Source organism: Microbacterium sp. zg.B48 (genome assembly GCF_024623505.1).
Classification (GTDB): Bacteria; Actinomycetota; Actinomycetes; order Actinomycetales; family Microbacteriaceae; genus Microbacterium.
The window spans coordinates 56,299-138,732 of record NZ_JANJFE010000020.1 but is presented as its reverse complement, the minus strand read 5'-3'; the positions used below and the strand labels follow the sequence as shown (position 1 = coordinate 138,732).

Here is an 82,434-nt window from a genome sequence, read left to right as displayed (position 1 = left end):
ACGTGCGGGACTGGATCCACGCCGATGACCACTCCTCCGCCGTGCTGACCATCCTCGAGAAGGGCAGCATCGGGGAGACCTACCTGATCGGCGCCGACGGGGAACGCAACAACAAGGACGTCATCGAGCTGATCCTCACCCTGATGGGCCAGCCCGCCGACGCGTACGACCACGTCACCGACCGGGCCGGACACGACCTGCGCTACGCGATCGACTCCACCAAACTCCGCACCGAACTGGGCTGGACCCCCGCGTACGGGGACTTCGAGGCCGGACTGGCCGCCACCATCGCCTGGTACCGCGACAACGAACCTTGGTGGGCCGCCACCAAAGACGGCGTCGAAGCCTTTTACGCCAGCAAAGGCCAGTGACCGTGACGCAGTTCGGCAAGGCCCTGACCCGCACCGACACCCCCATCCCCGGGCTGGTGGTGTTCGACCTGCCCGTGCACGGGGATGCCCGTGGCTGGTTCAAGGAGAACTGGCAGCGCGAGAAGATGACGGCGCTCGGGCTGCCGGATTTCGGCCCCGTGCAGAACAACATCTCCTTCAACGACGAAATCGGCACGACCCGGGGCATCCACGCCGAGCCCTGGGACAAGTGGGTCTCCGTGGCGACCGGCCGCATCTTCGGCGCATGGGTCGACCTGCGGGAAGGCCCCACGTTCGGTGCCGTCTTCACCACCGAGCTGGACCCGTCCCGGGCCATCTTCGTCCCCCGTGGCGTGGGCAACTCGTACCAGACCCTCGAGCCGGATACCGCCTACACCTACCTGGTCAACGACCACTGGTCCCCGGACGCCGAGTACTCCTTCCTGAACCTGGCCGACGAGACCGCGAGGATCGACTGGCCCATCCCGCTCGCGGATGTCGAAATCTCCCCCAAAGACCTCGCTCATCCTCGACTGTCGGAGGTGACCCCGGTCCCACCGCGCCGGATCCTGGTCCTGGGCGCGTCCGGCCAGCTCGGCCTCGCCCTCCGCGAGGAGTTCGGCGCCGCGTCGCACGTGGAGTATGCCACCCGCGCGCAACTGGACGTGACCGCACCTGACCTGGCCTCCGCCCGCCGCTGGCGCGACTACGACACCATCGTCAACGCCGCCGCCTACACAGCGGTGGACCTGGCCGAGACCGCAGACGGACGCCGCGCCGCCTGGGCAGCCAACAGCACCGCCGTCTCCGCGCTCGCGGCCGTCGCCGCCGCGCACGGCATCACGCTGGTCCACGTCTCCAGCGACTATGTCTTCGACGGCACGTCCGAGCGCCCCTATCGCGAGGACGACCCGCTCTGCCCCCTCGGGGTGTATGGGCAGACCAAGGCCGCGGGAGACGCGGCGGTCGCCGTCGTCCCCCGTCACTACATCGTCCGCACCTCCTGGGTCATCGGTGAGGGCAAGAACTTCGTCCGCACCATGGCATCCCTGGCAGAACGCGGCATCGACCCGAACGTCGTCGACGACCAGGTCGGACGCCTCACCTTCACCGCCGACCTCGCCCGCGGCATCCACCACCTGCTCGATACCCGCCCCGGCTACGGAACGTACAGCCTCACCGGAGCCGGCGAACCGATGACCTGGGCCGACATCGCACGACACGTCTTCCGACTCACCGGCAACGACCCCGCCCGAGTCACCGGCGTGAGCACCGACGAGTACTACGCCTCGGCGACCGGCCCGACCGCCCCACGACCGCGCTACAGCGTGCTGGAAACGTCGAAACTCGAGGCGACCGGGTTCCAGACGGCGGATGCCGCGGACTCGCTCAGCGCGTACCTCTCGTCCTGACCGACTCCGACGACGATCCGAGGCGTGCCCGCCCACCGTGCGGGGTCTGTCACGTTGCGTCCGTCCACGAGAAGTCGGATGCCGGGGAGGTCGACCGGGGCGAGCGACCGATAGTCGGAGTGGTCGGTGTGCAGGATCGCCAGATCCACGGGGTCCCCGAGGCTGTGAGGCGTGAAGCCGAGTTCGTCCAGCTCATGATCGTCGTACAGCGGATCGTGAACGCGCACGATGGCCCCGCGAGCCCGCAGCGCCGCGACTGTCGGGAATACCCCAGAGAACGCCGTCTCTTTCACGCCGCCCCGAAACGAGACGCCGAGCACGACGGCTGTCAGACCGGAGAGATCACCGAGGACGTCCGCAGCCTGAGCGACGAGGCGCGCCGGCATCGCGGCGTTCAGAAGGCGGGCGGATCGAATGATGTCTGCATCAGGGTCGGTCGCGAGGTACAGGCGCGGGTAAACGGGAATGCAGTGCCCCCCGACGGAGATGCCGGGGCGGTGGATGTGGCTGTACGGCTGGGAGTTGCAGGCTTCGATGACCTGGTAAATGTCGACCCCGTTCTCTCCGGCGAAGAGGGCGAACTGGTTCGCGAGTCCGATGTTGACGTCACGATAGGTCGTCTCCGCCAGCTTGGCCATCTCGGCGGCCTCCGTGGATCCCAGGTCCCAGACTCCGTTGGGACGCGTCAGATCGCCGCGATCATCGAACTCGAGCACCGCTTCATAGAACGCGCGCGCTGCGGCGCTGCCGGCCGGCGAGAGACCTCCGATCAGCTTGGGATACCTCCGCAAGTCCGTGAAAACGCGGCCCGTCAGCACGCGCTCAGGCGAGAACGCGAGGTGGAAGTCCTCGCCCTCCATCAGCCCTGAGCCGTCTTCGAGCATGGGCTTCCAGCGTCCGCGGGTGGTGCCCACCGGAAGCGTGGTCTCGTAGGACACGAGCGTCCCAGGGCTGAGGTGCATCCCGATGGATTCGGTGGCTGCGTCCATCCGCGCGAAATCGGGCTCCCAGGTCACGTCGTCCACGACGAGCGGTACGACGACGACGACGACGTCCGAGCTCGGAACCGCATCGGCGAAGTCCGTGGTCGCGCGCAGCGTCCCTGCCCGCACTACTCGCTCCAGCGCCTGATCCAACCCGGCCTCGTACGGATACGACCGCGACAGGGCGTTGACAGCATCCACCGTCGCGGGATTCAGGTCGACACCCACGACTTCGTGGCCGGACGAGGCGAACTGGACGGCAAGCGGAAGCCCGATCTTCCCGAGCGCCACGACAGCGATTCGCATCCGGCAAGTCTACGGTGCGCGTCGTCGGCCGCGGGGGCGGCGGGGCGGAGCATGCACTCGCCGTACAATCGATACCCGTGGACTCGGCAATCAATCTCAGAGACGCCGCGCACGCGCCACGTCTCGACGCGATCACCGGGCTTCGGTGGTGGGCGGCGTTCGCCGTATTCGGCTTCCACATCGTCGTGTTCGCGCCCCTCGCGCCTGCTGTGAACTCGTTCCTGGCTTTCGGGGACTACGGCGTGGCGTTCTTCTTCATCCTGTCCGGATTCGTCCTCACCTACTCGCTGCGGCCGGGTACAGCGAAGTCCACGTTCTACTGGCGCCGTTTCGCGCGGATCTACCCTCTGCACTTCGTGACGCTGCTGCTGGCCATTCCGGTCTTCTACAGCTTCGCTCCGGCCCCTCAGGACTGGTGGGTGAGGCCGTTCAGCGTCGGCGCCCTGCTCCTGTCGGTCTTCCTCCTCCAGGGCTGGTCGAGGGATCCTGCCATCCTCTTCTCCGGGAATCCGGCTGCCTGGACGCTCACGGTGGAGGCCTTCTTCTACGCGCTGCACCCGTTCTTCGCCGCTGTGCTCACGCGCATGGGGCGTCGCGGAGCTCTCGTCTCGGCGGCGGTGGTGGCCGTGGTGACGATCGCCATCCGAGTCCTGATCCAGCTGAGTCCCGCCGGGTGGGTGGCGACGCTGCCGTTGCCGATCCTGCGCCTGAACGAATTTGTCCTCGGCATGTGCCTGGCGTGGGCCTTCCGCCTGGGCTGGCGGGCAGGAGTGCACCCCTGGCTGCCTGCCGCCGGCATCGGCGTGGTGGCCATCGGCTACGTGCTGACGGAGCGGTTCGCTGCAGGATCGCTGCTGCTGACCGTCTTCGCGATGCTGCTGCCGGCGCTGATGACGCTGCTCTTCGCCGCCCTCATCGTGACGACATCCGCCGCTGAGGTTGCCGGTCGGGTTCGATGGATGAGATGGCGCCCGCTCGTCCTGCTCGGCGAGTGGTCATTCGCCTTCTACTTGATCCACGCCACCGTGATCTACGCGGCCCTGAACATCTTCGGACTCCAGCCCGCGCGGTGGATGAACCTCCTGTGGTTTGCTGCGCTGCTGATCGTTGCGATCACCTGCGCCGCAGCCCTGCACATCTGGCTCGAACGGCCCGTGGAATCGAAGCTGCGCGCCGCAGAAGTGGGACGGCGGATGCGACGCGAGTCGCGGAGGCAGGCCAAGCCGCCGGCACCACTGGCTGTCACGCTCCCCGACGAAGCGACGCGATGACGCGCTCGGCGGCGTGACCGTCGCCGTAGGGCGCCGCTCCCGACTCCCGCGGCCGGGTGCGAAGCACCGCGGCGGCGATGTCCTCGGGTGCAGGAGCAAGGACGTTCCACCCGAGATCGATGGTCTCCACCCACTCGGTTTCCGATCGGACCGTGGTGCACGGCACTCCGAGCAGGAACGCCTCTTTCTGAAGGCCGCCCGAGTCCGTGACGACGCCGGCGCTGCCGAGGACCGCCGCAATCAGCTCGGCGTATCCCAGGGGGGCATGCGCGACAAGGACCCCCTCGGTCAGGCCCAGCCCCGCCGTGACCGCTCGCGCGACGAGCCTCGGATGCGCGAGAAGGATAACCGGCCGATCCAGCGCCGCCAGCGCCGAAACGATGGCCCGGAGCCTGTGCGGGTCATCGGTGTTCTCCGCCCGGTGGATGGTGGCCAGGTAGTAGGCACCGACCGCCAGACCGAGTTCCTCTGCCAGATCGCCGACCTGGTCGTTGACACCGGCACGCACCGTCAGGAGCACGTCGGTCATGACATCGCCCACCAGTACCGATCGGCCGGCCAGGCCCTCTGCTCCGAGATGCTGCATCGCGGTCTCGGTCGGAGCGAGCAGAAGATCAGCGGCATGATCCGTCAGGACGCGATTGTGCTCCTCCGGCATCCGTCGATTGAAGGATCGCAGCCCGGCTTCCAGATGCGCCACCGGAACGTGCTGCTTCACCGCACTCACGGCTGCCGCGAGCGTGGAATTGGTGTCCCCGTACACCAGGACCCAGTCGGGGCGGTACTGGTCGATGACCCCGTCCAACGCCGCCAGCATCGCGCCGGTCTGAACGCCGTGGGAGCCCGAGCCGACACCGAGGTGCACATCGGGCGCGGGGATGCCGAGTCCCTCGAAGAAGACGTCAGAGAGCATCGCGTCGTAGTGCTGACCGGTGTGCACGATCACATGGTCTACACCGTCCGTCCGAGCCGCCCGCGCCACCGGCGCGAGCTTCACGAACTGCGGGCGGGCGCCGACGACGCTGAGCACCTTCACAGGGGCGAGTCTATAGCGACGCGCGAGACAGTGGCCGACTGGCGGACGTCGCGTCGATTACGGCGCGTGCGGCATGAACTTGCTCGCCGCGCCTTCCACCACTCGAGCCGGCACGCCCTTCAACACGCTGTAGGGCGGCGCGACCGTGTGCTCCCGCACGACGGCTCCCGCGGCGACCACGCTGTGATCCCCGATCGATGCGCCCATCAGGATGACGGCATTGGCGCCGACGTGTACGTGCGCGCCGATCGTGGTCGCGGCACGTTCTGTACCGCTGGCTCGTTCGCTCACACACCTCGCCACTGTCGAGTGCGAGTAGATCTGCGCGCCTGACGAGATCTCGCAGCCGTCCCCGATCGTCAGGCCGCCGCTGCCGTCGATCACCGTGAAGGCACCGATCCATACGCCATCGCCGATGAGCGGCTCGCCCACGATCCACGCATGAGGGTTGAAGCGGTTGGGCGGCACGCCGTGCCACGCGGTCGCATCGGCCGGGGTGTTGCCTTCCACGGACGTGTATCCTCCGCTCCGCACAGTTCGATGCGCATAGGATGGTCGGCGTCTGTCGCACCTCCCGTGACCTTCGAGAACTCTACGCGTTTGGACTCGTCCCATGTCAGTCAGGTCGAAGTCGATCTTGGTCACCGGCGGCGCCGGATTCATCGGCAGTCATTTGGTTGACCGGCTGTTGGCGGATGGCCCCGCGCGGGTCACCGTCGTGGACAACTTCTTTCTGGGCAGCATGGACAATCTGACCGATGCTCGGCGCGCCCGCCCAGACCTCGACGTGATACGCCTCGACGCCGCAGATCTGGCCGCGATGCAGGATGTCGTCGTTGCGCACGAGGTCGAGACGGTCTTCGACCTCGCGGTCATTCCGCTGCCGACCTCGCTCACCTACCCCGCCTGGACGGTGCAGACGAACGTCGGAATCGCCACGGCGTTCTGCGAAATCGCCCGGCGGGGTCTGGTGGAGCGGGTCGTCCACGTCTCGAGCTCGGAGGCATACGGGTCGGCTCGGTACATCCCGATGGACGAAGGCCACCCGCACGATGCCATCACCCCGTATGCGGCGAGCAAGTCCGCCGCCGACCACATCATCGAGTCGTACGTGCAGACCTTCAACATCGATGCGACGGTGATCCGACCGTTCAACAACATCGGTCCCCGCCAGAATCCCGGGTCCTACGCGGGGATCGTGCCCATCATCGTGCGGCGCGTGCTCGACGGCGCCCCGATCGAGATCTACGGGGACGGCGAACAGACGCGGGACTTCATCTTCGTGAAGGACACCGCCGACCTGATCGCGCAGATACATGACTCGGCCGCGTGCCGAGGACAGGTGCTGAACGTCGCGACCGGCGTGGAGACATCCGTCAACGAACTCGTTCGGAGGATCCTGGCGATCATGGGTGCCTCGGATCATCCGGTGTTCCACTCTGAGCAGCGGGCGGGCGACGTCCGACGCCACCTCGCCGATGTCTCGAAGCTTCAGGGGATCCTCGGACACGAGGCACCGACCCTCTCGGACGACGCGCTGGCCCAGACGATCGACTGGTACACCTCGGTTCTTGCATGAGACTCAACATTCCGCTCACCGGCGCTGCAGAGGTCGACGCTGTGCGCGCCGTACTCGAATCCGGCTACCTCACGCAGGGCGCCCGCACCGCCGAATTCGAGCTTGCGGTCAAGGAGTACGTCGGCACGCGGCACGCCGCGGCAGTGAGCTCCGCGACGACTGGGCTGCATCTCACTCTCGTGGCTCTGGGCGTCAGTGCCGGCGATGAGGTCATCATCCCGGGCTTCAGCTTCCCAGCGACCGCAAACGCCGTCATCCAGCAGTCCGCGGTTCCGATCTTCGTGGACATCGTCGAGGACACCTTCAACCTCGATCCGGCTCTGGTGGAAGCTGCGATCACGCCGCGCACCCGGGCGATCATGCCGGTGCACGCCTTCGGGCTCTGCGCCGAGATGTCGCCCATCAACGACATCGCAGCCAGATACGGGCTGCCGGTCATCGAGGATGCCGCATGTGCGCTGGGCGGCACCTACCACGGCCGTCAGGCCGGTTCCCTGGCCACCGCGGGCGTGTTCTCCTTCCATCCGCGCAAGATCATCACGACCGCGGAAGGGGGGATGATCATGACGGACGACGATGAGCTCGCGGCACGCATCGCGGTGCTCCGCGCGCACGGTGCGACGCGTGGGGAGCTCTACATGGAGTTCATCGACGCGGGCTTCAACTATCGGCTCAGTGACGTGCATTCGGCGATCGGCCTGGCGCAGATGCAGCGCATCGACGAGATCGTCTCGGGACGTCGCCGCGCAGCCGCCGCACTGACCGACCGGCTCTCAAATTTGGAGGGCGTGCGCACTCCCTGTTCGGCCGCCGGAACGGAGCACACCTTCCAGTCGTACGTCGTGATGCTTGATGACTCGATCGATCGGGATGCTGTGATCCGATCGATGCGCGCACGGGATGTCGAGACCACGCTCGGAACCTACGGGATGCACCTGCAGCCGTACTTCCGGGATCGCTTCGACATCCGCGACGAGGCGCTGCCCCACACGACCCGGGCCCATCACCAGGCGCTGACCCTGCCGCTGTACCCGCAGCTCACGCCGGACGATCTGGATCTGATCGCCCTCGCGCTGGGTGAGAGCGTCGCGGAGAGCGAGCGAGTGGTATGACCGCACCCGACGTCACGATCGTCGACTACGGAGTCGGCAACCTCGGCTCTCTCCGTAACGCGCTTGCGAAGGTGGGGCGGTCGGCCGAGGTGTCTGGCGACCCTGCCACCATCGCCGCTGCGCGACGCATCATCCTCCCCGGAGTGGGTGCCTTCGACCGTGCCGTCGAACAGCTGCGCGTTCGCAACCTGAGTGACGTGATCGTCCGGGCGGCACGCGATCGCGGAGTGCCGCTGGCAGGAGTCTGCCTCGGAATGCAGTTGCTCATGGACGGCAGCGACGAAGGGGTCCTCCCCGGTCTCGGACTCGTCTCCGGGCGGGCTCGGCGATTCCCCGATGTCGTCGACGGCCGCCGCCTCCTCATCCCCCACATGGGCTGGAGCACCGTCTCATCCGCCAAGCCATCTCGGCTTGCCCCGTCGCTGACCGACGGAGGCCGCTACTATTTCGTACACTCCTTCGCTGTCGAGCCCGATCGGGAGGAGGACGTGCTGACATGGACCGACTACGGGACGCGGTTCGCATCGACGGTCGAGCGCGACAACGTCATCGGGATTCAGTTCCATCCCGAAAAGAGCCATCGCTTCGGTCTGGCGATCCTGCGAGAGTTCGCGGAGGTGGAGCTCTGATGCATGTCTATCCCCGCATCATCCCGGTGCTGCTGCTCGAGGGCGAGCGCCTGGTGAAGACGCGCGAGTTCGGCGACGCACGCTACGTGGGCGATCCGGTGAACGTGATCAGCATCTTCAACGATCTCGAAGTCGACGAACTGATGATCCTGGACATATCCGGCGCCCGCAGCCGCGTCCCGTCGTCGATGGAGCTGCTGCGTCGCATCTCCTCGGAGGCGTTCATCCCGCTGGCATATGGCGGGGGCGTCGAGACCGTGGAGCACGCCGAACGGATCATCTCCGCCGGTTTCGAGAAGATCGTCGTCAACACCGCCCTCACGCGCGACCCCGATGCGGTGCGTGAGATGGTCAGCGCGCTGGGATCCCAGGCGATCGTCGGTGCCGTTGATGTTCGGCTTACGGCGACGGGCTACGTGCCTTACGACAAAGCCGGCACCGTCCGTGCCGGCCTGGACCTCAGCGAATGGGTCGCGCGGGCTCACGAGGTCGGTGTCGGCGAGATTATGGTCACCGCGATCGACAGAGAGGGCACCCGCCAGGGCATCGATCTGGAACTGGTGCGCGACGTCGTCGAGTCCTCCACGGTGCCTGTGATCGCGCATGGTGGAGCGGGCACGCGCGAAGACCTGGTTGCCCCGATCGAGCACTCCGGCGCATCGGCGGTGGCAGCCGGCTCCGCCTTCGTCATGCAGGCCGGTCGCGACAGCGTGCTCATCAACTACCCCACGCGGCCGCAGATCGATACCCTGTTCGCTCACCTGGCCGAGGGCCGGAACGACCAGGCCGCGTCTGCCGCACTCACCCATGACATCGACATCGAGGCAGCGGAGGATTTCCTGAGCTCACCCCGTGTCTGCGCCCGGTGCATCATCACGTCGGACGTGCCCGGGGCTGCATTCGACCCCCAGGGCGTCTGCTACTACTGCCATCTGCATGATTCGCTCGATCGGCAGTACCCCATCGGGCCCGAGAGCGAGCGGGCGCTGGACCGGTTCGTGGGCGAACTGAAAGCTGCCGGCGATGGCAAGCAATACGACTGCATCATGGGCGTCAGCGGCGGAACCGATTCGTCATACCTGGCACATCTGCTCGTCTCGAAGGGCGTCCGCCCGCTGGCAGTCCACTTCGACAACACGTGGAACTCCCCCACCGCGACATCGAACATCTTCGCGGTGCTCGAGAAGCTCGGTGTCGAACTGGAGACGTACGTCGTGGACAACGCGGAGTACGACGACATCTACCGGTCGTTCATGCTCGCCGGAGTCAAGGACATCGAAGCGCCCACCGATATCGGCTTCATGGGCGTGCTGTACCGAGCCGCCGAGAAGCACGGCATTCGCCACATCGTCGAAGGACACTCGTTCCGCACCGAGGGAATCTCGCCGATGGGCTGGCTGTACATGGACGGCGGCTACATCAAGGGAGTGCACCGCAAGTTCGGCAGGCTTCCGATGAAGACCTTCCCCAATCTCGACTTCGGGAAGTTCGTCCGGTGGTCCGCGTTCAGCCGCATCCAGCGCACTCGCCCGCTGTACTGGATCGACTACAACAAGGAGGACGCGAAGAAGTTCCTCGCGGAACAGTTCGGGTGGAAATGGTACGGCGGCCATCATCTCGAGAACCGTTTCACCGCCTTCTATCACACCTACTTCCTGCCGACGCGGTTCGGAATCAACTTCCGGCAGATCGAGCTTTCCGCACTGGTGCGCTCCGGTCAGATGGACCGCCGCGTCGCGGCCGCCCAGTTCATCGAGCCGCGGTTCGGTGACCCCGAGCTCATCGCCATGGTCAAGAAGAGGCTCGGCTTCACCGACGCGGAGTTCGAGCATGTGATGACGATGCCGCGGAAGGACTACACCGACTACTCGACGTACAAGCGGCGTTTCGAGTTGCTCCGCCCGTTCTTCTGGCTGATGTGGAAGCTCAACCGCGTCCCGAAGAGCTTCTATGTGAAATTCTGCGTACCGCGGCGGGCGGCGTGAGCTCGAGCGTCATCTTCACGCGTCAAAGAGTGATTCTGCGCGTCGCCTTCTGGTTACTCAAACCGTTCGCCTTTTTCACACGCCGCCTGGACTGGGTGGTGGGCCCCGAGGACATCGCGCTGATGGCCACCCACATAGCCGCTGCGCTTCCGCGCTCCTACACGGCGATCCACGCGCGCAATCCGTTCTATGCCGTCGAGTACGACGCGGTGATCCAGAAACCGAGCACGGCGCTGGGCGGCAGAATCTCGGTCTGGCGTCGGCTGTACGGCGGCCCGCTTCTGCTCGCGTGGTTGGTCAATCGCTCGCGGGGCTTCATCTACGTGGGCGGCGGAGCGTATCTGGAGGGTCACCACGACGAGCGCGAATTCGAGTTCGCGTTCATCCGCAGGCACGGCCGACGCCTTGTCTGCTATTTCACCGGCAATGACATCCGCTCCCCGAAGCTCATGGCGCAGCGAGCCGAACGCACCGGTCGCCCGAACATCGGCACTGCCCTCATGGCAGCCGACCCCGTTTTCGCCAGCGATGAGTACGACGACGCGCGCAGACTCCGCGCGCAGGTCGCGGAGAGATACGCCGAGACGATCTTCACCGCCCGGGAGGATCAGCTTTCGTACCTCACCCGTCCGACACGCCCGTTCCTGTACTTCTACCCCGATGAGCTGTTCGCCGCGGCGTCGGACAAGTTCGACTCCACGGAGAGGGTCGTGGTTGTTCACGCGCCCTCGAATCCGCTTCTGAAGGGGACCGATGCCGTCCGCCAGGTCATGGCGCGCATCATGCAGGAGAATCCGGGGGTGGACTACCGGGAGTTGATCGGTGTGCCTCATGAGAAGGTCCTGCGCGCTCTGGATGAGGCGCACATCGCCCTCAACGAGTTCTACTCCTCGATGCCAGGGGTCTTCGGCGTGGAAGCGATGGCGCGTCGCTGCGTTCTCGTGACGAGTGCGCGCGTCGCGGACGAGCCGGACCTGGGGTCGGAAGCGGCCGACGCGTGGGTGGTCGCGGATGTGGGAACACTTCACGACGTCGTCACCGGCATCCTCAGCCATCCGGAGCGTATGGCCCCGCAGGCCGAGAGCGGGTACGAATGGGCCCGTCTGCACGCGTCCGCCTCGGCGTGCAGCCGTGTCATCGCCGAAATTCTGGGTCCGCCGGCCGCCTCTGCAAAGGCCTAGTTCACCGCCACCAAGCGCGCGATCGCCGCTCGCCAGATCTCCACCTGCGCCTGCGCCGAGAGTTCTGGCGCCGCCCGATCGGCCGCAGCCTTCCACGCGCGAACGTCGGCGGCAGTGAGGGCATCGAGCACCCTCGTGAGTGACTGCGGGTCGAAATCGTCGGTGACGGGCCCCAGCCCGAAGCGGCGCACGTACTCGGCCATCTCCGGAGTCGGGCCGACGATGATTCCGAGACGTGCTTGGACGTAGTCGAAGAGCTTGTTCGGAAGGGCCCAGGTGTTGTTGAAGTTCGTCGGGGCCAGCACGTGAATGCCGACATCGAAACGGCACAGCGTCTCGGCCAGGAGGCTGTAGGGGACCGGGTCGTTGACTCGAACCCGGCCGCCGGAGGCTGCGGCCGCTTCACGCAGCTGAGCGAGGTACGCGGGCTGATTCGGGGTGAGGTACATGTCCAGAGTCACGGGAGCGCTCGAGGCGGTCACGGCCGTGATCAGATCGTGAAGCCGCCGGTCCTGCAGTGCAGCCCCGGAGTGCACGAGGCGGATCGTGTCCCCGACCGGGGTCGGGGACACGTCCAGGTACGGCGCGGCGTTGGTCACGAGCTCCGCATGGAAGCCGAAGTTGCGTTCGTACTCACGGGACAGACCTCTGCTGACCGTCGTCCACGATGACGCCCGGGAGACATAGGTCGAACAGACCCAGTCGACGTAGGGAGTGATCCGCTCACGCCACCCCTCCCAGTCCTCGTGCAGAAGCGGGGAGTACTCGTGCAGATCGGCATGCACTCCCTTCCGAGGTTTGAGGCGGAGTGCGAGGGGGACAGCTTCGACGTCGTTGGCCAGCACGAGGTCCCAGGACCGTGGACGCAGGTGCTTCTTCGCCCACTCCACCGACCACAACCTCCAATAGGCGCGACGGTATGCCTTCCGCGTGACGTAGCGATCGTCCAGGACGTTGTGCAGGATGTCATCAGGTATCTGCACGTGTCCGGCGACACCATGGGGCGCAGGCCCGTACCCGCACGTCGTGACGGTGTACTCGTTGCTGAACGCGTCGACCTGCTTCAGTACGCGGGCGTCTCCTGCGATCGGCGAGAACGACAGGATGAGCAGAGTGGGTTTCAAGCGGTCACTTCCCGTTCGGTTTCGGCGCGCGCCTGCCATGGTACGCGGCACAGTGCCGCCGCAGCCGCCTTCGGCGGGCTCGGTGAGGCACCTCGATAGACTGGTGGTCATGACAGACGCCCCACTCGAGGAGCAAAGGGCGTGGTGAATCGGCACGCGCTGCCTCGTTGGGGCAATGCTCTGATCGACGCGATCGCGGACGCGCCGATGAGTCCGCTAGGTCGCCTCGCTGCGAAACGGATGGGGCGCCCTGCCCCCCGCGGCAGCATCCCTTCGACGGTCTTCGCCGACCGGCCCCGCCGCGTGCTGATCGCACCGGTGAATTACTCGGCTCAGGGTGTGGCGTGGGCGCGCGCCCTGGAGCAGGCCGACGACACGATTTCCGCCCGGAACATGGCTGTCGATGTGCCCGGCGGCTTCTCCTTCGATGCTGACCTCGTCGTGCCCGTCGGCACGTACCACAACGACCCCGATTGGCAGCGTCGTCAGTTCGAGGCGGCGTGCACGGCGACGCATGTGCTCATCGAAGCGGAGGAACCCCCATTCGGTCGGATGCTGGGAAGATCGGTCGCCGCCCAGGCCAGCGCGCTTGTGGACCGTGGGGTGGATGTCGCCTTCCTGGCCCACGGCACGGACGTGCGTCTCCCGTCGCGACACATGGCCGACAATGAGTGGTCGCACTACGCCGACCCTGCGGTGTACGCACCCCGAGCCGAGACCCTCGCCGCGCGCAACATCGCCCTCCTGGAGACCAGCGGACGACGCGTGTTCGTCTCGACGCCGGACTTGCTGGCGGATGTGCCGTCAGCCGCGTGGTGCCCCGTCGTCGTGGATCCAGCGCGGTGGGCGACGGTGCGCGCGCAGCGAGAGCCCGGCCGCCCGCTGCGCGTCGTGCACGCCCCCTCGCACGATGCCGTCAAGGGCACCGAACTCATCCTGTCCACGCTCGAGCGGCTCGAGGATGCCGGCCTCATTGAGCTCGAACTGGTCCGCGGAGTCCCGTCCGCGCTGATGCCCGAAGTGTTCGCAAGGGCGGACGTGGTGCTCGACCAGTTCCGAGTCGGCTCGTACGGAGTGGCGGCGTGCGAGGCGCTCGCGGCCGGATGCGTCGTCATCGGCAGCCTTTCGGACGCGGTGCGTGACGAGATCCGGACTCGCACAGGTCGTGACGTCCCCATTCGCCAAGCGAGCCCCGCCACGCTCGAAGCGGTCCTCCGCGACCTTACGGTCGACACCCGCATCGCACGGATCCGCGACGCCGGAGTGGACTTCGTTCGACATGTCCATGACGGAACGATGTCGGCGCACGCGCTGATCAGCAACTGGATCGAGCCGCACCCGTCATCGCCCGCAGAGGAGCACGCACATGCATCCGATAGTTGAGCGCGCCTGGAAGATCGTTCCCAAGCCGCTGCAGGACGCCATCGCGTCCGGCATCGACAGAGCGCGCGGCGTCACCCCTCCCCCACCACCCGAGCCGGACCTGAGCAAGAAGTACCGCCTGCTCGTGGGCCCCGTCAACTACGCTGGGCAAGGTTATCGCTGGTCCAGAGCTCTCGAGGAGTCCGGCGAGGTGTCGGCCCGCAACTTCGTGCACACCGAGAACAACGTCCTGCAGTACGACGCCGATTACCTCGTGACGTGGCGCACGGCGGAGCATTCACGGGCCTGGCAACGCGCCATGGTCGAGGCGATCGCCCGCGACTACACGCACGTTCTCATCGAGGCCTGCTATCCGGTCCTTGGCGGACTGCACAGTGGCGACCTGCGCAAGCAGGTGGCCCTCATGCAGAGCTCCGGAGTGCGCGTGGGAATCGTTGGGCACGGCACGGACGTTCGTCTGCCATCCACGCATATGGCCGCCGATCCCTGGTCGTACTTCCACAACGACGTCTGGGTTCCGGCGGACCTGCTGGAGCCGGTCGTCGCCGAGAACCTGAAGTTCATCGGCGAAGTGGATGTTCCCACCTTCGTCTCCACTGCCGGGCTGCTCATCGACGTGCCGAACGCTCATTTCCTCGGGGTGATCGTGGACCCCCGCAAGTGGGCGAATGACGAGCCGCTCCTGGTGCGCGAGCGCGTCAAGGTCGTGCACGCCCCGACGAACCCGAATCTCAAGGGCACGATCGACATCGCGCCCGTCGCCCGCCGTCTTCACGAGGAAGGCCTGATCGAATACGTCGAGATCACCGGCATTCCGAACGATCGGATGCCCGCCGTGTTCGCCGACGCGGACGTCGTGCTGGACCAATTCCGCACTGGCGACTACGGCGTTGGCGCATGCGAGACGATGGCGTCCGGGCGCATCGTGCTCGCCCACGTGAGCGAGCAGGTGCGCCGCGAGGTCGAGCGCCACGCGCAGATGCCGCTTCCGATTCCGGAGACGACCATCGACACCGTGGAGGAGATGCTGCGCGACATCGCCGCACGTCGGGAGCACTATCGCGCGCTCGCGGCCACCGGCCCCGAATTCGTCCGCCGTCTGCACAACGGGGACTTCTCCCGATCGGTGCTCATGAAGCACTTCATCGAGGCCTGACGGTGCGAATCACGATCGTGTCGAGGATCTACCGCCCGGAACCCGCCTCGGCATCGTTCTTCCTCGGATCCGTGGCCGATGCGCTGCTGGCCGATGGCAACGAGGTGGACGTGCTCACCTCGCGACTGCCGCGCGGAACCGCTCCGCACGCGCGCGGCGAGCGCGTGCGGACCTTTCCGGTCATCCGCGATCGCAACGGCTACGTCCGCGGGTACCTCCCGTATCTCAGCTTCGACATCCCCTTGGCGTTCCGTCTGTTGTTCGCCCGTCGACCGGATGCCGTTCTCGTGGAGCCGCCACCGACCACCGGCGCGGTCGTGCGTGTGGTGTGCGCCATACGACGGGTCCCGTACGTCTACGATGCGGCGGACATCTGGTCGGATGCCGCGGACATGGCGACCGGGTCGCGAGCGGTCATCCGGATCCTGCGGGCGGTCGAGCGGTTCGCCATGCGGGGCGCTGCCCACCTGGTCACGATCAGCCAGGGTGTCACGGACCGGATGCGCGCGCTCGACATCGATCGGCCGGTGACGGTCACCGGCTTCGGAGCGGACACGAGCGAGTTCTCGGTGACGCGCGCACCCGCTGAGCAGGCCTTCGTGTACGCCGGCAGCTACTCGGTGTGGCATGGCGCGGACGTGCTGTTGCAGGCCCTGGCCGAGTTGCGCACGACTCATCCTGCGTACACGCTGCGGGTGATCGGCAACGGCGAGCGGGAGGCGCTGGAGGCGCTCGCACGCGAGCTCGAACTCGATGATGCCGTCGAGTTCTTTGATGCCGTCTCCCCCGCCGAGCTGGCCCCTCACCTCGCGGGTGCCGTCGCCACACTGGCAACCCTCAAGCCCGGGACAGGATACGACTACGCCTTCACCTCGAAGGCCTATTCCTCCCTGGCCGCCGGCTGCCCCGTCATCTTCGCGGGGCCCGGTCCCACCGCGGCATTTCTGAACGATGCCAACGGCCGCGTACGGGCAGGGGCCGCCGTCGCGTACGACCCCGCCGCCATCGCCGCCGCCATGCGCGAGTTCGCCGATGATCCGCTCACGGTGCCGCAGAGAGAGGCGCTGGGGGCATGGACGGCGGCCGAGCACTCCATGGCCGCGGTCGCACGGCGCGTGGCTGCGGTCATCGAGGGTGTGGCTGCGGCAACCCGCAGGAAGGCGCTGGTGTGAGCAGGCTGATCTCGGGCCCCGTCGACTGGATGGTTCGGCACCGCTCCTCCATGCCGGCGTGGATCGATCACCTGATGGAGTCCGTTGCGCGGCGTCCCGACGGCATCGCAGGCCGGATTGCATCACGACTTCTGGGCGGCGGCGGAACAGGTCCGGTCACCACGGTTCCCGATGCCGCCCTGCGGGTCTACATCGCGCCGACGAACTACTCCGGACAGGGATACCAGTGGGCGCGTGCGCTGGAGCGCGCCGACCACCGGATCGGAGCGCGGAACATGGCCGTCGCCCTTCCGGGTGGATTCTCCTTCGCTGCCGACACGAGCGTGCCGGTGGCAGTCGTCAACTCGTCCGATCGGTGGCAGGAGGAGGAGTGGCAGGCGGCCCGCAGGTTCACCCACGTTCTCTTCGAGGCTGAGCGATCGATCTTCGGCCGCAGGTTCGATCGCGACCCGGCCCGGGAGATCGCCGCGCTCGAGGCCGAAGGCGTCTCGGTCGCATACCTCTGCCACGGCACCGACATCCGCGATCCCGACAAGCACGCGACGCTCACGCCCTGGTCGCTCTACCCGGAGGATCCGCGCACGGACGTCCTGCGCGAGGACGCACGGGCCAACCTGCGCCTTCTCAGCACGCTGCGCCGCCCCACCTTCGTCTCGACCCCCGACCTGCTGCTCGACGTCCCGTGGGCCTCCTGGTGCCCGGTCGTCGTGGACCCGGGTCGCTGGTCGACGGACAGCGCGCCGTTCCGCGGCGAGCAGGTCCGCATCGTGCACGCCGCGAGCGCGCCACTGCAGAAGGGCAGCCACTACATCGAGCCGGCGCTGGATGACCTGGTGCGGTCCGGCGCCGTGGAGTTCCGTTTCATCACGGGAACCCCTGCCGCCGAGATGGACGCGGTCTTCGCCGGCGCGGACATCGTCATCGACCAGTTCCGCGTCGGCTCGTACGGGGTGGCCGCGTGCGAGGCGATGGCGGCAGGACGGGTCGTGGTCGGCCACGTCGTTCCTTTCGTCCGCGAGCACGTCGAGGCGGAGTACGGGATGCCGCTGCCGATCGTCGAGGCCACACCCGACACGCTGCGCGAAACGATCGCACGCCTCGCAGAGGACCGCACCGCGGCACGGGCGATCGCGGCATCCGGTCCGGCCTATGTCGAGAAGGTCCACTCCGGCGCGGCAAGCGCGCGGGTGCTCATCGATGACTGGATCCGGCCGACGTCGGCGACGATCTCGCCGGGACCATGACGTGAGCCTCGATACGATCGATCCATGAGCCAACCCGTGGTCGATGTGACGATCGCTGTGCATTCCGCCACCAGGCCGATCGCGCGAGCGGTCGCGTCGATCGTCGACCACACGGAGGCACCGGTGCGTGTCAACGTGGTCGCCCACAACATCGACCCCGAGGTCATCCGCGAGAACCTCGGCGCGTACGCGAGCCACCCGCAGGTGCGGCTCCTCGCCCTGCGTGACGGCGTCTACTCCCCGGCCGGCCCCATGAATCACGGCCTCGACCATTCGGACGCGCGCTTCGTCGCCGTCATGGGATCCGATGACGAGTTCGCGCCCGGCGCGGTCGACTCGTGGCTCGCGCTGCAGAGGGAGACGGGCGCGTCGACCGTTCTCGCCCGCGTGCGGATCGGCAGCCGCGGCATCGATCCGTATCCCCCGGTCCGCCGAGGACGGCGGACCCGCCACCTCAGCGCCCACAAGGATCGGCTGGCCTATCGCAGTGCACCGCTCGGACTCATCGAGCGGGCGCGTTTCGGCGACCTGCGGTTCACCGAGGGACTCCCGTCGGGCGAGGACCTCGCCTACTCTGCGACGCTGTGGTTCACGGGCCGCAACCTCGCCTACGACCTCACCGGGCCGGAATACATCATCAACGACGACGCGGGCGACCGGGTGACCTTCGCCCCGCGTCCCGTCCCCGAGGATTTCGCTTTCCTCGACGCCATCGAAGCGACCGAATGGTTCGGCGGTCTGTCCCGGCCGAATCGACGGGCGCTTGCGGTCAAGATCCTGCGAGTGCACTTCTTCGACGCGGTGCTGGCACGTACGCAGGTGCCGGAGGGGATCGGCGCCCACCGCCACGACCTGATCGCGGTATTGGATCGGATAGAGACGATCGCCCCAGGCGTGACGCGCCTGCTCGCCCGTGTGGACCGGCGGGTGATCGACGAGGTTCGGTCGGCCTCACCCGATCCGAAGGCGATCCTGCACTTCATCGACGCGCGCTGGAACTACCGGACCATCGGTGCGATGCTGCCGCGCAACCCGTTCCTCACTCTGCACCGGCAAGCACCGTTCCGCACGCTCTACGCGGGGATGCGCGCAATGTCCGCGGTCTAGTGATCCCGGTCTCGGGCAAGCCCGGCCAGCAGCACCTGTTCAGCGAACGACGGTAAGGAGGCTGCCACCTCGTAGAAGGTTCCCTGGCTGACAATCACTCCCTCGTCGACGTAACAGACCCGGTCGTAGTCTTTGATCGTCGACAGCCGATGCGCGACGGAGATGAGGGTGACCTCGCCTTGGAGTGCCTTGATCGACTTCGTCACCTCGTCCTCGGTCTTCGTGTCCAGCGAGCTTGTCGCCTCGTCCAGAACGAGCACCAGCGGGTCGGTGTACAGGGCCCGGGCGATGCCCAGACGTTGCTGCTGGCCACCGGAGAGCGAAACCCCCCGTTCGCCGATCCGTTCGTCGATCCCGCCCGCCCGCGAAGCGACGAGCGAGCCCAACTGAGCCCGCTGGAGTGCGCGGACCACGCGTTCCCGGTCGATCTCGTCATTCCATGTCAGCGCAACGTTCTGAGCGATCGTGCCGTCGAACAGAGCGACGCGCTGAGGGACGTAGCCGACACGTCCACGCCATTGCCGCAGAACCGAGTTGAGGGGGTGCCCGTCGATGCGGATCTCCCCGGACGAGGGCACGCTTAGCCCGAGCAGCAAGTCGATGAGCGTGGACTTCCCCGCACCAGATGGCCCTACGATGCCCAGCGAACTGCCCAGCGGGATGTCCACGGACATTCCGCGAATTACGTCCTCCGACGCCTTCGGGTAGCGGAACCGCACGTTCTCCAGCCGCATCTCGCGCGGTTTATCGGCGAGCTCCGCTGTGTCAGCCGGCGTCGTGGAGGTCTCCATATCGTTCTCCGACGCGATGAGGTCGCCGATGACGTCGGTCGCGGAGGGGATGCTTGCCACCGCCTGAACGATGCCCCCCTGGATGCCGTTGATGGCTGGGATAAGTCGGAAGCCCGCCGTAGCGAAGAGAGCCACAGACGTGAGCGCAGCGGTGAGACCGCCCTGGAAGAATGATGCGCCACCGACAAGGATGATGCCGCCGATGAGTGCGATTTCGAACACGAAGCCGGGAATGATGCCGAGGATGGAACCGTTGGCACGGGCCCGCACCGACCGTTGGCGATTTGTGGTGACCAATTCCGCGACATCGGACAGCCGGTTGCGCAGGCTCAGTTCCTTGAGTGCCTCCATCATCTCTGTCATCAGGATCGCCACACGGTAGCTGTACTCGAGGTTGACCTGAGCAGCCTCCAGTGCGCGTTTCGTGACGAACTGATGCACGATCAGCGCGATCAGCGTCAGATAGACGAGCGCGATGATCGAGATCATGGGATTCACGACAAGAAGCACGGCCAAGACGAGGACGAACGTGAACATCGAGCTCGGGACGCGCATCAGCGGCAGCAGGAAGCCAGCCATCGTATTGGCGATACCGGCATCCGCGATGCGTGTGATCTCCGCTACCGAGCGCTTGGAACGTTGCTCCCAGCTCGAGTTGATGTAGGCGCGGAACATCCGATCGCCGATTTCGAGCTCGTACTTCGCGAAACGCCTGGTTGCATGCCAGTGCAGCGAGACCGAGCAGATCGATTTGACGATGATGAGCACGAGCGCCGACAGCGCCAGCAGCGGAGCCATCTCTGGCGTGATTTCACCGACGATCGGCAGGTCGAGCGTTCCTCCGGTGATGGCCGGACCAATGACGATCGCCAGCAGCGACATAGCGACCACATCGAGCAGCGTGACGAGCGTCGTCGCGATCATGTAGAACACAAAATATCGCTGCGCCCCCAGGGGAAGCAGCGGCAGGAGGTCCTGCAGCACGGCCCAGACGCGTTTCATGATCGGCCTCCGGCCCTATCCGCTGCGGATAGGTCGTTCGGATACAGACGCGTCATCAGAATGTGACCGAGGCGCCGTCGGCCGCCGAAGTGAGCGCCCCCTCGACGACCTCCAGCGTGTGCAGGCCCTGTTCCATCGTGACGACGTTGCTCGGCAGCCCGAGCACTGCGTCGCGGAACGCCTCGTGCTCGACGCGTAGCGGCTCGCGCTTGGCGAACGAGAATCGGGTCACGTCACCCTCGGACACGCCCCGGAACGACGAGACCGAGTCCCATTCAAGTGCGATCGTCCCGTTGGCGTGGAAGGTGAGGTCGCCTGTCGCCGTGTCGGCGATGTACGTCCCCCGATCGCCGGTGACGACGGTCACCCGCTCCTTCATCGGGCTGAGCCAGTTGATCAGATGGTTGACGATCACGCCATTGGAAAGCCTGCCTGTCAACGCGATCATGTCCTCGTATTCGCGGCCGCTCTTGAAGGTGGTCTGGGCGTACACCGTCTTGTATTCGCTCTGAGCGACCCAGGCCGTCAGGTCGATGTCGTGGGAGGCCAGGTCCATGCCCACTCCCACGTCGGCGATTCGTGCGGGGAACGTGCTCTGGCGGCGGGTGGCAATCTGGTAGACCTCGCCCACGTCGCCGTTAGCCAGGCGGCGTCGCAATTCCTGCAGGGCGGGATTGAAGCGCTCCACGTGTCCGACCGCGCCCACCAGTCCTCGCGAGGAGAACGCGTGAGCCATCAGGCGGCCTGCTTCGGTGGAGTGCGCGATCGGCTTCTCGACGAGCGTGTGGATGCCGGCTTCGGCCAGTGCCATCGCCGCAGCGAAGTGGTGCCGGGTAGGAACCGCGACGACGGCGATGTCGACACCGGAGGCGATCAGTGCCTCGACGTCGGGAAGCACGTCCAAGCCCGCCGCAACGCCATGGGGGTCGCCGCCAGGATCAGCGATGGCGACGAGCTCCAGACCCTCGACTTCGCGCAGCACCCTGGCGTGATGCCGCCCCATCATCCCGATGCCGAGAAGCCCCGCCCTCAGCGCCATCAGGAACCCGCTCCTGCCACAGCGTTGACGGCAGCAGCGATGCGGTCCAGGTCTGCGGCGGTCAGCGAGGGGTGCACGGGCAATGAGACGACTGCACTCGCCGCGGCTTCGGTGACCGGAAGGTCCAGGTCCCGTGCGTACGGAGCCAGCGAAGGAAGCCGATGGTTGGGGATCGGGTAGTACACGCCGCTTCCGACCTGGTATTCATCCTTGAGCGCTTTCACGAAGCCATCACGGTCCTCGGGAATGCGAACTGTGTACTGGTGGTACACGTGCACGGCCCCTTCGGCCACCGGGGGCACGACAACCCCTCGAAGATGGGCGTCGAAGAACGCAGCGTTCTGCTGGCGCCGTCGGGTCCAATCGTCCACCTTCGTGAGCTGGACACGGCCGATCGCCGCGTGGATATCGGTCATGCGGGCGTTGAAGCCCACGACCTCGTTCTCATACTGCTTCTCCATGCCCTGGTTGCGGAGAAGGCGGATTGCGCGGGCGAGCTTGTCGTCGGCAAGAGTGACCATGCCGCCCTCGCCGCTGGTCATGTTCTTCGTGGGGTACAGCGAGAACATCGCGAACGCGCCCCACGCGCCGACCGGTCGGCCGTCCAGGGAAGCGCCATGGGCCTGTGCGGCATCCTCGTACAGCGCCACGCCGTGCTTCTCGGCGACGGACGAGAGCTCGCGGAGGCGAGCGGGGTGCCCGTACAGATGAACCGGCAGGATGCCGCGGGTCCGTGGTGTTATCGCGGCCTCGACCGCGGCGGGGTCCAGCGAGAATGTCTCTGGCTCGATGTCGACGAACACCGGCGTCGCACCCGTCAGCGCCACCGAGTTGCCGGTCGCTGCGAAGGTGAACGACGGAACGATGACCTCGTCACCGGGGCCCACGCCCGCGGCCAGGAGCCCGAGGTGCAGGCCGGATGTGCCGGAGTTCACGGCGACGGTCGGACGCCCCTGCACGAAGTGCTCGGAGAACTCGCGTTCGAACGCGGCAACTTCGGGCCCCTGGGCCACCATGCCGGTGCGGAGCACTCGGTCGACCGCCTCGCGCTCATCAGCGCCGATGATCGGCTTGGCGGGAGGGATGAAGTCCAGCGTCACAGGGTGACCTCTCTGAGTATGCCATCGACCTCTGTATAGATGTCGGAGGAGACGGGACAGTGCCACTGTCCGTCACGTTCGGTGAGTGGGTGACCTGAGCGGCCGACCCATCCGATGCGGCGCGCCGGTACACCCGCGACCAGGGCGTACGCGGGCACGTCCTTGACCACGACGGCGCCGGCGGCGACCGTCGCCCACGCACCGATGGTGACGGGCGCGACACACGTCGCGCGGGCACCCACAGAGGCGCCGATTTCGATGGTGACACCGACCGGCTCCCAGTCGTGGGCGCTCTTCAACGTCCCGTCGGGATTGATCGCGCGAGGGTATGTGTCGTTGGTCAGCACCACCGCGGGACCGATGAAAACGCCATCGCCCAGACGGGCGGGCTCATAGACGAGGGCGTAGTTCTGCACCTTGCAGTTGTCGCCCATCACGACGCCGGTGCCGATGTAGGCGCCCCGTCCGACAACACAGTTCTGGCCGATGACGGCGCCCTCGCGCACCTGCGCGAGATGCCAGATCGAGGACCCGTCCCCAATCGTCGCATCGACGGACACGTCTGCGGAATCCGTGACGCGCACGGCGGAAGACTGGCTCACGTTCGGGGGCTCCTCGCGACTCCGGCATCGGACCGCGGAGTGCAACGTCGAGTCTACCGCCTCTGCAAGAATGGAACGATGAGCACTGAAGGCCCTTCGGGAGAGCCGTCTCCCGAGGATGGGGCATGGGTGGTCATTCCGCTCTACAACGAGGCATCCGTCATCGGTGAGGTCATCACCGGCCTTAATAGATCGTTCCGCCACATTGTCTGCGTCGACGACGGATCCTCCGACGGCTCGGCCGACGCCGCCCGCGCAGCCGGGGCCACCGTCGTGTCGCATCCCGTCAATCTCGGCCAGGGCGCAGCCCTGCAGACGGGCATAGAGTACGTGCTCGATCATCCGTCTGCTCGCTATATCGTGACCTTCGACGCGGACGGCCAGCATCGCGTGGAGGATGCCGTCGGAATGGTCGCAGAAGCGCGCCGCGCCGACCTCGCCATCGTTTTCGGGTCGCGGTTCCTGGATGACCGCACCCGGCCGGGCTGGATGAAACACGCCATCCTCAAGACCGCCGTGTGGGTCACCAACCAGACGACCGGCCTTCGGTTGACCGACGCGCACAACGGCCTCCGGGTCATTCGCAGGGACGCGGCCCGCTACGTGCAGCTGAAGCAGGACCGCATGGCGCATGCCACGGAGATCGTGCTCCAGCTCGGCAACACCGGACTGCCGTGGGCGGAGTATCCCGTCGAACTCCTCTACACCGACTATTCGAAGGCGAAGGGTCAGAGCGTGCTGAACTCCGTGAACATCCTCGTCGACTTGGTCGTGCGCTGATGCTGATCCAGATCATCCTCATCGTCGCGATCGTGGTCATCGGGTTCCTGGTGATCCGCAACCCCGGCAGCGACAGTCACCTCGCGATCCGACGTCTGCTGCTGTTCGCCTTCGTCATCGTCGCGGTGCTCTCGGTGCTGTTCCCACAGTGGCTTTCGTGGGTGGCGTCGCTGATCGGTGTGGGCCGCGGAACCGATCTCCTCCTCTACGCCCTTGTACTGGTCGTGCTCGTGGTGATCGCCACGCAGTACCGCACCAACGTCGAGCAGAACCGCCGCATCACCCAGCTCGCGCGTCGAATCGCCCTGCTGGAAGCGCGCGAGAGCGAGCGCCAGCCTTCCGTCCAGGACGACAGCGCGGCACCGCCGCATACCGAGCCGCTGCCTTAGTCGCAGGCTGTGACCCGCCAGAGGGATGCCTGACCCTCGCGGTCCACGAGCTCAAAGCCGTCGGCCTCCGCCAGACCCGTGAATCCGGGCAGGACGTAATGTCCGTAATCAGCGTCGCCCGGACCGAAGTCCAGCACGTACCGGGAGCCGATGGCATCGAGCGCAGGGCAGACCAGCGGGTCCGTGGCCACCGCATTGAGGTTGCCCGCGAGCACCTCGTAGGCCTGCGTCCGAGGTGGCTGCCATGTCTTGGGATAGACGGCATGCTCACCCAGCGCATACCCGAAAGCCATTCCGGTTGAAGGGTTACCCAGGACGAGCTGGTCGGCAGGCACCCGCTGCGGCAACCGTTCCAAAAGAGCGAGCTCATCAACACTGAGGTACGACGACTCGTCCATCTGATACCACGTCGCATGGTCCACAGCACCGCTCCACACGTCGCGCCACTGGATCACCGGAGCCACGGCGAGGGAGACAGCGCCGAAGGCTGCCATGACCCCGATGGTCCACGCGGCGGCCGTCGTGCCGGGGTCCGGGCGGCGTGCCTTCTTCGATCGCGCGCGCAGCACGTTCTGCGCCCAGGTCGCGACAGCCGACACCCCGATCCCGGCGAGGGGGATGACCACCACGGGAACTAGCGCCGCGATCCGGTACGGATCGTCGTAGAACGGTCCGGTGATCGCGCGAACCGCGGGGTTGCCGACGGCGACGGCGACGAAGTACAGACAGGCGATGAGGACCCACGCCGTCGCCAGCCAACGCAGAGCCTGTGCGCGCGCGCACACGATCAGCCCGACGATCATCAGGATGCTGACCCCCCAGGCGGCCGGGAAGCCGAGCTGGCTGTTGATGAGGATATCGGCGAGTGCCTGGATCCTGCCGCGCGAGTGCGGCCACTCGCCGGTCACGAGCCCGCCCATCACGAACCAGACGGCCGCCAGCGCGAACACGCTCGCCAGTGCCGCGATCAGCATGGCAGCACGCTGGCGTAGGGTCGCGCTACGCCACCTGCCGCCGATCCACCACACCGCAAACGACACCACGAGAAGCCCCCACGCCAGCAGCAGCGACGGATGTGCGAGGGCCACCGCGGCGACACCGACCAAAATGAGCAGCGCACCCCAGACGGCGTCTCGCGCGTTCCGCTCGGACCCCCTCAGTCGTCTGGGCAGATCAATCGCCGCGGCGACAGCTGCGGGCAGCAAGGCGATCGCCAACAGCGCCGGATACAGCACGCCCCACTGGATCATCAGGAGCGGAAAGGCCACCAGGGCCGCAGAGAGAGACGCTGCTGCCGCCGCCGCCAGCCTGTTGCCGTCGGTGGCCACCGACGTCAACCAGGCGATGCCCGATGTCCACACCAGGGCACCGATGACGATGGTCATCGCATTCGCGACGACGACCAGGTCGGCGTCCGTCGACATCGCGACCAGAGAAGTTGGCGCATGCCAGGCTGCGGGATAGAAGCTCGATATGTCCAGCATCCCGGTGATGTCGAGGGACGATGCCGAACCGGATTCGAGGATGTATCGCAGCGCGTTGAGATGGAAGACTGCGTCGTTGGTCTGAGAGACGTTTTGCGGTTCGCCGATGTACAGCGCCAGCCGCAGTGCGGCCAACACCGTGCCGACAGCGATACCCGCCGGCACAATCCAGTGCGCCCCGGGCTGCCAGCGGGCCGCGACAGGTGAAGGTCGAACCAGGACGCGGAAGCCCCACACTGCGAGCACCACCACTGCAGCGGCACCTGCGGCCGTCCATGGCGACCAGGGGATTCCGCAGAGCCCGAACAAGAGCGCGATCGTCGCAAGGATCGCCGTACTGGCGACCGGCGCGAATGCGGCCAGGGCGAGTCCGCGCAGCCTGGCTGCCATGCCGAAGGCGAGTCCGGGAACTACCATCCACCCAACAGCTGTCAGCACGACGCCGGATGCGGCGACCCATCCCATCACTCAGCGCCGACGATGACGATGGCTCCCTCGACGGGGCCGTCGTAGACCACCGACCCCTTGCTGATCACGATTCCGCGCGTACACAACTCGCGCACCATCTCCATGTCGTGACTGACCACGACGAGCGTCTTGCGCCTTTGGATCAGTTCCTGAAACTTGAGTCGGCACTTCTCGCGGAACGGCGCATCGCCGACGGAGAGGATCTCGTCGACAAGGAGGATGTCCAGGTTGACGTGGATGGCGACCGAGAACGCAAGTCGCATGAACATACCCGACGAGTAGTGCTTGACTTCTTGATCGATGAAGGGCTCGATGCCGCTGAATGCGACGATCTCGTCGTAGCGCGCTTCGATCTCCTTCCGACTCATTCCCAGGATCGCCGCGTTGAGGAATACGTTCTCGCGACCCGACAACTCGGGATGAAACCCAGCTCCGACTTCGATGAGTCCAGCCACTCGCCCACGCGTCAGCACGGATCCGCCATCGGGCTGCATGACGCCGGAGACGAGTTTGAGAAGCGTTGACTTGCCCGAGCCATTCAAGCCGAGGATCGCGACGGATTCCCCCTCGTTGATGACGAGGTCAAGGCCCTTCAACGCCTCGAACTGGCTTGTGAGCTTCCGGCCACGGATCCACGAGACGATCGTGTCCTTGAGAGAGAACGCGTGATTGAGGGTGAATGTCTTGTGAACGTCTGCGACGATGATGCTCGGTCGCTGTTCGGTGACGGCCTGAGTGCTCATAGGTCCTGCGCAAACCTTCCCTCAAGGCGGCGGAAGACCGCCTGACCGATCAGCAGGACGACGATCGCGATCAGGAATGTCCACAGGGTGTTGACCGCCAGGCCCGGGGGAAGCGCAAGCGTCGTCTCAGTCACCGGGTACCAGAACGCGAAATGGAAAAGTTCGACGGCCTGCGTGATGGGGTTCAGGAGATACACCTCGAGCAGCCAGGAGGGCCAGCCCAGCTGGTGTATCGCCTCCTTGACCATGACCCACGAATACAGGACAGGCGACGCCCAGGTGGCCAGCAGGAGGAGAAGTTCCACGATGTTCTCCGCGTCGCGGTAGCGAACGTTCATGGCGCCGAACAGCAGCCCGAGCCCGAGGGCGAACACCATGACCAGCAGGGCTCCTGCCAGGACGGCGAGGACGGACAGGATCGAGATGTGGGCTGTCCACCCCAGAAACAGGCAGACGATGAGCAGCAGCCCGACCTGCGGAAGAAAGTGGACGAAAGCCACCATGACTGCGGACACCGCGAAGAGTTGCCGGGGCAGGTAGACCTTCCGCACAAGAGGGGCGTTGCCCACGATCGACGTCGTCGCGTTCTTGAACGCCTCGCTGAAGAGGTTGATCACCACGATCCCCGAGAAGAGGTAGATCGCGTAATTGGAGATGCCGCGCTCGAGGTTGAGGAACAGCCCGAGCACGACCCAGAACACCAGAAACTGCGCGGCGGGGCGCACATACGACCACGTCCAGCCGAGGATCGAGTTCCGATAGCGCGTGGTGACGCCCGTTCGGACGAGCAGACGCAGCAAATAATGCCAGCGGAACACGTCGAGCAGGCCACCTGCTTTTCCGGGCACGTCGAAGGCAGAGCGCGGCACCTGCGCGAATGGATCTCGGATCTGGGACACTGCTCGACTCATCGGGGTAGACGTTGCGGCCCATTCCGCACACAGGTTGCGATTCTACGACAGCCGCCGACGCCGTAGATGCCAAACGACCGGGCGCGCGATCTCGGTCAGCCGAGCTGGATCATCCCATTCCAGCCCTGTCCGATGACCGCATCGCTCTGCCAGCCCCCACGACCGTCGCCCCGGTAGAGGTAAAGCAGACCGCCCGCGGTGCGCGCAAGCACGTCGGGGCCACCGCTTCCGTCGAAGTTGCCCGCGCCGATTATCGCCGTGAACCCGAACCAGTTGACGCCGATCGCGCGGGGAGTCCGCCATCCTCCCGAGCCTGAGCCCGGATAGAGCCAGAGGGCGCCGTCAGCCAGGCGAGCGATCATGTCTGGTGCGCTGTCGCCGTCGAAATCTCCCGCATAGAACAAGGCGTTCACGCCGCCCCAGCCGTTGCCGACGGTCGTGAGGCCGCCGAGCCAACCACCGACTCCGTCGCCGCGGTACATCACCAGGTTGCCCGATGCGTCGCGCCCGACGACGTCGACGTTGCGGTCCCCGTCAAAGTCGACGCCGCCGACCAGGAGACCTATTGAGCTCCATCCGTTGCCGATCGCGATCGGAGCCTCGTAGGTGCTGTCGCCGCGCCCTTTGAGCAGTTCGAAGGTGCCGTCGGCGAGCACGCGCCCCAGATCTGCTGCGCCGTCCCCTGAGAAGTCGCCCATCGTCACCAGCCGACTTCCGATGGGCCATACGCCTTCGATGGCGCTCGATCCGCGCCAACCGCCCGTTCCGTCACCTCGGTACGCGAGCAACTGGCCGCCCTCAGTCAGGGCGAGGACGTCCCGAGCCCTGTCACCGTCCACGTCACCGGCACCCGCCGGGAACACCCGGACGTTCGCCGTGTCAGGTCCGGTGCCCGCGATATCGACCATTCCACTCCAGCCGTTCCCCACCCGGGTTCCGCCGGCGATGCGCCCGCCCCCCGCACCGTAGTAGTGCCAGAGGCCCCCCGCGGTGTCGCGTGCCAAGATGTCGCGCACGCCATCGCCGGAGAAGTCACCGGGGCTGAAGACAGCCGTCATCCCCCACCAGTTGCTGCCGATCTGCGTCGATCCTCGCCAGCTGCCCGAACCGTTGCCGGTGTACAGGTACAGGTTGCCGTTGCTGTGCCGAGCGACGAGGTCGGGCGCGCCGTCGCCATCCATGTCAGCGCCCCCGGAGAGCAGACTCATGCCGCCCCATCCGGTGCCGACCACGATGGGTGCCCGCAGCCGGCCGGCTCCCGTGTTGCGCCAGAGCAGCAGGTCGCCGACGCCGTTCGTCGTGAACGCATCCGGCGCGCCGTCACCGTCGAAGTCACCGGCCGCTGTGGCGAGCACGGCCCCGGACCAATCGGCGCCCAGCGGGCGGGTTCGGCCGTACGTGGTTCCTCCGTCACTGAGGTACAGGGTTGTCATGCCGCCGGCGCTCACACCGATCACGTCGCGATGGCCATCGCCGTCCAGGTCGCCGACCGCGAGGGCGCGTCGCGCGTCGGGCATCGAGGCCACCTTGATCGGCGTGCCCCAGGATCCACCGGCCGCGAACGGGTAGGCCCAGAGAGTTCCGCTGGAATCGAGAGCGGTGACGTGCGCAGACGAATCCACGGAGGCGACGGTCGGCAGCGGCGTCGAGCCGAACCAGTCCGTGAAGTACTGATAGAAGTTGCGGTTGCCGTAGCTCGAGCAGCCGTCACCCTCGCCGTAGCCGGCGCGGATGGCCGCCGCGTTCGGCTGATAGGGCGTGTAGTAGTAGAGGTTGGCCGTGGCCTGGTTCTGGATGTACACGGGCGACGAGCCGCATGCCTCGTTCGGGTGCCAGCGAACGTTCCATGTCTTTCCGGGCGCGTACCAGGTGAAGTACTGGCTCGTCCCTGCCGGGTTGGCATAGCGCTTCAGCTGCCACGCCGCGCCGTACATCTGATTGAAGAAGCCGTAGTACCGGGTGTCACACGCCGCGGTGTCGGGACAACCCTGTCCCATCGCGATCGTGTAGCGCCAGTCGCTGGGCCAGGTGTGGTTGACCAGACCCTGCTCTTTCTGAAGCATCACGATCAGCACCTGGGGATTGATCCCGCACGCCTGCGCGACCTTGTAGATGATCGTGGATGCCCGCTCGCGCGTGCCGCCGGAGTACGCTCCGCACATCGCATCCGCTGCGGTCGTGCGCGAGGTGTCGTACCAGTCCTTCAGACAGATGTATCCGGACTGGCAGTTGGGCACCTTGGCCTGCAGGAAGGCCTGGATCTGAGCTTCGGACATCGTGCCCTTGTCGAAGAATGCCGCGTCGCTGATGATGTGCCCGGGCTGGAACTTCGACAGATCAGCGGTCTTGACCGGACCCTGCGCGACGGTGGCCGCGGCGGGTGCGGGCTGCGCCACGGCGGCCCCGCTGCCGGCGCTGATCATGCCCAGGACGAGTGCGGCGGTCGCGGCCCAGCTCACGGCCAAGGTCACGGCACGCGCTCTGGATCGGGGGGAAGCAACCGTCGTCATGTGACCAGTGTGACTGAAGTTGCAGATGAATACCAAAGTTTTCTGGAAACCACCACTACCGACACGCGCAAGTCAGACGTTTCGCGGCGGTCTACAAGTCGGCGTGCAGCTGCCAGACCCGGTCGGCAGACTCGCGCCACGAATAGGCACGGCCGCGGTCCGCCGCCAGCACCCCGAGACGTTCCACCGACGCGGCAGATCCCAGCGCCCGGCCGAGCGCGTCGGCCAAGCCGTCGGCCGGAACCAGCATCCCGCCGTCCACGACCAGCTCGTCATGGATCGGCGAGGATGCCGCCACCACCGGCACCCCGAGGGCCAGTGCCTCCAGGATCCGCCAGGGGAACGCGCTGCCGTGCGCGGGGGCGACGAAGACCACCGCGCCACCGAACACCGCGGCACGATCCTCGGCGGACAGGACGCCGCGCACGTGGAGATTGCGCTCGGGGATGCCCGCAGCCGCGGCGAGGTCGGCGATCGCCGGTTCCTCCCCTTCGCCGGCGCCGATGACCACGACCGGCAGATCCAGCGCTGCATGGCCAACGGCATCCAAACCCGCTGCCAGCGCGTCGCGGGGAGCAGCCTGGCCGGCGAGCAGGACGAATCCGTCCGGGAGATCGAGCTGCCGGCGCCGCCCGACCTCGTCACTCGGCACGGCGAACCCGGCCGGCGCGGCGCCCGCGATGACCCTGATCCGTTCGCCGAGCTTCGCGATCTCGCCCAGCCGCACTGCCATCGAGTGCGTCGGAACGACCACCGCGTCGGCGTGCTTGACGGCGCGCTTGAGCATCGCGCGATGCCACGAGACGATGGGCTTGGGCCAGTCGGCGGGGGCCTCCCAGGGTCCCAGATCCCAGATGGTCACGACGGTCTGATCGTTCTCGTGCACCCGATCGTGACGCACCAGGGGCGCCAGCAGCGTCGGGGAGTGGATCATCCCCCCGCCGATACCGGTCGCCAGGCCGAACTGCAGGGCGGCGGCAAGCTCCCGCCGTGCCAGCGCCGTGCGGCGCACGCCGACGAGCCCGGGGATCTCGACCGGCCGGTCCGTGGGTCCGGCGGGCGCGATGCCCTGCACCTCGCAGCCGGCGGGCGTGCCGGCGACGAGTCCGCGGGTGAGTTCGCGGGCGGCGGTGGCCAGATCGGGGTCGGTCGGCGCGACCAGCTGGTCGAGCATCACCCGGAGCGTTGCGGTCATGCGGCTCAGCCTTCGGGTGTGGGCGTCTGCGTGGGCGGATGCAGGGCGAGCCGCACGAGCTCCTGGATGTAGGGGTAGTCCGGGTCGTACTCGTCGATGCCGCTGGCGGGGGTGAGTTCGATGGTCGTCACCGGCTGCTCCTTCGCCTTGAGCGCGAGATCGGCGAGGAAGGGCAGCATCGACTGCGGCAGGTCGGTCTGGATGAGGTCCTGTCCCGCGGTGGCGACGTCCTGGAACCGGGTCAGCACCGTCTGCGGCGTGAACTGCGCCAGAATCGCCTCCTGCAGCTGCCGCTGGCGCTTCATGCGATCGAAGTCGTCGGTCGTGTAGCGCGACCGGGCGTACCACTGGGCCGTGTCGCCATCCATGTGCTGCGCGCCGGCCTCGATCCAGCCGATCGCCCACTCGTCGGCGGGCTGACCCGCGTACGCCGGTCCGCCGCCCTTGGGCAGGCGCTCCGCCACGGTGATGTCCACCCCACCGAGCGCGTCGATGAGCGCTGCGAAGCCGTGCATGTCCACGAACACGTAGTACGGGATCTCGATGCCCAGGATGCCCTCCGCGGCGTCTTTGGTCGCCTCGATGCCGGGCTCGGAGCTGTTGGCGACAGCATCCGGATACAGGGCGTTCCCGTCCTGGCACACCTCGACCTCGGTGCGCAACTGGTTCACGCCGCTCCCCCACCCGCAGGACGGGTCCGCGTGGCCTTCGTGGCCGTTCGGGTAGCGGTCCTGCATCGGGCCGGGTGCGAAGGGGAAGCGCGGCATGTCGCGCGGGATGCCGGTGATCGTCGTCGCACCCGTCTCGGCGTTGACCGACACCACCGAGATGCTGTCGAACCGCATCGAGTCACGGCCTTCGCCGCTGTCCGCTCCGAGCAGCAGGATGTTGTAGTACCCGTCGCTGGGCGGTACCGACGGCCCGGTCGCGACGAAGATGCTGCCGAGGGTCTCGCGCACCGTGCCGGCGACGTTGGCGGCATAGGCGGCGGCTCCCGTGGAGAGCACCAGAAGCGCCACTGCGACAGCGGCGATCCCGACGCGTGCGCCGGAACCGGTCTTGACGAGCCGCACCAGGCGCAGCGTGTCGACGGTCAGGACCACCCAGAGGATGCCGTACGCGATCACCAGGCCCTGGATCAGCAGCAGCGGCACGGGCCGCAGCAGCGCCAGCCACTCGGGAAGCCATGCGCCGGTGACCAGGGTGAAGGCCGCGGTCGGCCACAGCAGCGCGACCAGAGCGCCCACGACGACCAGCACCCACATCGCGACGGTCGCTCCGAGGCCGACCCTGCCGAGACGACGATTGCCGGCGACCGCCTGCGCGGATCCGGGAAGGAGGAAATTCAGCAGGACCAGCCACCAGCCGCGTCGCGTCATCACTGCGCGCGAAGCGGTGTCGGGATAGCGCATCGGACGGTCTTCGACGATCTTCGCCGAAGCCGCCCGGGAGGGGGCCGGGCGTGGCGGGCTGGCCACACTCACAAGGACTCCTTGAGCCGCCGGTTCTTGTCCTCCACCTGGGACTCCAGCTCCCGGGCGTAGTCCTCGATCCGCACGGCCAGCGCGGCATCCGTCGTCCCGAGGATCCGCACGGCCAGCAGCGCGGCGTTCTTGGCCCCGCCGATGGAGACGGTGGCGACCGGGATCCCGGCCGGCATCTGCACGATGCTCAGGAGCGAATCCAGCCCGTCGAGCGTCGCCAGCGGCACGGGCACGCCGATGACCGGAAGGGCGGTCACCGAGGCCAGCATCCCGGGCAGGTGCGCAGCCCCGCCGGCGCCGGCGATGATCGCGCGGAGGCCGCGGCCGCGGGCGTCACGACCGTAGCGGATGAGCTTGTCGGGCGTGCGGTGGGCCGAGACGACCTCCACCTCGTGCGGCACGTCGAAGTCGGTGAGGATCTGCGACGCGTCGCTCATGACCCGCCAATCCGAATCGGAGCCCATCACGACGCCGACCAGGGGCGCGTTGGAGGAATGCAGCGGCTGGGACACCCGACCAGGCTAGGGCTGAAGGCTGGAAGAACCCCGCAACGGCGCGGTCCTTGGGTCAGCCGGTTCTCGAGAACCCCGCGCCGACCGCGCCGCGCGGTTTGCGTCAATCCTCGAAGAAGGATGCCGCGGCGCGCGCCTCGAATGCAACCTCGTCGAGATCGTCGCCGACGGCGGTGACATGTCCGACCTTGCGGCCCGGTCGGGGCGCTTTGCCGTAGGTGTGCACCTTCGCAGCCGGGTACGCCTCCATGACCGCGGCGAAGCGCTGGTCCAGGCTGTCCGACTCCGGGCCGCCGAGGATGTTGACCATCACCGACCAGTCGGCGCTCGGTTCGGCATCGCCCAGCGGAAGGTCAAGCACCGCGCGCAGGTGCTGCTCGAACTGGCTGGTGACGGCGCCGTCCTGGGTCCAATGCCCGCTGTTGTGCGGGCGCATGGCCAGCTCGTTCACCAGCAGCCGCTCGTCGGTCGTCTCGAACAGCTCCACGGCCAGCATCCCGGTGACATCCAGGCCCTCGGCGATGCCGAGCCCGATCCGCGAGGCGACCTGCGAGAGCCGGCCGGCGCCGTGCGGTGCGGGCGCGATGACCTCGGCGCAGACGCCGTCACGCTGCACGGTCTCCACGACCGGATAGGCGCGCATCTGCCCCGACGGGCGCCGCGCGACCTGCTGCGCGAGCTCACGGGAGAAGTCGACGAGCTCTTCGGCCAGCAGAGCGCCCCCGCGGGCGTCCTCGGCGAGGGCCGTGAACCAGTCCTCGGCTTCCGTGCCCGCCGACACCACGCGGACGCCCTTGCCGTCGTATCCGCCGCGCGGCGTCTTGACGACGGCGCGCCCGCCGTGGGCGTCGAGGAAGCTCTGCAGCTCTGCGGCGTTGAAGACCGCGGCCCATTCCGGCTGCGGCATGCCCAGCTCCTGGAGACGCGCGCGCATGAGGAGCTTGTCCTGCGCGTACCGCAGCGGGTCGGGACCGGGCCGCACCGTCACCCCGGCCGCGACGAGCGCGGCGAGGACGTCCTGCGGCACGTGCTCATGGTCGAACGTGACCACGTCGACGTCGCGGGCGAATGCGAGCACGGTCGCCGCGTCGCGGTAGTCGCCGACGGCCGTGGCCGCGAGCGACGCCGCCATTCCGTCCTGCTCTGCCAGCACGCGCAGGTCGATGCCGATCTCGACCGCGGGGGCGATCATCATGCGGGCCAGCTGGCCGCCGCCGATGACTCCGACTCGCAACGTCATGGGGATCCTTTCGTCGCCTGTTCCGGTCCCATCATCGCGCACACCGGCGCCGCCCAGGATCCCGTCCGGCGGGCATGCGGCATCCCTGGTGTTCACTTGCCCTGGATGTACGCCGAAGCGCTCGGTTGCCGTACACACAGGGCAAGTGAACAGGGAGCGCGCAGGGGCGAGGCGCGCGAAGGCGACAGGGAGCGCGCAGGGGCGAGGCGCGCGAAGGCGCAAGGGAGCGGGTCAGGCGCCGGGGTGCTCGGCGGGGGCCGGGGGCAGTGCCTGGGCATCGCGGTGCGCGAGGATCTGGTTGACCTCCACCTGATCGACCAGGGCCTCGTGCACCAGCGCGACGCTCGGGATGTTCGCCAGCCGCAGCGGCTGGTCCACGCCGTTGCTGAGCACCAGGGTGCCAGCTCCCCACATGCGCTGCAGGATGCCGCGGCGCTCCTGCACCGTGTACCCGCGCACGTGGCTCAGCTCACGCCGGTGCGCGCCGACGATCCCCGATCGCTCGATGACGCGACGGGTCGTGATCGTGTACACATGCGCCCACCAGGACAGGTACGGCAGCAGCACCAGGAACAGCACGATGGCCGCGGCGGCGGTCAACAGCATCCAGTCCTCGAACGGAGCGGGGAGGTTGCCGTAGAAGTAGCCCACCGCTCCGGCGACGGCGACCAGGATCAGGGCAGACCAGGTCAGTCCGCGGGCGTGCCCGCGGAACCGGGCGATGCGCAGCTCGGGCGTCGGCACGCCGGGGACGACCATCGGCGATCTGCCGCCAAACGTGGTCGGCTGGGTCATGGTTCTATTCTGGTGCGGGCCGGCGACACTCCGGGCTGCCACGCCCAGACTCAGCGCACGTGGACGACGTCTCCGGCCGAGACGGGCGTTTCGATGTCGCCGTCGACGACGACGAGCCGGCCGTCCTGATCGATCCGCTGGGCGCGGCCGTGCAGCTTCGTTCCATCCGGCAGCGAGACGACCACGTCCGACCCGAGCGTCGTGCACAGCGCCTCGATCTCGGCACGGATGCCCGCCACGGACGCGTCGCCGTGGGCGAGGCTCAGCGCGGTCAGCTGCGTGTCGAGCGCGACGAGGTAGTCGGCCAGCAGCCGGTCCTCGTCCGCCTCCAGTCCCACGTTGGCGAAGGACGTCGCGGTGTCGACGGGCAGGTCCACCCGCGTCATGCGCGTGTTCACGCCTGCGCCGATCACCACCGCACCCGGGCGGCCGGGCACCACCTCGGCCAGGATGCCGCAGAGCTTGCCCCCGTCCAGCTGGACGTCGTTGGGCCATTTCAGGCCCGCGGTGTGGCCGGTGCCGCGCAGCTGGTTCAGCACCGCTCGCGTCATGGCCGCACCGGCGATGAGCGGGATCCACGCCCGTGACGGCATCGGCAGGTCGACGACGCCCACCAGCACCGAGACCGCCAGGCCGGTACCGGCGGGGATCGTCCAGGTGCGGCCCAGCCGCCCCCGTCCGGAGCGCTGGTCAGTGGTCAGCAGAACCGACAGGTGCGGCCACTGCGCAGGATCCTCGGTCACCATCCGCACGAGGTCGGCGTTGGTCGAATCGGTGGATTCGACGACTTGGAGACGCGGCGAGACGGCCGCCGCGCGGGGGTATCCGGAAAGCGGAATCGACATGGGCTCACCCTACGCACGCTCGCCACCCGGCGGAATCGGGACCGCCGACGACGCGCCGGCCGCACTCACCCGCCGAGGAATCCGTCGCATCCCACAGCGGATGCCACAGGCCCTTGTGTGAAGCCTCCAACCCTCCCGCGAAACCCGCCGATAGGGTTGAACCCGTGACCGATCAGCCCGACCTTTTCACGACCGCCGGCAAGATCGCGGACCTCCGCGCGAGGTTCCAGGAGGCCGTCGTCGATGCGGAGCGGACCGCGCAGGAGAAGCAGCACGCGAAGGGCAAGCTCACCGCGCGGCAGCGGATCGAGATGCTCGTCGACACCGGCAGCTTCGTCGAGTTCGACGAGTACGTGCGGCACCGCACCATCGCCTTCGGCATGGAGAAGTCCCGGCCGTACGGCGACTCGGTCGTCACCGGTGTCGGCACGATCCATGGCCGCACCGTCGCGGTGTACGCCCAGGACTTCTCCACCTTCGGCGGGTCGCTGGGGGAGGTGGCGGGAGAGAAGATCGTCAAGATCATGGAGTACGCGCTGCGCGGCGGGATGCCGTGCATCGGCATCCTGGACTCGGGCGGGGCGCGCATCCAGGAGGGCGTCGTGGCGCTCGGCAAATACGGCGAGATCTTCCGTCTGAACACGCGGGCCTCGGGTGTGATCCCGCAGATCTCCCTGATCATGGGTCCCGCCGCCGGCGGCGCGGTGTACTCCCCGGCGCTGACCGACTTCGTGATCATGGTCGACAAGACCAGCCAGATGTTCGTCACCGGCCCCGACGTCATCAAGACCGTGACCGGCGAGGACGTGGGCATGGAGGAGCTGGGCGGCGCGTACACGCACAACACGCGTTCCGGTGTGGCGCACTACCTGGCCGAGGACGAGGACGACGCGATCGACTACGCGCGCACGCTGCTCGGCTTCCTGCCGGACAACAACATGTCCGAGCTGCCCGTCTACGAGAGCGAGTTCGAGTTCGAGACCACGGATGCCGATCGCTTTCTGAACACGGTCATCCCCGACTCGGCGAATCAGCCCTACGACATCCACCAGGTCATCGCGCACGTCGTCGACGGGGGCGATTTCCTGGAGGTGCAGCCGCTGTTCGCGCCGAACATCGTGATCGGCTTCGGGCGGGTCGAAGGCCGCACGGTCGGGATCATCGCGAATCAGCCCTCGCAGATGGCCGGCACGCTGAACATCGAGGCCGGCGAGAAGGCCAGCCGCTTCGTGCGCTTCTGCGACGCGTTCTCGGTGCCGATCCTGACCCTGGTCGACGTGCCCGGCTACCTGCCCGGCACCGACCAGGAGTGGACCGGTGTCATCCGGCGCGGCGCCAAGCTCCTCTACGCGTACGCCGAGGCAACCGTGCCGCTGGTGACGGTCATCCTGCGCAAGGCCTACGGGGGCGCGTACATCGTCATGGGCTCCAAGCAGCTCGGCGCCGACGTCAACCTCGCCTGGCCGACCGCCGAGATCGCCGTCATGGGCGGACAGGGCGCGGTGAACATCCTCTACCGCGGCGAGATCAAGCGGGCGGAGGCGGCCGGCGAAGATGTCGCTGCGGTGCGCACCCGGCTCGCGAACGAGTACACGTACAACGTGGCATCCCCGTTCCTGGCCGCCGAGCGCGGCGAGCTGGACGGGATCATCGAGCCGGCACAGACCCGCGTCGCCATCGCCAAGGCATTGCGATCGCTGCGCGGCAAGCGCGCCAGCCTGCCCCCCAAGAAGCACGGGAACATCCCGCTGTGACCGGCACCGTCGATCCCTCGGAGTCCGCCGACCGCATGCGCGTGGACGTGCTGCGCGGCACGCCGACCGGCGATGAGCTGGCCGGCCTGATCGCCGTCGTCACCGAGGCGTACCGCGAGGAGTCGGCCGGCGCGACGGTCCAGGAGATCCCGGGCAGAACGGCGTGGTCGCTCTCGCAGCGCTCACTGCGTGCGCCGTTGCACCGCGATCTCGGCTGGGCTCGCTGGAGCGGGCACTAGGCCCATCCCGCCTGCGGGCGTCGCCCGGAACGGGCTGTCCCCCGAAATACCTACAGACGCCGGTGCGGGCACCAGCCGATACTGGAGGAGCTGGAACGCATCTTGCGTTCGGTCGACCCGCTTTCCACCTATGTGGGAGCTCCAGGGTCGGCCATGCGGACGGTTTTCGGGTAACTGTCCGCCCGGTGGGGGGTTGGCGGCTTCGCCACCCCCCACCCCTTCCTTCTTCGCTCCCCGCCCCGGCTCCCCTCCCCCGCCGGGACGGGGAGCGGGAACCCTCGGGCCCCCGCCTCGGGCCACGGTCCCGGTCAGGCGGCGCCTCAGGCCGCGGTCCCGGTCAGGCGGCGGTCCCGGTCGGGCGGCGCCTCGGCCCACGGTCCCGTTCAGGCGGGCGCTCAGGCCACGGTCCGCCGCAGGCGTCGGCTTCAGGCCACGGTCGGGTGATCGATCTCCCGCCACAGGTCCACGGCGTCCTCGTCGGACATGCCCTCGCCTGCGGCGGAACGGCCGACCACGGTCACCGCGACACGCTCGTGCGGCGACGTGCGGATGTAGAGCCGATCCGAACGGGCGGTGCGCAGCGTCTCGGCTAGCTGAGCGCGGATGATCGCCAGCGACGCTTCGTCCAGCCCTTCCAGGCCGCCCTCGTCCAGCACGGTGACGTTGGTCCCGCGCCGCCGGGCGCGCTCCAGTTCGGCATGCACCGCGTCATCCAGCAATCGGGGTCCGCGGATCTCATCGCGCAGACGCCCCTCGGCCAGGCGCGCCTCGGTGCGCTCCGTCTCGGTGAGTACGCCTCCCGAAGCCACCGTGCGGGTCAGAATGGGTCCGGCCACGGTGAGCGCGCGCTGCACCTGCAGCCTCCGCTCCCGCTGCCTGCCGGTCTGCGATGCCTGCCATGCCGACGCCGCGCGCTGCAGCTGTGCCAGCTGTGCGGTGTCGCGCGCGGCACGATCCATCGACCGCAGCATCAGCTGCGTGGCTGCGACCCAGACGATCGAGCCGACCAGGCCCAGCGCGAGCGCGTTGAGCGGTCCCATCCAGATCATCGACGCGAGGGCGAGGGCGGCGATGCCCGTCCACGCGACCCACGCGCGACGACGCACCATGACGATCGTCATCAGCGCCCCGATGCCGCCCAGATACCAGGTGGCGAACGGTTCGGTCCGGGACTCCGGCCCGACCGCCACGGCGATGGCTGTGGGCACGAGGACGGCGCAGGCCAGAGCGAGCGCAGCCGACCAGGTGGGCAGTCGTGTCCGTGCACCGGGCGCCGGGGGGCCCTCGGTCACCACGCCGCCCAGTCCGACCTCGCTGACCCGCCGCGGCTCCCACAGGATGCACAGCCATGTCGTCACCAGATACAGGCTGAGGGCGGCGAACAGGAGCAGCGGCTGCGGCACCGGCTCCGTCCACCACAGGCCCCGCGCCGCGAGGTAGGCGGTGAAGGCCATCCCGATCACCACGATGATGCGCCGCACGCTGATCATGAAGACGCCTCACGCCATTCCAGGCGCACGGTGGTGCCGTTCGCGTCGGAGTCGATCGTGCTGGTTCCGCCGACCGCGGCGACCCGCGCGAAGATCGAGGCACGGATGCCGAGACGATCGTGGGGCACGCGCTCCAGATCGAATCCCGCGCCGGTGTCCCGCACCGTGATGACCACCCGTGAGGGGTCGTCATCACCCTCCACACTGACCGCCAGTCCGGAGCCGGCGGCGTGCTGGGCGGCGTTCGCGACCGCCTGGGTGGCGGCCAGGACGAGGGCACGAGCAGCCCGACCGGGCATGGCAGGGGCATGTTCGGTGATCAGCCGTTCCGCCCGCACCGAGACACCCAGTTCCAGAGCGGCGCGTTCGATGTCATCAGCGATGCTCGCGGCATCCCGTGGCTCGTCGCTGCCCTCCTCGGAGTCCTGCTCGGTGTTCGCCAGACGGGTGAGCGCCTCCCGCGCCATCGCCACCGCCAGAGTCTGCTGTCGCGGCGTGTGCGCACGCTCTGCGGCGATCAACGCCGCCAGCACGCTGTCGTGCATGAGCGCGGCCACCGCGACGCGCTCCTGCTCTGCGGCATCCGCCGCCGCGGCCTGCGCATACGACTGGACGGCGCGTGCCCGGGTCTCGTCCACGTTCGCAGCAACGGAGCGGAAGACCCACCCGAGGGTGAGCAGCATCGCACCCAGGATCAGCGCGAACGACACATCGAGGGCGACCGAGAACCAGTACAGCTGCGCGAAGTCGCCCTGGATCAATCTCACGATTCCGAAGAGGATCGGCAGGCCGACGGTCCACACGATCTGCAGAGGCAGCGCGAAGGCGAGCACGCTGGCCACTGTTGCGACGTTGACGAGATACCAGATCCACGGCTGCGCCACGTGATCGGCTGCTCCGCCCGTGGTCGCCAGCGGCCAGAGCAGAAGGGCGACGGGATAGATGACGGCGTAGATGCCGGCCGCGATGCGGACCCCGCGGCCGATCAGACAGGCCACGATCATGCCGGCGAGCGGCACGAAGGTCATCAGCACGAGCGGCAGATGCCACTCCGGCTTCTCCTGGAACGAGGGTCCCAGTGCAGCCAGGAACGCCTGCGTGCCCAGGACGAGACTGCCCAGACCGACGACGATCGAGATGATGCGCTCGATCCGCAGCCGCGTGAACGAGCCGAGGCCGGCCGTCGTCTCACGTGTCTGCGGAATGTGTCCCCACGCGTCGGCGAGGACGGCGCGGGCGCTTTCAGGCTCCGACACCACCGGCGCCTTCGCGGTCAGTCGGTTCGGCAAGGATTCCGTCCTCCATCGCGCGGCGCAGCAGGTCGACCTTGGTCGGGGCCGGCCTGCCGACCTCGACGTATTTCACGCGAACGCGCGTGATGTTCTCCTTGGCCGTGGAATACGCCACACCGAGACGGTCCGCGACCACCTTCAACGGCAGTCCGGCCGCGTACAGGCGCAGCACGTCGCGCTCACGCGCAGACAGCTGCGCATCGGCGAATGCGCGGTCGCCTTCCACCGCGCTGGCCCACTCGACGTTGTTGAGCGGTTCGCCCTGGGCGACCGTCCGGATCGCGGCCATCACGTCGTCGATCGGGGAGCCCTTGCTGACGACTCCGGCTGCGCCTGCGGCGAGCGCCTCGCGCACCGCCGCCGGCCGATCGGCGACGCTGTGGATGATCACGCTCGACCCGTCCGAGACGAGTCGGCGGACATTCTCCGTGACGGTGGTGCCGTCACCGAGCGTCAGGTCCAGGACGACGACATCGGCCGGCTGCGCACGGCTGAACGCGCGCCAGCTCAGGTATTCGTTGACGTTGCTGCCCGAGAACACGACTTCTTTGTGCGCTCGTGCGCAGGCGGCCTCGAGCCCGAGTCGCACGGACTCGTGGTCGTCGATCAGGGCCACTCGCGTCATGCCGTCCAGCCTAGTGGCGGGCTCCCCTGATCCTCACCGTACGAAGGTCGCGACCGCCTCGACGTGGTGCGAGTTGGGGAAGATGTCGTACGCCGCGATCCGACTCAGCGAGTAGCCCTCGGCGCGGAACGTCGCCACGTCGCGGGCCAGGGCGACCGGGTCGCATGCCACGTACACGACCGCTGCGGGCCGCAGCGCGGCGATCCGTTCGACGATCCCGCGTCCGGCACCGGAGCGGGGGGGATCCAGCACGGTGACGCCGCGGCTGAGCCGGTCGCGGTCCCGGTCGGAGGCTTCGGCCCCCAGCCGCGCGAGGAACCGGTCCACTCGCGCCGTCTCGGCACGTGCGCCGACCCATTCGGCGAGGTTCTCGCTGGCGTGCTCGGTGGCGCGCGGGTCGGATTCCACAGACGTGACCCGGCCTCCGCCGAGCTCGGCGAGTGCGGCGGCGAAGAGTCCGACGCCGCCGTAAAGGTCGAGGTGCCAGGCCTCGGCGTCCAGGACGGCATCCTCCGCGCCACGCGGACCGGCCGCGCGAACCGCGGATCGCACGGCGGAATCCAGCGTTGCCGCGGCCAGCCGGTGCACCTGCCAGAAGCCGCCGGCGTCGACCCGGAACTCCCGCGTGCCGACCAGCTCGGTGACGACCTCACGCGCCTGGCCAGGGGCGGTGCGGGCCGAGTCGGGACGCGGCAGCACCCGGACGCGCCCGTCGGCAGGCTGGACCAGATCGATGCGGCCGGGTCGACCGTGCGTTTGCTGCAGCGCGGCGCGCTCGACGGCCGCGGTTGCGAGCGGGAAGTCCTCGACGGGCACGACCGTGTGGCTGCGCGCGGCGTAGGGGCCGACGTGGCCGTCGGCGTCGACGTGAAGACTCACTCGCGTGCGCCACCGCGTGCCGTCCGCCGTTTCAGCCTCGACGATCCGCCCCTCCGCGTCGGTCACCCCGACGGGGCCCGCCACGTCCACGTCCCACTCCACGCCGCCGAAGCGCTGCAGGGCGTCGGTCAGCACCTCCCGCTTGAGCGCTCGCTGGTGGGCCAGCTCGATGTGCCCGAAGTCCGCGCCCCCGGGGCGCAGGTGCGGCGGCACCGAGACATCGGCCTGGCGCCAGACATGCGGCTGCCGGTGGGGCGAGGGCTCCAGCACATCGATCACATCGCCGCGCCAGAACGACTTCTTCCCGACGTCGGTCAGGCGCACGCGCACGCGCTCCCCCGGGATCGCGTCGGGAACGAAGATCACGCGTCCGCCGCGCGCCGCGCCGCGGGTCTCCTCGGCGCCGCGGTCCGCCGCGGTCGAATCGTCTCCGTACCGCCCGACGAACACCCCGCCGTGGGCGACACTGGTCACATCGAGGTCGAGTTCGTCTCCGGCATCCACGTCTCGAGCATTCCACAGCAGACGCGCGACGCGGCTACCGTGAACGCATGCAGGTCTTCCTCGCCTCGACGTCGCCCGCCCGCCTGATGCTGCTGAGACAGGCCGGGATCGAGCCGCGCACGATGGCGCCGGACGTGGACGAGGATGCCGTCATCGCGGAGGTCCAGGCCGCCGAGGGTCGGCTGCTGCCGGCCGACGAGCACGTGCTGGTCCTGGCACGACGGAAGGCGGCGGATGTCGCGTCGCGCGTCCGCGCCGAGCAGGCCGACTTCGACGGGATCGTGATCGGCGGCGACTCGATGTTCGAGATCGACGGCGAAATCCTCGGCAAGCCGTATACGGCCGAAGTGGCCACACGACGGTGGCGTGCGATGCGAGGACGGACCGGCGTGCTGCACTCCGGGCACAGTGTCATCCGGGTGCATCCCGGCGCGGAGCTGCGAGAGGCGGAGGCGGTGGCCGAAGCATCCGTCACCTTCGCCGCCGATGTGACCGACGCCGAGATCGCCGCGTACGTCGCCTCGGGTGAGCCCCTGCAGGTCGCGGGGGCGTTCACGATCGACAGCCTCGGCGGCCCGTTCATCGACCGGGTGGTCGGGGACCCGTCGACCGTGGTCGGCATGTCCCTGTCCACCGTGCGGCGCCTCGCCGGAACGCTCGGGGTCGCCTGGCCGGATCTGTGGAACCGCGCCTGATTGCGAGGAACCGCACATAACCTCTCGGACGGGCTCGTAGACTCCCCCACACGTTTCCGCCGCTTTCTTGTGCGAAGCGCTCAAAAGCAGGCCTGGGTGCCTCGGTAGGCTGGCCTCCATGCCTCAGATCGCCAAGGTTCTCGTTGCCAACCGCGGCGAGATCGCAGTCCGCGTCATCCGCGCGGCGCGAGATGCCGGAAAATCATCCGTCGCGGTCTACGCCGACCAGGACCGGGACGCGCTGCACGCGCGGCTCGCGGACGAGTCGTACGCCCTGCAGGGCTCGACCAGCGCCGAGACCTACCTGTCGATCGAGAAGATCCTCTCCATCGCGCGACGGTCCGGTGCCGACGCCGTCCACCCGGGCTACGGATTCCTCGCCGAGAACGCCGCCTTCGCGCGCGCCGTGATCGGAGCGGGGCTGGTGTGGATCGGCCCGACGCCCGAGGCCATCGAAGCGCTCGGTGACAAGGTCACCGCACGGCACGTGGCCGAAAGGGTCGGCGCCCCACTGGTACCGGGCACCCCCGGGCCGGTCGGCGGAGCCGCCGAGGTGATCGCGTTCGCCGAGGAGTTCGGGCTCCCCATCGCGATCAAGGCCGCGTACGGCGGCGGCGGCCGTGGGCTCAAGGTGGCGCGCGAATACGACGAGATCGCCGAGATGTTCGAGTCCGCGACCCGTGAGGCGATCAGCGCCTTCGGTCGCGGCGAATGCTTCGTGGAGAAATACCTCGACAAGCCCCGGCACGTCGAGACGCAATGCCTGGCGGATGCCGCCGGCAACGTCGTGGTGATCTCCACCCGCGACTGCTCGCTGCAGCGGCGGCATCAGAAGCTCGTCGAAGAGGCCCCCGCCCCGTTCCTCACCGACGAGCAGAACGCGATCCTCTACGACTCCTCGAAGGCGATCCTGCGCGAAGTCGGGTACGTCGGGGCCGGGACGTGCGAGTTCCTGATCGGCGCGGACGGCACGATCTCCTTCCTGGAGGTCAACACCCGCCTCCAAGTCGAGCATCCGGTCTCGGAAGAGGTCACCGGCATCGATCTCGTGCGCGAGCAGTTCCGCATCGCCGAGGGCGGCACGCTGGATTACGGCGACCCGGTGCCGGTCGGTCACTCGATCGAGTTCCGGGTCAACGGCGAAGACCCGGGTCGCGGGTTCCTCCCCCAGCCCGGCCCCATCCACATTTTCAAGACGTTCGGCGGTCCCGGCATCCGTCTGGATTCCGGCGTCACCGCGGGCGATTCGGTCGGCGGCGCCTTCGACTCGCTGCTCGGCAAGATCATCGTCACCGGCCGCGACCGCGCCGAGGCGCTGGAACGCGCACGCCGGGCGCTGGACGAGTTCGAGGTCACCGGCCTGCCCACCGTGCTGCCGTTCCACCGCAAGGTCGTCCGCGACCCCGCCTTCACGGCCGAGGACGGCGTCTTCGGCGTCTTCACCCGCTGGATCGAAACGGAGTTCGTCAACGACATCCCGCCGTGGGACGGCGAGCTCGAGGCCGCGCCCAAGCCCGCCGAGGCGCGGCACACGGTCGTGGTCGAGGTCAGCGGCAAGCGCCTCGAGGTCAGCCTTCCGGATCGGATCGTCACCGCCCCCGGGGCGGTCGGCCGACCCGCCGCTGTACCGCCGTCGCGGCGCTCGCACGCGCCGACCGTCGTTGCCGGCGCGTCCGGCGATGCCGTCAAGGCCCCGATGCAATCGACGATCGTGAAGGTCGCCGTCCAGGACGGGCAGTCGGTCGTCCAGGGCGATCTGGTCGTCGTGCTCGAGGCGATGAAGATGGAACAGCCGATCCAGGCGCACAAGGACGGCGTCGTCGGCGCGATCAACGCCACCGCCGGCACGACCGTCTCCGCCGGTCATCAGCTGCTGACGATCTCCTAGGACTCGCGCCGTCCAGTCCCGCTCGCGGGGCCTCAGCCGTCGTCGTTCGCGCGATCGACGATGTGCATCGCGCGCGCGGCGTCCGTGATGCTGCCGCTCAGCGACGGATACGCCGCGAACACACGGGAGAGCTGGTCGACGGTGAGCCGGCGGTCCACGGCGATCGCGATCGGGTAGATGAGGTCCGATGCGCGCGGACCGACGATCACGCCGCCGATGACGGTGCCGCTGCCCTGCCGTGCGATGAGCTTGACGAAGCCGTCCTTGGTGCCCATCATCTTCGCCCGCGGGTTGGCCGCCAGCGGCAGCTTGTGCACGACGCCGTCGATGAGTCCGTCGATGATGTCCTGCTCCGACCAGCCGATCGTCGCGATCTCCGGCGCGGTGAAGATGTTGGACGTGATCCGGCGACGCTCGAGCGGGATGACGACATCGCCGAGGGCGTGGAAGACGGCGGTGCGGCCCTGCATCGAGGCCACCGAGGCCAGCGGCACGAAGGTGGTGCAGTCTCCGGCCGCGTAGATGTTCGGCACCGAGGTTCGCGCGACCCGATTGACCTGGATGTGGCCGGACTCGGTCATCTGCACCCCGGCGGCCTCCAGACCGATACCGGCCGTGTTCGGGATCGACCCGACGGCCATCAGGCAGTGACTGCCCTCGACCGTGCGCCCATCCGAGAGGGTGACCAGAACGCCGTCGCCGTCGCGGACGACGTTGTCGGCCCGGGACTTGGACAGCACCGTCATGCCGCCGCGCTTGAAGACCTTCTCGAGCACCATGGCGGCATCCCGGTCCTCCCCCGGGAGGACCTGGTCGCGGCTGGAGATCAGCGTGACCTTCGAGCCGAGGTTCATGTATGCCGACGCGAACTCGGCGCCGGTGACGCCGGAGCCGACGACGATGAGGTGCTCGGGCAGGGAGGTCATGTCATACAGCTGCGTCCACGTCAGGATGCGCTGCCCGTCCGGTTTCGCACTCGGCAGCTCGCGCGGGGACGCACCGACCGAGACGATCAGCGTGTCCGCTTCGACCCGGTCGAAGTCGGTGCCGTTCGGCCCGGTCGAGACCACGACGGCGTTGTCGCTGTCGAGGCGGCCGAACCCCGAGATCAGGCGGACCCCGGCCTCGACCAGGGACGCCCGCATGTCGTCGGACTGCTGGCGCGCCAGCGAGAGCAGTCGTTTGTTGACCGCGACGAGGTTGATGGCGATCTCCGGCTTGAGCGGCCTGCCCTCGCCGCCGCGGGCGAACAGCTGCACGCCCAGATCGCCGGCCTGCGAGATGGCCACCGCCGCGTCCGCGGTCGCGATCAGGGTCTTGGACGGCACGACGTCGGTGATCACGGCCGAGCCGCCGATCCCGGCGCGCTCGATCACGGTCACTTCCGCACCGAGCTGGGCGGCTCCCAGCGCCGCCTCGTATCCGCCGGGGCCGCCACCGATGATCGCGACACTCTGGGTGCGCTCGAAGCTCAAAGACATGTACTCATCTTCCCAGGCCGGAGGCGCGCTCATGCAACGCCGGGCTGGCCATCAGCTGGGTAGCTCACGGTCGCGCGGTCTGGCTCCCGGGCCCGGGCCTTCCTAGAGTGGGGTGCATGCCTCAGACCTTCGCAAACCCGCTGGATGACCCCTCAGCGGACCCGTTCGAGATCGCGGCGGAGGCGGCGGACCAGATCGCGCGCCTCACCGGCGTTCCGCGGCACGACATCGCCCTCACCCTGGGCAGCGGATGGGGTCAGGCTGCCGAACTGATCGGTGAGACGGTCGCCACGCTTGCGTGCACTGAGGTCGTCGGGTTCAGCAGCCCCGCGCTGGAAGGTCACGTCGGGACGCTGCGCAGTGTGCTGACCCCACGCGGACGGCACGTGCTGATCATCGGAGCCCGCACGCATTTCTACGAGGGTCGCAACCCGCGTCGTGTCGTCCACAGCGTCCGCACCGCGGCCGGCACCGGGGCGCGCACCATGGTGCTCACCAACGGCGCCGGCGGCATCCGCCACACCTGGAAACCCGGCACGCCGGTGCTGATCAGCGACCACATCAACCTCACCGGTGCGACCCCGCTCGAGGGCGCAACGTTCATCGACCTGACCGACCTGTACTCGATGCGTCTGCGTGATCTCGCGCACACGATCGACCCCTCCCTGGACGAGGGCGTGTACTGCCAGTTCACCGGGCCGCAGTACGAGACGCCCGCCGAGGTGAGGATGGCCAAGGCGATCGGGGGCCACATCGTCGGAATGTCCACCGCATTGGAGGCCATCGCCGCCCGGCAGGCGGGCATGGAGGTGCTGGGCTTCTCGCTCATCACGAACATGGCCGCCGGCATCCAGACCACGCCGCTCAGCCACCAGGAGGTCATGGAGGCCGGCCGGCTGGCAGGCCCCGCAATCTCGTCACTGCTGGCGCGCGTCATCGGGGCGATGTGAGCGCGGGCGGGAAGGCCGTCCTGGATGCCGCGCGCGCCTGGCTCGCCCAGGACCCGGATGGCACGACGCGCACCGAACTGGAGGGGCTGATCGAGCAGACCGACCGCGGTGATGCCGCTGCCGCCGCGGAGCTCGCCGACCGCTTCGCGGGGCGCCTGGCCTTCGGCACCGCCGGGCTGCGGGGGGAACTGGGCGCCGGCAGCAACCGCATGAATCGCGTGCTGGTCGCCCAGGCAGCGGCCGGACTGGCCGCTTTCCTCCTCGAGCGCTCCGCGGGCGGGCGCCGCCCGTCCGTCGTGATCGGCTACGACGGTCGCCGCAACTCGGACGTGTTCGCACAGGACTCCGCCGAGCTGTTCGCCGGTGCAGGGCTGCGCGCCATTCTCCTGCCGCGGATGCTGCCCACGCCGGTCCTCGCATTCGCGGTGCGTCACCTCGGGGCGGATGCCGGGGTCATGGTCACCGCCAGCCACAACCCGCCGAACGACAACGGCTACAAGGTCTACCTGGGCGGCGCGGACGCCGGAGCGCAGATCGTCTCGCCCGCCGACATCGAGATCGCCGCGCACATCCAGCGGATCGCAGACGCCGGAGATGTCGGCGCGCTGCCCCGCTCGTTGGGGTACGAGACGGCCGCCGAGTCGGTGGTGGACGCGTATGTCGCCGCCACCGCCGCCGTCGCCCCCGCGCCTGCGGGCGCTGCCGGGCTCAGCTGGGTGTACACCGCGATGCACGGCGTGGGATGGGACACGCTCTCGCGCGTACTGAAGGCGGCCGGATACCCCGAGCCGGTGCCGGTGACACGCCAGCTCGATCCGGACGGGACCTTCCCCACCGTGGCGTTCCCGAACCCGGAGGAGCCGGGCGCCATGGACCTCGCGTTCGACGCAGCGCGCCGGTCCAACGCCGACCTCGTCATCGCCAACGACCCGGACGCGGATCGCCTCGCCGTCGCCGTCCCGGATCCGCACGCCCAGGGCGGCTGGCGCCGACTGACCGGCAACCAGATCGGCCTGCTGCTCGGGTGGCGGGCAGCCCGACTGGCGCGGGCGGCCGGCGCGCCGCCCGGGGCGTCGCTCGCCTGCTCACTGGTCTCCTCCCCCGGGCTGAAGTCCGTCGCGGAGCACTACGGGCTCGACTTCCACACCACCCTCACCGGCTTCAAGTGGATCTCGCGGGCGCCGGGCATCGTGTTCGGGTTCGAGGAGGCGCTGGGATACCTGGTGAACCCCGAGACCGTCCGCGACAAGGACGGGATCTCGGCCGCGATTGCCATGCTCGGGCTGGTCGCCGAGGCCCGCGGGCGCGGCGAGAGCCTCTCCCGGGTCCTCGCGGAGTTCGATGCGACGTTCGGGTTCTTCGCCAGCGACCAGGTCGCCATCCGCGTGGATGACGTGTCCGCGATCGCACGGATCATGGCAGCACTGCGGGAGCGGCATCCGTCATCGATCGGGCGGGTCCGGATCGACCGTGTCGAGGACCTCTTGGACGGCGTGGACGACCTGCCCCGCGGGGATGTGCTGCGTCTGTGGACGACGGACGGGTCGCGCGTCATCATCCGGCCCAGCGGAACCGAGCCTAAACTCAAGGTCTATCTCGACGTCCGCGGTGGCTCTGCCGACGATGCGCGTGCGCGCCTGGCGGCCCTCGGTGAGGGGGCGCGGACGCTCTTGGGCGAGGTGGGCTGAACCGGAGGACATGACAGAGCGGTGACCGAACGCACGGACGACGATCGCTCAACGGATGCCGCGAACCTGGCACCGGCGGCCGCTCCGGCCACCGCGCACCCGCGAGGAGCCGCCACGGACACGGTTGCCCCCGGCCACCCGGTGACCACCGCCGACCCGCCGCACTGGCTTCGCCGGGTCCTGCTGTTCCTGAGCGGGCAGACCATCAGCCTGCTCGGGTCGATGCTGGTGCAGTACGCGGTGTTCTGGTATCTCACGATCACGTACCAGTCCGGCGTGATCATGATGCTGGCGGCGCTGTTCGGCTTCCTCCCGCAAGCCGTCGTCTCGGTCTTCGGCGGGGTCTGGGCCGACCGCCACAATCGCAAGCTCCTGATCATCGTCGCGGACGCGTCGATCGCCGCGACCACCCTGGGGCTCGCCCTGATCATGCTGACCGGGTACGACGCGGTGTGGCTGATCTTCCTGACCATGGCGATCCGATCGGCCGGCGCCGGCATCCAGATGCCCGCGGTCTCGGCACTGATCCCGCAGATCACGCCCACCCGTCACCTGATGCGCGTGAACGGGATCAACGGATCCATCCAGTCCGCGATGGCCCTGCTCGCACCGGCCGCTGCGGGCGTCATCTTCGCGTGGTCATCGGCGTCCAATGGCGCGACGGCGGGTTCCCTGGTGCCGATCTTCTTCATCGACGTCGTCACTGCAGCCATCGGGATCGGGCTGCTCGCCCTCGTCCCCGTCTCCGCGGTCCGCAGGGCGGGCGATGTGAAGACGGGCTATTTCGCCGATCTCGTGGACGGCGTCCGGTACGTCGCCCACCACGCGTTCGTCCGGTGGGTGCTGGTGCTCTTCGCGATCATCTTCGTGCTCATCGTGGCGCCGTCCAACCTCACCCCGCTGATGCTGGTGCGCTCGTTCGACGCCGGAGAGCAGCAGAACGTGGTCAACCTCGCCGTTCTGGAGATCGCGTTCAGTGTGGGCATGGTGCTGGGCGGCATCGTGGTGGCGGCGCTGTTCGCCAAGCGCAGTCGGATCGGCATGATCGTGGTGGCGTCCCTGGTGTTCGGCGTCCTGTCGATCGGCATGGGACTCTCGCCGAACGTGTGGCTGTTCTTCGGCTTCATGTTCCTGCTCGGCCTCTCGGTGCCGTTCTTCTCCACTCCCTCCACCACCCTGCTTCAGGAGACCGTCGAGCCCGAGCGCCAAGGACGCGTCTTCGGCTTCCTCGGGATCGTCATGGCCCTGGCCATGCCGCTGGGCATGGTGGTGTTCGGGCCCCTCGCCGACGTGGTGCCGATCGAGCTGCTGCTGATCGCCTCGGGTGTGCTGACCTTCGTGGTGGTCGGCGCGGCGGTGTGGCTGCCCGCGGGACGTCGCGCGCTGAGCGCGGCCCGGGCCGCCTCGCACACCTCGGACCCCGCCGCTGCGGCCGCGGCGGCCGAGGCGGCGATGCACGACGAGCACGCCTCGTAGGCTCGAGGCATGCTACTTCGGGAACCCATCATCCTCGAGAACGCGTTCGTGCGCCTTGAGCCGCTCGCCCCAGAGCACGCCGAGGATCTCATCGAGGCTGCGAAGGGCCTGGAGCACGCCTGGTACACGTTCGTGCCGACCCCGGAGGCTATCGAGACAGAGATCCGTGAGCGCCGTGCGCTGCGCGACGACGGCTCGCACAACCCGTGGGCGGTGCGCCGCCTGGACACCGGCCGGGTGGTGGGGATGACCAGCTATCTGAACATCGATCAGCCCCACCGCCACGTGGAGATCGGCTCCACCTGGCTCGCGCTCAGCGCCCAGCGGACGGCCGCCAACACCGCCGCCAAGCTGCTGCTGCTGGGGCATGCGTTCGAGGAGTGCGATGCGATCGCGGTGGAGCTGCGCACGCACTGGCACAATCGTCAGTCCCGCGATGCCATCGCGCGCCTCGGGGCCAAGCAGGACGGTGTCCTGCGCAACCACCGCATCGGTCCGGAAGGCACCCTCCGCGACACCGTGGTGTTCTCGATCCTGCCGACGGAGTGGCCGGCGGTCCGGCTGGGCTTGGAGTCGCGGCTGGCTCGCTGAGGCGGACGCCGCGGCATCCGCTCACCCCGCGGCATCCGCTCGCCTGCCGCGGCATCCGCTCGCCCCGCGGCATCCGCTCGCCCCGCGGATCCGCTCGCCCGTCCCGGCATCCGCTCGCCCCGCAGCATCCGCTCAGCCCGCGGCATCCGCTCGGCTGTCACAACACGCCGACCGGGCCGGCAGAACGCGACAGGCCAGCACCAGCCCGATCGCGCGCGTGAACTCAGTGCGGCGCGTGCGCCTCCAGGAATTCGTACACGTCCGTGGTGTCCACACCCGGAAAGGCTCCGGTCGGCAGCGTCGCCAGCAGCGTCCGGGGCGTGCGGACGTTCGGCCAGGACTGCTCGCGCCACGCCGCCTCCAACTCGGCGGGGGGCCGCCGGCAGCAGACCTCCACCGAGTGCTTCGACACACCCCGATTCGTGGTGTCCCGGCCGATGAACCACTTCGTGTCATCGAAGCGGACGCCGACGCTGACCGAATGCGCGCCCTCACTGGACAGCTCCACGCGCGCGGTGCACCAGTAGGTGCCGTTGCCGGTGTCGGTGTACTGGTAGTACGGATTGAAGTGGTCGTCCACGTCGAACACGACCCGGCTGGTCCACCGCCGGCAGCACGGCTGTCCCTCGATCGCGCCCAGGCGGTCGGTGGGGAAGTTCACGCCGTCGTTCTCGTACGCCTTGGTGATCGTCCCGGACTCGTGCACCTTGAGGAAGTGCACCGGGATGCCCAGGTGCACGGTCGCAAGATTCGTGAAGCGGTGCGCGGCCGTCTCGTACGAGACCGAGTACGCATCGCGCAGATCCTCGATCGACACCGCGCGGCGGCCCTTCGCCTCCTGCAGGAACGGCACCGCGTGCGCTTCCGGTACCAGCAGCGCCCCCGTCAGGTAGTTCGTCTCCACCCGCTGCCGCAGGAACTCCGCGTAGCTGGTGGGCTCCCGGTGGCCGAGGATGCGGCTGGACAGCGCCTGCAGCACCGCGGTGCGCGGGTCCCCCTTGGACGCGAGCCGACTGGACAGGTAGAGGCGGCCGTTCTTGATGTCCGCGACGCTGCGGGTGGTCTGCGGCAGGTCCGGCACGTAGTGCAGGGTGAACCCGAGATGGGCGGCGATATCGGATGCCGTCCGCTGCGTCAGCGGACCGCCCGGGTGGTCGACCGCACCGAGGATCTCCCGCGCCTGCACCTCCAGCTCGGGGAAGTGGTTGTTCTGCGTGCGCATGAGGCGGCGCAGAGCGACGTTCGCGCGCCGGGCCTCTTCCGGCGTCGCGGCGCGCTCGTCGCGCAGCCGTTCGATCTCACCCTGCAGCGCGAGCATGGCGGCGAGCGCCTCGTTCGGAACCGTCTTGCCCACGCGGAACGGGGCGATCCCGAGCGCCTGGAAGGTCTGACCCCGCATCGCCCGCTCGAGTCCGATCTCAAGGGTGGAGCGCTCGTCCAGCGGCTCGGAGGCCAGGAGCGAGTCCAGGGTGGCGCCGAGGGCGCGCGCGATGGTGCGCAGCAGCGTCAGCTTGGGCTCTCGGCGCCCATTCTCGATCATGGAGAGCTGGCTCGGAGCCCGCTGCACAGCGGCTGCCAGCTCGTCGAGGGTCATGCCGCGCTCGGTGCGCAGCTGCCGGATGCGGCGGCCGATGGTCAGGGAGTCCACCTCTTCATCGTCGGGCAGTTCATCCTGCAGTTCCCGGCTCGGCAGCGTCGTCATGGGCCGATTCTGTCACGAAAGCAGAACTTTGCGGAATGTTCACACGCCGACCCGACGAGTGACAGTGCGAACTTCACACACAGTGGAACCACGACCACACCCCTCGGTCCCGAACAGGGATCACCGGATGCCGAGCCGGACGCACACGCCGCGCCCGCAGCATCCCGCACGCTCCACGGACACGTTCACAGGAAGACAGGGCAATGACACCTGCAACCGCCGCCCCGATGCGCACGCGCACCGGGGCCATCCCGACCCAGACCGCCGAGCCCTCGATCGAGGTCATCGCTCGCCTGGCCCCCCGCTACGCGGAGATCCTCACACCCGAGGCCGTCACGTTCCTCACCGAGCTGCACCAGCGCTTCGCGGCCCGCCGGCACGACCGGCTCGCCGACCGCATGCGCCGCCGCTTCGAGATCGGCAACGGGCACGACCCGCGGTTCCGCGATGACACGGCGCACATCCGAGAGGATGCCGGATGGCGCGTCGCCGGTGCCGGTCCCGGCCTGGAGGACAGGCGCGTGGAGATCACCGGCCCCACCGACCCGAAGATGACGATCAACGCCCTCAACTCAGGGGCGCGCGTATGGCTGGCTGACCAGGAGGATGCCACCTCCCCCACGTGGAGGAACGTCATCGAGGGACAGCTGTCGCTGCGCGACGCGATCCGCGGCGAGCTGTCGTTCACGAGCCCCGCGTCTGAAACGGCACCCGGCAAGACGTACGCGGTCACGGCCGAGCGCACCCCGACGATCGTCATGCGTCCGCGCGGCTGGCACCTCACCGAGGCGCACCTGCAGTTCACCGACCGTGCGGGCCGCACGATGGCGGCATCCGGGTCGCTGGTGGATTTCGGTCTCTACTTCTTCCACAACGCCGGACAGCTGATCCAGGACGGGCGCGGGCCGTACTTCTATCTGGCCAAGCTCGAATCGAGTGAAGAAGCAAAGCTGTGGGACGACGTCTTCACCTTCAGCGAGCGGTACATCGGCATCCCGCACGGCACCATTCGCGCCACGGCGCTCATCGAGACCCTGCCTGCGGCGTTCGAGATGGAGGAGATCCTCTTCGAACTTCGCGACCACTGCGCGGGATTGAACGCGGGCAGATGGGACTACATCTTCTCGATCATCAAGAACTACCGGGGCCGCGGCGCACGCTTCGTGCTCCCGGACCGCAGCGAGGTCACGATGACGGTCCCGTTCATGCGCGCCTACACCGAGCTGCTGGTGAAGACCTGCCACAAGCGCGGGGCATTCGCCATCGGCGGCATGAGCGCGTTCATCCCCAACCGCCGCGACCCCGAGGTGACGCGGCAGGCGTTCGAGAAGGTCGCCGCGGACAAGAAGCGCGAGGCCGGCGACGGGTTCGACGGCACCTGGGTGGCCCACCCCGACCTGATCCCGACGGCGATGGCCGAGTTCGACGCGGTGCTGGGCGACCGGCCCAACCAGATCGACCGGCAGCGCGACGACGTGCGGGTGACGGCATCCGACCTGCTCGATGTGCACATCGGGCGACCGGTGACCGCCGCGGGGGTGCACGCGAATGTGTCCGTCGCAGTCCGCTACGTCGAAGCGTGGCTGCGGGGTCTGGGCGCGGTCGCGATCGACAACCTCATGGAGGATGCCGCGACGGCCGAGATCTCCCGCTCCCAGGTGTGGCAGTGGATCCACCAGGACCACTCCACTGCCGAGGGCCGGCCGATCACCCGGGAGTACATCGAGGAATGCATCGCCGAGGTGCTCAGCGAGGTCGATCGCCGCGCGGGTGACCGGTACGAGGATGCCGCGGAGATCTTCCGTGAGGTCGCCCTCGGCCAGGACTTCCCGGCGTTCCTGACGCTCCCGGCCTACACGAAGTTCCTCGTCGACACCGACTAGCCCGCACCGCGGCGGCTCATCCGAGCCGACCACGAACACGATCGAAGGAAGTGAAATGACTCAGTACCACAACGACATCGAAGCCGTCGCGGCGCTCAAGGAGCAGTACGGCTCCGGCTGGAACGCCATCGACCCGGAGTCCGTCGCCCGGATGCGGACACAGAACCGCTTCCGGACCGGGCTCGAGATCGCCCAGTACACGGCGGACATCATGCGCCGCGACATGGCCGAGTACGACGCCGACTCTTCGGCGTACACCCAGTCCCTCGGAGTGTGGCACGGGTTCATCGGGCAGCAGAAGCTCATCTCGATCAAGAAGCACCTCAAGACCACGAACAAGCGCTATCTGTATCTGTCGGGGTGGATGGTCGCCGCGCTGCGTTCGCAGTTCGGGCCCCTTCCTGACCAGTCGATGCACGAGAAGACCTCGGTGCCCGCCCTGATCGAGGAGCTCTACACCTTCCTCCGCCAGGCAGACGCCCGCGAGCTGGACCTGCTCTTCACACAGCTCGATGAGGCCCGCCGCGCCGGTGACGAGACCGCCGTGGAGTTCATCCGGTCGCAGATCGACAGCTACGAGACCCACGTGGTGCCGATCATCGCCGACATCGACGCCGGCTTCGGCAATCCCGAGGCCACGTACCTTCTCGCCAAGAAGATGATCGAAGCGGGCGCCTGCGCCATCCAGATCGAGAATCAGGTGTCGGACGAGAAGCAGTGCGGCCACCAGGACGGCAAGGTCACCGTCCCGCACGAGGACTTCATCGCCAAGCTCACCGCGGTCCGCTACGCGTTCCTCGAGCTCGGCATCGACAACGGCATCATCGTCGCCCGCACCGACTCGCTCGGCGCCGGCCTCACGCAGAAGATCGCCGTCTCGAGCGGGTCGGGCGACCTCGGCGATCAGTACAACTCCTTCCTCGATGCCGAAGAGATCTCGGACGCGGATCTCGCCAACGGCGACGTCGTCATCAAGCGCGACGGCACGCTGCTGCGCCCGAAGCGCCTCGCCAGCAACCTCTACCAGTTCCGCCCCGGAACCGGCGAGGAGCGCGTCGTGCTGGACTGCATCACCTCGCTGCGCAACGGTGCCGATCTGCTGTGGATCGAGACCGAGAAGCCGCACGTCGACCAGATCGCCGCGATGGTGGACGCGATCCGCGAGGAGGTCCCGAACGCGAAGCTCGTGTACAACAACAGCCCGTCGTTCAACTGGACGCTGAGCTTTCGCCAGCAGGCCTACGACCTGCTCGCGGAGCAGGGCGCGGATATCTCAGCGTACGATCGCGCGGACCTCATGAACGTCGGCTACGACGACACCGAGCTGGCGCAGCTGGCCGACGAGAAGATCCGCTCGTTCCAGAAGGACGGCTCGGCCCGTGCCGGGATCTTCCATCACCTGATCACGCTGCCGACCTATCACACCGCCGCGCTGTCCACCGACGACCTGGCCAAGGGTTACTTCGGCGACGAGGGCATGCTCGCGTATGTGAAGGGCGTTCAGCGTCGGGAGATCCGGGAGGGTATCGCCACGGTCAAGCACCAGAACATGGCCGGCAGCGACATCGGCGACAACCACAAGGAGTACTTCGCCGGCGAAGCGGCCCTGAAAGCCGGCGGTCAGCACAACACGATGAACCAATTCAACTGAGTCCCCGGTTCAGCTGAGTCTCCGGTCCCCGCTCGCGCGAAAGCCCGCAGCCGAGCACCGCTCGCCTGTCGCAACCTGCACCCTCCCGCGGCGCGTCGTGACAGGCGAGCGGAGTTCTCCGCGGCTCGCGCGAAAGCCCGCAGCCGAGCACCGCTCGCCTGTCGCAACCTGCGCCCTCCCACGGCGTGTCGTGACAGGCGAGCGGAGTGCGGGGGTTGCGGGGCGGCGGGGCGGCGGGGCGGCGGGGTGCGGGGGGCGGGAGGGCTAGGGGTCCTGCATCCGGTCGGCGTGCGCTGCGACCCGCGTCACCAGTGCCTCGAAGAATGCCAGTTCGTCGCGGTTGAGCACGCTCATGATCGCTCTGATGTCCCGCTCCGCGCTCGGGGCGAGCTCGTCGAAGAGAGTACGTCCCTCCGCGGTCGCGGTCAGCAGGTTGCGTCGGGAATCGTGCGGGTCGCGGTCACCGGTCACCCGGCCCGCGGTCCGCAGCACGTGCACCGCGCGGCTGACGTTCATGGCGGTCAGTCCGGTCCTCGAGCAGATCTCGGTCGCGGTGATGCCCGGTGAGTCCACGATCTGGACGAGCGCACGCCACTCCGCAAGAGAGATCGCGTGCTTCTCGGAATAGTGCCTCAGGAAGGGCCTGGCCAGCAGCTGGCTGAGCCGGTTGAGTTCGCCCGCGAGTCGCAGTTCCGCGGTCATCCGCACGGGTTCCTCCGCGGCCTGTTCTCCCATTGGTCCCCCGCCGAAACTCGGTGCGCTGCGGACGTCCGGCACGCGCGCGCTACCGGCCGGCCGGCCGCGCGAATCCCATTCGCTCGCGAAGGGTATCGCCCCGGTACTCCGACTGGAAGTACCCCTTCTCCTGCAGCAGCGGCACGAGCAGCTCCAGCATCCGATTCATGCCGTCGGGGATCGAGGGCGGGTCCAGATTGAACCCGTCGCACACGCCGCGATCGAACCAGTCGATCATGTCCCGCGCCACGTCCTCGGCAGAGCCGATGAGGATCCGGTGCCCGCCCGCGCGCGCGAACGCAACGATCATCTGACGGACGGTCAGTCCTTCTTCCAGCGCCATCCGCCGGTAGCTGTGCCACCGCGAGCTGTTCGCCGGGCCTTCGACGAACCGCTCGTCCGGAATCCGCTCGTCCAGGTCGAGATCGTCGATGGCGATCCCCGCGGCCGATGACAGTCGCCTGCGACCGGCGACCAGGTCGATGAACGACTCCAGTTCCTGCGAGAGCTCCTCCGCTTCGCTCGTGGTCTTGCCCACGATGGGCACGACCCCCGGCAGGATCTTGATGCGGCGCGGATCGCGGCCGCTGGTGACCGCCTGGGCACGTACTCGGTCGGAGAACGTGCGCATGGATTCCAGATCCGGCTGCGCGGTGTAGATCGCATCCGCGACCGAGGCGCCCAGCTGCAGGCCGGCCGGCGACTGCCCGGCCTGGAAGAGCACTGGGTGTCCCTGCGGAGAGCGGGGCATGTTCAACGCGCCCTGCACCCGGAAGTGCTCGCCCACGTAGTCGATGTCGCGGATCCTGCTGACATCCGCCCACTGCCCGGACTCGCGGTCATTCAGGACGGCGTCGTCCGACCAGCTGTCCCAGAGCCGCAGCGTCACGTCCACGAACTCCTCGGCCCGCCGGTACCTGGCCTCCGGCGAGGGCATCTCGGAGAGCCCGAAGTTCTGGTAGCCGCCGAAGAGGGAGGTGACGATGTTCCAGCCCACCCGCCCCCCGCTGAGCCGATCGAGGCCGGTGAGCTGACGGGCCACGTTGTACGGCTCCGAGAACGTCGTCGAGACCGACCCCACCAAGCCGATCTTCCGGGTGGCACCGATCAGCGCACCCATCGACGAGATCGGTTCGTACAGACCCGTGTTGCGGATGTTGTTGTCCCGGATCGTGCCGACGTCCACGCCGTCGCCGAAGAACACCGCGTGGATCTTCGCCCGTTCCGCGGCGCCGGCCATGTCGGCGATCAGCGACAGCTCGCCGATCTCCTCCGAGCGGCTTCGCGGGTCTCGCCAGCTGTCCATCTGAAAACCCGAAGACAGCATGAACATGGTCAGAACCATCTGGCCGCGCGGTGTCGACACGGTGAACCCCTTTCGTGGTGCGGAAGCTCACACACTCGGTGAGACAGTAACATCCGTTCCCTTTTCCTGAGTACCACTCAACGGACTGCCGCTGACCAGACCGCCCATTTTGCAGGCAAAAGCGGAACATTGAACGTTGCAGACTGATTCGCGGCTCGTGAAAGCGAAGGATGAAACTATCCCTCGTTACAAACTGAGGTCCGAAATCAGTGCCCCATGCGCACACACGGATCGCGCGTGCCGAAACAGTTTCCGCTCTGTGGAAGCGATCGCCAGGCAGCCCTCAGCAGGGTGCGAGCATCAGACGTCTGCGGCGCGAAGTCGAGCCGCGGAGCATTTCGAAGGAGAAATCGACCGATGCTGCTCTTTCCCCCCCGACAGCGATTCACGAACGGAGCACACCGCTGATGGCGTTCCTGAAACATCTCGGCAAGATCCTGTTCTCGTCGCTCATCCTCCTGGGCGTCGTCATCACGATCCTGTTCCTCCTGCTGGAGATCGCGCCCGGCGACCCGATCCAGACGCTCGTCGGCGATGTGCCGATCTCGGAGGCGCTGCGTCAGCAGATCTACGCCACCTTCGGCCTCGACAAGCCCCTGTGGGAGCGCTACTTCATCTACATGGGCAACGTGCTCACCGGAAATCTCGGCGTCTCGTTCGGCACCGAGGTGCCGGTCACCCAGTTGATCGGCGAGCGCATCGGCAACACGCTGGCCCTGGCCATCCCGTCGTTCATCCTCTCGACGATCGGCGCGGTCATCATCGGCGCCATCGCCGCCAAGACCCGCAAGCGGTGGCTCGACAGCCTGCTCTCGGGCAGCTCGGTCGCGCTCTTCTCGCTGCCGAACTTCTGGCTCGGCCTCATGCTCATCATCGTCTTCTCGGTCACCCTCGGGTGGCTGCCCGTGCAGGGCAAGGCGCCGTACGGCGTCGAGGGCATTGAGATCCAGTACATGATCCTGCCGCTGATCACGATGGTCACCGCTGAACTGGCCTTCAAGGCCCGCATCATGCGCGCGTCGATGATCGAGTCGCTGGGTCAGGACTTCATGGACACGGCGCGCTCCAAAGGACTGAGTGAACGTCAGGCGCTGTGGCGCCACGCTCTGCCCAACGCGCTCCTTCCCATGGTGACTGTCGCCGGACTCAGCCTCGCCCACATCCTCGCGGGCTCGGTGCTGGTGGAGAAGGTCTTCGGGTGGCCGGGCATGGGCCTGCTCTTCATCGGCGCGATCGAACGGCAGGACACCTTCCTGGTGCTCGGGATCGTCATCGTGCTGACCATCACCATCCTCATCGTGAACATCGTGACCGATGTGGTCTACGGCCTCGTCGATCCGCGACTCCGCAGTCAGATCAAGCGTCCCGTCAGGAGCGAATCGTGAGCGTCCAGCAGCAGTCCCGACCGGCGGCAGACCCGACGCCGGCGCCACCGGTACGCACGGCCCGGCGTCCGCGCAACCCGGACTCCGTCTTGCGGATGTACTTCCGCAAGCCGATCGTGCGGATCTTCATGCCGATCCTGTTGCTCATGATCGTCGCGTCGCTGATCGGCCCCCTGCTCAGCGGGAACCCGTTCGCCACGAACAATCCGCCCTTCATCCCACCCGACTCCGAGTTCCCGCTCGGCACCGACAACCTGGGCCGCGACTACTTGGCACGCGTGCTCATGGGCGGTCAGGTGTCGCTGCTGGTGGGCTTCAGCGTGGCCATCCTGTGTCTGACCCTCGCGCTTGTCGTCGGCGGCATCGCCGGCTTCTACGGCGGTTTCATGGACACGATCCTGGTGAAGATCTCGGAGTTCTTCCAGGTGATCCCCGGCATCATTCTCGCCCTGGTGGCCGCGGCGATCCTCGGGACCAACGTCGCCATCATCGTGGTCATCCTGGCCCTGACGATGTGGCCCGGCGTGGCCCGCATCGTGCGGGCCGAGGCGATGCGCATCTCCCAACTGGGCTATGTCGAATCCCAGCGCGCCGCGGGCTTCTCGAGCCTGCGCATCCTGTGGTCCGACGTCCTGCCCAACGCGATGCCTCCCGTGCTGGTGGCGACGACCATGACGGTTGCCCGCGCGATCCTCGCCGAGTCGGGACTGTCCTTCCTCGGCATCGGCGACGCGAACCGGCCGAGCTGGGGGGCGCTGCTGAACCAGGCACAGCCGTACATCTCCACGGCATGGTGGCTGGCGTTCTTCCCCGGCCTCTGCATCTTCCTCGTCGTCCTGGCCATCAACCTCCTCGGCGATGCCCTCAACGACGCGCTCAACCCGTCGATCGGAAGGGTGAAATGACCGCCGCCATCGGAAACCTCGACGTCCAGCAACAGGCACGAGAGGATGCCGCACCGCCGGCGTCCGATTCGTCGGCCTTCCTGACCGTCACCGATCTCGAGGTGCACCTGCCGACCGGACCCCGCAAGGAGATCAGGGCGGTGCACTCGGTCAGCCTCGAAGTCCATCGCGGCGAGCGCGTCGGCGTCGTCGGCGAGTCCGGGTCGGGCAAGTCCGTCACCGGCCGCGCCATCGCCGGCCTGCTGCCGACGAACCCGCGTGTGCGCGTCGCCGGGTCGATCCGCTTCGACGGCCGCGAGATGGTCGGCGCACCCGCTCGCGCGTGGGACCAGATCCGCTCGCGCTCGGTGGGCATGATCTTCCAGGATCCGCTGACGTTCCTGAATCCCGTCATGAAGGTGGGTGCACAGGTCCGCGAGGCCGTCGATCCGGCCGCCCGCTCCGGTCGCGACGCGTCCGGAGACCCCGAGGCGATCCGGTTCCTGCAGCTCGCCGGCCTGGCCGACGCGGCAGAGCTCGCCCGCCGCTTTCCGCACGAACTCAGTGGCGGCCAGCGGCAGCGTGTGCTGATCGCGATCGCGATCGCGAAGCAACCGGACCTCATCCTCGCCGATGAGCCGACGACGGCGCTGGATGCCACGGTGCAGCGCAAGGTGCTGCGCACGCTCGACGAGACGGTCGCAAAGCTGGGCACCTCGCTCATCCTCATCTCCCACGATCTGGCGGTCGTGGCCAGCATGACCGACACGATCTATGTCATGTACGCCGGCCGGATCGTCGAATCGGGTCCGACCCGCCGCGTGCTGGAGTCCCCGCAGCACCTGTACACGCAGGCGCTGCTGCGCAGTGTCCGCAGCCTCACCGACGAAGGCGTGGACCTGTGGTCGATTCCGCCGGAGATGCGCCGCGAGATCGACGAACTCGTCCAGAGCGGAGCACCCTCATGATCGAAGTCACCAACGCCTCGAAGGTGTTCCGGTCCCGCCGCGGCGGAGCACCGGTAAACGCCGTCGTCGACGCCAACCTGACCGCTCAGCGCGGCGAATTCGTTGCCATCGTCGGCGAGAGCGGATCCGGCAAGAGCACCCTTGCACGGATGCTGCTGGGGCTGATCCCGGCGACGTCCGGCAGCATCACCATCAACGGGATCAACGTCGACCAGATGAACCCCGCACAGCGCAAGGACTACCGCCGGACGGTTCAGGCCGTGCTCCAGGACCCGTCCGGATCGCTCAATCCCCGCAAGACCGTCGGACGCACGATCGGTGAGATCGTCCGTCTGCACTCGATCGCTCGCGGCCGCGACGAGGTACACGCGAAGGTGCTCGAGGCCCTCGAACTGGTGGGCCTCTCCCCCGCGGAGCCCTTCATCCACCGCTTCCCGCAGGAACTCAGCGGCGGACAGCGGCAGCGCGTGCTCATCGCCCGCGCGATCGTGCTGAACCCCCAGATCATCGTCGCCGACGAGGCGGTCTCCGCCCTCGACGCGTCGGTCAAGGCCGGGGTCCTCCGACTGATGAACGGCCTCACCGAGCGCCTCGGCGTCGGCTACGTCTTCATCACCCACGACCTGCCGGTCGTCAAGAAGGTGGCCGACCGCGTCTACGTGATGAAGGACGGTGAGATCGTCGAGTCCGGACCCACTCGGCAGATCTTCGACGACCCGCAACACCCTTACACCCAGAGTCTGCTGGCCTCCGAGCTCGTCTTGGAGTCCGTCCTCTGACCGGACATCCGATCGGTCATCACTGAAACACCACCGCGTCCGGCGCGATCAGCGCCCGAAGCTACAGAGAGGTACTCCCATGAAGACCAAGCGCACGACCCGATTCGCCGCAATCGCGGCGCTCGCGTCCGCCGCCCTGCTGGTCGCCGGCTGTTCGTCCAGCGCCGCGCCGACCGAATCGGCCAAGCCCGAGACCCCGAGCGTCTACATCGACGCGATCGCAGCCGACCCGATCAGCTTCAACCCGCAGATCACGAACTCGCCCGTCACGCTGGCGTTCGGCGTCGCCCTGTTCGACCCGCTGGTCTACATCGACGCGGAGTCCGAGATCCACCCGATGCTCGCGAAGTCGTGGGAGTTCAGCGACGACAAGCGGACCCTGACCTTCACGCTCGAAGAGGGTGTCACCTGGCACGACGGCGAGCCGTTCACCTCCGAGGACGTCAAGTTCAACTTCGACGAGATCATGGCCTTCCAGACGTACGGCGCCTCCCTGGTCGAGTCCATCGACTCCGTCGAGGCCCCGGACGAGACCACCGTCGTGCTGAACCTGAACTCCGAGTTCGGGCCGTTCTTCGAGACCCTCTCGCAGCAGGTGATCATCCCGAAGCACATCTACGAGGGCACCGACTACGTGACCAACCCTGCCAACATGGCGCCGATCGGCACCGGTCCGATGAAGTTCGAGTCCTTCTCGTCGGGCGCCGAGGTCATCCTGGTCAAGAACGAGGACTACTGGCGCGGCGACGTGCAGGTCGACAAGGCGATCTACCCGGTCATGGCTGACACCAACACCCGCGCGCTCGCCCTGATCTCCGGCGAGCTCGACAAGGCCACCATCGACGCGTCGCAGCTGGATCAGATCGCGGGCAAACCCGAGCTTGTGCACCTCGAAGACGGCTACTTCGCCCAGGCGGTCGTCGTCGAGATGAACACGAAGAACGAGTACCTGGCGGACCCCGACGTGCGCGCCCTGGTGTTCTCGGCGCTGGACCGCCAAGCCTTCGCGGACGTGGCGATCGCCGGCTACGGCGAGCCGGCCGACGGCTTCTTCCCGAGCACCATGGGGTGGGCCAAGGACGAGAGCGTCGACTTCGACAAAGATTTCCCCTTCGACGTCAAAGCGATCAACAAGGGCCTCGACAAAGCCGGGTTCCCCGTCGGCGCCGACGGCGTCCGATTCACCCTGAACGTCAAGTACATCCAGGAGCTGACGGACACGGTTGCGATGGCATCACAGGCGAAGTCGATGCTGGCGGATGTCGGAATCGGCGTCAACCTCGAGGCGGTCACGTCGGCGATCTTCACGGACCAGATCTACGTGCAGAACAACTTCGATCTGGCGTTCCTGCGGACCACGGTCTCGGCCGACCCCGGACTGGGCATCTCCCGCTGGTACGCCTGCAACCCCGATCACATGTCGGCGCGCAACCCGTCGGGAATCTGCGACGCCGAGATCGACGCGGCCGTCGCCGGCGCGAACTCCACGACGGACCGCGAAGAGCGCGGCGAGTACTTCCGCGACATGCAGAAGCGTGCGAAGGAGCTCATCTTCTTCGCCCCGCTGGTGTGGACGAACGCCGGGTTCCCCACGGTCAACACGGTCCGCTGGGACGGTCTCACCGAGCTCGCCGAGGGAACCCCCAGCGGCAGCTTGAACTGGCTGACCATGAAGTGGAAGGGCTGACCCCCGGGGATTGATCCCCGCCGGAGAGGCGTACGTGCTGGGGTTCCGCGTCGCGGAGCCCCAGCACGCAACCGCACCGCGACCGCGGACACTCGCACATGCTCGGACAGAAAGGTTCCACAATGACCGCTGAGATCATCGACCCGACACAGCACTTCCACGCGAGCACCGCGGTGACGCCCACGGACGCCGCGCGCCCCGAAACCCTCGCCGGGCTACGCATCGGCCTGCTGGGCAATACCAAACGCAATGCCGACAGCATCCTGGACGCGATCGGAGCCAGGCTCGCCGACCGTCACGCCCAGGTCGCGCTCATCCCCCGCACCAAGACGCAATTCGCCATGCCGCTGCCGGTCGAGCTCGTCGAAGAGCTGATCCGGGACTGCGACGTGGTCGTCATCGGGGTCGGCGATTGCGGATCCTGCAGCGCCTCGGCGGTCGCGGACGCCATCGCGCTCGAGAGCGTCGGCATCCCCACCGCGGTGATCTGCACCGACGCCTTCGTCCAGCCCTCTTCCGCGATGGCGGGGCTCAAGGGCGCCCCGGACTTCCCCTACCTCCTGACGGCGCACCCGATCGCGAACCTGACCGCCGACGGCGTCGAGGAGCGCGGCGAGCAGCTGGCCGCTCAGGTCGAGGCGCGATTGATCGGCTCGACGCGGACCGTGGCTGCCGCGTGAGCGAACACGTCGCCGTAGCCCTCGATCCCGACGTCGCAACCGGGGTCGCCGAGGAGCTCTACGGACGCGGCTGGACCGATGGTCTTCCGGCGCTGCCGGCGACCGAGGAATCCGTGCAGCGCTTCCTCGCGACGACGCAGCGCGCCGAAGACGAGGTGGCCGCGCACCACCCGCAGCTCGAACGACACGTGACCGTCCGCGACGTCGCCGTCAGCGCCGTCATGGCGGGGTGCCTCCCCGAGTACTTCCCGGTCGTACTCGCCGCGTGGGACGCGCTCTCCGCGGAACGCGCCGCACTCGGCGGTGGTTGGCAGTCCACCAGCGGCCCTGGCCCGCTCATCGTCGTCAACGGACCGATCCGGCATCAACTGGCCATCAATTCCGAAGGCGGCGTCCTCGGACCCGGCTTCCGCGCGAACGCGACGATCCCCCGCGCGATCGGCCTCACCGTCCGCAACGGATTCGGCATCCGTCCCCGCGAGCTGGAGCAGGCCACCATCGGGACAGTGGGCCGCTGGCAGCTGTGCATCGGCGAGAACGAGGAAGCGAGCCCATGGGAGCCGCTCTCGGAAGAAGCAGGGGTGGAGCCGGGTGTCAGCGCCGTGGCCGCCACCCTGGTGCGCACCTTCGAGGTCGTCGACAATCGCAGCTTCACCTCCGCCCAGGAGGTCCTGGGCGACTTCGTCGACACCATTCAGCGCTCCGGTGCCCTGATCGGGCGCCACAGCCCGACCGGCATCCTGCTCAACCCCGCCCATGCGCAACTGTTCGCAGACGCAGGTATGAGCAAGCAGGACGTCCGCGAGTGGATCGTGGCGCGCGCGGGCCGCACCGAGGCCGAACTGCAGGCGGTCGGCAAGGGACTCAGCCATCTCCCCGGCGGACCGTTCGCTGCCGACCACCGTCACCCGACCTTGGCGGACGCGAAACCCGCCACCCTTCCGATCATCGTGGCCGGCTCGTCGAATGCGGCGATGTCGATGGTGTTCCGCGTACTCGGCCTCTGGTCGGGCCGCTCGTTCCCCGTGCGCTGATCCCCCTCCTCCACCCTGGCAGAAAGGCCTGAACCCATGACCGAAACCACCGCTGAGAAGTGGCCCGTCCCCGTTACCGATCCCCTGGCCGCCGCCGCGGAGCCCTGGCTCACCGGCAAGGTCGCTCTCGTCGTCGGTGGGGGGTTGAGCGGCCCCGAGGGCGGCATCGGCTTCGCCATCGCCTGGCTGTGCGCGCAGAACGGCGCTGCCGTCGCGGTCCTGGACCGCGACGCCGCGGCCGGAGCCCGCACCGTCGATGCCATCCGCGAGGCCGGTGGGCAGGCGGAGCACTTCTCCGTCGACGTCACCGATGACGCGTCGGTCGAGCAGGCCATCAGCGCCGCGGCCGCGCGGTTCGGGTCCTTCGATGTGGTCGCCGACACGATCGGCGGCACCGGCGTGCAGCCGATGTTCGAAGCGACGTTGGAGCAGTTCGAGCAGGCCATGAAGCTGAACTTCACCGCCGTCTGGTACGTCATGCGCCACGCGCAGAAGCACATGGAGCGCGGCGCGTCGATCGTCACGATCTCCTCCTCGGCTGCCGAGGGACGCGGGCCGGGCATGCCGTACTCGTTCGGCAAGTCCGCGCTGGAGAAGCTCACCACCGGTGCCGCCGGCAGCCTCGCTCCCCGCGGCATCCGGGTCAACTGCGTTCGCGTCGGCATGATCTGGGGCGCGTTCGCGGCGCGCGGGATGAACGAAGAGCAGCGTGCGATCCGGGCGGACAACGTGATCCTGCGCACCGAGGGCAACAACTGGGATATCGCCCGCGCGGCGTTCTACTTCCTCACCGACCAGGCGCGCTGGGTGACCGGACAGACCCTCGCGGTGGACGGCGGCGGATTCCGCATGGCGCCCACCGGCGCGGCCGGCTCGAACCTCAAGTAGCCGCACTTCGCACGTACAGAAGCCTCCGCGCGGTCGCGCGGAGGCTTCTGTACGTGCGGGCGGCTGGGATCAGCTACAAGCCCGCGTGACGGCGGTTGAAGGCGATCGTGCGCGGATCCAGCGGGGCGGGCTTCTCGGCAAGCGCCCGCGACATGCGGTTGGCTGCTGCGCGAACGTGGTCGGCCAGGCGATTCGGTTCGTGCTCGTCCAGGATGTAGACGACGCCGACCGCGGCATCCACCACGCCCTCGGCGTTCACGATCGGCGCGGCGATGGACCCGGCACGCATCGTCACGAACTGGCTGCCGATCGCGAACCCCTGGCGCCGCACGATGTTGATGTTCTGCCGAAGAGTCTGCTCATCGCCGATCGTCTTCGGCGTGTACACCTTCATCGGCTCACGCACGTACTCGTCGACGACATCGGCTGCGGAGTGGGCGAGCAGGACGAGTCCGGTCGCCGTAGCGTGCAAGCGCATGCGGCCGCCGATCTTGTTCTCGCCCGTGTAGTTCGGATGCGCACGCAGTGCTTCCAGGTAGACCACGTCCTTGCCGTCGCGGGCGGCGAGGTGCACGGTCAGACCGGTGTAGCGGTGCAGATCCACCAGATGCGGCAGCACCTTCTCGCGCAGTCGGAGTGCGTCCGTGGAGGCGGATGCCAGGTCGAGGATCTTCCGCCCGAGCCGGTACCTACCGTCGCAGTCCTGCTCCAGGCCGCCCCAGTCCAGCACCTCTTTGACGAGCCGGTGCGTGGTGGTCAGCGACAGGTCCGCATAGCGGCTGATCTCGGAGAGGTTCAGCGTGCCACCTCCCCGCGAGAACGCCCCGAGAAGGGCAAGGACCCGCGCGGCAGCGGTCCGCTTGGTCGGCGTGGCTTCGGGGATCTCATCCATACGTCTGTCCTCCGTTGTCCTGGAGCGTCGGCCATGACGCGCCGCCGGCGAACAGAGCGCGAACGCACGCACCGTGGAGGTGTGCTCGAACGCCCGGTTGTGCCTGCCGGTGTCTTCCAATATCGGACACCCGCCGCGGTGAGGGGAATGCGGATTTCACCTGGCGGGAAGCATTCGCCTCAGGCTGTTTTCAGGCTGACTGAATGTGTTACGTTCGTCGAGCAGGGTAAGCCGCTGCACCCCCTTCAGGCCAAAAGATCTTGAGGGATTACGAGGCGTCGCAACGACCGCTCGAATCCCTCGATCGCGTGTGCCGCCACTCCCTTCAGCAACGAAGCCCGAGGAGGAGCCATGACGCTGAGAGTCAGCATCGTCGTCGGCAACCCGAAGCCGCAGTCGCGCACGCTCGCGGTCACAGCTGAGCTCGCCCAGGCCATCGTCGGCGAGAGCGATCACTCACTGCGCGTCATCGATCTGGTCGAGCACGTCGAGCAGATCTTCTCGTGGCCGTCCGCGGAGATGGCGGAGCTGAACGCGGCCGTCGCCGAGTCCGATCTGGTGCTCTTCGGGTCCCCGACCTACAAGGCGACCTACACCGGCCTGCTCAAGGCGTTCCTGGACCGTTACCCCGCGAACGGCCTGCAGGGCGTGGTGGCGGTCCCGATGCAGACCGGCGCCGACCTCGCACACTCCCTCGGCCCCTCCTTCGGCCTGATCCCGCTTCTGCTGGAGCTCGGCGCCGTCGTCCCGGGCCGCGGCTTCTACTTCGTGACAGGCCAGATGAATACGCTCGGCGCGCAGGTGCGATGTGCCGCTGACGAGTATCGCGCGCAGATCGCACGGGTCGCCGCGCTCGGATCCGCCCTGGCCGGGCCGTCCGCCCCCTCGACCCCCGGCTTGAGAGCATGAGGGCCCACACGGGCGGTACAGCGGTTCCGCGCGACACGGATGTCCGCGACTTCGACAGCGCAGGGTTCCGCGAGGCGCTAAGCCATTACGCCTCGGGGCTGACCGTCGTGACCGGCATCGATGATGACGGCCCGGTGGGATTCACGTGCCAGTCGTTCTACAGCGTCTCCATGGATCCGCCGCTGGTATCGATCAGCGTGATGCGAACGTCGGACTCCTACCCTCGACTGCGCAGGTCCGGGCGATTCGCCGTCAACGTCCTCTCCGCCGCTCAGCAGCCGTTGTCGGAGCAGTTCGCCCGCAAGGGCGTGGACCGATGGACCGGGGTGGGTTGGACGCAGTCCCCGTCGGGCAACCCGCTGCTGCGCGAGTCGCTGCTGTGGGTCGACTGCGAGCTGTGGGCCGAACACGAGGCAGGCGACCACCTCATCGTGATCGGGCACGTGCAGAACCTGGGCCGCGCGGAGCCCGCTGCGGCGGCCCCCCTGATCTTCTACCGCGGGCGGTACCACGAGCTGAGCGGAGCACCGTCTCACATCGGTTCGGGGAGCACACACATCGAGGCCACAGCGTCCGGGTCGGGCGCGCAAGGGAATGGAGCACCGCGATGACACCACCACGTCAGCGCCAGATGATTCTGACGATGTTCATGCTGAGCTTCGGCTACCACAGCGATGCCTGGCGACAGCCGAACAGCCGCTCCGAAGAGGTGAGCCGGTTGAGCATCGTCGCGGACATGGCCAAAGCCGCCGAAGCCGCCAAACTCCATGCGATCTTCCTGGCGGACAGCAACGACGCCGGAAGCATCCGCTCGAACAGCGTTCGCGGCGTCTCGGTGTACGAGCCGATCACCACCCTCAGCGCCCTGATCGGGCACACGTCGAAGATCGGGCTGCTCGGAACCGCATCCACGACCTACTCGCAGCCCTACCGCGTGGCCCGCCAGTTCGCGGGGCTCGATCTGCTCAGCGACGGACGCGCAGGCTGGAACGTGGTGACGTCGGTGAGCGGCAACCGCAACTTCGGGCTGGAGAGCATGCCGGCCCCGGAGGACCGTTACCGACGCGCCACCGAGTTCGTCCAGGTGGTCAAGGCGCTGTGGGACAGCTGGGATGCCGACGCCATCGTGAACGACCGCGAACGCGCCATCTGGGTCGAATCCGACCGGGTGCACGACATCAACCACGTCGGCGAGTTCTTCTCCGTCCAGGGCGCGTTGAACATGCCCCGTCCCCCGCAGGGCCACCCGCTGATCGTGCAGGCCGGCCAGTCGCCCGCCGGCATCCGACTGGGCGCCTCGATCGCAGATGCGATCTACACGATCCAGCCCGAGCTGGACAAGGCGATCTCGTTCTACGACCAGTACAAGCAGATCGTCGCCTCGAACGGTCGCGATCCGGACAGGGTGAAGATCCTCCCCGGCATCATGCCGTTCGTCGGCAGGACGCTTGCCGACGCGCAGGAGCTGGCCGCAGACCTGGCGAACGGCATCGAGCCGACCGCGGGCCGGGCCGTGGTCGCGCGGATGCTGGACGTCGACATCGACGACCTCGAGCTGACCGACCGCATCCCCATGGAGCGGCTCGAGGTCACCCCTCAGCGCCAGGAGCGCTGGCACATCTACCGCGCCATGGCCGAGACCCAGACGGTCGGCGAGCTGATGGTCGAGCTCGCGCGGGCCGTCGGCCACCGCTGGATGATCGGGACTCCGGGCATGATCGCGGACAGCATGATCGAGTGGTTCGACAAGCGGGCCTGCGACGGGTTCAACCTGAATCCGCCGAGCTTTCCGGACGGGATGGATGCCATGCTGACTCTGCTCGTTCCCGAACTCCAGGAGCGGGGCTACTTCCAGGACGACTACGCCGGCGACACCCTGCGCGAGCGCATGGGCGCCGAGCCGCGTTAGCCGCGGGAAGATCGGAGGATCACCCGAGTTTGTCGATCCGCGCGTGCGGCGTTCGACGTCCTTCCCGTAACGTCGCTGCACAGCGGCACTGAAGGGACATGCGATGAAGTACTTGATGCTCGTGGTGGCCGATCCGGATCTCACCACGGATGAAGAACCGGTCCTCACCATAGAGGAATGGGTCGACGAGACCTACGGGCAAGGGCGGGCCACCGACGGGGACCGGCTCCGGCCGCCCTCCGATGCCAAGACCGTAAGACGCCGCAACGGCAAGGTGAGCGTGACGGACGGACCCTTCGCCGAGACACACGAGTGGATCGCCGGTTTCGATCTGCTCGAGTGCGACACTCTCGAGCAGGCGGTCGAGGTCGCGTCTCGGCATCCGATGGCCACCCACGGCACGATCGAGGTGCGTCCGGTCTGGCCGCTCGAGCTGAACTGACCGCTCACCGCCGGGGCGCACTCTGCCGGTGGCGCCCCGGCGGTGACGGACGCTCCCCTGTCGCATTCCGGGTCACCGCTCGGCGTGTCGTGACAGGCGAGCGGGGCCCGTACCGACCCGGAACTCGGCAGGGAATCGCCCGGGCCGCTACGCTCGAAGAGTGACACAACGCGCCCCGCTCTCCCACAAACTCAGTGCCATCGCCGAGTCCGCGACTCTCAAGGTCGACGCGAAGGCCAAGGCGCTGCAGGCCGCCGGACGACCCGTCATCAGCTACGCGGCCGGCGAGCCGGACTTCGCAACGCCCCAGTTCATCGTGGATGCCGCGGCCGAGGCGCTGCACGACCCCGCCAACTACCGCTACACCCCCGCCGTGGGTCTACCGGTCCTGCGCGAGGCCATCGCCGCCAAGACGCTGCGCGACTCGGGACTCGACATCGAGCCGTCCCAGATCGTGGTCACCAACGGCGGCAAGCAGGCCGTCTACCAGGCGTTCCAGGCGGTCGTGAACCCCGGCGACGAGGTCCTCCTGCCCGCACCGTACTGGACCACCTACCCCGAGGCGATCGCACTGGCCGACGGAGTGCCCGTGACGGTCTTCGCCGGAGCCGACCAGGACTACAAGGTCACCGTCGAGCAGCTCGAAACCGCCCGCACCGACAAGACGACGGCGCTGGTCTTCGTCTCCCCGTCCAACCCGACCGGCGCTGTCTACACTCCCGCCGAGACCAAGGCGATCGGCGAATGGGCCGTGGAGCACGGCATCTGGATCATCTCCGACGAGATCTACCAGAACCTCGTCTATGAGGGCGCCCGCGCGGTCTCGATCGTCGAGGCGGTCCCGGATGCCGCGGCCCAGACCATCCTCGTCAACGGCGTGGCCAAGACCTACGCGATGACCGGCTGGCGCGTCGGCTGGATGATCGGGCCCACGGACGCCATCAAACTGGCCGCGAATCTGCAGTCCCACCTGTCCAGCAACGTCAACAACGTCGCACAGCGAGCGGCGCTGGCCGCCCTGACCGGCCCGCAGACGGAAGCCGAGCAGTTCCGGGTCGCATTCGACCGCCGTCGCCGGCTGATCGTGGACGGCCTGGCGCAGATCGACGGCGTCACGGTGCCCAACCCGCTCGGTGCCTTCTACGCGTACCCCGACGTGCGCGGCCTGCTGGGCCGGCAGTGGCGCGGGCAGACGCCGACAACGTCGCTGCAGCTGGCGGACCTCATCCTCGACGAGATCGAGGTGGCCGTGGTTCCCGGCGAGGCGTTCGGCCCCAGCGGCTACCTGCGGCTCTCGTACGCGCTCGGCGACGACGCGCTGCTCGAAGGCGTCACGCGGATGCAGGAGCTGTTCGCGTCTTAGCCCTCGGCGCGGGGATCGATGCGCGCAGCGAATCCACCGAGATCGTCGGCACCTCCAGCGGGAAGTGACACGCCACCTTGTGCCCTCCCCCGAGGTCGCGAGGCAGCGGCTCCTCCACCGCGCACTTGTCCTGCGCGCGCGGACACCGCGTGCGGAACCGGCACCCCGACGGCGGGTGCAGGGGTGAGGGCGGTTCGCCCTTGAGCGTCACGGGTCTGCGTGCGATCCCCGTCTCCGGATCCAGCCCCGGGATGGAGTCCAGCAGCGCCCGGGTGTACGGGTGCCGCGGGGTGGCGTACACCTGCTCGGCCGGGCCGATCTCGGCCAGCTGACCCAGGTGCATGACGGCGACCTGGTCGCTGAGCTGCTTGACGCGGGCAAGGTCGTGCGCGATGAACACGTACGAGAGGCCGAACTCGGCTCGCAGCTTCTCGAACAGGTTCATCACCTGCGCCTGGATGAGCACGTCCAGCGAGGAGATCGCCTCGTCGCAGACGATGAGCGCCGGATTGGTGGCGATGGCGCGCGCGATGGCCACGCGCTGCGCCTGACCGCCGGAGAGCTCCAGCGGACGCCGCCGCAGGTAGATGTCCGGATTCAGTCCGACCAGATCCAACAGCTCGCGCACACGGGCGCGCCTCTGCACGCGACCCATCTTCGTGTGACCGACCAGCGGCTCGGCCACGACATCCTCGACCCGCCATTTCGGGTTGAGAGAGCCGAACGGGTCCTGATAGACCATCTGGATGTCCCGGCGGGCGGCCTTCAGATCTCGCCGGGACAGCTCGACGAGGTTGCGCCCCTTGAACCACACCTCGCCTGACTTGGGCCGCTCCACCTGGATCGCCGCGCGGGCCAGCGTGGATTTGCCCGATCCGGTCTCGCCGACCACACCGAGCGTCTCACCGACGCCCAGCTCGAAGGAGACATCCGAAACGGCATGCACCACCCCGGCCTTGATGTTGCCGGGTCCGCGGCTGACGTACTCCTGCACGATGTGCCGGACCGACAGAAGGGTCTCTTTCGAGTCGGTCGCCTGCGGCGACCTCTCGTCCACGATCTGTGTCACCGGACATCCTCCTGCGCCGGCGCTGCGGCGGCGATCGTTTCGGGTGCGGCGCCGTCCAGGTGCGGATGCCAGCACGCGTACTTGTGATTCGGTTCGTGCTCGATCAGCTCGGGCCGCTCCGCGCACTTCTGCGTCGCCCGTGGGCAGCGCGGCGCGAACGCGCAGCCCGGGGGCAGCGCGGACAGGTCCGGCGGATGCCCGCCGATCACCGGGAGGAGGGCATGCGTGGGCGTGGACAGCTGTGGGATGGCCCCCAGGAGCGCCTTCGTGTAGGGCATCCGGACGTTGCCGAACAGAGAAGCGGTGTCGGCCTGCTCGACGATCCGCCCGCCGTACATGACGAGCACGTCGTCGGCGTAGCTGGCGGCGAGTCCGAGATCGTGACTGATCATGATCACGGCGGTGCCGAGCCGGTCCTGAAGATCGACCAGCAGCTCCATGATCTGCGCCTGCGTGGTGACATCCAGAGCCGTGGTGGCCTCATCGGCGATCAGCACCTTCGGGTTCGAGGCCAGTGCGATCGCGATCATCACCCGCTGGCGCATGCCGCCGGACAGCTGGTGCGGGTACTCGTGGAACCGGCGCTCCGGTGCGGGCAGGCGCACCAGCTTGAGCAGCTCGATGACCCGCTCGGCCGCCTCGGCCTTCTTCACCTCCCTGCGGTGCGTGCGCACCGCCTCCGAGATCTGCGCTCCCACGCTCATGGTCGGGTTGAGGGACCGTGCCGGGTCCTGGAACACCATGGCGATATCGTTGCCGCGGATCTGACGCATGGACCGCTCGTCCATGCCGACCAGCTCCGTGCCGACCAGGCGCGCTGAGCCTTCGATCCGCGCGCTCGGTGGGAGAAGTCCCATCAGGGCGCGCACCCCCACGGATTTGCCGGACCCGGACTCGCCGATGATCGCGAGCATCCGGCCCGCCTCGAGGTCGTACGAGATTCCGCCGACCGCGTGGACCGGGCGACCCCCACGCGTGAAGGTGACGCGGAGGTCGTCGACAGACAGGACCGTCTCGGGGCGTGGCGCCCTCTCGGCAGGGCCGGCGAACTGCTGCAGCGTGCTCATCGACCGTTCATCTCATCTCTCAGGTTCTCGCCGAGCAGGTTGAAGGAGAGCACCGTGACCAGCAGGGCCAGGCTCGGCCACAACACCAGCAGCGGCGTCGCTGACAGCGACTGCTGCCCTTCGTAGATCATGTTTCCCCAGCTGGGTGCAGGCGCCGGGACTCCCATGCCCAGGAAGCTCAGGGCACCCTCGGTGACGATCACGATCCCCATGCCCAGAAGGGCGAAGTTCAGCATCTGCGGCACGATGTTGGGCGCGATGTGACGCGTCAGCGTGCGCCAGGTGGTGCTGCCGCTCAGATCGGCCGCCTGGATGAACGGCATGTTCGAGATGCGCAGCGTGGCCGAGCGGGAGATTCGTGCGACCGCGGGGATGCTGAAGGCCGACAGCGCCAGGATCGTGTTCGGCAGGCTGGGGCCGAGGATCTGGGCGATCGCGATCGTCAGCACCAGCGAGGGGAACGCGATCAGCACATCGAGTGCGCGCATGATCACGGTGTCGATCTTGCCGCCGAGGAACCCGGAGATCGCGCCGACGACGCCTCCGACGACGAGACCGATGACGTTGACGGCGATCGCGATCATCAGCGATGCCCGGCCGCCGTAGATCATCCGCGACAGCACGTCGTTCCCGTTCACGTCGGTGCCGAGCGGGTGACCGGGCGTTCCCGGGGGCAGACCGCTGTCCAGCACGCTGCCACCGGTCGGTGGGGCCAGCGGCAGGAAGAACGGGCCGATGAAGCAGACGAACAGCAGCAGGAACACCAATCCTGCCGGAATCCCCACCACGAGCTTGCGGCGGATCCTGCCCCAGGTCTCGCTGCGAGGCACAGCGGACGGGATGAGGGCGGCCCCTACCGAGGCGTCAGCGATTGCCATAGCGAATCCTTGGATCGAGCACCGCGTACAGCACGTCCACGACGAGGTTCGCCAGGACGGCGACCGCCGCGAAGATGAACACGCAGATCTGGACGACGGCGGTGTCCCGGGACATGACGCCTTGCAGCATCAGCACACCGAGCCCGGGCATGGAGAAGATCTGCTCGATGATGACGGTGCCCCCGACCAGCCCGCCGATGTTGAGGCCGACCAGTGTGAGCAGGCCGAAGGACGAGTTGCGGAAGGCATGCCGCCAGAGCACCTTCCACGGTCCGACCCCCTTGGCTCGGGCGGTTTCGACGTAGTCGGCGGAGTTCATCTGCTCGACGAGATCACCCCGCAGGAAGCGCGCGTAGAAGGCCGCCAGGGGAATGGCCAGTGCGAGCACGGGCAGCGTCACAGAACGGATGTTGAGCCACAGGTTCTCTTCGATCGGCACATACCCGATGGCGGGCAGAGCCCGCAGGAGCACGGCGAACACGAGTACCAGCAGCAGCGCCATGACGTAATTGGGAACGGCCAGCAGGGTCATGGAGATGACCATCACCACCCGATCGAAGAAGCCACCCGGCTTGCGGGCGGCCATCAGCGCCACCGGCAGCGCCAGAGCGAGCGAGACCACGAAGGCCAGTACCACCAGTTCGACCGTGACCGGCACCCGTTCGGCGAGCAGCGTGGTGACCGGCTGCCCGCTGATCGAGGACTTGCCGAAGTTGCCGGTGACGAACCCGCCCAACCAGGTGAGGTATCGCTCCACCGGGGAGCGGTCGAGGCCCATCCGCGCGCGAACAGCCTCGACCTCCTCCTCGGTGGCGTCCATACCCGCCTGGTTGCGTGCGGGGTCGCCCGGGATCGCCTCGAGCAATGCGAACACGAGGATGCTGATCGCCAGCAGCAGGGGGATCGCTATCGCGATCCGGCGTGCGATCAACCGAACCAGGGGGGAACCCACCACCCGGCCGAGGGCGCTGACGCGCTCCTCGGTCCGGATGCTGGTAGTGGCCTCCGTGATGGGCACCTATTTCCCGCTCTCTACCCAGACTCGGTCGTACAGCACACCCTGGTTGACCGACAACGCCGGAATGGGCACGTCCAGTCCGGGGCCGTGCACGCCGGCGCGCAGGACCTGAGCCGGCGAGAACGCCATTCCGAACGGCGCATACGCCTGGTCGGAGATGTACTTCGCGATCTCCTGGTACTTCGCGTCCCGCTCGTCGTAGTCGTTCGTGCCGACGGCTTCGCGCAGCAGCACGTCCAGCTCGGTCTCCAGACCCTTGGCCAGCGCGTCCGCGCCGGATGTGGCGCCCTCGGGCAGCGGTGCACCGCTGTACGGAGACGTGGAGCCGAACCGGATGCCGACACCGATGCCGACCGACGGGTCCCATGCGCCCGCTGTCTGAAGCAGCGCCTGCCAGTCGCCCGTGACGAAGCGCGTGATCACATCGCCCAGCGGCTCAGCGCTGATCTCCACGTCGATCCCCGCCTCTTCCCACTGCGTCTGAAGCGCCGTGGTCACGGAGCGTGCCGTGACGATATCCGTCGTGCCGAGGTTGACCGTCAGTCCGCCGATCTCCTCGACGAGCGCCTTCGCCTTGTCGAGGTCGTACTCGCGGTAGCCCGGAACCTCCGGGTTGAAGAACAGCCCGCCGGATGCCGTGAACGACTGACTCATCTCGCCCTCGTCCTTGAACAGACCTTTGTTGATCGCGGCGAAGTCGGTCGCGTAGTAGATCGCCTCTCGCGCCTTGATGTCGTCGAACGGTGCGGTGCGCGAGTTCAGCTGCACGACATACGGCGATGTCGGGGCACCGAGGTGCACGGCCACGTCGGGGTTGGCCTTGGCCTCGGTGATGAGCGGCACCGAGCTGAGACCCTCGATGACGTCGCCCTGTCCGGCCAGCAGCGTCTGGTAGGCGACCTGGTCACCGGCCACGGACTGGAAGTTGATCGCGTCGAGGTACGGGAGCCCGGACTTGAAGTAGTCGGGGTTCTTCTCCAGCTCGAGGCGTTCGCTCAGGCTGTCGGCCGTGACGATGAAGGGACCCGCGCCGACGGGCTTGAGGCTGAAAGCGTCCCCGCCCAGCTCCGCGTACGCGGTCGGGGAGGCGATCAGGTTGAAGCTCGAGGTGGGGAAGCCGTTGACGAGGGAGCCGTCGACGTTGCGCAGCGCGAGCGAGACCGTGAGGTCATCGACCGCCTGGATCGCACCCAGCTGCTTCTGGACGGTGGCCTTGTCCACGTCTGCGGGGAGGGCTGCCCACAGGCTCGTCATGAACTCCTCGCTCAGCGCGGGGGCAGGAGTGTCCACGTTCAGCTGCAGGCGGGGCGCGCCCGTGCTGCCGGAGTTGAGGGCACGGATCCAGTTCCACACGACCGCCTCAGCATTCAGGGGCGTGCCGTCCGAGAATGTGATCCCGTCGCGCAGGGTGATGGACAGCGTCCGGCCGTCTTCGGACCACTCGAAGCTCTCGGCCTGGTTGGGTACGATCTGGCCGCCGTCGCCGTCCGGCTCGAGCGTGAAAAGTCCGCCGAAGATGGCGGCGTTCTGCGGGAGGTTCGAACCGGTCGTGTTGCTCGTGGCAGGGTCCAAGCCGGTCGCCCATCCTCCGGCGAAGCCGGCGTCCAGGAGCACCGTGATCTCGCCGCCCGGCGTGGGCTCACCCGAAGCGGCGTCCGGTGCGGCGTCGCCACCGCCCCCACCGGCGCACCCGGCTGCTGATACGACGATCCCTGTTGCCAGGGCGAGCGTGCCGATCAGGCGTACTGCCGACCGTCCGCTCTTGCGGATTCTTGTCATGTGAATTCCCTTGTTCTGAGCGGCGACGGCGAGCGCAGGTCCGCGGTCAACTTTGAGCCGGAACTAACTCCTGTGGCAGTCTGACTCAGCGCAGAAGGCCGTATCTATGTCACTTCCATCCGACGAAAGACACCCACCGATCCGTCCGCAGCGCACGACGCAGCGCACCGCAGACCGGGGTCTGCGGTGCGCTGGGCGGTACTCGTGGCGACTCAGGCGGTCAGGCGACGGCCTCCCGGCCCAGCCAGCGCAGAGCGTTCCTCCAGCTGATGTCCTCCCATTCCGCTTCGGGCAGGTCCATCGAGCGAAGCGTCTTGGCCGCCGGCTCCTCACGCAGCATCGCGGGGAAGTCCGAACCGACCAGGAGCCGGTCGGCGCCGAGCAGATCCACCAGGTAGCGAATGGTCCGCGCGTCGAACACCATCGAGTCGTAGTAGAACCGACGCGCCATCTCCAACGGAGACGGCCCGTCATCGGGAGAGACGGCGCGATCGAGGTTCTTGGGCTCCTCGTTCCAGGAGCCGCCCCAGAAGTAGTTGGCGCGCGGAAGCATCATGGCGAACCCGCCGGCCGCGTGGCTGAACGAGATCCGCAGGTCCGGGCAGGCCGCCGCGGTGCCCCCGAGGATCATCGAGGCTGCGGCGAACATGCCCTCGATCCCGACGACGTAGGTGCCCATGGCCGACATCGGCAGGCGATCCATCGGCGCGGGCATCGCGTGCACGAAGACCGAGAGCCCGAGTCTCTCCACCTCCTGGAAGAAGGGGAGGAACTTCTCGTCGCCGATCGAGCTGCCCAGGATGTTGGAGGCGATCTCGACGCCCGCAAGCCCCATCTCCTTGATGGCAGCCAGCTCCGCGGTGGCGGCATCTGGGTCTTCCATGGGCACCATGCCCAGGCTGATGAGCCGATCCGGCGCGTGTGAGCTCAGTTCTGCGGCGAACTCGTTGACGTGGCGCGAGAGCGCCAGCCCGTCGCCGGCGGGCAGGTCGTAGCGCAGCAGCGGCGGCATCGGGCTGACGACCTCCGCGTCCACACCGGAGGCATCCTGCGCCTCGATGCGCCGTTCGGCCTCGAAGAAGACATCCTTGGCCGGGAAGCGGGTCTTGCCGAAGACGAGCAGTCTGCTCGTGCTGTCCTCGATCGCCTCCATGTGCGGGAAGCATCCGGGAGCGTCGCTCGGGTAGTCCTTCGGAAGCAGGTGTGCGTGTGCGTCGATGATCATAGGGGTCCCTTGTCGGTCAGGCGAAGCTCGGGTGGACCGAGACGTGGATGGCGGACTTGTCGTCCGTGGTGCCGGCGAGGGTGTCGATCGCAAGTCCGACCTCGTCCAGCCCGAACGTATGGGTGTGCAGCAGCTCGAGCGGGAATCGGCCCGATTCCAGCAACCGGATGGCACGCTTGTTCGCGGACGCGTCGACGCCGAATGCTCCCTTGATGGTGAGCGCTCGGTTGATGATGAGATCGGTGACCAACGGGACCTCCTTGCGGCCCTTCAGACCCGCGAGGACGACGCGGCCGCCGAAACGGACGACGTTCATCGCGTCCGTGACCGGACCGGCGGCCATCGGCGTCAGATCGAGCGCGACATCGGCCATCTGCCCACCGGTGATCTCGGTCACGGCCTCGACGATGTCCTGGCCGCCGGGTCCCACGACGATCGTGTGGTCCGCACCCAGCTCGCGGGCGACCGCGAGCTTGTGCGCGTCGGAGGCCAGCCCGGTGATGATGATGTTCGACGCGCCCACCGACTTCGCGGCGATGATCGCGCCGAGTCCGCGCTGCCCTGCGCCCAGGATCACCAGTGTGTCGCCGAGTCCGACCTCGCCGAGGTCGACGGCCCACCGCACGCCGGCGCCGAGCGGGTTGTACATCGCCGCGATCTCAGCGGGGAGGCTCTTGTCGATCTTGTGCAGCACGGAGTTCGGGGAGATGTACATGTACTCGGCGAACCCGCCCCACAGGCTGGGCTCGACGTCGATGCCGGTCACGCCGTGACCGTACTTGCGGAAACGGCAGGCCTGGTAGCGGCCGGTGAGACAGTCGTTGCAGGCGCGGCAGGGAACGATGACCTCGAGCGCCACGCGGTCGCCGACCTGCACGCCCCAGCGCTCGGCGGCGCGATCTCCCAGCTCGGCGATGATGCCCATCGGCTCGTGGCCGGGGATGAAGGGGTTGGTCTGCGTCCCGATGTGGCCACCGTAGATCTCGACATCGCTGCCGCAGATGCCGTTGGCCTCGACCCGGAGGAGCCCGTCGTCGGGACCGATCTGCGGACGCGGGAACTCCCGCATCTCGATGTGACGGGGACCTGTCTGAACAGCTGCGCGAACCATCTCGGTCATGGAAGAGTCTCTTCTCTGTGGGGGTGGGTGACGGCGCCGGGCGACGCAGGGCGTGCCCGGTGGGCGCGCCGGGACGCGTTCAGGCGGGAGCCTGGGCGCTCTTGGGTACGGAGGTGATGGGCGGGCCGGGCGGATAGTGCGCGGCGGGTCCGCCGTCCACCGCCAGGATCTGGCCGGTGATCCAGCGAGCGGAGTCGCTCAGCAGGAAGAAGGCGGCGTGCGCGATGTCCCACGCCGATCCCTCGGTCTTCAGCGTGGTGCCCATCCGGCGCGGCTCGCGCATGGACTCGTCCATGTTCGCCGCGGCGAACGATCCCCAGATGGCTCCGACCTCGATGCAGTTGACGCGGATGCCCTGCGGCCCGAGCGTCGTCGCCGAGCCCTGGGTGAGGTTCTCGACGCCGGCCTTGGCGACGCAATACGGCATCCCCGGTCCGCGCGCGCTGACGCCCACGGAAGAGATGTTCACGATCGCGCTGCCCCGGGGCAGGACCGGGGCCGCGTGCCGGGTGATGTACCACGCGGACATCAGGTTGATCTGGAGGAGCTGCTCGAAGCGCTCCGGCGTGACATCGAAGATGCCGGCACGATCGCCGCTGGCGACGTTGTTGACCACCGTGTCCAGGCC

General features: G+C 68.0%; 73 protein-coding genes (1 of these 73 only partly in view). 38 read left to right on the top strand and 35 right to left on the bottom strand.

What is annotated here, in order from left to right:
- Both NQ152_RS16695 and rfbD read left to right on the top strand, forming a co-directional pair.
- Positions 1-371: GDP-mannose 4,6-dehydratase (locus tag NQ152_RS16695; protein ID WP_257523513.1), on the top strand; the 371-nt coding region annotated here is incomplete at its 5' end.
- Positions 368-1,783, top strand: a complete 1,416-nt coding sequence (gene rfbD, locus NQ152_RS16690) for a dTDP-4-dehydrorhamnose reductase (RefSeq protein WP_257524783.1) — start codon at positions 368-370, stop codon at positions 1,781-1,783. The genes NQ152_RS16695 and rfbD, both read left to right, overlap by 4 nt.
- Here the strand turns inward: rfbD and NQ152_RS16685 are convergent.
- The gene (locus tag NQ152_RS16685; protein ID WP_257524782.1) at positions 1,693-3,072 is read right to left on the bottom strand and encodes a nucleotide sugar dehydrogenase; all 1,380 of its coding nucleotides are present in this window, start codon (positions 3,070-3,072) and stop codon (positions 1,693-1,695) included. The genes rfbD and NQ152_RS16685 overlap by 91 nt on opposite strands.
- Positions 3,073-3,149: 77 nt before the next feature.
- Between NQ152_RS16685 and NQ152_RS16680 the strand changes: the two genes are divergently transcribed.
- Positions 3,150-4,343 (top strand): acyltransferase, encoded by a 1,194-nt coding sequence (locus tag NQ152_RS16680; protein WP_257502922.1) that lies wholly within the window; start codon positions 3,150-3,152, stop codon positions 4,341-4,343.
- Here the strand turns inward: NQ152_RS16680 and wecB are convergent.
- On the bottom strand, positions 4,315-5,379 hold the full coding sequence (gene wecB, locus NQ152_RS16675; RefSeq protein WP_257524781.1) for a non-hydrolyzing UDP-N-acetylglucosamine 2-epimerase: 1,065 nt from the start codon (positions 5,377-5,379) through the stop codon (positions 4,315-4,317). The two genes, NQ152_RS16680 and wecB, sit on opposite strands and share 29 nt — an antisense overlap.
- Positions 5,380-5,436: 57 nt before the next feature.
- The gene (locus tag NQ152_RS16670; protein WP_257502924.1) at positions 5,437-5,889 is read right to left on the bottom strand and encodes an acyltransferase; all 453 of its coding nucleotides are present in this window, start codon (positions 5,887-5,889) and stop codon (positions 5,437-5,439) included.
- 103 nt (positions 5,890-5,992) lie between these two features.
- Here NQ152_RS16670 and NQ152_RS16665 point away from each other — a divergent pair, with 103 nt between their 5' ends.
- The 5 genes from NQ152_RS16665 to NQ152_RS16645 are packed head-to-tail and all read left to right on the top strand — an operon-like array spanning position 5,993 to position 11,865.
- Positions 5,993-6,958, top strand: a complete 966-nt coding sequence (locus NQ152_RS16665) for a dTDP-glucose 4,6-dehydratase (protein ID WP_257502925.1) — start codon at positions 5,993-5,995, stop codon at positions 6,956-6,958.
- The gene (locus tag NQ152_RS16660) at positions 6,955-8,070 is read left to right on the top strand and encodes a DegT/DnrJ/EryC1/StrS aminotransferase family protein (RefSeq protein ID WP_257502926.1); all 1,116 of its coding nucleotides are present in this window, start codon (positions 6,955-6,957) and stop codon (positions 8,068-8,070) included. Before NQ152_RS16665 ends, NQ152_RS16660 begins: the two co-directional genes overlap by 4 nt.
- The gene (gene hisH, locus NQ152_RS16655; protein WP_257502927.1) at positions 8,067-8,699 is read left to right on the top strand and encodes an imidazole glycerol phosphate synthase subunit HisH; all 633 of its coding nucleotides are present in this window, start codon (positions 8,067-8,069) and stop codon (positions 8,697-8,699) included. Before NQ152_RS16660 ends, hisH begins: the two co-directional genes overlap by 4 nt.
- Positions 8,699-10,684, top strand: coding sequence for an N-acetyl sugar amidotransferase (locus NQ152_RS16650; RefSeq protein WP_257502928.1), 1,986 nt, complete (start codon positions 8,699-8,701; stop codon positions 10,682-10,684). Before hisH ends, NQ152_RS16650 begins: the two co-directional genes overlap by 1 nt.
- The gene (locus NQ152_RS16645) at positions 10,681-11,865 is read left to right on the top strand and encodes a hypothetical protein (RefSeq protein WP_257524780.1); all 1,185 of its coding nucleotides are present in this window, start codon (positions 10,681-10,683) and stop codon (positions 11,863-11,865) included. Before NQ152_RS16650 ends, NQ152_RS16645 begins: the two co-directional genes overlap by 4 nt.
- Here NQ152_RS16645 and NQ152_RS16640 read toward each other — a convergent pair.
- Complete coding sequence (locus NQ152_RS16640; protein WP_257524779.1) at positions 11,862-12,989, bottom strand: glycosyltransferase family 1 protein; 1,128 nt, start codon at positions 12,987-12,989, stop codon at positions 11,862-11,864. The two genes, NQ152_RS16645 and NQ152_RS16640, sit on opposite strands and share 4 nt — an antisense overlap.
- A 141-nt stretch (positions 12,990-13,130) precedes the next feature.
- On the opposite strand from NQ152_RS16640, the gene NQ152_RS16635 reads away from it, so the two are divergent.
- Genes NQ152_RS16635 through NQ152_RS16615 form a run of 5 tightly spaced genes read left to right on the top strand, consistent with a single transcriptional unit; the run spans position 13,131 to position 19,051 of the window.
- Positions 13,131-14,372, top strand: coding sequence for a hypothetical protein (locus NQ152_RS16635; RefSeq protein ID WP_257524778.1), 1,242 nt, complete (start codon positions 13,131-13,133; stop codon positions 14,370-14,372).
- Entirely contained in the window at positions 14,356-15,528 is a 1,173-nt protein-coding gene (locus NQ152_RS16630) for a hypothetical protein (protein WP_257524777.1), read from the top strand. Before NQ152_RS16635 ends, NQ152_RS16630 begins: the two co-directional genes overlap by 17 nt.
- A 2-nt stretch (positions 15,529-15,530) precedes the next feature.
- Entirely contained in the window at positions 15,531-16,700 is a 1,170-nt protein-coding gene (locus NQ152_RS16625; protein ID WP_257524776.1) for a glycosyltransferase family 4 protein, read from the top strand.
- Positions 16,697-17,944 carry a hypothetical protein gene (locus NQ152_RS16620; protein ID WP_257502934.1) on the top strand — a complete coding sequence of 416 codons (1,248 nt, stop codon included), beginning with the start codon at positions 16,697-16,699 and terminating at the stop codon, positions 17,942-17,944. Before NQ152_RS16625 ends, NQ152_RS16620 begins: the two co-directional genes overlap by 4 nt.
- A 24-nt stretch (positions 17,945-17,968) precedes the next feature.
- The gene (locus tag NQ152_RS16615; RefSeq protein WP_257524775.1) at positions 17,969-19,051 is read left to right on the top strand and encodes a glycosyltransferase; all 1,083 of its coding nucleotides are present in this window, start codon (positions 17,969-17,971) and stop codon (positions 19,049-19,051) included.
- On the opposite strand, the gene NQ152_RS16610 is transcribed toward NQ152_RS16615, so the two are convergent.
- From NQ152_RS16610 to NQ152_RS16595, 4 genes are read right to left on the bottom strand one after another with little or no spacing between them, the layout of a single operon-like run.
- A complete protein-coding gene (locus tag NQ152_RS16610) occupies positions 19,048-20,844 on the bottom strand; it encodes an ABC transporter ATP-binding protein (protein WP_257524774.1) in 1,797 nt (598 codons plus the stop codon). The two genes, NQ152_RS16615 and NQ152_RS16610, sit on opposite strands and share 4 nt — an antisense overlap.
- Before the next feature lie 55 nt (positions 20,845-20,899).
- The gene (locus NQ152_RS16605; RefSeq protein WP_257524786.1) at positions 20,900-21,886 is read right to left on the bottom strand and encodes a Gfo/Idh/MocA family protein; all 987 of its coding nucleotides are present in this window, start codon (positions 21,884-21,886) and stop codon (positions 20,900-20,902) included.
- Positions 21,883-22,983, bottom strand: a complete 1,101-nt coding sequence (locus tag NQ152_RS16600) for a DegT/DnrJ/EryC1/StrS family aminotransferase (RefSeq protein ID WP_257524773.1) — start codon at positions 22,981-22,983, stop codon at positions 21,883-21,885. Before NQ152_RS16600 ends, NQ152_RS16605 begins: the two co-directional genes overlap by 4 nt.
- Positions 22,980-23,585 (bottom strand): acyltransferase, encoded by a 606-nt coding sequence (locus NQ152_RS16595; protein WP_257524772.1) that lies wholly within the window; start codon positions 23,583-23,585, stop codon positions 22,980-22,982. The genes NQ152_RS16600 and NQ152_RS16595 overlap by 4 nt, the downstream gene beginning before the upstream one ends.
- Positions 23,586-23,663: 78 nt before the next feature.
- Here NQ152_RS16595 and NQ152_RS16590 point away from each other — a divergent pair, with 78 nt between their 5' ends.
- Positions 23,664-24,365 carry a glycosyltransferase family 2 protein gene (locus tag NQ152_RS16590; protein WP_257524771.1) on the top strand — a complete coding sequence of 234 codons (702 nt, stop codon included), beginning with the start codon at positions 23,664-23,666 and terminating at the stop codon, positions 24,363-24,365.
- Positions 24,365-24,754 (top strand): DUF2304 domain-containing protein, encoded by a 390-nt coding sequence (locus NQ152_RS16585; RefSeq protein WP_257524770.1) that lies wholly within the window; start codon positions 24,365-24,367, stop codon positions 24,752-24,754. The genes NQ152_RS16590 and NQ152_RS16585 overlap by 1 nt, the downstream gene beginning before the upstream one ends.
- Here the strand turns inward: NQ152_RS16585 and NQ152_RS16580 are convergent.
- From NQ152_RS16580 to NQ152_RS16535, 10 genes are all read right to left on the bottom strand, one after another.
- The gene (locus tag NQ152_RS16580) at positions 24,751-26,655 is read right to left on the bottom strand and encodes a DUF6541 family protein (protein ID WP_257524769.1); all 1,905 of its coding nucleotides are present in this window, start codon (positions 26,653-26,655) and stop codon (positions 24,751-24,753) included. The two genes, NQ152_RS16585 and NQ152_RS16580, sit on opposite strands and share 4 nt — an antisense overlap.
- 47 nt (positions 26,656-26,702) lie before the next feature.
- Positions 26,703-27,449 (bottom strand): ABC transporter ATP-binding protein, encoded by a 747-nt coding sequence (locus NQ152_RS16575; protein ID WP_257502942.1) that lies wholly within the window; start codon positions 27,447-27,449, stop codon positions 26,703-26,705.
- Positions 27,446-28,348 (bottom strand): ABC transporter permease, encoded by a 903-nt coding sequence (locus tag NQ152_RS16570; protein WP_257502943.1) that lies wholly within the window; start codon positions 28,346-28,348, stop codon positions 27,446-27,448. Before NQ152_RS16570 ends, NQ152_RS16575 begins: the two co-directional genes overlap by 4 nt.
- 107 nt (positions 28,349-28,455) lie before the next feature.
- Positions 28,456-30,870 carry a VCBS repeat-containing protein gene (locus tag NQ152_RS16565; RefSeq protein WP_257502944.1) on the bottom strand — a complete coding sequence of 805 codons (2,415 nt, stop codon included), beginning with the start codon at positions 30,868-30,870 and terminating at the stop codon, positions 28,456-28,458.
- 91 nt (positions 30,871-30,961) lie between these two features.
- Positions 30,962-32,065, bottom strand: coding sequence for a glycosyltransferase (locus NQ152_RS16560; RefSeq protein ID WP_257524768.1), 1,104 nt, complete (start codon positions 32,063-32,065; stop codon positions 30,962-30,964).
- Between the two features lie 5 nt (positions 32,066-32,070).
- Positions 32,071-33,549 (bottom strand): LCP family protein, encoded by a 1,479-nt coding sequence (locus tag NQ152_RS16555; RefSeq protein ID WP_257524767.1) that lies wholly within the window; start codon positions 33,547-33,549, stop codon positions 32,071-32,073.
- Complete coding sequence (gene purE / locus NQ152_RS16550) at positions 33,546-34,013, bottom strand: 5-(carboxyamino)imidazole ribonucleotide mutase (protein WP_257524785.1); 468 nt, start codon at positions 34,011-34,013, stop codon at positions 33,546-33,548. Before purE ends, NQ152_RS16555 begins: the two co-directional genes overlap by 4 nt.
- A gap of 151 nt (positions 34,014-34,164) precedes the next feature.
- A complete protein-coding gene (locus tag NQ152_RS16545) occupies positions 34,165-35,301 on the bottom strand; it encodes a 5-(carboxyamino)imidazole ribonucleotide synthase (RefSeq protein WP_257502947.1) in 1,137 nt (378 codons plus the stop codon).
- A 231-nt stretch (positions 35,302-35,532) separates the two neighbouring features.
- On the bottom strand, positions 35,533-36,096 hold the full coding sequence (locus NQ152_RS16540; protein WP_257502948.1) for a PH domain-containing protein: 564 nt from the start codon (positions 36,094-36,096) through the stop codon (positions 35,533-35,535).
- A gap of 50 nt (positions 36,097-36,146) precedes the next feature.
- Positions 36,147-36,941, bottom strand: coding sequence for a biotin--[acetyl-CoA-carboxylase] ligase (locus NQ152_RS16535; RefSeq protein ID WP_257524766.1), 795 nt, complete (start codon positions 36,939-36,941; stop codon positions 36,147-36,149).
- Positions 36,942-37,105: 164 nt separating this feature from the next.
- On the opposite strand from NQ152_RS16535, the gene NQ152_RS16530 reads away from it, so the two are divergent.
- Together NQ152_RS16530 and NQ152_RS16525 are read left to right on the top strand one after the other, a co-directional pair.
- Positions 37,106-38,695: an acyl-CoA carboxylase subunit beta gene (locus NQ152_RS16530; protein WP_257524765.1), complete on the top strand. Its 1,590-nt coding sequence runs from the start codon at positions 37,106-37,108 to the stop codon at positions 38,693-38,695.
- Entirely contained in the window at positions 38,692-38,934 is a 243-nt protein-coding gene (locus NQ152_RS16525) for an acyl-CoA carboxylase subunit epsilon (protein ID WP_257502951.1), read from the top strand. Before NQ152_RS16530 ends, NQ152_RS16525 begins: the two co-directional genes overlap by 4 nt.
- Positions 38,935-39,359: 425 nt before the next feature.
- Here the strand turns inward: NQ152_RS16525 and NQ152_RS16520 are convergent, their stop codons facing one another.
- Genes NQ152_RS16520 through NQ152_RS16505 form a run of 4 tightly spaced genes read right to left on the bottom strand, consistent with a single transcriptional unit; the run spans position 39,360 to position 43,724 of the window.
- On the bottom strand, positions 39,360-40,424 hold the full coding sequence (locus NQ152_RS16520) for a hypothetical protein (RefSeq protein WP_257524764.1): 1,065 nt from the start codon (positions 40,422-40,424) through the stop codon (positions 39,360-39,362).
- Positions 40,421-41,680 carry an ATP-binding protein gene (locus NQ152_RS16515; protein ID WP_257524763.1) on the bottom strand — a complete coding sequence of 420 codons (1,260 nt, stop codon included), beginning with the start codon at positions 41,678-41,680 and terminating at the stop codon, positions 40,421-40,423. Before NQ152_RS16515 ends, NQ152_RS16520 begins: the two co-directional genes overlap by 4 nt.
- Entirely contained in the window at positions 41,667-42,341 is a 675-nt protein-coding gene (locus NQ152_RS16510) for a response regulator transcription factor (RefSeq protein ID WP_257502954.1), read from the bottom strand. Before NQ152_RS16510 ends, NQ152_RS16515 begins: the two co-directional genes overlap by 14 nt.
- A gap of 33 nt (positions 42,342-42,374) precedes the next feature.
- On the bottom strand, positions 42,375-43,724 hold the full coding sequence (locus NQ152_RS16505; RefSeq protein ID WP_257524762.1) for a TRAM domain-containing protein: 1,350 nt from the start codon (positions 43,722-43,724) through the stop codon (positions 42,375-42,377).
- 47 nt (positions 43,725-43,771) lie between these two features.
- On the opposite strand from NQ152_RS16505, the gene NQ152_RS16500 reads away from it, so the two are divergent.
- On the top strand, positions 43,772-44,419 hold the full coding sequence (locus NQ152_RS16500; RefSeq protein ID WP_257524761.1) for a nucleoside triphosphate pyrophosphatase: 648 nt from the start codon (positions 43,772-43,774) through the stop codon (positions 44,417-44,419).
- A 118-nt stretch (positions 44,420-44,537) separates the two neighbouring features.
- Positions 44,538-46,307, top strand: coding sequence for a biotin carboxylase N-terminal domain-containing protein (locus NQ152_RS16495; RefSeq protein WP_257502957.1), 1,770 nt, complete (start codon positions 44,538-44,540; stop codon positions 46,305-46,307).
- Positions 46,308-46,339: 32 nt separating this feature from the next.
- Here NQ152_RS16495 and NQ152_RS16490 read toward each other — a convergent pair whose 3' ends face one another.
- Complete coding sequence (locus tag NQ152_RS16490; RefSeq protein ID WP_257502958.1) at positions 46,340-47,788, bottom strand: NAD(P)H-quinone dehydrogenase; 1,449 nt, start codon at positions 47,786-47,788, stop codon at positions 46,340-46,342.
- A gap of 116 nt (positions 47,789-47,904) precedes the next feature.
- Here NQ152_RS16490 and NQ152_RS16485 point away from each other — a divergent pair, with 116 nt between their 5' ends.
- The 4 genes from NQ152_RS16485 to NQ152_RS16470 are packed head-to-tail and all read left to right on the top strand — an operon-like array spanning position 47,905 to position 52,493.
- Entirely contained in the window at positions 47,905-48,738 is an 834-nt protein-coding gene (locus tag NQ152_RS16485; RefSeq protein WP_257502959.1) for a purine-nucleoside phosphorylase, read from the top strand.
- Positions 48,735-50,426, top strand: coding sequence for a phospho-sugar mutase (locus NQ152_RS16480; RefSeq protein ID WP_257524760.1), 1,692 nt, complete (start codon positions 48,735-48,737; stop codon positions 50,424-50,426). Before NQ152_RS16485 ends, NQ152_RS16480 begins: the two co-directional genes overlap by 4 nt.
- A gap of 21 nt (positions 50,427-50,447) precedes the next feature.
- Positions 50,448-51,902 (top strand): MFS transporter, encoded by a 1,455-nt coding sequence (locus tag NQ152_RS16475; protein WP_257524759.1) that lies wholly within the window; start codon positions 50,448-50,450, stop codon positions 51,900-51,902.
- 9 nt (positions 51,903-51,911) lie between these two features.
- Positions 51,912-52,493: a GNAT family N-acetyltransferase gene (locus NQ152_RS16470; protein ID WP_257524758.1), complete on the top strand. Its 582-nt coding sequence runs from the start codon at positions 51,912-51,914 to the stop codon at positions 52,491-52,493.
- Between the two features lie 223 nt (positions 52,494-52,716).
- Here NQ152_RS16470 and NQ152_RS16465 read toward each other — a convergent pair whose 3' ends face one another.
- On the bottom strand, positions 52,717-54,195 hold the full coding sequence (locus NQ152_RS16465; RefSeq protein ID WP_257524757.1) for a helix-turn-helix transcriptional regulator: 1,479 nt from the start codon (positions 54,193-54,195) through the stop codon (positions 52,717-52,719).
- Between the two features lie 203 nt (positions 54,196-54,398).
- Between NQ152_RS16465 and aceB the strand changes: the two genes are divergently transcribed.
- Both aceB and NQ152_RS16455 read left to right on the top strand, forming a co-directional pair.
- Positions 54,399-56,078 carry a malate synthase A gene (gene aceB / locus NQ152_RS16460; protein WP_374113613.1) on the top strand — a complete coding sequence of 560 codons (1,680 nt, stop codon included), beginning with the start codon at positions 54,399-54,401 and terminating at the stop codon, positions 56,076-56,078.
- Between the two features lie 55 nt (positions 56,079-56,133).
- On the top strand, positions 56,134-57,729 hold the full coding sequence (locus NQ152_RS16455; RefSeq protein WP_257524756.1) for an isocitrate lyase: 1,596 nt from the start codon (positions 56,134-56,136) through the stop codon (positions 57,727-57,729).
- A 264-nt stretch (positions 57,730-57,993) separates the two neighbouring features.
- Here NQ152_RS16455 and NQ152_RS16450 read toward each other — a convergent pair whose 3' ends face one another.
- Both NQ152_RS16450 and NQ152_RS16445 read right to left on the bottom strand, forming a co-directional pair.
- Complete coding sequence (locus NQ152_RS16450; RefSeq protein WP_257503960.1) at positions 57,994-58,431, bottom strand: MarR family winged helix-turn-helix transcriptional regulator; 438 nt, start codon at positions 58,429-58,431, stop codon at positions 57,994-57,996.
- Between the two features lie 82 nt (positions 58,432-58,513).
- The gene (locus tag NQ152_RS16445; RefSeq protein ID WP_257503959.1) at positions 58,514-59,830 is read right to left on the bottom strand and encodes an NtaA/DmoA family FMN-dependent monooxygenase; all 1,317 of its coding nucleotides are present in this window, start codon (positions 59,828-59,830) and stop codon (positions 58,514-58,516) included.
- A 407-nt stretch (positions 59,831-60,237) separates the two neighbouring features.
- Between NQ152_RS16445 and NQ152_RS16440 the strand changes: the two genes are divergently transcribed.
- The 8 genes from NQ152_RS16440 to NQ152_RS16405 all read left to right on the top strand — a co-directional run bounded on the left by NQ152_RS16440 (position 60,238) and on the right by NQ152_RS16405 (position 68,135).
- Positions 60,238-61,215 (top strand): ABC transporter permease, encoded by a 978-nt coding sequence (locus NQ152_RS16440; protein WP_257524755.1) that lies wholly within the window; start codon positions 60,238-60,240, stop codon positions 61,213-61,215.
- Positions 61,212-62,120 (top strand): ABC transporter permease, encoded by a 909-nt coding sequence (locus NQ152_RS16435; protein WP_257503957.1) that lies wholly within the window; start codon positions 61,212-61,214, stop codon positions 62,118-62,120. The genes NQ152_RS16440 and NQ152_RS16435 overlap by 4 nt, the downstream gene beginning before the upstream one ends.
- The gene (locus tag NQ152_RS16430) at positions 62,117-63,067 is read left to right on the top strand and encodes an ABC transporter ATP-binding protein (protein ID WP_257524754.1); all 951 of its coding nucleotides are present in this window, start codon (positions 62,117-62,119) and stop codon (positions 63,065-63,067) included. Before NQ152_RS16435 ends, NQ152_RS16430 begins: the two co-directional genes overlap by 4 nt.
- Positions 63,064-63,846, top strand: coding sequence for an ABC transporter ATP-binding protein (locus NQ152_RS16425; RefSeq protein WP_257524753.1), 783 nt, complete (start codon positions 63,064-63,066; stop codon positions 63,844-63,846). The genes NQ152_RS16430 and NQ152_RS16425 overlap by 4 nt, the downstream gene beginning before the upstream one ends.
- A 79-nt stretch (positions 63,847-63,925) precedes the next feature.
- Complete coding sequence (locus tag NQ152_RS16420) at positions 63,926-65,533, top strand: ABC transporter substrate-binding protein (protein WP_257503954.1); 1,608 nt, start codon at positions 63,926-63,928, stop codon at positions 65,531-65,533.
- A 122-nt stretch (positions 65,534-65,655) separates the two neighbouring features.
- Positions 65,656-66,213, top strand: coding sequence for a UGSC family (seleno)protein (locus NQ152_RS16415; RefSeq protein ID WP_257524752.1), 558 nt, complete (start codon positions 65,656-65,658; stop codon positions 66,211-66,213).
- Positions 66,210-67,247, top strand: coding sequence for a hypothetical protein (locus NQ152_RS16410; protein WP_257524751.1), 1,038 nt, complete (start codon positions 66,210-66,212; stop codon positions 67,245-67,247). The genes NQ152_RS16415 and NQ152_RS16410 overlap by 4 nt, the downstream gene beginning before the upstream one ends.
- 36 nt (positions 67,248-67,283) lie before the next feature.
- Positions 67,284-68,135 carry an SDR family NAD(P)-dependent oxidoreductase gene (locus tag NQ152_RS16405; RefSeq protein ID WP_257503951.1) on the top strand — a complete coding sequence of 284 codons (852 nt, stop codon included), beginning with the start codon at positions 67,284-67,286 and terminating at the stop codon, positions 68,133-68,135.
- Positions 68,136-68,208: 73 nt separating this feature from the next.
- Here NQ152_RS16405 and NQ152_RS16400 read toward each other — a convergent pair whose 3' ends face one another.
- Positions 68,209-69,027, bottom strand: a complete 819-nt coding sequence (locus NQ152_RS16400; protein ID WP_257524750.1) for an IclR family transcriptional regulator — start codon at positions 69,025-69,027, stop codon at positions 68,209-68,211.
- A gap of 351 nt (positions 69,028-69,378) precedes the next feature.
- Between NQ152_RS16400 and NQ152_RS16395 the strand changes: the two genes are divergently transcribed.
- The 5 genes from NQ152_RS16395 to NQ152_RS16375 all read left to right on the top strand — a co-directional run bounded on the left by NQ152_RS16395 (position 69,379) and on the right by NQ152_RS16375 (position 73,650).
- Positions 69,379-69,936: an NADPH-dependent FMN reductase gene (locus NQ152_RS16395; protein WP_257524749.1), complete on the top strand. Its 558-nt coding sequence runs from the start codon at positions 69,379-69,381 to the stop codon at positions 69,934-69,936.
- The gene (locus NQ152_RS16390; RefSeq protein WP_257524748.1) at positions 69,933-70,547 is read left to right on the top strand and encodes a flavin reductase family protein; all 615 of its coding nucleotides are present in this window, start codon (positions 69,933-69,935) and stop codon (positions 70,545-70,547) included. Before NQ152_RS16395 ends, NQ152_RS16390 begins: the two co-directional genes overlap by 4 nt.
- Positions 70,544-71,845 (top strand): NtaA/DmoA family FMN-dependent monooxygenase, encoded by a 1,302-nt coding sequence (locus NQ152_RS16385; RefSeq protein WP_257524747.1) that lies wholly within the window; start codon positions 70,544-70,546, stop codon positions 71,843-71,845. The genes NQ152_RS16390 and NQ152_RS16385 overlap by 4 nt, the downstream gene beginning before the upstream one ends.
- A 103-nt stretch (positions 71,846-71,948) precedes the next feature.
- A complete protein-coding gene (locus NQ152_RS16380) occupies positions 71,949-72,287 on the top strand; it encodes a YciI family protein (protein ID WP_257503949.1) in 339 nt (112 codons plus the stop codon).
- Positions 72,288-72,447: 160 nt separating this feature from the next.
- Positions 72,448-73,650 carry a pyridoxal phosphate-dependent aminotransferase gene (locus tag NQ152_RS16375; RefSeq protein ID WP_257524746.1) on the top strand — a complete coding sequence of 401 codons (1,203 nt, stop codon included), beginning with the start codon at positions 72,448-72,450 and terminating at the stop codon, positions 73,648-73,650.
- On the opposite strand, the gene NQ152_RS16370 is transcribed toward NQ152_RS16375, so the two are convergent.
- The 8 genes from NQ152_RS16370 to NQ152_RS16335 all read right to left on the bottom strand — a co-directional run.
- Positions 73,619-74,719, bottom strand: a complete 1,101-nt coding sequence (locus NQ152_RS16370) for an ABC transporter ATP-binding protein (RefSeq protein ID WP_257524745.1) — start codon at positions 74,717-74,719, stop codon at positions 73,619-73,621. The genes NQ152_RS16375 and NQ152_RS16370 overlap by 32 nt on opposite strands.
- Positions 74,716-75,786 (bottom strand): ABC transporter ATP-binding protein, encoded by a 1,071-nt coding sequence (locus NQ152_RS16365; RefSeq protein ID WP_257503946.1) that lies wholly within the window; start codon positions 75,784-75,786, stop codon positions 74,716-74,718. Before NQ152_RS16365 ends, NQ152_RS16370 begins: the two co-directional genes overlap by 4 nt.
- Entirely contained in the window at positions 75,783-76,664 is an 882-nt protein-coding gene (locus tag NQ152_RS16360) for an ABC transporter permease (RefSeq protein WP_257503945.1), read from the bottom strand. Before NQ152_RS16360 ends, NQ152_RS16365 begins: the two co-directional genes overlap by 4 nt.
- The gene (locus NQ152_RS16355; protein ID WP_257503944.1) at positions 76,651-77,682 is read right to left on the bottom strand and encodes an ABC transporter permease; all 1,032 of its coding nucleotides are present in this window, start codon (positions 77,680-77,682) and stop codon (positions 76,651-76,653) included. The genes NQ152_RS16360 and NQ152_RS16355 overlap by 14 nt, the downstream gene beginning before the upstream one ends.
- On the bottom strand, positions 77,683-79,461 hold the full coding sequence (locus tag NQ152_RS16350) for an ABC transporter substrate-binding protein (RefSeq protein WP_257524744.1): 1,779 nt from the start codon (positions 79,459-79,461) through the stop codon (positions 77,683-77,685). It abuts the gene before it with no gap.
- A gap of 220 nt (positions 79,462-79,681) precedes the next feature.
- Complete coding sequence (locus tag NQ152_RS16345; protein ID WP_257524743.1) at positions 79,682-80,686, bottom strand: amidohydrolase family protein; 1,005 nt, start codon at positions 80,684-80,686, stop codon at positions 79,682-79,684.
- Between the two features lie 16 nt (positions 80,687-80,702).
- On the bottom strand, positions 80,703-81,806 hold the full coding sequence (locus NQ152_RS16340; protein WP_257503941.1) for a zinc-binding dehydrogenase: 1,104 nt from the start codon (positions 81,804-81,806) through the stop codon (positions 80,703-80,705).
- A gap of 79 nt (positions 81,807-81,885) precedes the next feature.
- Positions 81,886-82,434, bottom strand: partial view of an SDR family oxidoreductase gene (locus NQ152_RS16335; RefSeq protein ID WP_257524742.1) — the 3' portion only. The gene runs 315 nt beyond the window's last position; 549 of the gene's 864 nt are visible here — the last part of the coding sequence; the start codon falls outside the window, past its right edge; its stop codon occupies positions 81,886-81,888.

Bases quoted from the DNA above. Each gene is read 5' to 3' on its own strand.
- NQ152_RS16350 (WP_257524744.1), bottom strand. From the start codon at position 79,461: ATGACAAGAATCCGCAAGAGCGGACGGTCGGCAGTACGCCTGATCGGC.
- NQ152_RS16390 (WP_257524748.1), top strand. From the start codon at position 69,933: ATGAGGGCCCACACGGGCGGTACAGCGGTTCCGCGCGACACGGATGTC.
- NQ152_RS16630 (WP_257524777.1), top strand. From the start codon at position 14,356: ATGCATCCGATAGTTGAGCGCGCCTGGAAGATCGTTCCCAAGCCGCTG.
- NQ152_RS16660 (WP_257502926.1), top strand. From the start codon at position 6,955: ATGAGACTCAACATTCCGCTCACCGGCGCTGCAGAGGTCGACGCTGTG.
- NQ152_RS16575 (WP_257502942.1), bottom strand. From the start codon at position 27,449: ATGAGCACTCAGGCCGTCACCGAACAGCGACCGAGCATCATCGTCGCA.
- NQ152_RS16415 (WP_257524752.1), top strand. From the start codon at position 65,656: ATGACCGCTGAGATCATCGACCCGACACAGCACTTCCACGCGAGCACC.
- NQ152_RS16385 (WP_257524747.1), top strand. From the start codon at position 70,544: ATGACACCACCACGTCAGCGCCAGATGATTCTGACGATGTTCATGCTG.
- NQ152_RS16665 (WP_257502925.1), top strand. From the start codon at position 5,993: ATGTCAGTCAGGTCGAAGTCGATCTTGGTCACCGGCGGCGCCGGATTC.
- NQ152_RS16465 (WP_257524757.1), bottom strand. From the start codon at position 54,195: ATGACGACGCTGCCGAGCCGGGAACTGCAGGATGAACTGCCCGACGAT.
- purE (WP_257524785.1), bottom strand. From the start codon at position 34,013: ATGGGCTCCGATTCGGATTGGCGGGTCATGAGCGACGCGTCGCAGATC.
- NQ152_RS16490 (WP_257502958.1), bottom strand. From the start codon at position 47,788: ATGTCTTTGAGCTTCGAGCGCACCCAGAGTGTCGCGATCATCGGTGGC.
- NQ152_RS16585 (WP_257524770.1), top strand. From the start codon at position 24,365: ATGCTGATCCAGATCATCCTCATCGTCGCGATCGTGGTCATCGGGTTC.
- NQ152_RS16535 (WP_257524766.1), bottom strand. From the start codon at position 36,941: ATGTCGATTCCGCTTTCCGGATACCCCCGCGCGGCGGCCGTCTCGCCG.
- NQ152_RS16500 (WP_257524761.1), top strand. From the start codon at position 43,772: ATGCAGGTCTTCCTCGCCTCGACGTCGCCCGCCCGCCTGATGCTGCTG.
- NQ152_RS16495 (WP_257502957.1), top strand. From the start codon at position 44,538: ATGCCTCAGATCGCCAAGGTTCTCGTTGCCAACCGCGGCGAGATCGCA.
- NQ152_RS16380 (WP_257503949.1), top strand. From the start codon at position 71,949: ATGAAGTACTTGATGCTCGTGGTGGCCGATCCGGATCTCACCACGGAT.
- NQ152_RS16590 (WP_257524771.1), top strand. From the start codon at position 23,664: ATGAGCACTGAAGGCCCTTCGGGAGAGCCGTCTCCCGAGGATGGGGCA.
- NQ152_RS16430 (WP_257524754.1), top strand. From the start codon at position 62,117: ATGACCGCCGCCATCGGAAACCTCGACGTCCAGCAACAGGCACGAGAG.
- NQ152_RS16610 (WP_257524774.1), bottom strand. From the start codon at position 20,844: ATGAAACGCGTCTGGGCCGTGCTGCAGGACCTCCTGCCGCTGCTTCCC.
- NQ152_RS16345 (WP_257524743.1), bottom strand. From the start codon at position 80,686: ATGATCATCGACGCACACGCACACCTGCTTCCGAAGGACTACCCGAGC.
- NQ152_RS16400 (WP_257524750.1), bottom strand. From the start codon at position 69,027: ATGGATGAGATCCCCGAAGCCACGCCGACCAAGCGGACCGCTGCCGCG.
- aceB (WP_374113613.1), top strand. From the start codon at position 54,399: ATGACACCTGCAACCGCCGCCCCGATGCGCACGCGCACCGGGGCCATC.
- hisH (WP_257502927.1), top strand. From the start codon at position 8,067: ATGACCGCACCCGACGTCACGATCGTCGACTACGGAGTCGGCAACCTC.
- NQ152_RS16450 (WP_257503960.1), bottom strand. From the start codon at position 58,431: ATGACCGCGGAACTGCGACTCGCGGGCGAACTCAACCGGCTCAGCCAG.
- NQ152_RS16560 (WP_257524768.1), bottom strand. From the start codon at position 32,065: ATGACCGCAACGCTCCGGGTGATGCTCGACCAGCTGGTCGCGCCGACC.
- NQ152_RS16545 (WP_257502947.1), bottom strand. From the start codon at position 35,301: ATGACGTTGCGAGTCGGAGTCATCGGCGGCGGCCAGCTGGCCCGCATG.
- NQ152_RS16510 (WP_257502954.1), bottom strand. From the start codon at position 42,341: ATGACGCGAGTGGCCCTGATCGACGACCACGAGTCCGTGCGACTCGGG.
- NQ152_RS16520 (WP_257524764.1), bottom strand. From the start codon at position 40,424: ATGATCAGCGTGCGGCGCATCATCGTGGTGATCGGGATGGCCTTCACC.
- NQ152_RS16365 (WP_257503946.1), bottom strand. From the start codon at position 75,786: ATGAGCACGCTGCAGCAGTTCGCCGGCCCTGCCGAGAGGGCGCCACGC.
- NQ152_RS16650 (WP_257502928.1), top strand. From the start codon at position 8,699: ATGCATGTCTATCCCCGCATCATCCCGGTGCTGCTGCTCGAGGGCGAG.
- NQ152_RS16540 (WP_257502948.1), bottom strand. From the start codon at position 36,096: ATGACCCAGCCGACCACGTTTGGCGGCAGATCGCCGATGGTCGTCCCC.
- NQ152_RS16455 (WP_257524756.1), top strand. From the start codon at position 56,134: ATGACTCAGTACCACAACGACATCGAAGCCGTCGCGGCGCTCAAGGAG.
- NQ152_RS16440 (WP_257524755.1), top strand. From the start codon at position 60,238: ATGGCGTTCCTGAAACATCTCGGCAAGATCCTGTTCTCGTCGCTCATC.
- NQ152_RS16580 (WP_257524769.1), bottom strand. From the start codon at position 26,655: ATGGTAGTTCCCGGACTCGCCTTCGGCATGGCAGCCAGGCTGCGCGGA.
- NQ152_RS16615 (WP_257524775.1), top strand. From the start codon at position 17,969: ATGAGCCAACCCGTGGTCGATGTGACGATCGCTGTGCATTCCGCCACC.
- NQ152_RS16405 (WP_257503951.1), top strand. From the start codon at position 67,284: ATGACCGAAACCACCGCTGAGAAGTGGCCCGTCCCCGTTACCGATCCC.
- NQ152_RS16420 (WP_257503954.1), top strand. From the start codon at position 63,926: ATGAAGACCAAGCGCACGACCCGATTCGCCGCAATCGCGGCGCTCGCG.
- NQ152_RS16425 (WP_257524753.1), top strand. From the start codon at position 63,064: ATGATCGAAGTCACCAACGCCTCGAAGGTGTTCCGGTCCCGCCGCGGC.
- NQ152_RS16340 (WP_257503941.1), bottom strand. From the start codon at position 81,806: ATGACCGAGATGGTTCGCGCAGCTGTTCAGACAGGTCCCCGTCACATC.
- NQ152_RS16470 (WP_257524758.1), top strand. From the start codon at position 51,912: ATGCTACTTCGGGAACCCATCATCCTCGAGAACGCGTTCGTGCGCCTT.
- NQ152_RS16565 (WP_257502944.1), bottom strand. From the start codon at position 30,870: ATGACGACGGTTGCTTCCCCCCGATCCAGAGCGCGTGCCGTGACCTTG.
- NQ152_RS16395 (WP_257524749.1), top strand. From the start codon at position 69,379: ATGACGCTGAGAGTCAGCATCGTCGTCGGCAACCCGAAGCCGCAGTCG.
- NQ152_RS16360 (WP_257503945.1), bottom strand. From the start codon at position 76,664: ATGGCAATCGCTGACGCCTCGGTAGGGGCCGCCCTCATCCCGTCCGCT.
- NQ152_RS16685 (WP_257524782.1), bottom strand. From the start codon at position 3,072: ATGCGAATCGCTGTCGTGGCGCTCGGGAAGATCGGGCTTCCGCTTGCC.
- NQ152_RS16485 (WP_257502959.1), top strand. From the start codon at position 47,905: ATGCCTCAGACCTTCGCAAACCCGCTGGATGACCCCTCAGCGGACCCG.